The following is a 115,343-nucleotide window of genomic DNA, read 5'->3' as shown; positions in this document are numbered from 1 at the left end:
GTGGGTGTTTCCTTGTCGGGTGGGGAAGCGTTCGGGTGTGCTCGGTCGAGCGGGAGGGGTACGCCGTTCGAGCGAGGGGGCGCGCCGGCCGGGCGGGACCCGGCTCGGGAGAGGGGGCCGGGCCTCAGAGGCCGTACGCCTCCAGGAGCCGGAGCCAGACCTCGCTCACCGTCGGGAAGGCGGGCACGGCGTGCCACAGGCGCTCCAGGGGGACCTCGCCCACGATGGCGACCGTGGCCGCGTGGATGAGCTCGGTCGCCATCGGGCCGGTGAGCGTGCAGCCGACGACGACCCCTCGGGTCTCGTCGACGACGAGCTTGGCGAGGCCGCGGTAGTCGTCCGCGTGGAGCGCGGCACCGGCGACGTCGTCGATGCGGTACTCCACCGCGCGTACGGCGAGACCCGCTTCGCGTGCCGCGCGTTCCGTGAGACCGACGCTCGCGACCTCGGGACGCGTGAAGACGGCCTGGGGGACGGCGAAACGGTCGGCTTCCGCACTCCACGGCTGCCGGCCTCCGGTGGCGGCCGGACGCCCGGCGGCTCGCTCGGCGATCGCCGCCGCGCACGCACGGGCCTGGTACTTGGCCATGTGGGTCAGCGGCGCCCGGCGGTTGACGTCACCGACGGCGTAGAGCCAGTCGCCCTCGACCGCGGTGACCCGACAGGTGTCGTCGACCGGAAGCCGGTCGCCGACGGGCAGTCCGACGGTCTCCAGGCCGAGGTCGGCCGTACGAGGGCGACGGCCCACGGCGGCGAGGACCTCGTCGCAGACGAGGGTGGTGCCGTCGTCGGTCTCCACGGTCACGGCACGAGTGGTCTCGTCACGGGCGACCCGGACGGCCGACACCCCGAAGCGGATCGTGACGCCCAGATCGCCCAGCCCCCGGGTGACCTCTTCGCCGGCGCACGGCTCCCAGCCGGTCAGCAGGGCCTGGTCGCGGACGAGGAGCGTGACGGAGGCGCCGAGCGAGCGCCACGCGGTGGCCATCTCGCAGGCCACCACTCCCCCGCCGATGACGACGAGCCGTGCGGGCACCGCGTCGGCGGTGGTGGCCTGCCGGTTGGTCCAGACGCCGATCCGGTCGAGCCCTTCGACCGGTGGAAGCGCGGGCTCCGTACCGGTGCAGACCACGACCGCGCGCCGGGCCCCCAGGGTGCGGACCGTGCCGTCGGCCCCGGTCACCTCGACCCGGCGCTCACCGGCGAGCCGTCCGTGCCCCCGTACGAGCGCGACGCCCGCGCCGTCGAGCCAGTCGGCCTGGCCGGTGTCGTCACCGCGCCCGGTGAAGCGGTCCCGGCGGGCCAGCACCCGCGCCGGGTCGAGTGCCGTCGTGACCGCCTGCCGGGCCCCGTCGACCGAGCGGGCCTCCGCCCGTGCGGCGCCGGGCCGCAGCAGGGCCTTGCTCGGCACACACGCACGGTAGGAGCACTCGCCGCCGACCGCCTCGGTCTCGACGACGACGGCGGTCAGCCCCGACCCGACGGCCCGGCCGGCGACGACCTCGCCGGCCGGCCCGCCGCCGACCACGACGACGTCGTACGTGTCCATCAGCCGTGCACCAGAGGGGTGTCCACGAGGTGCTCGGCCAGGAACCACACCTGCGCCTCGCCGGTGCGGATGACGTCGGAGACGAGCAGGTCGGCACTGCCCTCGTCGCCCTCCTGGGAGAGCCGGGCGGCGGCGTCCCGGGCGTCGATCAGGATCCGCTCGTGCGCGTCGAGGAGTCGCGACAGCATGACGGGCACCGGCTCGACGCCGTCCGGCGGACGGGGGATCGACGTCAGCTCGGCGACGTGGCGCGGGTCCCCGACGGCGACGCCGCCGAGGCTCTGGACCCGCTCGGCCAGCGCGTCCACGATGGCCAGCTGGGCCTCCGCGTGCTTGTCGAGCATCAGGTGGAGCGAGTAGAAGGTCGCCCCGCGCATGAGCCAGTGGTGCTTCTTGTAGAGGGAGTAGAGGATCTGCGTGTCGGCGAGGACGCGGTTCAGCCGCTGGCAGGCGTACATGCGGGTGTCGTGGCCGAGGCCGATCGGCAGCTGCTTGAGCGTGCCGAACGCCTGGGTCTCGGCGCCCTTCTGGTGCAGCAGCGGCTGGCCGCCGCCGTGCGGGGTCGTGAGGGTGTCCATCGAGTGCTCCTGATGGGGAAGGGGTGGGAAGGGCCCGGCCGCCCGGTCGGGGGTGCACGAGCGACCGGACCCGGTCTGTGCGGCTCGCGCTCAGCGCTCGGCGATCGCCGGGGCGACGGGGGTCCGGTGCAGGACGAGCCGGGTGAGGAGTCCGCTGCCGAGACCGGCCACGAGCGCGAGGGCGGCCCACCACAGCGGGTACGGCGTGAGGCCGAGGACCGCGTCGAGGGACCAGGCGCCGGGCCCGGTGGCGGCGAGGGCGGCGGCGGTGCCGATGAGGACGAGGGGGTACTCGTAACCGTCGTTCTGTACCCAGAGCCCGTGACGCCACTTCACGGTGAGGGCGACGGTCATGACCCCGATGGCGCCGGTCGCGGCGAGCGGGGTCAGGAGGCCGGCGACGAGCAGCAGGCCGGAGCCGATCTGACCACCGCCCGCCGCCAGGGCGGTGAGGACACCGCCGCGGAAGCCGTCGCCACGGAACTCCTCGGTACCGCCCTCGAGTCCCTTGCCGCCCAGGTGCCGGCTGACCTTCTGCACACCGTGGCCGGCGACGAGCAGTCCCACCAGCAGACGCAGGATCAGAATGCCGGTGTCCACAGGGGTCAGCCGGCCGCGTGCGCGCCGATGACCGTCTGCGCGTACACGACGCCCAGGCCGTACGCGCCCGCGTGGGCCTTGACGATCTCCATGACGTCGCCGTACGTCTCCTGGCGCGCCCAGTCGCGCTGCAGCTCCAGGAGGACCTGGACCCAGGTCACCGGAACGGCGCCGGCGGCGATCATCCGCTGCAGCGCGTGCTCGTGGGCGGCCGGGCTGACACCACCGGAGGCGTCGGTCACGACGTACACCTCGTAGCCCTGCTCGAGCGCGGAGAGCGCGGGCAGCACGAGGCAGACCTCGGTCCACAGACCCGACAGGATGATCTTCTTGCGACCGGTCGCCTTGACCGCCGCGACGAGCGCCTCGTCCTCCCAGGCGTTCATGGTGGTGCGGTCGATGATCTCGTTCTTCGGGAACACCTCGGCGAGCTGCGGCAGCAGGGGGCCCGAGAAGGACTCGGCGGCGACCGTGGTCAGGACGGCCGGCACGTCGAAGGCCTGGGCGGCCTTGGCGAGGCCCACGGTGCTGTTGATGATCGCGGCACGGTCGCCGCTGCCGGTGCCGAAGAACATCTGCGGCTGGTGGTCCACGAAGAGCATGACCGAGTTGTCGGGCGTGAGCAGGTCCTTGCTCGGGGCGGCCTGCACCTTGTCGATGTCGAACATGAGGGGTCCTTTCGAAGCCGTGGGAAACGTGCCCACCGCCTCCGCGGCCCGGCACGTCTTCAAGCTACGAGCGATCCCACCGACCGCTTTGACCTCCCGCGCCCAGGGGTTGGCACGACAGCGCACAACCGGGCAGGGCGAGAGCCGGCGAGGACGTCACCGGACTCCCACAGCAACAGGAAGAAGGAAAGACCAGGTCAGCGCACCCTGCCCCGCGCCTTCAGCTGGGTCGCCGGGACCTCCGGGGCGTCGAGCCGGTCGCCGTCGTACCCCTTCACCTCACCGAAGCGGTCGCCCGTCATCCACGCCTCCCTCGCCTCGCGGATCTCCTCGTCCGTGCGGCCCACGAAGTTCCACCACATGACGAGCTCCTCCTCGAAGGGCTCTCCGCCGAGGAGCATCAGGCCCGCGTCCGAGAGGGCGCGGAGGGGGAGTTCGGCGCGGCCGCAGCCGAGGTAGAGCATGGAGCCGGGGAGGACGGGGACGCCGTCGACGTGGGCCTCGCCGGACATGGCGAGGACCGCGTACTCGAAGTCGGGATCCAGGGGCAGGTTCGTCTCGGTGCCCGCCCCGAGGGCGAGGTCCGCGCCGACGAGCGGGGTGTACGTGGTGCCGGGCGAGGTGGCGCCGTCGAGGGTGCCGAGGATGACGGTGGCGGTGAGGCCCGGGGCGGTGACCTGGGGCAGTTCGGCGTGGTGCTGGAAGTGGGGTTCGACGTGCCGGTGGGTGTCGGGGAGGGCGACCCAGAGCTGCGCACCGTGCAGGAAGCGGGCGTGCGGCCGGGGGCTCTCCTCCGAATGGGAGATCGCCCGGCCTGAGGTCATGAGGCCCAGTTCGCGCGGGCGGATCGTCTGGAGGCTGCCCGTGGAGTCGCGGTGGAGCACCTCGCCCTCGTGGAGCCAGCTGACGGTCTGCAGGCCCATGTGCGGGTGCGGCGGGACCTGCATGCCGGGCTCGTCGGCGATGTCGTCGGGGCCGTAGTGGTCGACGAAGGCCCAGGCTCCGACCATGCGCCGACCCAGGTTCGGGAGCAGCCTGCGGACCTCGGTCGACTCGCCGAGCTGGACGCGGCGGGGGCTGAGCAGCTCCCGTACCGGCTCGGCGACGACGAAGCCACGGCCGCCGCACACGGTCAGCGCGGCCTGACGATCAAGATTGCTCATGTCACTCAACCCATCCTTGATGGAATGTTCAACTAGATGGCGGTGTTGACCTGGTCGACACCCCACAGGGTGGCAGATCCGGAGCTCTGGAAAGGGAGAGCAAGTGAGCGACACGTACTACGAGTTCGGAACGGCCGGGGAACGCTGGGAGCGGGCGCAGCTGTTCTTCGACGCGAAGGAGTACGGGACCGCCGTCCGCATCCTGCGCGGCCTCGTCGCCGAGCACCCGGAGCAGACGGCCCAGCGGCTCCTCCTCGCGCGGGCCTACTACCACTCCGCCCAGCTCTCCCGCGCCGAGACCGAGCTCCGCGCCATCCTGGAGCGCGACCCGGTCGAGCACTACGCCCGACTGATGCTCGGGCGCGTCCTGGAGCGCCAGGGCCGCAAGGACGAGGCCGCGCCGCACCTTCGGATGGCCGCCGCCATGACGGGCGAGACCCCGTCCTGACGCGCGACTGATACCCCCGCACGGTATATTCGGCAGCCAGGAGGCCTGGCTGTGCGGACACACCGAGCGGAACGCGGTGCACGAACAGGAGGTGCCATCGGGCACCTCCTGTTCGTCGTCGTGCTCGCCCTCGGGGTGTTCCTCATGCACGCCGTCGGTCATCCCGAGGGCTCCGGCGGCGGCATGGACACCGCTTCCGCCTCGCACCACAGCGCCTCCGCGCAGGCCGCCGCCCCGCACGACCACGGGGACTCCGACGCCCGGCACGAACCGGGTTCCGGGATGGACATGACCACCCTCTGCGTGGCCGTCCTCGGCACCTGGCTGCTCGCGGGGCTCCTCCGGGCCGCGCTCGGACGCCGCCCCGACTGGCTCGGCCTCCTCCTCGCGCGCCTCACACCCGCGCTCGGGCCGCACGCCCCTCCCCCACGGCCCCCCGACCTCGCCCGGCTGTCCGTCCTGCGGATCTAGACCGAACCCGACGCGCGCCACGGGTCGCTTTCCGATGCCCCCGCGCGTCTGCGGTCTTCTCTTCCGCCTGTACGTACACACAGCACACGAGGTATCACCATGCGCGCCTTCACCTCCCGCACCACCCGCAAGCTCGCCCTCGTCGGGGCGCTCGCCGGAGCCGGACTGCTCCTGACCGCCTGCGGCAGCGACGACGGCATGAGCGGAATGGACCACGGCGGCACGTCCGCCACGTCCTCCGCCACCGCCTCCGCCTCGGCTCCCGCCGCCGGCGCGGACTCCGCTCCCGGGGCCTTCAACGACGCGGACGTCATGTTCGCGCAGATGATGATCCCCCACCACGAGCAGGCCCTGGAGATGGCGAAGCTCGCCGACGGCCGGGCCGAGGACCCCGAGGTCAAGAAGCTCGTCGCCGCGATCGAGCAGGCCCAGGACCCGGAGATCCGGAAGATGAAGTCCTGGCTGAAGGGCTGGGGCAAGCCGGAGTCCGCCGGGCACGGCGGTCACGCCATGGCCGGGATGATGTCCGACCAGGACATGAAGGACCTGGCCGCGACGAAGGGCAAGGCCTTCGACCGGAGGTTCGCCGAGCTGATGATCGCCCACCACGACGGCGCCGTCGCCATGGCGAAGGACGAGCAGAAGAGCGGCGGCAACGCCACGGCCAAGAAGCTCGCCGACGACGTCGTACGGACGCAGTCCGCCGAGGTCGACCAGCTGAAGAAGATCCTCGGCCGGCTCTGACCCGGACCCCGGCCCGGAAGGCCCGCCGATCCGGGCTGCCGATCCGGGCTGCCGATCCGCCGCGCGCATCCGGCCCCTCGGCCGGCCCGCTGATCCGGCTCCTCGGTCCAGCCCCCGGCGGCCCGCCCCTCATCGGGGCGGGCCGCCCCCTCGACGTACCCCGCACCCCTCGCGAAAGAACGATGAACCGGTACCTCCCCCGCCTCGCGGCCACCGCCGCCGTGGCCGTCCTCGCCCTGACCCTCACCGCCTGCTCCGGGGACGCCGCCCCCGACGCCTCCGCGCCCGGCAGCTCCGCCCTCAGCCACGTCCACGGGCTCGGGCTCCGCGGCGACACCCTCTACGTCGCCACCCACCAGGGCCTCCACACCCCCGACGCCGCCGGCCGGCCGGTGCTCGTCGGTGACCGCCGTGACGACTTCATGGGGTTCACCGTCACCGCCCGGGGCGACTTCCTCGCCGGCGGGCACCCGGCCCCCGGCAGCGACGGGCCCGCCGACCTCGGGCTCATCTCTTCGACGGACTCCGGCCGCACCTGGCGCGAGAGGTCCCTCGCGGGGAAGGTCGACTTCCACGCGCTCGACACCGCGTCCGACTCCACCGTCTACGGCTACGACAGCGCCCGCGGCCTCCTGCGGGTCAGCGCCGACGGTGCCGCCTGGGAGGAGCGCGCCTCGCTGCGCGCCCTCGACATCGCCGTCTCCCCCGCCGCCCCGGGCACCGTCCTCGCGACCACCGAGACCGGCGTCGTCCGCTCCACGGACGGCGGCCGGACCTTCGCGCCGGCCTCCGAGCGAGTCCTCGCGTACGTCTCCTGGGCCGCCCCCGACGCCCTCTTCGGCATCGACCCGGACGGCGTCCTCTTCCGGGGGACGGACGGGGGGACCTCCTGGACCCGGGTCGCCGGCGTGCCCGGCGGCGCACCCCAGGCGCTCACCGCCGTGGACGCCCGCCGGCTGCTCGTCGCCACCCAGGACGGGGTGTACGAGTCACGGGACGGCGGCCGCCGCTTCGACCGGCGCATGACGGTGGAGCCCGGGGAGCACTGAGGCGCCCTACGCCTTCGCCCGCCGGTCCACGACCACCTCGCCGCCGACCACGACCGTCTCCGCGACCGTGCCCGGGATCTCCTCGGGGGCGATGCGGAGGATGTCGCGGGAGAGGACGACGAAGTCGGCCAGCTTGCCCACCGTCAGCGAGCCCCGCTCGTGCTCCAGGAAGTTCGCGTACGCCGAACCCGTCGTGTAGCCCTCGACGGCGGTGGCGACGTCGATCGTCTCCCCCGCCGTCCAGGCCTCGCCGCCGCCGGGCGGGCGGCGGGTGACGGCGGCGTGGATGCCGACCATGGGGTCCATCTCGGCGACGTTCCAGTCGCTGGAGAGGGCGAGGACCGCGCCGGCCGCGTGGAGGCTGCGCAGCGGCCAGGCCTTGTGCCAGCGCTCGGGGCCGACGTTCTCGGCCCAGTCCTGGCCGGGCCCCGCGATGTCGGGGGCGGCGTGCCGGGGCTGCATGCAGGCGACGACGCCGAGCGCGGCGAAGCGCGGGGTGTCGGCCGGGTCGAGGCACTCGACGTGGACGACCTGGTGGCGGGCGTCGCGCGGCCCGTTGACGGCGCGGGCCCGCTCGACGGCGTCGAGGACGGTACGGATGCCCCGGTCGCCGGTCGCGTGGACGAAGCACTGGAAGCCGCGCGCGTCGAGCCGGGTGAGCAGCTCGGCGAACTCCTCGGGCGGGTAGAAGGTGTCGCCGCGGTGGTGGGAGCAGCCGGCGTACGGCTCCAGGAGGGCGGCGGTGCGGGGTTCGACGACGTCGTCGATGTAGAGCTTGAGCGGGCCGACCCGCAGCCGGTCGTCGGCGTACGCGTCGGCCGCGGTCTCGAAGGCGTCCAGGTCCTCCTCGGTGGTGCCGCGCGGGTGGAACAGCGCGGCCACGATGCGGGAGCGCAGCCGGCCCTCGTGGCGGGCGCGCTCGTAGAGGGCGAGGTCGTCGAGGGAGTTCTGCGGTTCGACGACGGTGGTGATGCCGTAGCCGATGGCGTCGTCCAGGCTCTTGGCGAGCCGTCCGTACTGGCGGTCGGCCGAGGCCCAGGGAAGGCCGAGCTCGCGGAGGGCGCGGTGGCCGTCGCGGGAGAGGCCCTTGACGGCGAAGTCCTTGACGAAGCCGGTGGGCTCACCGGTGGCGGGGTCGGTGACGGCCCGTCCGAAGGGCAGCTCGGTGTGGTCGCGGTCGACGCCGAGGCGGCGGAGGGCGGCGGTGTTGAGCCAGGCGGTGTGGACGTCGTAGCTGAGGACGAGGGCCGGGGTGTCGCCGGTGGCCGGGTCGAGGTCGGCGGCGGTGGGCATCCGTCCGTCCGGGATCGCGGAGTAGTCGAAGGCCTCGGCCTCGATCCACCCGGCGTCCGGGTGGGCCGCGCGCCAGGTGCGGATGCGCTCGTGGATCGCGTCGAGGGTGCGGGCTCCGGCGAGCTGGACGCAGGCGTCGTCGGAGCCGAGGCGGACGTGGTTGTGGGCGTCGACGAAGCCGGGCAGGACGAGCCGCCCGCCGGCGTCGAGGATCCGTGTGTCGGGCCCCGTCCAGTCGGCGGCGTCGGCGGCGGCGCCGATCCAGACGATGCGGCCGGCGCGGACGGCGAGGGCCTCGGCCTCGGGGAGCGCCGGGTCGACGGTGTGGATGCGGGCCCCGGTGAGGACGAGGTCGGCGGGGGCGGTGCGGTTCATGGACGGGACTCCGTGTCGTACGAGAGTGGTTGCTCGATGGAGCGGTTACTGGATGGGGGCGACGGCGCGGCGGGCGAGGAGCACGTACACCAGGGCGGAGACGACGGCGCCGAGGAGCGTGAGGTCCGCGCCGCCGAGCGGGGCGACGAGGGGGCCGGTCCACAGCTCGGAGTCGCAGGTGAGCGCGGAGAAGGCGAGGCCCGCGAGGAGGGCGGTCATGCCGGCCGGGTGCCAGCCCGAGCGGTACCAGTAGGCGCCGCCGGTGTCCGCGTGCAGGCCGGCGGAGTCGTAGGTGCAGCGGCGGAGCACCATGTCGGCGAGGAACACCCCGCCCCAGGGGGCGAAGACGATGATCAGGAGGGAGAGGAAGGAGAGGAGGGAGGTCGTGAAGTCGGTGAGGAAGAGGGCGCCGAGGGAGCCGGCGGCGGTGACGGCCGCGCTGATGACGATGGCGCGGGCCCGGCTCCAGGGGATGCCGAGGACCTGGAGGTTCAGGCTCGACGAGTAGAGCGTGATGATCGAGTTGGTGACGGAGCCGCCGAGCACCAGGGCCAGGAAGAGCGGCTGGAACCAGCCGGGGAGGAGGCTCTCGGTGCCCGCGACGGCGTCGGTCATGTCGGTCTGCGTCGCGGCGGCGACCCCGACGACGCCGAGGGCGACGGAGGAGACGAAGCCGCCGAGGGCGCCGCTCCAGGTGACGGCCCCGAGGCTGGTGGTGCGGGGCAGGTAGCGGGTGTAGTCGGCGGGCATGGGGAGGTACGAGAAGGGGCCGGCGAGCATGACGACGAAGGCGAGGCTCCAGCCGGAGGCGCCGGGCGCGGCGGCGGGGGCGGAGGTGTCGGCGCCGGGCAGGACGAGGACGAGCAGGGCGGCGAAGCCCGCGGCGAGGACGTACGCCATCCAGCGTTCGGCGAACTGGACGGTGGCGTGGCCCCAGAGGGCGACGGCGAAGGTCAGCGCGAGGGTGACGGCGAGCGCGAGGGCGCGGGCGGCGTGTCCGCCGTTCCAGCCGAGGTCGGTGAAGAAGGCTTCGAGGGCGAGGGTGCCCACCACGGTGTTGACGATGGTGTAGCCGATGCTGACGATCCAGTTCAGCAGGCCGGCGGGCCAGTTGCCGCGGCGGCCGAAGGCGGCGCGGGAGATGACGAGGGTGGCGGTGCCGGTGCGCACGCCGCTGAGTCCGGCCGCGCCGATCGCGAGGAACGAGAGGCCGCCGAGGACGACGACGGCGGTGGCCTGCCAGAAGGAGAGCCCGAAGGCGACGGCGAGGGCGCCGTTGATGACGTAGGTGAAGGTGAGGTTCGAGCCGAACCAGAGCCAGAAGACGTCCTTGGCCCCGCCGTGGCGTTCGGCGTCGGGGATGGGGTCGATCCCGTGTTCCTCGACCTGGAAGACCTCGTCGGTCGCTGTCCGGCCCGTGGTCACGGGCGCCGTGTCCTGTTCGAGCACACCGCACTCCTGTCTTGAATGCCGTTCTAAGTCTTAGAACGGCATTCAAGATGTGTGATGGGTTCAGGCCACGTCAAGACCCTCGGAGGTTGCGGTTAAGGTCGATCCCGCACGGCACAGGACGCCGGGCGACACGGAACGGCGGGACGGGAGCGGCGGTGGCAGGCACGGCACGACGGCGGGACGGGAACGTCACGCAGGAGCGGATGCTGGAGGAGGCCATGGCGGCGATCGCCGAGGACGGCCTCGCCTCCCTCACCATGTCGGCACTCGCCGAACGGCTCGGCACGAGCGGCGGCCACATCCTGTACTACTTCGGCAGCAAGGACCTGCTGCTGCTCGCCGCCCTGCGGTGGAGCGAGGCCGCGCTCGCCGAGGAGCGGCGCGCCCTCCTCGCCCGGCGGATCACGGCCGAGCGCAAGCTCGACCTCTTCCTCCGGCTCTACCTCCCGCGCGGACCGCGCGACCCGCGCTGGACCCTGTGGATCGAGCTCTGGGCCCGCACCCCCGGCAACCCGGCGCTCCGCGAGGCCCAGGCCGAACTGGACGCCGGCTGGCAGGAGGACCTGGAGGCCCTGCTCGCGGCGGGCGCGGCGCGCGGACGCTTCGCCCCGCTGGACGCCGGCGCCCGCGCCTCCGAACTCCTGGCCCTGCTCGACGGGTTGAGCACCCGGGTGGTCCTCGGCCAGGAGTCGGGCCGGGATCCCCGGCCCGCCCTGGAGATCGCGCGCTCGGCGGCACGCGCGCTGATCCCCGACGACACCGAGCCGGGCACCTGATCTTCGCCAACACCGCACCGGAGAGCGGGGAGTGACAGGGCGTCAGCCCCGATAGGCCTCCAGCAGCCGCAGCCACGCCTCGCTCAGCGTCGGATACGCGGGGACGGCGTGCCACAGACGGGCGATCGGCACCTCTCCCGTGACGGCGATCGTCGCCGAGTGGAGGAGCTCTCCGATGCCGGGCCCGACGAAGGCGGCCCCGAGGACCACCTCCCGGTCCAGGTCGACGACCATCCGGGCGTGCCCCCGGTACCCCTGGGCGTAGAGGCCGGCCCCGGCGACGGACCGCATGTCGAGGTCCACGGCCCGGACCCGGTACCCGGCGCGCTCCGCGTCGGCGAGGGTCAGCCCGACGGCGGCCGCCTCCGGGTCGCTGAACACGACCTGCGTCACGGCCGCGTGGTCGGCGGTCGCCGCGTGGGCGCCCCACCGCCCGGTGTCGAGGGACGCCTCGCCCCGCGCGCGGGCCGCGATCGCGGTGCCCGCGATCCGGGCCTGGTACTTGCCCTGGTGGGTCATGAGCGCGCGGTGGTTGACGTCCCCGACGGCGTAGAGCCAGTCGCTCCCGGTGACCCGGAGGGTGTCGTCGGCGTCGAGCCAGGAGCCCGGGGTCAGGCCGACCGTCTCCAGGCCGATGTCCTCGGTGCGCGGCTTGCGGCCGGTCGCGAAGAGCACCTCGTCGCCCTCGACGTGGTCGCCGCCCTCCAGGACCACGGTGACCGGTCCGGTGCCCCCGTCGCGCACCACCGCGCTCACCGCCACGCCCGTACGGACGTCCACGCCGCGCGTGGTGAGCGCGGCGGCCACGTGCTCGCCGAGGAACGGCTCCATGCGCGGCAGCAGCCCCCCGCCCCGTACGAGCAGGGTCACCTTCGACCCGAGGGCCTGCCAGGCGGTGGCCATCTCGACGCCCACCACTCCCCCGCCGACCACGACGAGCCGCTCCGGCACCCGGTCGGAGCTGGTCGCCTCCCGGCTGGTCCAGGGATGCGCGGCGGGCAGTCCCGGCAGCTCCGGCAGCAGGGGGCGGGTGCCGGTGCAGACGGCGACCGCGTGCCGGGCGGTGAGGACGTGGCGCTCGCCCTCCGGACTCGTGACCTCGACCCGGCGCGGCCCGTGGAGCCGTCCGTGGCCCCGGTAGGCCCGGACGCCGATGGAGTCCAGCCAGTCGACCTGGCCGTCGTCCTTCCAGTGCCCGACGACCTCGTCCCGGTGGGCGAGGACCTCCATCGCGTCCAGCGGGCCGTAGACCGACTCCCGCAGCCCCGCCACCTTGCGGGCGTCGGAGCGGGCGATCGCGGGGCGGAGCAGCGCCTTGCTGGGCATGCACGCCCAGTACGAGCACTCGCCGCCGATCAGCTCGCTCTCGACGATCGCCGCGGTGAGGCCGCCTGCCCGCACCCGGTCGACGACGTTCTCGCCGACCGGGCCCGCGCCGATCACCACCACGTCGTACGCGTGCTCGTCTTCCACCGTTCGTGTCATGGCTCCCAGTCTGGTGCCCGAGGCGCGGAATAGCGCGGCTCGATACGCCGTTGTGCCGGGCGAGTCCCCAGGGGACCGTGAGGACACCGCCAGGAGACCCGAAAGGTAGGCAGCATGAGCACCGTAACGCTCACCAAGGACAACTTCGACGAGATCGTGAGCGGGAACGAGTTCGTCCTCATCGATTTCTGGGCATCCTGGTGCGGTCCCTGCCGTCAGTTCGCCCCCGTCTTCGAGGCGGCGTCCGAGCGGCACCAGGACCTCGTCTTCGCCAAGGTGGACACCGAGGCGCAGCAGGAGCTGGCGGCCGCGTTCGAGATCCGCTCGATCCCGACCCTGATGATCGTCCGCGACAACGTGGCCGTGTTCGCGCAGCCCGGCGCGCTGCCGGAGGCCGCTCTCGAGGACGTCATCGGGCAGGCCCGCAAGCTCGACATGGACGAGGTCCGCAAGTCCATCGCGGAGGCGCAGGCCAAGTGACCCACGGCGAGGGGGGCACGGGAGACGCTCCCGTACCCCCCTCGTGTCGTGTCGGGAGTCCTGTCGGCGTCAGCGCTCCAGGACCAGCGCGAGGCCCTGCCCGACGCCGATGCAGAGGGCCGCGAGGCCCGTGCCGGAGCCGGCCGCGGCGAGCTGGTGCGCCACCGAACCGGCGAGGCGGGCGCCCGACGCACCCAGCGGGTGACCGATCGCGACGGCTCCACCGCGAGGATTCACGATTTCGGGGTCCAGTTCCGGCCATTCCGCGAGGCAGCCGAGCGACTGGGCCGCGAAGGCCTCGTTGAGCTCGAAGGTCGTCAGGTCGGCGAAGGAACGCCCGGCCTTCCCCAGGGCCCGGCGGACCGCCTCGACCGGGCCGAGGCCGAAGAGCTGGGGCTCGATCCCGGTGACCGCGGAGGTACGGATCCGGGCGAGGGGCTCACGGCCGGTCTCGCGCAGCCCGTCCTCGTCGACGAGGAGCAGCGCCGCCGCGCCGTCGTTGAGCGGCGAGGAGTTGCCCGGCGTGACCGTACCGCCCTCGGTGCGGAAGGCGGGCTTCAGCTTGGCGAGGGCCTCCATGGACGTGCTGTCGCGGATGCACTCGTCGCGGGCCGGCTCCACCCCGGGGTACGGGACGACCTCGTCGTCGTACAGGCCCTTCGCCCACGCCTCGGCCGCCTTCCGGTGGCTGGCGAGGGCGAAGGCGTCCTGCTGCTCGCGGGTGATGCCGTGCTTGTCGGCGACGAGCTCCGCGCCCTCGCCGAGGGAGACCGTCCACTCGGCGGGCATCCTCGGGTTCGTCATGCGCCAGCCGAGGGTCGTGGAGTGGAGCTGCTGATGGCCCGCGGGGAAGGCCCGCTCGGGCTTCTGCAGGACCCAGGGGGCGCGGGACATCGACTCGACGCCGCCCGCGATCGCGACGGAGGCGTCACCGAGGGCGATGGCGCGGGCCGCCTGGATGACGGCCTCGAGGCCGGAGCCGCAGAGGCGGTTGACGGTGACGCCGGGGACGGTGACCGGCAGGCCTGCGAGGAGGACGGCCATGCGCGCGACGTCGCGGTTGTCCTCGCCCGCGCCGTTGGCGTCGCCGAAGTAGACGTCGTCCACGCGCGCGGGGTCGAGCGCGGGCGAGCGGTCGACGAGCGCGCGGACGACATGGGCCGCGAGGTCGTCGGGGCGGACGGAGGCGAGGGCGCCCCCGAACTTCCCGATCGGGGTGCGGACGGCGTCGACGATGTAGACGTCGCGGATGCTCATCGGTTCTCTCTCCCACGTGACCTTCGGAACGACACTGTTCGCCTGGTGAAGCAATCTTCGCTCCATTGGGCGCGCAGAGTCTCTGCCCGGCGGCCCGTCGTGTCAACGGGCCGTTTCCGGAAGCCGGGGAGGTCGGGGGCGGTCAGTGGGCCGTGGCGGGGCGCGCGAGGGCCGTGAGGCCGTAGTCGAGCTCGTGACCGTCGACGAGCAGCGCCTCGACCACGCCCGTCTCGGGGTCGATGTCGGCCCGGATGCCGTGCCCCTCGTAGATCGGGTAGCCCGACTCGCCGTGGCGGCCGGTGGCCTCGACGACGGCCGTGCGGACGGCGCTGTCCTCGACGGTGGCACCGCCGCGGTCCTCGACGTGCTCGGGCACCAGCAGGATCTCGAACCGCTTCGGAACTGTGCTCATGCACCGAAGCTAAGCGCTCGACGGGACTCCCGCCGGACGGCGGCCCGGCGACGCACCGTCGGCCCGGCTCGCCCCGGACGACGGCCCGGCGGCGCGCCCTCGGCCCGCCCCCGCCGGACGGCCGTGCCCGCCGGGCCTCCGGTCACCCCCGCCGTACGGCCGTGCCCGCCGAACCCTGGACCCGGCTCGCGTCAGGTGCCGGATCCCGGCGGACCGTCGGCCCGGCTCCCGCGGGCGACCGGCGGCCCCGCCGGCCCTCAGCTCGACTCCCTCCGGACGATCCGCGAGTCGAGCAGGTCGCGGGAGACGGGCGGGGCGTCCGTTTCCCGTACGGCGCGGTCGACCAGCTCCGCGAGCTCGCGGCCGGGCACCATGTCGATGCGTACGGTGCTGAGCCGGGGCCGCAGCAGCCGCCCGAGGAGCAGGTCGTCGGCGCCGACGACGGCGGTCTCGTCGGGCACGGAGATCCCGGCGTCCTGGAGCGACCGCATCAGGAGCATCGCGTACTCGTCGTTGTACGCGAAGACGCCGTCGAGCCCGAGCTCTCGCCACCGCGCGGCCAGCGCGCCCGCCGACTCCTCCTCGTACCGCAGCGGCAGGGGCACGACGGTGGCACCGGCGCGCTCGGCGGCGCGGCGCGCGCCGTCGAGGCGGGGTCCGGAGAACATCCCGAGGCCCGGCTCCTCGGGCACGACGACGCCGATCCGGCGCCGGCCGGTCTCCAGGAGGTGCTCGGCGGCCACCTCGCCGACCCGCCCCTGGTCCATGACGAGGGCGTGGGTGCCCTCCACGCGCTGGGTGCCGAGGGTGATCACGGCCCGGGCCCCGGACCGCTTGAGGATCTCGACGCCCTGCCCGGTGAGCTCGACCTCGCCGAGGGAGACCACGGCGACCGGCCGCAGCTCGGCCCAGGCGCGGGCGGCCTCCCCGGCCTTCAGGCCGACGCTGCCGTACTGCACGACCGTGTAGTCCAGGCGGCGCAGGGCCCACTGGAAGTCGTTGAAGAACTGGCTGTACAGCGGTCCGACGGGGACGTGGGAGCTGGGGATCAGCACCATGCGGCTGTGGCCCGCGCGCAGGCTGCGGGCCGCGGCGTGCGGCACGTAGCCCAGCTCCTCGGCCGCCTCGCGCACCCGCTGCCGGGTGGGCTCGCTGATGCGGACGGCCGAGGTGTTGTTCAGGACGTACGAGACGGTGGCCCGGGAGACGCCCGCGAGGCGTGCGACGTCGGCGCTGGTCGGAACCGCGCGCCCGGAGGAGCTTTCGGGGGACTGTTCGGTTGGCTGGCTCATCGATCCGGCATCTTTCCAGAACGATCCGGCCGCAGGTCTGGCGGATGGCCGGAATGGGGTGCTACACAATGCTTACACCTGTCACTGACACGTGTCACCTCCCCGTTCGATCCGCTTCTCGCCCCCGCACCGGGCGATCTCCCCAGGAGGGCAAAGTGGCCCTTTCCTCCCCCGGCCCCGCCACCGGCACCGCCGTCCCCGGCTCCCCCGCCGCACCCCGGCCGACCCGCGGGCTGCTGCCCCTGCTCCTCGCCGGCAACACCGCGATGTACGCCCTCTACATCGGCGTCCCCGGCATGCTCCTCGCGCTCCAGATCGAGGACATCGACCCCGCCGGCAAGGTGGCGAACTTCGGCCTGGTCTCCGGCATATCCGCGATCTTCGCCACCGTCTTCAACCCGGTCGCGGGCGCCCTCTCGGACCGCTCGGGCCGCCGCAACCCGTGGATCCTCGCCGGTGGCCTGCTCGCCGTCCCGGTGATGCTGCTCCTCGGCAGCGTCCACACGATCCTGCTGGTCACCATCGCCTGGTGCCTGGGGCAGGCCGTCATGAACATCTACCAGGCCGCCATCACCTCCGTGGTCCCCGACCGGGTCCCGACGGCCGCACGCGGCAAGGCCTCGGCGGCCGTCGGTCTCGGCCTCCCCATCGGCTCCACGATCGGCGCCCTCGTCGGCGCGGCCTTCTCCGAGCACTACCGCACCGGCTACCTGGTCTTCGGCGCGATCGTCGCCGCCACCGCCGTGCTGTTCACCACCTGCGCCCGCGAGGAGCGGATGCCCCCGAAGCCCCCGCTGCCGGTCAGGCAGCAGCTCGCGGCCTTCGGCAGCGCCCTCGGGAACCACGACTTCCGCTGGGCCTTCATCGGCCGCGCCCTGCTCATCCTCGGCTACTTCGCCGTGGCCGGCTTCCAGCTGTACATCCTCAAGGACCACACCGACCTGCCCGCCGGGCTGAGCGCCGAGGAGGCCGTGGCCATCCTCATGCCGGTCAACTCCGTCGCCATGGTCGTCTCCACCGTGCTCGGCGGCTGGCTCTCGGACCGGTTCGACCGCCGCAAGCTCTTCGTCGGCGCCTCCGCCGCGCTCGCCGCCGTCGCGCTGCTCATCCCGGCCGTCTCCAGCAGCTGGCCCGCGATGCTGGCCTTCTCCGTCGTCAACGGCCTCGGCTTCGGCTGCTACATGGCCGTCGACACCGCCCTGGTGACCATGGTGCTGCCCAAGGCCGAGGATGCGGCCCGGGACATGGGCGTCCTCAACGTCGCCAACGCCGGCCCGCAGATCGTCGCCCCGTTCGTGGCCTCGCTCATCGTGTCGCTCAGTGGCGGATACACGGCGCTCTTCCTGGTCGCGGCCGTACTGTCGGTACTCGGCGCGCTGGCCGTGCGCCCCATCCGCAGCGTGCGCTGACCCCCGGTCGGTGTTCCGCCGCGCACCATCCGCAGCGCGCGTCGACCCCCGTCGGCGCCCGCCGAACACCGCAGGAGAGGCGGCACCGTGCGCCTGCACACGACCACCTGGGGATCCGGTGACCGGACGGCCCTGCTCGTCCACGGCATCATGGCCGACCACCGCACCTGGCGCCGGGTCGGACCGGCGCTCGCGGAGCGCGGATACCGGGTGATCGCCGTGGACCTGCGGGGGCACGGGGCGAGCGACCGGGCCGCCGGACCGGAGGCGTACCGGCCCCAGGACCACGCCGACGACCTCGTCGCCTCCCTCCCCACCGGCGCGGACCTGGCCGTCGGGCACTCGCTCGGCGGGCTCGTCCTCGCCGGGGCGGTGGAGCGTCTGGCGCCGGCCCGGGCGGTGTACTCCGACCCGGCCTGGCACCTGGCGGCCGGTCCCTGCGGCTACCGTGCCGACCTGTTCGTCCGGGGCAAGTCGATGACCCGGGAGCAGATCAGGGGCTTCAACCCGCACTGGTCGGACGAGGACGTCGATATCGAGATGGCGTCGGTGCGGGACTGGGACGAGCGCAGCGCCCACGGCCTCACCCCGTTCGTGGGCACGGACCTGTGGCCGGCCCGGCCCGTGGTGCCCTCCCTCGTCACCCTCGCCGATCCCTCCACCCTGGTGCGGCCGGAGCACGCCCGGATGCTGGCGGACCGCGGATTCGAGCTCCGTACGGTGAAGGGCGCCGGGCACACCATCCACCGGGACGACTTCGACGGGTTCATGACCGCCCTGGACGGCTGGATCTGACGTACCGTTCAGCCATGGACGACACGTCGATGGACAGCTCGATGGTGGGACTGCTCGGCCGCGTGACCGGCACCGTCGGCCCCGGCCTCGTCGGCGAGGTGATCGTCCGGATCCGCGGCGGCGCCGAGCACTTCCTCGCGCATCCCGCCTCGCCGAAGGAGCGGATCGAGGTCGGCACGGTCGTGATGGTCATGGAACATCTCCCTCCGCGCACCGTCTATGTCACAGCCGCGTACGACAGTTGACCGAACCGTTGAGTGCGCGCCCGCCCCGGGCGCACACTCCCTTCACCGGATCCGCACGGCTCCGGTGAAGGGGGACCTTGTCCATGAGCATCGGCATTCTGGCGGGCGTCGTCGTCGGCGCGCTCGCCGTTCTGATCGGTGTGTTCAAGATGATGTGGCGCGTCGCGGAACCCAACGAGGCGCTGATCATCTCCGGTTCCAACCACAAGAACGAGGGCCTCGGCGCGGGCATGGGGTTCCGCATCGTCACCGGCCGCGGCACCCTCGTGCTCCCCGGCGTCCAGGCGGTGCGGAAGCTCTCGCTGGACCTCAACGAGACGCAGCTGTCCGTCGAGTGCGTCACCCACCAGGGCATTCCGCTCAAGGTCCGCGGTGTGGTGATCTTCAAGGTCGGTGACGACTTCGTGTCGATCGCCAACGCCGCCCGCCGCTTCCTCGACCAGCAGAAGCTGATGAGCGAGCGGGTGCACATCGTCTTCGCCGGTCATCTCCGCGCCATCGTCGGCGGGTTGACCGTGGAGGACATGATCCGTGACCGGGAGAAGCTGACCGGGCAGGCGCGTTCGGCCTGTGGCACGGAGATGGAGAAGCTCGGTCTGATCGTCGACTCGCTGCAGATCCACGAGATCGAGGACCCCACCGGGTACATCAAGAACCTGGCCGCCCCGCACGCGGCCGCCGTCCAGCGGGACGCGCGGATCGCGCAGGCGGAGGCGAACCGGCGGGCGACCGAGGCCGAGCAGCAGGCCGCGGCGCGCATGTCGGAGGCGACCCGCGACAGCGAGATCCTCCAGGCGGGCTACCAGGCCGAGCGGGACCAGGCCTCCGCCCGGGCCCGGCAGGCCGGCCCGCTCGCCGACGCCGCCTCGCGCCAGGAGGTCGTCGTCCAGGAGACCCGGGTCGCCGAGCTGGAGGGCCACCGCAAGGAACAGCAGCTCCAGGCGGAGGTCCGCAAGCCGGCCGACGCCATGGCGTACGAGACCCGGACGCTGGCCGCGGCCGAGCGTGACGCCCGGATCTCGGCCGCCGAGGCCGAGGCGAAGGAGACGGAGCTGGCGAGCGCCGCGAAGGCGACGGCGACCCGCCTCACCGGTGAGGCGGAGGCGGCGGCGCAGCACGCCAAGGGCCTCGCGGTCGCCGAGGCCACCCGCGCGAAGGGCCTGGCGGAGGCCGAGGCGATCAAGGCACGGGCGGCGGCGCTCGCGGAGAACCAGGAGGCCGTCGTCGCGCAGCAGCTGGCCGAGAAGTGGCCGGAGATCGTCTCCGCGGGCGCCTCCGCCTTCGGGAACGTCGACCAGATGGTGCTGCTCAACGGCGCCGACGGCATGGCGGACGTCTTCGCCAAGGCGCTGACCATGGGTGGGACCGGTCTGGGCCTGGCCCGGCAGCTCCTCGCCACGATGAGCCCGGCTGCGCAGGAGAAGCTGGGCGGGGCGGCGCTGTCGGTGCCGCCGGCGCAGCGCTCGGAGGAGAGCGTGGAGATCCCGGTGGGCGACGGGCAGTAACTACGGAGGAAAGGACGAAGGGGCCCGGTGCGCGTCGGCACCGGGCCCCTTTCGTGCGGTCAGGGGAGGGTGAGGTTGTTGAGGGCGTCGTGGGTGGGGAGGGTCTCGGCGGCCTTGTGCTGCTGCTGGTCGCCGTTGCCGAAGGTCTGCGACAGGAGTCCGACCCCGGGGAGGTTGTTGCCGACGCTGTCCGCCGCGGCCGCCCCGGCGGAGGCGAGGACGGCGGTGGCGGCGACGGTGGCGGCGGCGAGCGCGCGGCGCGTGAAGATCGTCATGCCGGGCTCAACGACGCGGGCCGCGACAGGGCACGCCCGGCGCGGCCGCACCGGGTCCCGGCGAGGACGAAACGGGACGTGGGCGGCGAGGCCATTCAGGACCTGCCCCGAATGTGCCCCGCCGGTGGACGCCGGTCACGGTACGGCCTGCTCGGAGGCCGTACGCGCGGCTGTCCTGTCAGTTGTGGCCGAACTTGCGTTCCTTGCGGTGGGACGCGTGCTCGACGAGGGGCATCGACGCCTCTCTCGTGGGGGCCGGCGCGCTCTTCTCCTTCGCAGCCGCGTCGGTGCGGTGTTCATGGCCGCCGGTACGGGCTCCCCGGTTGGTCCGGGTCTGTTTCTTGCCCACGATCGTGCCTCCCGTGACGGGTGTCGGACGGTGGTCCGTGTCCCCTCAGCGTGGCACGGGGCCGGAAGACCCGCATGTCAGCGGGTCAGTCACTGCCGCCGAGCACCCGCCGGAAGGCCGCGAGCGTCGGCGTGCCGGAGGAGCGGTCGAGGACGGCGAAGACGACCTCCTCGAAGTGGCCGGCGAAGCGGCCGTCGCCGGTGAGGAGGGCCTTGAAGGTGCCCGCGACCTCCGCCGGGTCGTTCTGGAACACCCCGCAGCCCCAGGCTCCGAGGACGAGCCGTCGGTAACCGGCCGCGGTCGCCGTCTCCAGGACACGCTCGGCGCGGGAGGCGAGGGCGGCGGGCAGCCGGTCGGCGAGCTCGGGGGTGTTGCGGCGGACGGCGCCCGCGTTGGGCGCGGGCGACGTGAGGAAACCGACCGTGAAGGGCTCGGCGAGCAACGCGCCCCGGTCGTCGCGGAAGACCGGGACTCCGGGCGAGTGGATGACCCGGTCGGTGTAGAGGGCGTCCCGCCGGGCCCGGTGCTCGGCGTAGTAGTCGGGGGCGCGCAGCAGGGTGGCGTGGAGGGCGGAGGAGCGGCAGAGCGCCTCCTCCTGTGCTTGGGCGCCGTTGAGGTAGCCGCCGCCGGGGTTGCGGGCCGAGGCGAAGTTCAGGACGGCGACCGGGCGGGTGGGGTCGGCGCCCGTCATGCGGCGGGCAGCCGCCAGGCTGCTTTCGGGGGTGACCGTGAGGGTGGGTGTGCGGTCCGTGTCCGGTGTGACCGGGACCGGCTCGGGGCCGTGGAGGCGGGTTCCGGACAGGGCGGCGGTCAGGTCCTCGGCGAGGGAGACCGTTCGGCCGTCGGGGGCCCGGTAGCGGCCCGCCGCGACGATCTCCTCGGTCTGTCGCGCGAGCGCGCGCAGTCGTGCACTCATGTTCCCCAGCATGATCGTTTCGTTCCGTCGGGGACAAAGGGTTTTCCGGGGCCGGGGGGAGATTCGGACGAGCCGAGGCGCAGGGGGCGCGTGCGGGGCGGGTGGGGCGCTCTTGCACGCCGGTCGGCGGTGGCTTTAGGTGGAAGCAGCGGCTCATCGGACGGGTCCCCGCGGGGACCCCGAGGACCAGGAGGTGCACGGATGTCGCCCAGCGGCATACCGCGTGGCGGGCCCCCTCTCACCGAGGGGGAGGCGGAGGACCTGCTGCGATGTATCTGCTTCAAGACCGGCCCGCCCCGCACGGTGGGGGTGGAGCTGGAGTGGCTCGTGCACGAGCTGCGCGACCCCCGGCTCCCCGTACGGCCGCAGAGGCTCGCGGCCGCGCTGGACACCGTACGCGCCCTGCCGCTGGTGTCGGCGCTCACGTTCGAACCCGGCGGGCAGCTGGAGCTCAGCTCGCGCCCGGCCGGTTCCCTCATGGAATGCCTGGACTCCCTCGCCGCCGACCTGACCGTGGTGCGGGCGGCGCTCGGGCCGCTCGGTCTGACCCTCAGCGGGTACGGGGTGGACCCCTGGCACGCGCCGCGCGGCCGGGTCCTGCACGAGCCGCGGTACGACGCGATGGAGATCGCGCTCGACCGGACCGGTCCTGCCGGGCGGGCGATGATGCGCGACTCGGCCTCGGTGCAGATCTGCCTCGACGCCGGCCTGGAGGAACCGGGACCGCTCGGTTACCACCGGCGCTGGCAGCTGGCCCATCTGCTCGGCGCGGTGCTCGTGGCCGCCTTCGCCAACTCCCCCGTGCACGGCGGGCGCCGGACCGGCTGGCGGTCCACGCGGCAGGCGCTGTGGACGGATCTCGACCCGCGGCGGGCGCTCGCGCCGTCGCCGGACGGCGAGCCGCGCGCGGAGTGGGCGGCGCACGTCCTGGACACTCCGGTGATGTGCGTACGGGCCGAGGAGGGGCCGTGGGCGGTGCCGGAGGGGCTGACGTTCCGGGAGTGGCTGCGGACCGGCCTCCCCCGTCCGGCCGATGCCGACGACCTGCGCTATCACATGACGACCCTGTTCCCGCCGGTGCGGCCGCGCGGGCATCTGGAGCTGCGGATGGTGGACGCACAGCCGGGCCCGGACGGCTGGATGGTGCCGGTGGCGGTGACGACGGCCGTGTTCGACGACCCGGAGGCGGCGGAGACCGTGTACCGGGCGGTGAAGCCGCTCGCGGAGCAGGCGGGTCCCGATCCCGCCCCGCGCAATCCGCTGTGGCAGGCGGCGGCCCGTGACGGGCTCGCCGATCCGGAGCTGCACGCCGCCGCCCGGGTGGTGTTCTCCGCCGCGCTCGACGCGCTGCCCCGGATCGGGGCGAGCGAGGAGGTGCGGCGGATGGTCGCCGCCTTCCACGAGCGGTACGTGATCCCCGGGAGCTGCCCGGCCGACAACCTCCAGGTGGTGACGTCATGACCGCGACCGAGACCGGGACCGGCCCCGAGGCCTTGCGGCGGCGGGCCCTCGACGCCCTCACCACCGCGCGGGAGCGCACCGCGCTCCTCACCTCCTGTGTGGAGGAACCCGAACTCACCGCTCAGCACTCACCGTTGATGTCGCCGCTCGTCTGGGACCTGGCGCACATCGGCAACCAGGAGGAGCAGTGGCTCTGGCGGGCCGTCGCCGGCCGTGAGGCGCTGCGTCCCGAGATCGACTCGCTGTACGACGCCTTCCAGCATCCGCGCGCCACCCGTCCGTCGCTTCCGCTGCTCGCGCCGGGCGAGGCGCGGGCCTATGCCGCCGACGTACGGAACCGGGTGCTCGACATCCTGGCGAGCACCCCGCTGGAGGGGCGGCCGCTGCTCGACGCGGGCTTCGCGTTCGGCATGATCGCCCAGCACGAACAGCAGCACGACGAGACGATGTTGATCACCCATCAGTTGCGGAAGGGGCCCGCCGCCCTGACCGCTCCCCCGCCTCCGGTCCTGAGGTCCGGTCCGCTGCCTTCCGAAGTCCTCGTCCCCGGCGGCCCGTTCACCATGGGCACCTCGGACGAGCCGTGGGCCCTGGACAACGAGCGGCCCGCACATCAGCGTCTCGTCCCCGCCTTCCACATCGACACCACGCCCGTCACGAACGGCGCCTACCTCGCCTTCATCGCCGACGGTGGCTACACGGACCGCCGCTGGTGGCGGCCCGAGGGCTGGGCGCAGATCCGGGAGCACGACATCGGGGCTCCGCTGTTCTGGCGCCGCGACGGCGGGCAGTGGCTGCGCCGCCGGTTCGGGGTTACGGAGCCGGTGCCCGAGGAGGAGCCGGTCCTGCACGTCAGCTGGTACGAGGCGGACGCCTACGCGCGCTGGGCGGGGCGCCGGCTGCCGACCGAGGCGGAGTGGGAGAAGGCGGCCCGCCACGACCCGGTCTCCGGGCGCTCCCGGCGCTATCCGTGGGGCGACGCGGACCCGGCTCCGGAGCACGCGAACCTCGGACAGCGGCACCTGCGGCCCGCGGCGGCCGGCAGCTACCCGGCGGGCGCCTCGCCCCTCGGCGTACGGCAGCTGATCGGTGACGTGTGGGAGTGGACGGCCAGCGACTTCCTGCCGTACCCGGGGTTCACGGCCTTCCCGTACAAGGAGTACTCGGAGGTGTTCTTCGGTCCCGAGCACAAGGTGCTGCGCGGCGGTTCGTTCGCGGTGGACCCGGTCGCCTGCCGGGGCACCTTCCGCAACTGGGACCTGCCGGTGCGGCGCCAGATCTTCTCCGGCTTCCGGACGGCGCGCAGCGCGGAGCTCGACTGATGTGCCGTCATCTCGCTTACGTGGGCGGGCCGGTGGCGCTCGGCGAGCTGCTCGTCCGGCCGCCGCACGCGCTGCTGCGCCAGTCCTGGGAGCCCCGCACGCAGGACAGCGGCGTGGTGAACGCCGACGGGTTCGGCGTGGGCTGGTACGCCGAGGGGGATCCGGTGCCCGCGCGGTACCGGCGGGCCGGCCCGATCTGGGGCGACCTGTCCTTCGCGGACCTCGCCCGGGTGGTGTGCTCCGGGGCCTTCCTCGGGGCGGTCCGGGGGGCCACGCTCCCCGGCGCCGACGGGGAGGCCGCGGCGGCGCCGTTCACCGCCGGGCCCTGGCTGTTCAGCCACAACGGCGCGGTCGGGGGGTGGCCGGACTCCGTCTCGGCGCTCGCCGGGGGGTTGCCGGCCGGGGAGCTGCTGCGTCTGGAGGCGCGCACCGACTCGGCGCTGCTCTGGGCGCTCGTGCTGCACCGGCTGCGGGCCGGGGACGCGCCGGGGGCGGCGCTCGCCGACACGGTCCGGGAGGCCGCGGCCGCGGCCCCCGGCTCCCGGCTGAACCTGCTGCTCACCGACGGCGAGCGGATCGCCGCGACCGCCTGGCGGAACAGCCTCTGGTACCTGTCGGGCCCCGGCCGGGTGGCCGTGGCCTCCGAACCGTACGACGACGATCCGCGCTGGCGGGAGGTGCCCGAGCACACGCTCGTCACCGCCGACCGCGCCGAAGTCACCCTCACCCCGCTCAAGGAGCCGTCCGCGTGAGCCCGTTCCAGCTGACCCGCACCCTCGCCGCGGACGCCGCCGGCGCCGATCTCCGTGCCGACGTCCTGCACGGTCTGACCCGCTCCCCCAAGGAGCTGCCGCCCAAGTGGTTCTACGACGCCCGGGGCAGTGAGCTGTTCGAGGAGATCACCCGGCTGCCCGAGTACTACCCCACGCGCGCGGAGCGGGAGATCCTGGTCGCGCGGGCGCCGGAGATCGCCGCCGCGACCGGGGCCCGGACCCTGGTGGAGCTGGGTTCCGGTTCCTCCGAGAAGACGCGGTTCCTGATCGACGCGCTGCTGCCGGGTCTGGACGCGTACGTGCCCGTGGACGTGTCCGAGTCCGCGCTGGTCGGAGCGGCGGAGTCGCTGCTCGCGGACCGGCCGGAGCTGCGCGTGCACGCGCTCGTCGCCGACTTCACGCGGGGGCTCGCGCTGCCGGGGACGCCGGGGCCTCGTCTGGTGGCCTTCCTCGGCGGCACCATCGGCAATCTGCTCCCCGCCGAGCGGCACACCTTCCTGCGGTCGGTCCGCTCCATGCTCGCGCCGGGCGACGCGCTGCTGCTCGGCACGGACCTGGTGAAGGACGAGGCGACGCTCGTGGCCGCCTACGACGACGCGGCCGGGGTGACGGCCGCGTTCAACAAGAACGTGCTGTCGGTGATCGACCGGGAGCTGGGGGCGGACGCCGATCCGGCCGCCTTCGACCACGTGGCGGTGTGGGACGCCGAGCAGGAGTGGATCGAGATGCGGCTGCGCGCCCGCCGCGCGCTGACCGTGAAGATCCCGGAGCTGGATCTCGTGGTGCCGTTCGCGGCGGGCGAGGAGATGCGGACGGAGGTGTCCGCGAAGTTCCGTCAGGCGGGTGTACGGAAGGAGCTGGCGGCGGCGGACCTGGAGCTGTCCCGCTGGTGGACGGACGGCGAGGGCAGGTTCGCGCTGTCCCTGGCGACGGTCGGCGGAGGGACGGTCGGCTGAGCAGCGGTCGGCCGAGCGGTGGCTGACTGAGCGACGGTCCGCTGGGCCGCGGCCGCCAGGGCTCGGCGGTCCGGATACCGAATACTGGATATCGGATCCATTATTCGAATATTGGCCACCATCCGCCGCGCGGTGACGACCCGCCACAAGGACGCGCCCAGCGGATCGTCCCCGACGTACGCGGCGGCCCCGGTGGGCCGGTAGTCGATCCGTACCGGCAGCACGGCGCTTCCGCTGTCGAGCGCCGCCTGGAACGCGGCCGGGCGGAAACGTCCCCGGGCCCGCCCGCACCAGGTGGACCCCTCGGGGAAGACGACCACCCGGCCGCCGCCGGCGAGCACCGCGGACATCGCCCGGACGGTGCCGGGCAGGGCCCTGAGCCGGTCGCGGTCGATGAAGAGGGTGCCGCCGAGCGCGGCGAGCGGGCCCAGGACGGGCCAGTGACGGACCTCCGCCTTGGCCACCATCCGGCCGGGCAGCACGGCCGCGAGGAGCGGGACGTCCAGCCAGGAGACGTGGTTGGCGACGACGAGGAGCGGGCCGGTGAGCCCGTCGGCCGTCCCCTCGTACCGTACGCGCACGCCGAAGGCGCGGACCACGGCCCGCACCCAGCTCCGGACGAGGGCGAGGCGCCCGGCCGCGGGGAGCAGCCCCGCGGCCGGGGCGAGCAGGACGCCGAGGAGGACGGTGCCGATCCCGGCGGTCAGCCGGGCCACGGCGAGCACCGTGCCGGCCCGCTCGTCCGGCCGGCCGGGTCCGGTCTCGGGGTGGGCCGTGCAGCGGCCCGGGGTGCAGGGCGCCGTGGGGAGCCACGGCGAGAGGGCCGTGGGCCCGTTCACCGCGCCGGGACGAGCGAGAGGAAGTGGTTGAGGTAGCGCGGGTTGGTGCGGCGCATCGAGAGCAGGACGTAGAGGTCGGCGGTGCCGAAGTCGGGGTCGTGCGCGGGCGCGCCGCAGACCCAGGCGCCGAGCCGCAGGTAGCCGCGGAGCAGCGGCGGGAGCTCCGTACGGCCCTCGGGGCGGGTGATGCCGTCGGGGCTCCACAGCTTGTGCGGGGTGACCCAGTACTCCTCGGGGGCGAGGTGCTTGGCCTTGACGGTGTCCCAGGTGGCGGCGGCGAGGGTGCCGCCGTCGGCGAGCGGGATGGAGCAGCAGCCGGCGAGCCAGTTGTGGCCGGTGCGGGTCATGTAGCGGGCGAGGCCGGCCCAGATGAGGGCGATCACGGCGCCGTTGCGGTGGGCGGGGTGGACGCAGGAGCGGCCGACCTCCACCAGGTCGTGCCGGACGGGCGCGAGGCGGGTGAGGTCGAACTCGGTCTCGGAGTAGAGGCGTCCGGCGACGGCGGCCCGGTCGGGCGGCAGGATCCGGTAGGTGCCGACGACCTCGCCGGTGCCCTCCTCGCGCACCAGGAGGTGGTCGCAGTACGCGTCGAAGGCGTCGCCGTCGAGGCCGGGCTCGGGGCCGTCGAGCAGGGCACCCATCTCTCCGGCGAAGACCTGGTGGCGCAGTCGCTGGGCGGCCCGGACGTCCTCCTGGTCCCGGGCGAGGCCGACGACGTACCGGGGCGCGGGCTGCTCCGCCGGGGCCTGGGGCTGTGCGGGGACGGGCGCGGGGACGGGGACGGCGAGCGCGTGCGTCGGTGCGGTCATGGCGGGCTCCTCCGGCGGACGGAAGGGGAAGGGGCGGGACCGGGCCGCGTGAGCGGTGGCCCGGCTCCTTGTTTCTTCCGTCACCGGCTGGATTCGACATGACCGTCCGGGGGCTCGCGGGTGTGCGAACGCTGAATGCTATTCGGCGAGGGTGTCCGTGATCGCGGTCGAGGCCTCCTTGGCCGCCTTCACGGGGTCCTCTCCCTGGAGCACGGCCGTCATGTACGGCTTGATGGGGTTGTCGGCCTCGACGTCGGCCCACTGCGGGGAGTTGGGGGTGGCCCGGCCGTGTGCGGCGCCCTTCGCCATGACGGCGGTGGCCTCCTGGCCGGCGACGACGGTGGCGAGGCTCTTCTTGTTGGGCACGTAGCCCATGGCGCGGGCGAGTTCGGACTGCCACTTCTCGCCGGCGAGCGCCTTGACGACGTCGAGGGCGGCGCCGCGCTGGGGGGCGTTCTCGGGGATGATGAGGTCGGAGCCGCCGGTGAAGACGGCGCAGGGCCGGTCGGCCTTCTTGCCGGGTATCGGGAAGTAGCCCAGCTTGTCCTCGAGGTCGGGGTTGGCCTTGAGGATGGCGGCGACGGCGCTGGGTGTGGCGATGAGCTGGGCGACGTCGCCCTTGGCGAAGACGTCGGCCTGGGGCGGGGTCTGCTCGTCGGCGTTCTTCGGGCCGGAGCCGAGGGCCTGGAGCTTCTTGTAGAAGGTCATGCCGCGCCGGGCGGCCGGGCTGTCGAGCGCGCCGGTCCACTGGCCGCCCTTGTCGACGGCGAGTTCGCCGCCCTCGTCCCAGATGAAGCCGGCGAGGGTGTACCAGTCCTGTCCGGCGAGGTAGATGCCCTGGGAGCCGTTCTTGTCGAGCTTCTCGGTGTCGTCGAGCCACTCGGCCCGGGTGGCCGGCGGCTTGTCGATGCCGGCGTCGTCGAACAGGTCCTTGTTGTAGATGACGATGCGGTTGGCCGCGTACCAGGGGATGCCGTACTGGGCTCCGGCGATGCTGCCGGGCTCGGCGAGACCGGGCAGCCAGTCCTGGCTGCCGAGGTCGCGGACCGACTCCAGGGTGAGGTCGAAGAGCTTCTCGGTGTCGGCGTACTGGGCGACCTGGGTGTTGCCGACCTCGATGACGTCGGGGCCGCCGGAGCCCTGGATGGCCTCGGTGACCTTCTTCCCGATGCCGGTCCAGTCCTGGATGGTGAACTTCAGTTCGACCCCGGCGTGCTCCTGCTCGTACGCCTCGGTGAAGCGCGTGAGGAAGTCCTCGCTGACGCTGTCCCGCATGAGCCAGACGTTCACGGTCTTCGTCCCGCCGTCGCCGCCCGGCAGCATCCCGCAGCCCGCGAGGGCGAGCGCGGTGGTGGCGGCCAGGGGGCAGGCGAGATAGCGGTTCTTCACGTGGGTCACCTTCTGCTCAGGCTCAGCACAGGGTCGTGCATGGGGGGCTGACCCGGCATGGGGGGACCGAACGGGGTGTTCGCGCGGGTATGTGGCCTGGATTCTGGTCTGGACCAACGAGATGGTCAAGTCCTTGACGATCTCGTTCCGCGTCCGGACGGACGGCCTCTTCCGTTACCCACGGTAGTTACTCATGAGTCGCACGGCCCCCGTCGTGTCGCGCGCCGACGCGCCCTGGGGCACCGTGGAGGGACCGCACCGAGAGGAGTTCGGCCCCCATGTCGAATCACACCTACCGCGTCACCGAGATCGTCGGCACCTCCACCGAGGGCGTCGACGAGGCCATCCGCAACGGCATCCAGCGCGCGTCGCAGACCCTGAGGGGCCTCGACTGGTTCGAGGTCACACAGGTGCGCGGCCACCTCGTCGACGGCGCGATCGAGCACTACCAGGTCGGTCTGAAGGTCGGCTTCCGCCTGGAGGACGAGACCTGACCGGCGCCGGTACGCGCGCCGGTACCCGTCAGGTGCGGCCCTCCTTCTCCTGAGCCTCCCTCAGCGCCTCGGAGGGCTCCGCCCAGCGGGCGCGTACGACACGGAAGCCCGCTTCCTCCGCCGCGTCGCACACCGCCATGTCGTCGTCGACCAGCATCCCGACCGTGCGGTCGGCGGCGAGGCGGCGCAGGATCTCCACCTTGGTCACCCGGGCCGGCCGGAAGTCCCGGTTGCGCCGCATGTGGACGTCACCCTCGGGGAGCCCGTACGCGGCCAGCCACTCCAGGGTCGACCGGCGGCAGCGCTCGGGCCGCCCCGTGAGATAGACCACCTCGCACTCTTCCGCCGCCTCGCGGCACAGCGCGACGCCCTCCTCCAGCGGCGGATCGTCGGGCGCCGCCGCGAAGAAGCCCTCCCAGTCCTTGGGCTTGCGCTCCAGGAAGTACTGGCGGTGCGCGGTCGCGGCGAGCGTGTTGTCCAGGTCGAAGACGGCCAGGGGCCTGTTGTCCGATGTCACGGGCCCAGCGTAGGAGGAACGCCGGGAGCCCTCCCCGGGAATCCCTGCCCGTCGCGCGCGTTGAAGCCTCTGTGAGCACCTTCCCCGACGGCATCCGCTTCTCCGTCCTCGACCGGTCCCGCACCCGGGAGGGCGAGGACGCCCCCCAGGCGCTGCGCGACACCGTGCGCCTCGCCCAGGAGGTGGAGGCCCTCGGCTACCACCGCTTCTGGGTGTCGGAGCACCACGGTGTGCCCGGGGTGGCCGGATCGGCGCCCACGGTGCTCGCGGCCGCCGTCGCCGCCGCGACCTCCGCCGTCCGGGTCGGTACGGGAGGGGTGATGCTCCCGAACCACCGGCCGCTCGTCGTGGCCGAGCAGTTCGGTGTGCTCGAGGCCCTCTTCCCCGGCCGGATCGACATGGGGGTCGGCCGCTCGGTGGGCTTCACGGACGGCATCCGCCGGGCCCTGGGCCGGGCTAAAGAGGACGCCGACCGGTTCGCGGAGCAGCTCACCGAGCTCCTCGGCTGGTTCACCGGAGAACAGGCGGCCCACCCGCAGGTGCACGCCCGGCCCGCCGAGGGGCTGCGGGTGCCGCCCTTCGTCCTCGCGACCGGGGAGGGCGCCGGGATCGCCGCGGCGGCAGGACTTCCCCTGGTCATCGGCGACCTGCGCCGCCGCGACCGGCTCCTCGCGGCCGTCGACACGTACCGCGCCGCCTTCCGCCCGTCCCCGTGGGCGGCCGAGCCGTACGTGGTCGTCGCGGGGACGGTCGCGGTGGCCGCCACCGAGGCGGAGGCGCGGCGGCTGCTGATGCCGGAGGCCTGGTCGCTCGCGTACTCGCGCACGCGCGGGGTCTTCCCGCCGCTCGCCGCGCCCGAGCGGATCGAGGAGACGGCGATGACGTCGATGACGGAGAAGCAGCGCGGCTTCTACGAGTCGGGGCTGGACGGGCACCTGCACGGCACGGAGGAGCAGGTGGCCGAGGGGCTGGAGCGGGCGGTGAAGGAGACGGGGGCGCAGGAGGTCCTGGTCACCACGAGCACGTACGACCGGACGGCACTGAGCGACTCGTACCGCCGTCTCGCCCGGGCGGTCGGCCTGACGCCGCGGGGTGCCTGAGGGGTCGGGGGCGCGGCCGCACGGGCACGACCAGGGCAAACGCGGACCATTCGATACAGTCGCCCCATGCAAGACGCCCCCCACGATCCGTACGTCCGTGTCCGAGGTGCCCGCGAGCACAACCTCGTCGGTGTCGACGTCGACATCCCGCGCGACGCGCTCGTCGTGTTCACCGGGGTCTCCGGCTCCGGCAAGTCGTCGCTGGCCTTCGGGACGATCTACGCCGAGGCGCAGCGCCGCTACTTCGAGTCGGTGGCCCCGTACGCGCGGCGGCTCATCCACCAGGTGGGGGCGCCCGCGGTCGGCGAGATCACCGGGCTGCCGCCGGCGGTCTCCCTGGAGCAGCGCCGCTCCTCGCCGAACGCCCGGTCCTCCGTCGGTACGGTGACCACGCTCTCGAACTCGCTGCGGATGCTGTTCTCCCGGGCGGGCCGCTACCCGGAGGGTGCGGAGCGGCTCGACTCCGACGCGTTCTCCCCCAACACGGCGGCGGGCGCCTGCCCTTCGTGTCACGGACTCGGCCTGATCCACGACACCAGCGAGGAACTCCTCGTGCCCGACCCGAGCCTGTCGATCCGTCAGGGTGCGATCGCCGCCTGGCCGGGCGCCTGGCAGGGGAAGAACCTGCGGGACGTGCTCGACACCCTCGGCCACGACGTCGACCGGCCGTGGCGGGAGCTCGACGCGAAGGACCGGGAGTGGATCCTCTTCACGGACGAGCAGCCGGTCGTCACCGTCCACCCGGTGCGGGAGGCGGACCGCATCCAACGCCCCTACCAGGGCACGTACATGAGCGCCCGCCGCTACGTCCTGCGCACCTACTCCGACTCGAAGAGCCCGACCCTGCGGACGAAGGCGGAGCGTTTCCTCACCAGCGCGCCCTGCCCGGCGTGCGGCGGCGGCCGGCTGCGGCCCGAGGCGCTCGCCGTCACCTTCGCCGGGCGGAACGTGGCCGAGCTCGCCGCGCTGCCGCTCACCGCCCTGTCCGGTCTCCTCTCGACGGCCGCGGCGACGGAGAGGGACGTCTCGGAGACGGCACGCGTCCTCACCGAGGACCTCGTCGCCCGGATCGGCACGGTCACCGAACTCGGCCTCGGCTACCTGAGCCTGGACCGCGCGACCCCCACCCTGTCCAACGGCGAGCTCCAGCGGCTACGGCTCGCCACCCAGCTGCGCTCCGGCCTCTTCGGCGTGGTGTACGTCCTCGACGAGCCCTCCGCCGGGCTGCACCCGGCCGACACCGAGGCCCTGCTCGTGGTCCTCGACCGGCTGAAGGCGGCGGGGAACTCGGTCTTCGTCGTCGAGCACCACCTCGACGTCGTCCGGCACGCCGACTGGCTCGTGGACGTCGGCCCGCGCGCCGGCGTGCACGGCGGGCGGGTGCTGCACAGCGGGCCGCCGGACGGTCTCGCCGGTGTCGAGGCCTCCGCGACCCGGCGGTTCCTCTTCGACCGGGGGCCCGCGCCCGACCGGACGGTACGGGAGCCGGCGGGCTGGCTGCGGCCGGGGCCGGTCACCCGGCACAACCTGCGGGCGGTGGACGCGGCCTTCCCGGTCGGTGTCCTCACCGCGGTCACGGGCGTCTCGGGCTCCGGGAAGTCCACCCTCGTCGACGCGCTGACCGAGGAGGTGGCGGGCGTGGGCCGTCTGGTGACGGTGGACCAACGTCCGATCGGCCGTACCCCGCGCTCCAACCTCGCCACGTACACGGGCCTCTTCGACGTCGTGCGCAAGCTGTTCACGGAGACCGAGGAGGCCAGGGCGCGCGGGTACAAGGCGGGCCGCTTCTCCTTCAACGTGCCCGGCGGCCGCTGCGAGACCTGCCAGGGCGAGGGCTTCGTCTCCGTCGAACTCCTCTTCCTGCCCAGTACGTACGCCCCCTGCCCCGACTGCCACGGCGCCCGCTACAACCCCGAGACCCTCCAGGTGCGGCTGCGCGGCCTCACCATCGCCGAGGTCCTCGACCTGACCGTCGAGTCGGCCGCCTCCTTCTTCGAGGACACCCCCGCCGCCGCGCGAAGCCTGCGCACCCTCCTCGACGTGGGCCTCGGGTATCTGCGGCTCGGGCAGCCGGCCACCGAGCTGTCGGGCGGCGAGGCGCAGCGCATCAAGCTCGCCTCCGAGCTCCAGCGGCCGCACCGCTCCCCCACCACGTACGTGCTCGACGAGCCGACGACCGGTCTGCACCCGGCGGACGTCGAGGTCCTGATGCGCCAGCTCCACGGCCTCGTGGACGCCGGGCACTCGGTGATCGTCGTCGAGCACGACATGGACGTCGTCGCCACCGCCGACTGGGTCCTCGACCTCGGCCCCGGCGGCGGCGACCAGGGCGGCCGGATCGTCGCGGCGGGCCCGCCGTCGGAGGTCGCCGCGGCCCCGGAGAGCCGGACCGCCCCGTACCTCGCGAGGGTGCTGGGCGGCTGACCCGGTACGCTCTCCCGCACACCAGCCGGGGGAACGGGGACGACGTGGCACTGCGGGACAACGACCCACGCGAGATCGGTGGTCACGTCCTCCTGGACCGGCTCGGCTCGGGCGGCATGGGCACCGTCTTCCTGGCCCGGTCCGAGTCGGGGCGGCCGGTGGCGCTGAAGATCGTGCACGAGCAGTTCGCCGCGGACGCGGAGTTCCGCACGCGCTTCCGCCAGGAGGTACGGGCGGCCCGCCGGGTCAGCGGCGCCTTCACCGCGCCCGTCGTCGACGCGGACCCGGATGCCGCGCGGCCGTGGATGGCGACGGCGTACGTCCCCGGGCGCACCCTCCGGGACCGGGTCGAGTCGGAAGGCCCGCTGTCCGGAACGGAGTTGCGGGTCCTCGCGGTGGGGCTCGTCGAGGCACTCCGCGAACTGCACCAGGTGCGGGTGATCCACCGCGACCTGAAGCCCGACAACGTCCTGCTCACGGAGGACGGCCCCCGGGTCATCGACTTCGGCATCTCCCGCGCGCCCGACCACCAGACGCTGACCGTCACCGGCCGGATCCTCGGCACGCCCCCGTACATGTCCCCGGAGCAGCTCTCGACCCCGCACCGGGTCACCCCGGCGTCGGACGTCTTCTCGCTCGGCGCGGTCCTCGTCTACGCGACGACGGGCCGAGGGCCGTTCGACGCGGGCAGCCCGTACATGACGGCGTACAACGTGGTCCACGAACCCCCGGAGATCGCGGAACTCTCCGGGACGGTACGGGAGATCGTCCAGTGGTGCCTGACGAAGGAGCCGGGGGAACGGCCGGGGCCGGAGGATCTGCTGGGGGCGTTCCGGGCGGCGCCGGAGGCGGAGTGGGGGGCGCGGCCTGAGCTGCGCGTCGCCGAGAAGCCGCCCGCGCCCACGGAGACCTCACGTCCCCACCGACACCCACGCCGACGGCCCCTGCTGGTGGCTCTCGCGACGGCGGTGGCGCTGGTGGCGGGGACGGGGGCGTACGCGGTGTGGCCGGACGGGACGACGCCGGACGCGGTCGGAGGGACGCGCGGCTCACAGTCCCCGACCAGCACCGGGGCGGGACCGACGGTTCCGCCCCGCCTGCCCTCGATCGCGGACCTCACTGCTTCCACCGCCTACCTCCCCGTGGAAGGCGGCGCCCCTGCCGCCCCGTTCTCGTACGCCGACACGCCGCAACGACGCCCGGAAGGATGGCGCGCGTGGAGCGCCGGCTCGGACCTCGGCCCTTGCGTGTTCGTCGATGCCTCACTCGTATGCACCTCACGTACGAGCGGGAACACGCCGACGCGCCTCGTCCGCCTCGACGCGGCGACGGGCAAGGAGCTGTGGTCCGTACGGGTCGTACTGAATCGCGGAGAATTCCCGGCCGTGGTGGACGGCATGGTGGTCGTGCCGACGCCACAGGCCCTGAAGGGCTTCCGGCTCGCCGACGGCGGTGCCCGCTGGACCCTCCCCACGCGGGAGAAGCCCCTCCAGCTGACCGCTGACGCCGCTCGCGCCTACGCGTCCCTGGTCGACGGCACCCTGCTCGCCGTGAATCCACGAGACGGGCGGCAGGCGTGGCGGCGTCCCGTCTCCCACTCCCTCTACGGCGGAAGCCACATCCGGGTCGCCGACGGCGCGGTGGTCACGTTGTCCGCCGAGAACGCCACAGCTGCCGACGCGCTCGTCACCGACCGCGTCAACGTGTTCGCCGCCGCTGACGGCGCGCCCCTGCGCACGACGCGGCTCAGCAGGCCCTGCGATCCTCTCCGTCTGTCCGTGGTCCGGCTCCAGCGCGACTTCGGAAGCTACGTGTGCCACATTTCCTCCCCGCAGGAGGACGAGCCCGGATACCTCGTCCAGTCCATCGACCCCCAGTTCGGACCCACGGCCGTCCTGACCGACACCACACTGCGGTCGCCGACGGTGTCCGACCGCCATATGTACGCGCTCGTGGTCACACAACGTCCCAGCGCCTCGTTCTCCGAGGTCGACGTGACGAAACAGGGTGGACCGGTCTGGCAGGTCCCCCTGGGCATCACCTGCGGCCAGGAAGACCCCCCGCCGATCGTGACCGGCCAGCGGGCGTACGTCCTCTGCGGTGCCCGGGGGGTCGTCGTCGACCTGACCCGGCACGCGGTGGTGAGCCGGTTCGCCCTGCCATCGGATTCGGAGCGCGCCGGCGGCGACGCGTGGAACTTCCTGGTGGCCGGCGCCCTGGTGTTCGCCCAGACGGACCGTGGCTGGTGTTCCCTCGACCCCTACGCCGTCGGCGCCTGACCCGCCTCCCCCCTACCCCTTCACCTTCCTCCGCGCCCGCAGCCACTCCCGGTTCATCGCCGCGATCGACGGGAGCGGGATGCCCTTCGGGCAGGCCGTGGCGCATTCGCCCGTCAGGGTGCAGCCGCCGAAGCCCTCCGCGTCCATCTGGGCCACCATGTCGAGGACGCGGGTCTCGCGTTCCGGGGAGCCCTGGGGCAGGACGTTCAGGTGGTTGATCTTGGCGGAGGTGAAGAGCATCGCCGAGCCGTTCGGGCAGGCCGCCACGCACGCGCCACAGCCGATGCACTCCGCGTGCTCGAAGGCGGAGTCCGCGTCGGCCTTCGGGACCGGCGTGGCGTGGGCCTCGGGGGCCGAGCCCGTCGTGGCCGTGATGTAGCCGCCGGCCTGGATGACGCGGTCGAAGGCGGAGCGGTCGACGACGAGGTCCTTGACCACGGGGAAGGCGGAAGCCCGCCAGGGTTCGACGTCGATGGTGTCGCCGTCGCGGAAGGAGCGCATGTGGAGCTGGCAGGTCGTGGTGCGTTCCGGCCCGTGCGCGTCGCCGTTGATGACGAGGCTGCACGCGCCGCAGATGCCCTCGCGGCAGTCGTGGTCGAAGGCCACGGGGTCCTCGCCGCGCAGGATGAGGTCCTCGTTGAGGGTGTCGAGCATTTCGAGGAAGGACATGTCGGGCGAGATGCCGTCGACCGCGTAGGTGGCCATGGCGCCCTCGGTGCCGCCGTTCTTCTGGCGCCAGACGCGCAGGTTGAGCCTCATGCGTAGCTCCGCTGGGTGGGGTGGACGTACTCGAAGGTGAGGTCCTCCTTGTGGAGGATGGGGGCGGCACCGTCGGAGGTGAACTCCCAGGCCGCGGCGTACGCGAACTCCTCGTCGTGGCGCGCGGCTTCGCCGTCCGGGGTCTGGGACTCCTCGCGGAAGTGGCCGCCGCAGGACTCGGCGCGGTGGAGCGCGTCGAGGCACATGAGCTCGGCGAGTTCCAGGTAGTCGACGATCCGGTTGGCCTTCTCCAGGGACTGGTTGAACTCCTGGCCGGTGCCGGGGACCTTGATGCGGCGCCAGAACTCCTCGCGGATCTCGGGGATGCGGCGCAGGGCCTTGGTGAGGCCCTCCTCGGTGCGGGCCATGCCGCAGTACTCCCACATGAGTTCGCCGAGTTCGCGGTGGAAGGAGTCGGGGGTGCGGTCGCCGTCGACGGAGAGGAGGAGGTGGAGGCGGTCCTCGGTCTCGGCGAGGACGTCCCGCACGGCGGGGTGGTCGTCGGTGACGGGCTCGCCGTGCGGGTGGCGGGCCAGGTAGTCGTTGATGGTGGCCGGCAGCACGAAGTAGCCGTCGGCGAGGCCCTGCATGAGGGCGGAGGCGCCGAGCCGGTTGGCCCCGTGGTCGGAGAAGTTGGCCTCGCCGATGGCGAAGAGGCCGGGGATCGTGGTCTGGAGGTCGTAGTCGACCCAGAGTCCGCCCATCGTGTAGTGGACGGCGGGGTAGATCCGCATGGGGACCTCGTACGGGTTCTCGGCGGTGATCCGCTCGTACATGTCGAAGAGGTTGCCGTACTTCTCCTCGACGGCCTTGCGGCCCATCCGCCGGATCGCGTCGGCGAAGTCCAGGTAGACGCCCTGGCCGCCGGGGCCGACACCCCGCCCCTCGTCGCAGACGTTCTTCGCGGCGCGGGAGGCGATGTCGCGGGGGACGAGGTTGCCGAAGGAGGGGTAGATGCGCTCCAGGTAGTAGTCGCGCTCGTCCTCGGGGATGTCGGCGGCGGGACGGGTGTCGCCCTGCGCCTTGGGCACCCAGATGCGGCCGTCGTTGCGCAGCGACTCGCTCATCAGGGTCAGCTTGGACTGGTGGTCGCCGGTGCGCGGGATGCAGGTGGGGTGGATCTGGGTGAAGCAGGGGTTGGCGAAGTACGCCCCACGCCGGTGTGCGCGCCAGACGGCGGTGGCGTTGGAGTTCATGGCGTTCGTCGACAGGTAGAAGACGTTGCCGTAGCCGCCGCTGGCGAGGACGACGGCGTCGGCGTAGTGGGTGGAGATCTCGCCCGTGATCAGGTCGCGGGCGACGATGCCGCGGGCCCGTCCGTCGACGACGATCAGGTCGAGCATCTCCGTACGGGCGTGCATCTCGACGTTGCCGGCGGCGATCTGCCGGGACAGCGCCTGGTAGGCGCCGAGGAGGAGCTGCTGGCCGGTCTGGCCGCGGGCGTAGAAGGTGCGTGAGACCTGGACGCCGCCGAAGGAGCGGGTGTCGAGGAGGCCGCCGTACTCGCGGGCGAAGGGGACGCCCTGGGCGACGCACTGGTCGATGATCTCGACGGAGATCTGGGCGAGGCGGTGGACGTTGGACTCACGGGCCCTGAAGTCGCCGCCCTTGACGGTGTCGTAGAAGAGGCGGTGGATGGAGTCGCCGTCGTTGCGGTAGTTCTTGGCGGCGTTGATGCCGCCCTGGGCGGCGATGGAGTGGGCGCGGCGCGGGGAGTCCTGGAAGCAGAACTGGACGACCTGGTAGCCCTGTTCGGCGAGGGTGGCGCCGGCGGAGCCGCCGGCGAGGCCGGTGCCGACGACGATGATCCGGTGCTTGCGGCGGTTGGCGGGGTTGACCAGCTTGGCCTGGAAGCGGCGGGTGTCCCAGCGTTCGGCGATGGGCCCGGCGGGCGCCTTGCCGTCGGCGACGGGCTCGCCGGTGGTGTATTCGAGGTAGCTCATGGTCAGCTCACCACTCCGGTCATGACGGCGACGGGGACGGAGACGAAGCCCGCGGTCAGGACGAGCGCGAGGGCGTTCGCGAGCACCTTGAGGAGGCGCTCGCGGCGGGCGTTGCCGACGCCCAGGGTCTGGGCGGCGCTCCAGAAGCCGTGGCGGACGTGGAGCCCGAGGGCGAGCATCGCGACGATGTAGACGACGTCGCCGTACCAGGTGGAGAAGGTGTCGACGACGTTCTGGTAGGGCCTGCCCTCCTCGAAGCCGCCGGGGTGGACGGTGCCGGTGGTCAGGTCGAGGAGGTGCCAGACGATGAAGAGGCCGAGGATGATCCCGCCCCAGCGCATGGTGCGGGTGGCGTACGAGGCGCGCTTGCGGCGGTGGACGTACGCGGTGGAGCGGGCCTTCAGGTCGCGCCGGCTGAGCTGGTACGCGGAGACGGCGTGGGCGACGACGGCGGCGAGGAGGACGATCCGGACGATCCAGAGGGCCCAGTGGTGGTGCAGGACCGGGGCGCCCATGACGCGCAGCCAGTGGCCGTAGGCGTTGAACTCCTCGGGACCGAAGAAGACCTTCAGGTTGCCGGCGACATGGGCGACGAGATAGCCGAGCATGATCAGCCCGCTGACGGCCATGACCGTCTTCTTGCCGATCGTCGACGACCAGAAGCCACGGGACGGTGTCGGTGTGGGGGACGGCGGGCGGGAGGCCGTCCGCTCCCTCGTGGGTGCCAGAGCCATGTTCTCGACGCTAGGGCCGAAGGGCCCGAGAGGTCCAAGACATGGTCCGGCTGATCTCAATAGGCTGCACCTATCCACATCCCCTACGCTGGGAGCATGCAGTTCCAGCAGCTCCTCTACTTCGTCGCCGTGGCCGAGACCCGGCACTTCACCCGGGCCGCCGAGCGGGTCCACGTCTCGCAGCCCTCGCTCTCCCAGCAGATCAAGGCGCTGGAGCAGGAATTGGGTGCGGAGCTGTTCAGCCGCGCCCGGGGGAACATCACCCTCACCGACGCGGGCGACGCCCTGCTGCCGCTCGCACGCCGGATCCTCGCCGACACGGAGACGGCCCGCCTGGAGGTGCAGGAGCTCGCCCAGCTCAAGCGGGGCCGGGTGCGGCTCGGCGCGACGCCGAGCCTGTGCACGGGGCTCCTCCCCGATGTACTGCGGGCCTTCCACGACCTGCATCCGGGGATCGAGCTCCTCATCGAGGAGGGCGGCTCGCACGATCTCGTACGGGAGCTGGCGCGCGGCGCGCTCGACCTGGCGCTGGTGGTGCTCCCCCTCCCCTCCCCCTCTCCCGCCCTGACGACGGTCGAGCTGCTCCGGGAGGACCTGGTGGTCGTCTCCGCCGCCTCGGAGCCGGCGCCGCGGCGGCCCGTGCGGATCGCGGACCTGCGGGATCAGCCCCTGGTCATGTTCCGGCACGGCTACGACCTGCGGGAACTGACCGTGGCGGCCTGCCGGGCGGAGGGCTTCGAGCCCACGTTCACCGTCGAGGGCGGGGAGCTGGACGCGGTCCTCGGTTTCGTACGGGCGGGTCTCGGGCTCGCGGTCGTACCGGCGATGGTGGCGGCGCGGGCGGGGCGGGACCTGCGGGTGACGGCGCTCGCCCGTCCGGGCCTGCGGCGCACGATCGCGCTGGCGCACCGCAGCGACGTGGCCCCGCCGAGAGCGGCCCGCGAACTCCAGAACCTGCTCCTGCGCAGGACCTGAACGCCCCGTTGCGGGCCCGCGCCCGCCGTTGTGGGCAATCGTTCCGCTGGGCGGAACGGGTGGGCACAACGGACCCGCGCCCTGCCGGCGCCAGAGGCCCCCGAGCCTGAACCCGCACCACGAGTGACGGCACCCTGGGGGGGCGGGTCAAGGCGCGGAACGCGAAGGCGCCGCTGAGGGCGCCGTCCCGTGTGCCCACCCTCCCCCAAGCTCTCGGCTTCGCTCGAGCAGGGGGGACCCCCTCGCCCTGCGGGACGATTGCCCACACGGGCGGGGTGCGGGCCCCTGCCGTCAGACCGCGTCCGCCAGCAACAACGAATGGATCCGGTCCGGCGCCCCCGGGCGGGCGTAGTACCAGCCCTGGGCCGTGTCGCAGCCGAGGTCGCGGAGTTGGCGGGCCTGGGCGCCCGTCTCCACGCCCTCGACCGTGACCGCGAGCTCCAGGCTGTGCGCCAGCGAGACGATCCCCTCGACGATCTTGAGGTCGACCGGGTCCACGGGGTGCTGCTGCATGCCCCGGGTGAAGGACCGGTCGAGCTTCAGGACGCTCACCGGCAGCCGCCGCAGGTTCGCCAGGTTCGAGTAGCCCGTGCCGAAGTCGTCGAGGGCGATGTCGACGCCCATCTCGGCGAGCTGCCGCAGCGGCTTCAGGAGGTCCTCGTCGGCGCCGATGAGGGCCGACTCCGTCACCTCCAGGCACAGTGCGCCCGGCTCCAGGCCGGAGCGCTCCAGGACGTCGACCGTGTCGGCGACCAGGCGCGGGTGGTGGAGCTGCGTCGGGGAGAGGTTGACGTTGATCCGCAGCGGGCCGCCGTCGGAGTGCCGGGTCTGCCAGAACCGGGCCTGGCGCACGGCCTCCTGGAGGACCCAGCGGCCGAGCGGCACGATGAGGCCGGTGTCCTCGGCGAGCGGGATGAAGCGGTCGGGGCCGAGGACGCCGTGCTGCGGGTGGCACCAGCGGACGAGGGCCTCCGCGCCGTGCACGCTGCCGTCGTCGAGGTGGACCAGCGGCTGGTACTCGATGAAGAACTCGCCGCGCTCCAGCGCGGTCGGCAGGGCCGTGGTGAGCCCGTGCCGGGTGATGGCGCGGGCGTCGGCCTCCGGGTCGGCGAGCTCGAAGCGGTTGCCGCCCGCCGACTTGGCCCGGTACATGGTGATGTCGGCGCTGCGGAGCACCTCCGCCGGGGTGCGTTCCCCCGCCGGGCCCTCGACGACGCCGAGGCTGCCGCGCACGGTGAGTTCGCGGCCGTCGATGCGCAGGGGGGTGGCGAGGGCGGCGAGGATGCGGTCGGCGAGGTCGGTGACCTCCCGCTGGCCGCCGGCGCCGGTGGTGAGGGCGACGAACTCGTCGCCGCCGAGCCGGGCGACCATCTCGCCGGCCCCGGTGACGCAGGTCTGCAGCCGGTCGGCGACCTCGACGAGCAGCCGGTCGCCGGTGGAGTGGCCGAGGCTGTCGTTGATGACCTTGAAGCCGTCGAGGTCGAGGTAGCAGAGGCCGAAGCGGGCGTTGTCGCCGGGGGCGAGCGCCTTCTCCAGGCGTTCGAAGAACAGGGTCCGGTTGGGCAGTCCGGTGAGCGCGTCGTGGGTGGCCTCGTACCGCAGGCGCAGGTGGAGCAGGCGCCGTTCGGTGGTGTCCTCCATGAGGGCCAGCTGGTACTGGGGGTTGCCGTCGGCGTCGCGGAGGAGCGAGACGGTGAGGTTGGTCCACAGAACCGTTCCGTCACCGCGGTAGTACGGCTTCTCGACGCGGTAGTGCTCGCGCTCGCCGCGGACCAGCTCCTCGTACAGCTTCCAGACGTGCGGCCCGTCCTCCGGGTGCACCCACTCGCTGACGTTGCGGCTGCGGAGCGGGCCCTCCATCCCGCCGAACATGCGGGTGAGGGTCTCGTTGACCTCCAGGACGTTGCCGTCGAGGTCGGCGATGCCGATGCCGATCGCCGCCCCGTCGAAGACCGCGCGGAAGCGGCTCTCGGTGGCGTGCAGGGCGATCTCGGCGGCGCTGCGGGCGGCGAGCGCGGAGCGGGCGATGGCCTCCTGCTCCGTGAGGGTCCGCTCGCGCAGGGCCTGCGCGTAGCCGGTGGCCATGGCGTGCTGGAGCCGGGCGCAGCGGGCACGCAGTTCCTCGGCGGCGAGGTCCGACTCCGCACCGCAGTAGAGCACCAGGTACGAGTCGACGACGCCGAGGCTCCGGCCGAGTGCGTCCGGGTCGGTGCAGTGGGCGGCGACGAGGGCCGCGCCGGTGCGCTGGGCCGGTGCCGTGTCGAAGGGCCGGGCGTGCAGGGCGTCGCACAGGGTGCGGGCCAGCGGCAGCAGATGCCCTTCGAACTCGGTGCGGGTCAGCGAGGTGGCGGTGACGGGGAAGATCGCCCGGCTCCAGATGGTGACGAACCGCCTGAGTCTGTCCTCCGGGCCGTCGGCTTCGGCGACGGCGCCGGACGGCTGCGACGGGACCTTCACGCCTTGCGCCCCACCCCTGCGAACCCGGAGAAGGCGTACGGATCCTCCTCCTCGGCCGGATTGTCCGGCCGCCAGAGCGGCATGGGGACGAGTCCGGGCTCGACCAGTTCGGTGCCCTCGAAGAAGCGGGTGATCTCGGCGCTCGACCGCATCACCAGCGGGTTGCGGATGTTGCGGTAGACGCCGACGGTGCCGCCGGCCTGCTCCTCGGAAAGCGGGATGCCCTCGTAGGAGGCGTGGGTGAGGACGACGAGGCTGCCGGGCGCGAGGGCGTCGATCAGCTCGGCGACGGCCTCGTACGGCCGGTCCTGGTCCTCCAGGAAGTGCAGGACGGCGACGAGCAGCAGGGCCACCGGCCGGTCCAGGTCGAGGAGCCGGGTCACCTCGGGGCTGTGGAGGATGTCGGCCGGCTTGCGCAGGTCGGCGGAGACGACGGCCGCACTGTCGTCGCCCTCGAGGACGGCGCGGCTGTGGGCCACGGCGACGGGGTCGTGGTCGACGTAGACGACCCGGGCGGCGGGGTCGGCGGCGCGGGCGACCTCGTGCACGTTGCCGAAGGTGGGTATGCCGGAGCCGATGTCGAGGAACTGGATGACGTCGTTGTCGACGGCGTGGCGGACGGCGCGCCGCATGAAGGCGCGGTTCGCCTGCATGACCTTGGGCAGGCCAGGCATGAACTCCATGGCCTTGCGCGCCGCTTCCCGGTCCACTTCGAAATTGTGCGAGCCGCCCAGATAGAAGTCGTACATACGGGACACGCTCGGCACCGAAATGTCGATACCGGGCGGAGCCCAGGCGGGACGCTCCATCAATGTCTCCAACAAGTCGCCATGGGGGATGCGGCCATGTGTTCGCGGCCGGTGTTCGAGGTGAGGCTACTGATCACCCGCCGAGAGAGCGAGTAGAAACGGAAATTAGCGGTCCGTTCTTGGTCACACGCCTTTGGCACGTGCTCCTGGAACGCAGAGTTCACGCCTTCAGGCTGTGCAAATTCACGTGCATATGATCGTGCGTCGGCTTCCGGGGGCGGTGCCGGTCGCGCCCGACGGGGCCCCAGGTCCCGTCCGCACCTCGGCTGTTGCCGCGTCCGGGCCCGGTCGCCGGTGCAGGATGCCCTGCCGGCCGCCCCCTCCGACAGGGCGACAACCGGACAGTTCTTCCGCGGAAGGCCTGAACGAGCCCTGTCGGCCACCCGTCCGAAATCAACACGCCCGGCAATACCGGGCATTGCGCCGAATCCACCTCCGACACCCCGGCGAAACGTCAAACCCGCACATCCGGAGATCCCCTCCATCTGGCGAATCCGGGCCGTTTCCGCCCCGGCGCGCCGTCTCCGTGATCAAGCTCGACGGCGTGTCTCTGTACGGATCACTCCTCGCGCGGCTGCTGGCGGCCCTCGGACTGGTGTGGCTGATCGCCACACCGGTGCCCGTCGCCGCCGACGCCTGCGCCTACGCCTCGACCGACTCGGGCGGTTCCCTGATCGTGGTGGCCGTCGCCGGCGGCGGCCACCACGACGACGACGGGAACGGCGACGCCCAGGGGAACGGTGGCGGGAAGGGCCACGGGAAGGGCAAGGGTCACGAGCACCACGGCAACGGCAAGGGCAAGGGCCACGACCATCACGACCACCCGAAGCCCTGCCACCCCGAGCCGCCCCCGCCGTGCCCGTCGCCCACCCCGACACCGACGCCTCCGCCGTCACCGACGCCGAAGCCCGAGCCCCCGTCTCCGTCCCCGAAGCCGACTCCCAGACCCACTCCCGAGCCCACCCCGACGCCGAAGCCGACACCGAAGCCGGAGTCGCCCCCGCCGCCCGAGCCGGCTCCGCCGCGCCCCGCGCCGCCGTCCCCCGCGCCTCCGACCACGAGGCCGCCCGAGCCCGCGGCCGCGCCGCCTGCGCCGTCGCCGACCCCGCCGCCCACCGTGCGGCCCCGGCCGCCGTCCCCCGTCCCCGTGGCGCTGCCCCACTACCGCCCCGCGACGCACACCAAGCAGAAGGGGGGCACCTCCGTCGTCACGGCGACGCTGATGATCACCGCCCCCGCCGTGCTCGCGACGGCCATCCTGCGCCCCCGGTCCAGATGACCCGCCGTCCCCTTCCCCTGTCGACCCTCTGAATCCCGCCGGAGGAATCCATGTCCGAATGGCTTGTTCTCTCCATCGCGATGGCCGCCGCCTGCGCCGTCGTGCTCACCATCGTCGTCATCAACAACCGCCGGCTCCCCGAGGACGACGACCCCAGCGAGACCCCGGACGTCATCGAGTACATGACGATGATGATCGGCGTGATCTACGCGATCGTCCTCGGTCTGGCCATCGCCGGCGTCTGGGAGGCCCGGGGGGCCGCCCAGGAGACCGTGCGGCAGGAGGCCCAGGCCATGCACGAGATCTCGGCGCGCGCCGAGGTGTACCCGCCGGCGGTCCGCGACAGGATCCGTGCGGACGTCGACGCGTACGTGTCGTACGTGGTCCACGACGAGTGGACGCACATGTCCGAGACGGGCGAGCTCAGCGACGAGGGCACCGCCCTCCTGGAGAAGGTGCGGCGCAGCGTCACCGACTACCAGCCCGCCAACGACTTCGAGGGGCAGGCGTACCAGCCGCTGGTGGACCAGGTGGGCGTCGCCGACGACGCCCGGGGCGCACGCGGGCAGAGCGCCGGGGAGACGATGCCGGGCGTCGTCTGGTTCGGTCTGATCATCGGGGCGCTCGTGACGGTCGGCCTGATCTTCACGCTGCAGATCCGCAGGACCGGCCGGGAGCTGCTGCTCGCCGGGCTCTTCAGCGTCCTGATCGCTTTCCTGCTGTTCCTCATCTGGGACTTCGACGCGCCCTTCGGCCGGGGTATCTCGGCCACCGCCGCACCGTTCCTCGATCTGTTCCCGCAGATCACCCAGTGAGCCGACACGCGGGAATGGGCCGCCCGGGGGACATCGGTGCCCCATTCGCACGTCTGGGATCGCGGCTGTGGTAATGCGCTTCTAGCGTTTCGGGCATCGAGGGGCACGGTCCTTTCGCGGGAACCCCCTTCCGCGGCTGCCCCTCGGGACCCGGAGGATTCACCATGCGCGCGATACGTGCCGCGTCCACTGCCCTGTTGGGGGCGGCCGCCCTCGCCCTGGCCGCCCCCGCCGCCCTCGCGGCGGACGGTGCTCCCGCGACCGGTTCGCGGGCGGCCAGGGCCAAGGCACCGGGCGATTTCGTCGTGTCGCCCTCGGTCGTCGCCCCCGGGGGCCGGCTGACGCTGAGCGCACCGGGATGCGCCAGTACGGCGACGGCCTCGGCCGGCATCTTCGACACCGTGACCATCGCGCCGGGTGCGTCGGTGACCGCCACCGTGGACGCGGACGCCAAGCGCGGCGCCGTGTACACGGTGCTGTTCAACTGCACGGGCGGCGTGCAGGACACCGTCGCCCTGTCGATCAGCGGCACGTCGACCGCCACTCCCACCATCAGCGCCACGGTCCTCACTCCCCCGCGCGCCACGGTCCTCGCTTCCCCGCGCGGGGTGCAGGGCGGTCTCGGCGGCTCGATGGGCCCCAGCACCACCGAAATGGCGGCCGGCGGGGCGCTGGTCCTGGCCGCGGCCTCGGGCATCGCCATCGTGGTCCGCCGCCGCTCCCGCGCCGGCCGGCGTCACTGAGCGGGCGGACCGGGCGATGCCGGCAGCCCGGACCGGAGCGGTGCACGGCGTCCCCGGACGCCCCTCGCCCCCGGGTCCCTGCCGGGACTCGGGGGCGGCGGGCACAGCGGGCCGACCGGGAGGTTCGGCCGGTCAGACCCCTGCGCCGGTCACGCGCCGACGGCGGACGATGAAGAGCCCGCCTCCGAGGGCCGCCGCGGCGACGAGGCTGCCGCCGACGGCCATCTCCGTGGAGCTGGGAGCCATCGAGCCGCCGAGCCCGCCGGCCGCGCCCTGGCCGGCGATGACCCGGAACGGCTGGGTGAGCGTACGGCCGTTGCACTGGACGGCCAGGTTGTACTGACCGGGCGTGGCGTTGTCGAAGATGCGGGCGGTCGCGGTGGACACCCCGTTGACGGCGGGGCCGAGCGTGACCGTCGCGAAGGCGTTGGACGTGACCGTGCCGCCGGCGCAGCCCCGGACGGTGATCGTGAGGATCCCGCCCTGGTGGACCGCGAAGGGGGACACGGTGACGCCGTTGGAGCCGTCACCGCCCCGCTCGGGCTGGAACTGGTTGATGGTGACGTTGCTCGGCCCGTTGGTGGCGGTGGCGAGGGGGGCCGCGAGCCCGACCGCCGCGAGCGCGGTGGCGGCCACCGCCAGAGTGCGTGCAGCACGCATGGTTGAACCTCCAGTGGAAGACGCCCCAAAGCGGTGCTCCGGGAGATTCGACGAGTACGCCTTCCATGACGAACCATCACAAGACGGTGCGAGCCGTGCATGTCGGCACTGGGCCACCCCGGTGAGGCGACACGCCGGGGACGGAGCCGCCTGAGCCGAAGGAATCGCAGGTCAAGGCCGTCCGGGGCGCTTATCTGACGATTACTCGGATGGGTCAGCCCGGCTGTCACCCGCCTGCCCTGCGCGCCCGCTTCCGCCGGGCGGCCGCCGCGCGCCCGCGCCGGGGCCGCCCGGACACCCGTCCGGCGGCGGCCCCCACCCGTTCGCCCCGTCCGGCGCGACGGCCCGTACGACCGCCCTTACCGTTCTGACGACGCCGAGAAGGGAGAACCATGCCCCCGAAGGACTTCCGCGTCTTCGAGCGCAGGAGACGCCAACCCTGGGGCGTCCTGGCCCTCGCCATGCTGTCCGGCCTCGCGATGATGCGCAACGGGGTGGACGTCAACCTCGGACCGCCGCAACCCGCCGCGGCGGCCCGCCCGGTGGCCCGCCCGGTCGCCCCGCCGCCGGCCGCGAGCAACGGCCTGGAGCCGCTGCCCTACGCCCCGGCGTCACGGGTCAAGATCCCGGCGATCCAGGTGGCGGCCCCCATCATGGACGTGGGCCTGGACGAGAACGGCTGGGTGGCGGCCCCGCCCCCGGAGGACCCCAACCTCGCCGGCTGGTACCAGAACGGCATCGCCCCCGGCATGCGCGGCACGTCCGTCCTCGTCGGCCACGTCGACAACACCAAGGGCCCCGCGGTCTTCTACGGCCTGGGCTCCCTCCAGAAGGGCCAGCACATCGAGGTCGAGCGGTACGACGGCCGGGTCGCGGTCTTCGAGATCTACGGCGTCGAGGTGTACGCCAAGGACAACTTCCCCGGCGTGCAGGTCTACGCCGACAACGGCGAGCCGGAGCTGCGGGTGATCACCTGCGGCGGCGGCTACACGCGGGCGCGCGGCTACGACGGGAACGTCGTCGTCTACGCGCGCATGGTCGGCTCGCGCTGACGTTCCGTCACGATCGAAGGGCCCCGGCACACGAGGTGCCGGGGCCCTTCGATCGTGACGGGTGGTCAGCGCCGGGGGACGGTGATGTGGTAGCCGGCGTCGAGGAGTTCGGGCAGATAGCGGCGGAGCGCGGCGACGCTCTGGGAGCGGTTGCCGCCGGCGTCGTGGGAGAGGACGACGACGCCGGGCGCGGCGCCGTCGAGGACGCGGCGGACGATGGTGCCGGTGCCGGGTTCCGTCCAGTCCAGGGTGTCGACGGTCCAGGCGAGCGGCTCCATGCCGAGTTCGGCGCCGATCTCGAACGACAGCCGGTTCCAGGCGCCGTAGGGCGCGCGGTACCAGAGCGGGGCCGTACCGAGGGCCTTCTCGATGACCTCGCTGGTGGATCCGAGCTCCTGGCGGATCCGGGAGGGCCGCAGCTTGGGGATGAGCGGGTGGGACCAGGAGTGGTTGCCGACGATGTGGCCGTCGTCCTGCATCTCCCGCAACAGGTCCTGGTTGTCCACGGCCATCTCGCCGCAGACGAAGAACATCGCCCGGCAGTCGTAGTGGCGCAGGGTCTCCAGGATGCCGGGGGTGTACCGGGGGTCGGGCCCGTCGTCGAAGGTCAGCACCATCGAGCGGCCGACCCCGGACATGCTGAGGAAGGGCCGGCGGCGCACCGGCGGCAGCGCGCGCTCGAAGGCCGGGGGCGCGTACTCGGTCATGGGCTGGAGCCGGTACGCGGAGGGGCTCAGGCGGGCGGCGTGCGCCTGCGGCCCGGCGGCCGGGCCCGCGCGTCCCGCGCCGGACGGGCCCCGGGGCGCGGCGGCGTCGCCGGTGGCCGTGTCGGGCGTGGCGAGCCGGTCCGCCGCGAGGACTCCGACGGTGGCGGTGGCCCCGAGGGCGGCGGCGAGCCGCAGCACGGCGCGACGCCCGCTGAACATCTGATCCTTTTTCATGACCAATGGTTCCTACGGGCGAGGGCCCGGGCAGCTCAGCGACACCGGCCGCCCGTCCGAAAACACCCGATGAGCCGATAGCCTCGGAGGGTGAGCGAACAACAGCCCGACCGGTTCGAACGCGGCACCGACGGCCCGAAAGTGATCATGGCGGGGATCGACGGCTCGGCCTCCTCCCTGCGCGCCGCGGCGTACGCCGCCGGGCTCGCCCGGCGGCAGAACGCCCTGCTCGCGCTCGTGTACGTGCAGCCGGTGATCCCGGCGGGCGTCGCACTGGGCGCGCCCGTGACGGGGACGACCGAGGAGATCGCCGAGGAGCTCGTCGCGGAGATCCGGTCGTCGGCGGAGCGGGTCAAGGACCTGTGGCGGATGCGGTGGGAGTTCCACACCTACCGGGGCGACGCCTACGCGGGCCTGGTCCAGGCGGCCGAGGAGCTGACGGCGGACGCCGTGGTGGTGGGCGCCTCGGAATCGGCGGGCCACCGCTTCGTCGGCTCGGTCGCCGTCCGCCTGGTGAAGGCGGGCCGCTGGCCGGTCACGGTCGTCCCGTGACCTGACCGCCCCTCTCACCTCCCCGTCACCAGGCCGTCCTCGGCGTCCTCCCTCACCTCCCCGTCACCAGGCCGTCCCTGGCGGCTCCCCGGCCGAGGACCACCTGCCGGATCGTGTCGCGGATCTCCTCCTGGTGCGCGTCCCCGCCCTCCGCCGCACCGAGGTTCACCACGCGGCCGCTCGCGGTGTCGAACCACTGCGGGAGGAACTCCGCCTTGGTGACCTCCCAGCGCCCGCCAGGGCTCCTGGGTGGGACGAAGGTGAAGCGGCCGATGCTGCTCTGGTTGCCGCGCGGGTCGTAGGCGCCCTCGTGGTTGATCATGTCCCCGGCGATCTGGTCGCCCATCCCGTAGACGATCCAGGTCCCGTTGACCTTCTCGTAGGGCTGGGGGACGTGCGCGTGCGTACCGATGATCAGATCGATGTCCGGGCGACCGCCGCTCTGCGAGGCCGTCAGCGCACGGCCCAGGGAGAGCTGCCGCCGGTCGGGTTCGGTCTGCCACTCGGTGCCCCAGTGGACGCTGACCACCACCACGTCGGCCCCGGCCGCGCGGGCGGCGCGCGCGTCGGCGACCACCTGCTTCTCGTCGAGCAGCTTCACGGCCCAGGGCTGCCCTTCGGGCAGGGGATAGCCGTTGGTGTCGTAGGTGTAGGCCAGCTGGGCGACCGTGGCGCCGCCCGCCTTGAGCAGGGTGGGCCGGGCCGCCTCCTCGGCCGTACGGGCGGAGCCCGCGTGCCGGACGCCGGCCCGGTCGAGCGCGTCGAGGGTGCGGCGCAAGCCGGCCGCGCCGTCGTCGAGGGTGTGGTTGGAGGCGGTGGAGCAGGAGTCGTAGCCGGTGGCCTTGAGCGCGGCGGCGATCTCGGGGGGCGACTTGAAGGCGGGGTAGCCGGTGTAGGGACCGCCCTCCTCCCCGTACACGGTCTCCATGTGGCAGATGGCCAGGTCGGCGCCGGAGACGACGGGCTTCACGCCGGAGAGCATGGGCCCGAAGTCGTAGCCGCCGCCGTCCGCGTCCTCGGCGGCGCGCCGGATGATCGAGTCGTGCGGGAGGACGTCGCCGGAGGCGACGAGGGTGAAGCCGGCGGGTGCGGAGGCCCCGCCGGGGGCGGTGGACGGCGCGCCGGGGCTCGCGAGCCCGGTCCGCCCGGTCGCCGCCCCCGGGGTGGGACCGTCGGCGGCCGGGCCGCTCCCGCCGGTGCAGCCGGTCGCCGCCCCGAGCAGGAGCGCGGCGAGCGCCGCCCCCGCGGATCTGGTGCGTGAGGTCATGTACGGCACTCCGCCCGAATCATGTGATGAACATCTGTTCTGATGAATTGACCTCCTGGGAAAGCCGCAGTCAAGGGTCAAGGCCGCACCGGGCGATGAACCCCGCCGAAACGGACGCACCGACTCCATCCGACCGTTCGCCGTACCACTCGCCGCTCGGTGCGACCGTTCGTCGCAGACCGGTGTCCGTTCCCTGTCCCTCGCCGTCCGGATGCGCTCGTATACGCCCCGGACGACGAGGCACGGGAGAGGCGGGCGGAACATGACGACGGCGACGGCGAGAGCGAAGACCGACGAGCGGACCCTGGAGGAGCTGCAGCGGGACCACGGTCCCGCCCTGCTCACCTTCCTGCTCGGGCTGACCTACGGGGACCGTCAGCGGGCCGAGGACCTCGCCCAGGAGACCCTGGTACGGGCCTGGCTCCACCCCGAGGCCTTCGACGGCCCCTACGCCTCGATGCGCCCCTGGCTCTTCACCGTGGCCCGCCGCCTCGCCATCGACGCCCGCCGCTCACGCCTCGCCCGGCCCGCCGAGATCGGCGACGGCGTCCTCGCGGCGACACCCGATCCCGCCGACGCCACCGCCTCGGCCGAGGCCGCGCTCGACGTACGGGCGGCCGTGCGGGAGCTGAGCCCCGAGCACCGCGCGGTGCTCGTCCGGCTCTACTTCCACGGCCTCACCGTCAACGAGGCCGCCGTCGAGCTCGGCATCCCCGCCGGGACCGTCAAGTCCCGCTCGCACTACGCCCTACGACAGCTCGGCCGCTCCCTGCCGGGCTACCGACCGCGCCGCGTGGCGGCGGCGGCCTGAGCCCGCGCGGGGGCCGTGGCCTGAGCCCTGCGCCTCTGATCCCACGCCGGGGGGGCCGTCGTCCGAGCCCGCGCCATGATCCCGCGCCGCGGGGGCCGTTGCCCGGGCGCGGGCCGAAACCTCACAATGACGCCGTGACGCTGACACTCGCCGCCGCCGAAAAGGTCCTCGCCGACAACTTCGCCCCCTGGGTGCTCGATCTGGGACTCACCGTCGAATCGGTCGCATCCGCCGACGGGCACGAGGCCGTGCTCCGGCTGCCCTGGTCGGGCCGGCTCGCCCGGGAGGGCGGCGGCCTCTCCGGCCAGGCCCTGATGGCCGCCGCCGACACCGCGACGGTGATCGCGGTCGCCGCGGCCCGGGGCGGCTTCGTACCGATGACCACCGTCCAGCAGTCGATCAGCTTCCAGCGCGCGGTGATCGGCGCGGACGTCCTCGTACGGGCCCGGCTCACCAAGGCGGGCAAGCGGATGGCCTTCGCCGACATCACCATGACCGCCGAGGGCACGGAGGAGACCGCCGCCCACGCCACCGCCGTCTACGCGCTCCTGGGCTGAGCCGCCCCGCCCCTCCCGCCACCCGCGCCCGCCGAGTATCAGGAATCCCACCCGCACCGATCCGGCCGGGAAACGTATCCGAAACCACACGGGCGAGTTGAGCAAAGCGGGACCCGCGGGCGCCCTTCACGGAGGAGGCTCTCCCCCGGGCCCCTGACGTCCGGGGCCCTCACGTCCGGGAGAAGGTGGGAGCGTTGCTGCCCGAGAGCACGAACGGCGCCGGCGGCACGAGTGGCGGCGGCCTCGCCGTCCCGATGGCCTGGCTGTGCGCCGAGTACCTGGCCGACGAGGTGCTGCGGGCCGCCGCGCTCGTGGCGCCCGGCTCACTGGAGTACCGGGCCGGCCTGCAGGCCCTGGCCCTCACGGTCCATCTCGCCGAGGAACCGGGCGGGCCGGCCGGTGCGTGGGCCCCCTGCCGGGTCGACGAGTGGCTGCGGCACACCGCGTACGACCGCCCCTGGCCGCCCTGGGTCGAGGAGCGGCTCGCCGCGCGGCAGGCGGCCGGCGGCGGCCCCGACCTGGCGCTCGCCCGGACCGCCTGGAGCCGGCTGCGGGACACCTGGATCCGCGCCGCCGACCTCGACGGCAGGACCGACCCGGAGGGCCCGGTGGACGAGGCCGAGCAGATCTGGCTCCCCGCCTGGAAGCTGGGCCTCCCGCTCGCGCACCTCTCCCTGCACCTGCGCTGAAGGCCGCTACGGGGCCGAAGGATGCACCCCCGGACGGTACTTGGGGACGCGTACCGTCACCTTCATCCCCGCGTCGACCCCGGTCTCGATGACGAGCCCGTGCTCCGCCCCGTACACCTGGCGCAGCCGCTCGTCCACATTGGACAGGCCGATGCCGGAGCCCGCCGGGTGCTCCCCGCGCAGGACGGCGCGCAGCAGCTCCGGGTCCATGCCGATGCCGTCGTCCTCGACCGTCACCACCGCCTCCGCGCCCGCGTCCCGGGCGGCGATCGTGACCCGGCAGCCCCGCTCGCGGTCCTGGAGGCCGTGTTTGACGGCGTTCTCGACGAGCGGCTGGAGGCAGAGGAACGGCAGGGTCACCGGCAGCACCTCCGGGGCGATCTGCAGGGTCACCTTCAGCCGGTCGCCGAAGCGGGCCCCGGCCAGGGCCAAGTACTGCTCGATGGAGCGCAGTTCGTCCGCGAGCTGGGCGAACTCGCCGTGCTTGCGGAACGAGTACCGGGTGAAGTCGGCGAACTCCAGGAGGAGTTCCCTGGCCCGCTCGGGGTCGGTGCGGACGAACGACGCTATGGCCGCGAGGGAGTTGAAGATGAAGTGCGGGGAGATCTGGGCGCGCAGGGCGCGGATCTCGGCCTCCACGATCCTGGTCCGCGAGCGGTCGAGTTCGGCCAGCTCCAGCTGGACGGAGACCCAGCGGGCCACCTCTGTCGCGGCCCGCACGAGGACGGCCGACTCCCGGGAGCCGTAGGCGACGAGCGCGCCGAGGACCCCGTCCTCCCCGGTGAGCGGGGCGGTCACCGCCCAGCGCAGCGGGCACGCCGGGTCGTCGCAGCCACTGTGGGCGGAGCGGCTGCGGCCGGTCGCCAGGGTCTCGGCGGCCTGCTCGGGAACGTGCGCCCTGTGGTGCTCCTCGCCGGGCCCGTCCCAGGCGAGGACCGCGCCCCGGTCGGTGAGGCAGAGCGCCTCGGTGCCGAGCAGCGAGCGGAGCGTGCGGGCCGCCTTGCGCGCGGTCTCCTCGGTGAGTCCGGCGCGCAGCGGGGGCGCGGCGAGCGAGGCGGTGTGCAGGGTGTGGAAGGTGGCCCGTTCGACGGGGGTGCCGAGGTCGGGATCGGCGGCGCGGCCGCCGCGCCGGGCGGCGAACCGGCCCAGGACGAAGCCGGCGGCGAGCAGCACGGCCCCGGCGGCGGCCGCGGCCGCGAGGGCGATGCCGCTCATCGGCGCACCTTGCCGTCGGATCCGTTCATCGGCGTACCTCCTGGACGGGGACCGTGCCGGTGATCTCCTCCGGGAGGTGGAGCCGGGCGAGGATGGCGGGGGTGCCGGGCGGGATCCGGCGGGGGGTCGCCAGTGAGACGAGCACCATCGTCAGGAAGCCCAGGGGGACGGACCAGACGGCCGGCCAGGCCATCAGGGTGTGCGGCCAGCCCTCGGGGGCGAGTCCGGCCCGGGTCGCCATGACGGCCGCGAGGGCGGAGCCGCCGCCGAGCAGGAGGCCGGCCATGGCGCCGGGCGGGGTGAGCCGCCGCCACCAGATCCCGAGGACGAGCAGCGGGCAGAAGGAGGAGGCGGAGACCGCGAAGGCGAGACCGACGGCGTCGGCGACGGGGACCTTGGAGGCGACCACCCCGACGGCGAGCGGGACGGCGGTGGCGAGCAGGGTCGCGAGGCGGAAGTGCCGTACGCCGCGCGAGGGCAGCACGTCCTGGGTGAGGACCCCGGCGACCGACATGGTGAGCCCGGAGGCGGTGGAGAGGAAGGCGGCGAAGGCGCCGGCCGCGAGGAGCGCCCCGAGGAGGTCGCCGAGGAGTCCGCCGAGGATCCGGTCGGGCAGGACGAGGACGGCGGCGTCCGCGGAGCCGGTGAGGGCGAGTTCGGGGGCGTAGATCCGGCCGAGCGCTCCGTACAGACCGGGCAGCAGGTAGAAGGTGCCGACGAGGCCGAGCACGACGAGGGTGGTGCGGCGGGCGGCGCGGCCGTGCGGGCTGGTGTAGAAGCGGACGGCGACGTGCGGCAGGCCCATGGTGCCGAGGAAGGTCGCGAGGATCAGTCCGTACGTGGCGTACAGCTGGTGTCCGTCGCGGCCCCCGGCGAGCGGCTGGGACCAGCCGAGGGGGTCGGAGCCGGTGGCGGCCCGGTCGGGCAGGGGCGCACCCGGGGCGAAGGCGAGCGAGGTGCCGCCGAGGACGTGGTGGGTGCCGGGGGCGAGGGTGACGGTGCGGTCGGTGTACGCGACGGAGTCGACGCTGCCGGTGACGGTGACCGTGAGCGGGGCGTCGAGCCCGATCCGTACCGTGTCGGCGAGCTTCACGACGGTGTGGCCGCGCAGCACGGCCGGTGCGTCGAAGCGGGCCCGGGGCGCCCCGTCCCCGTACCAGGCGGCGAGCAGGAAGAGGGCGGGGACGAGCAGGGCGGTGAGCTTGAGCCAGTACTGGAAGGCCTGGACGAAGGTGATGCTGCGCATCCCGCCCGCGGCGACGGTGCCGGTGACGACGAGGGCGACGAGCAGTCCGCCGACCCAGTCGGGGGCGCCGGTGAGGATCTCCAGGGTGAGGCCGGCGCCCTGGAGCTGCGGCAGCAGGTAGAGCCAGCCGATGCCGACGACGAACAGGCTGGCGAGCCGCCGGGCCTGCGGGGATTCGAGGCGGGCCTCGGCGAAGTCGGAGAGGGTGTACGCCCCGGAGCGGCGCAGCGGGGCGGCGACGAGGACGAGCAGGACGAGGTACCCGGCGGTGTAGCCGACCGGGTACCAGAGCATGGCGGGGCCCTGGACGAGGACGAGTCCGGCGATGCCGAGGAAGGAGGCGGCGGACAGGTACTCGCCGCTGATGGCGGCGGCGTTGAGGCCGGGCCGGACGGTCCGCGAGGCGACGTAGAAGTCGGAGGTGGTGCGGGAGATGCGCAGGCCGAGGGCGCCGATGAGGACGGTGGCGAGGACGACGGCGGTGACGGCGGCGACGGCGTAGGTCTGGTTCATGCGGGGCGGCTCACCGTGCTCATCGCTCCACGAGGCCGGTGAAGTCGCGTTCGTTGCGCTCGGCGCGGCGGACGTACCAGTGGGCGATCGCCCAGACGACCGGGTACACGCCGAAGCCGAGAGCGGCCCAGACGAACGCCTCGGGGGCGGGCAGCGCGAGCAGCAGCGGCAGCGAGCCGACGAGCAGGGCGAGGGCCCCGAGGGCGGTGAGGCCGGCGCGGAGCTGGCTGCGCATCAGGGAGCGGACGTAGGTGTGGCCGAGGGTGGTCTGCTCGTCGATCTCGGAGCGGGCCGGGGGGTGCGCGGGGCGTCTCCCGGCGGGTCCGGGTACGGCTCCCGGGCCGTGGGCGGAGGCGTACGTGACGGTCTCGCGCCGGGGTCTGCGCGGGGGGTGCTGCTCGGACATGCGCGTCCGCGACCGCCTCTCTCGACGACTTCCGGCCGTGCGCACGGGCGGCTCACCGGCCCGGCGGACGCGTGGAGTCTACGCAGCGGGATCCGGGCGCGGTAGACGTACGGGAGGTCAGCCCCCGGCCCGGCGCATCAAGAGGTCCCGCAGGTGGCGGGCGTGGCGGCGGCTGACGGCCAGGTCGGTGTCGCCGATCCGGACGGAGGTGGCGCCGCCGTCGAGGCGGAGTTCGTCGATGCGGGCGAGGGCCACGAGGTGGCTGCGGTGGATGCGGACGAAGCCGCGGGAGGCCCAGCGCTCCTCCAGGGTGGAGAGCGGGATGCGGACGAGGTGGCTGCCGTGGTCGGTGTGGAGGCGGGCGTAGTCGCCGTGGGCCTCGACGTACGCGATGTCGTCGACGGGGACGAAGCGGGTGACGCCGCCGAGCTCGACGGGGATCTGCTCGGGCGCCGCGGGCGCGGCCGGGGCGGGGGCGGCGGTGGCGTGGACCAGTTCGTGGACGCGGCGGACGGCCTCGGCGAGGCGCTCGCGGCGGACGGGCTTGAGGACGTAGTCGACGGCCTTCAGGTCGAAGGCCTGGAGCGCGAAGCCCTCGTGGGCGGTGACGAAGACGACGAGCGGCGGGCGGGCGAAGCCGGCGAGCAGCCGGGCCACGTCGAGGCCGGTGAGGCCGGGCATGTGGATGTCGAGGAAGACGACGTCGATGCCGTCGTCGCCGGCGGGTCCGGTCTCCAGGGCGCGCCCGATCCTGCGCAGGGCCGCGGTGGCGTCACCGGCGCCCTCGGCGGTCCGCACCCGGGGGTCGGCGCGCAGCAGGTAGAGCAGCTCGCCGAGGGCGGGCTCCTCGTCGTCGACGGCCAGGACGCGCAGCATGCGGCGGAGTCTATGTGAGCGGCGGCGCGCTCTCTCCGGACGGTGACGCTCTCCCTTCGAGCCTTCAGGCGGTGGCGCTCTCTGTTCGAGCGGTTTCGACAGGCGTCGGTCGGCGAGGGGCTTCCCGCCGGTCCGGCAGGTGGGGCCGTACCGGAGGGAGGAGTCGCTGAAGGAGACCTCTCGGATGGTGTCGCCGCAGACGGGGCAGGGTCCGCCGGTGCGGCCGTGGACGCGCAGGCCGCTCTTCTTCTCGGCCTCGGCCTGCCGGCGGCGAGGCCGTGGGAGCGTGCGACGGCCTCGCCGAGGGTGGTGCGCATCGCCGTGTACAGGTCGGCGGTCTCGTCCGGGTGAGGTTCTGGGCGGGTGTGAAGGGCGACGCCTTCGCGGCGTGGAGGATCTCGTCGCTGTAGGCGTTGCCGATGCCGGGGATGAGGCTCTGGTCGCGCAGGGCGCCCTTGACCTGCCGCCGTTCGCCGGCGAGCAGGGCGGCGAACTCCTCGGGGAGTTCGGGTATGGCTCCACCCTGCCGCACGGGCGACGGGGACGCGCGTCAGACGGGGGTTCCGGCGCCTCCGTCCTCCGGCGGGTCGAGCAGGTCGAGTTCGGCGGTGAGCGCGGCGGCCAGGGCGTCGAGGTCGGGGACGGCCTCGCCGTCGGCGACGAGGCCGATGTGGACCTGGCCGCCGTACGGGGACATGGCGACGGCGAGGGACTGGCCGCGGGCGAGCGGGGCCATCGGGAAGAGCGCGCGCAGCGGGGCGCCGCCGAAGGAGAGCGCGGAGCGGGGCAGCGGCACCTGGGTGACCAGGAGGTCGAAGAGGAGGCGGGCGGCGCCGGCGGCGAGGGGGGCGCCGAAGCGGTGGGCGAGCGGGTGGAGCCGGTCGGCGAGGAGGGCGACGGCGCCCGCCCCGCGATGGGGTCCGGCGGCCTTGTTGCGGTCCATGGCACTGCGGACGGCGGTGAGCCGGCCGGCCGGGTCGGCTTCGGTGACCGGCAGGTCGAGCAGGTATCCGGAGAGGCTGTTGCCGGGTCCTGCGGGAGTGCCGGGGCGGCGGCGGGAGACCGGGACGAGGGCCCGCGGGTCGGCGTCGGGCAGGGGCAGGCCGCGCCCGTCGAACCAGCGGCGCAGGGCGCCGGCGACGAGGGCGAGGAGGACGTCGTTGGCGGTGCCGCCGGTGGTGCGGCGGATGCGGTGGACGCGGTCGAGGGGCAGGGTGGCGGTGGCGATCCGGCGCGTACCGCTGGGGCCGGCGGCGAGCGGGGTGGTGGGTCGGGGGTCGAGGTGGCCGGCGCGGGCGACCGAGGAGCCGACGACCGAGGCGCCGACCTCGACGGCCCGGCCGAGGTCGCCGAGGCGGTCGCGGGCGATGCCGAGGAGGCGGCCGGGGCCGGGGATCCAGGAGCGCGGGGGGACGGGGCGCGGGCGGCGCGTCGGGCGCCGGCCCGCGGCGATCTCGTCGAAGATCCCGGCGCCGATGGCGACGGCCCGCATGCCGTCGGCGAGGGCGTGGTGGAGTTTGACGAGGACGGCGAAGGAGCCGTCGGGGGCGCCGCTGAGCAGGTACATCTCCCAGGGCGGCAGGCCGCGGGCGACGGGGCGTTCCATGAGCTCGGCGGCGAGCCGGGCGGCTTCGGCGGGGAAGTCGGCGCCGTGCAGGGTGATCTCGTGGACGTGCCGGCGTACGTCGAAGTCGGGGTCGGCGCTCCAGGCGGCGCCGCCGACGGGGAACAGGACGTCGCGGACGCGCATCCGGAGCCGGGGGACGGCGGCGGCGCGGCGGGCGAGCAGTTCCAGTACGTCGGCGGGCTCCTGCCCGGCGGCGGTGGGTGGGGGGCCGAAGTGGGCGAGTGCCCCGAGGTGCAGGGGGTGCTCGGTGGATTCCAGGTGCCAGAAGGCCAGGTCCAGGGGTGCCAGTAGCTCGCTGCTCAAGGTGTCCTCTTGTCCGGCGAAGTGCTGCGAAGTCCTGCGAATTCCTGTGATGTCCCGCGAACCGACAATGTGGCTGAAGTCAATCGCACACCGTCAGTTACGGTCAAGTACGATCAGTTCACGCTCAGTTAACAAGTTCAACGCTCCACGGTGAACTCGCACCACACGCACTTCCCGCCACCCCGCGACTCCACGCCCCACGCGTCGGAGAGCCGGTCGACCAGGAGCAGTCCGCGACCGGAAACGCCCGCCTCCCCCGCCTCGCGGCGCCGGGGCAGCGCGCTGGACCGGTCCTCCACCTCCACCCGTAGCCGCCGCGGGGGCCCGGTCAAGATCCGCAGGGTCACGATCGCCCCGCCGTCGGTGTGCATCAGGGCGTTGGTCATGAGCTCGTCGGCGACCAGTTCGATCTCGTCCGCGCGCTCCCCCGCGCCCCAGGCGCGGACGGCGGCCCGGATCATGTGCCGGGCCGAGCTCAGCGCCTCCGGGTCGTTCTGGGCCACGTGCTGCTGGAAGCGGCCGGTGCCCTGCGGGTGGTACGTGCCGTGGCGGCGCAGCAGCAGGATCGCGACGTCGTCCTCGCCGCCCCGGTCGGCGACGACGTCGCAGAGGTGGTCGGCGAGCTGCTGGAGGTCGGAGGGGCCGCGCCGGACGAGCGAGGAGAGCCACTGGAGGCCCTCGTCGAGGTCGGCCCCGGGCTTCTCGACGAGCCCGTCGGTGTAGAGCATCAGCGTCTGGCCGGGGTCCAGTTCCAGGGTGGTCACGGGGTAGTCGATGCGGCCGAACTCCGCGGAGAGCCCGAGCGGAAGACCTCCGACGACCGGGAGTCTGCGGCAGCCGCCGTCGAGCTCCCGGATCAGCGGGTCGACGTGGCCGGCGCGCACCACCTGGACGACCCCGGTGGCGAGGTCGACCTCGGCGTACGTGCAGGTGGCGAAGCGTTCGGTGTCGAGCTCGTGGAGGAAGACCGAGGCCCGGGCCATCACCGTGGCCGGGGGGTGTCCCTCGGCGGCGTAGGCGCGCAGCACGATCCGCAGCTGCCCCATGACGGCGGCCGCGTGGGTGTCGTGGCCCTGCACGTCGCCGATGACGCAGCCGACCCGGCCGCCGGGCAGCGCGATGAGGTCGTACCAGTCGCCGCCGATGTCCCGGCCGAGGCGGGCCGAGCGGTAGCGGACGGCGGTCTGGGCGCCGGGCACGTCGGGGATCCGGCGCGGCAGCATCGCCTGCTGGAGCCCTTCGGCGAGGTCGTGCTCCTGTTCGTAGAGCATGGCCCGCTGGAGGCTCTGGGCGATGCTGCTGCCGAGGGCGACGAGCAGGGTCCGCTCGTCCTCGCTGAAGCCGGTCCTGTCGCTGTAGAGCAGGCCGAGCGCGCCGATGGGCCGGGCCTGGGCGATGAGCGGCAGATAGGCGGCGGCGGTGATGCCGAGGCCGCTGATGTGCGGCCAGAGCACCGGGAAGGATTCGGCGAAGTCGCGGGCCGAGTCGATGAACCGGGGGCGCAGGGTGCGGATGACCTCGCTCATCGGGTACGGCTCGTCCACCCGGGTGAACCGGGTGCCCGGCACGAAGGCGCCGTCAGGACCCTCGGCGACGAGGTGGATGCGCCCGGCTTCGAGGAGGCCCATGACGAGACTGGCCGCGCCGAAGTGTTCGAGCGCGCGCGAGTCGTTGAGCAGGTCGATGATGTCCTGCACGGTCCTGGCGTGGGCGAGGGCCGCCGTGGTGCCCTCGACGACGCCGGCGCGCCGCCGGCGTCCTTCGTCGAGGCCGAGGCGGGCGGCGGACTCGGTGAGTTCGTGGGTGGCGTCGCGCAGGATGCCGATGATGCGGACGGGCCGGCCGGTGTCGTCGCGCCGGACGAGGCCCTGGGTGTGGGTCCACTGGTGGTTGCCGTCGCGGCGGCGGATGCGGAAGTACGCGCCGTACTGCTCGCTGCCGTCCTTGAGCGCCTGGGCGACGAGGGTGTCGAGTCGGCGGCCCTCGTCCGGCAGCACCCGCGGGGCGAGGCTCTCGGGTCTGCCGTCGTAGTCCTCGGGGTCCATGTCGAAGACGTCGAGGGCTGCGGCGTCCATGGTCATGGTCCCGGTGACCAGGTCCCAGTCGAAGCCTCCCATGCGGAAGGCCGCGCCGTAGTCGGCCAGGATCCCGGTCCCGGCCGCCGGCTCGTCCGGCGCGCTGCGCAGCCGCGCCATCGCCTCCCCGCCCCCGCTGCCCGCGTTCATGGGGCCACGCTAGGCGCAGCTCCGCCGGAGCGCACCAGGAAGATCCGTTTCACCCCTGGAAGGCCTCCGGCTGGTCGGGCAGCGGACCGGCCGGGAAGAGTTCGTCGGTCGGCGGCGTCCCGTCGGGGACCGTGGGCGGTTCGGAGGGGGGCTCCGCGAAGGGGTCGGGGACGGTGCCGGGATCGGTGTACGGGTCGGGGGCCGGTTCCGTGTACGGGTCGGGGGCGGGCGGCAGCGGTGCCGTCGGGTCGGCGCCGGTGCCGGACGGGTCGGGGACGTCGGGCAGCGGGGTCGGGGGGGCGGGCCTGGCGGGGTCCGGGGAGACCGGCGCCGGGGAGGCCGGGTCCGAGGCGGCCCCGCGGTCGGGGGCCGTCGGGTCGGGGGTGCCGGTGCCGGAGAGGGCGCAGGTGTCGGGGTCGCAGGTCGGCGGCACGTCGGGGGTCCTGTCCTCGTCCCCGTCGGTGCCCGTGCGCCGCTCGATCCAGCTGCGGTCGGTGGTGTTGACGATGACCAGGCCGGGGACGACGGAGCCGGCGGGCCGGACGGTGATCACGCGGTCGGGGTCGAAGCCGTCCCACTGGTCGCCCTGGTGGACGCCGCCGCGGTCGGCGGCGGGGCTGCGGAGCGGGTTGCCGCAGGCGCATCGGACGCGCGGGGAGCCGTACTGGTCGACGAGGACGGCGGTGCCGGTCTGCAGGACGGCCTGGAAGGCGTTGGCCCGGCCCTCGCGGTAGCCGTGGTCGGTGACGCGGGTGTCGGCGCGCAGGGCGACCGGGGTGAGCCCGTGGAGCCAGTCGGCGAGGTTGGTCTCGGGGATGCCGGAGGCCTCGGCGAAGGCGCGGGCCTTGGTGCGGTCCCCGGTGAGCAGGGCGACCTGCCGTTCGACGTCGCAGCTGCCGATCGCGCGGGTGCCGCCGTAGAGGCCGGGGGCGGAGCCGCTGACCTCGCGGACCTGCTGCGCGTCCTCGCCGGGCGGCCGGTCGGGGGCGGCGGGCGGTGCGGTGTTGCGGACGGTGGAGGCGGTGAAGGGGTCGGGTCCGTGCGCGCCGAGCGGCTGGAGGAAGACGTCCTGGATGGGGGTGGCGGCCGGTTCGCCGCCCGCGCCCTCCCACACGTTCGAGCAGCCCGTGAGCAGCAGGGCCGAGACGAGGCCCGCGGCCGCGGGGCGGGTTCGCCGCGCACGGCGGAGGGATGAGCGCACCTGGTTCTCCCGACTTTCTCTCCCCCGGGCGCGGCGCCCGGTTGCGGCCAGTGCCTCATGTCTGTCGCAGTGCGTGAGGCCCTGCAAGCGGAGAGCGGCCGAGCGGGTCGGACCGCTCGGCCGGGGCGGTGACGGGCGACCCTCCACCCAGCCGCTTGAACACGTTCAAGAAAGGCTCTACGCTCGACCCGCCAGTTGAACACGTTCAAGTGGGGGTGTGTCGGATGACCGCGCTGTCGGTCCTGGTGAATTCGGTCGTGATGATCGGCATGTTCTGGGTGGTGCCGACGGGACTCGCGCTCGTCGACGGACCCCGGCCGCCCGGGTGGGACCCGCTCCGGCGCGCCTGGCCCCTGCTCGCCGTCCCCGGCGCCCTGGCGCTCTGGCTGCCCCGCTCCGGAACGGCCACCGCGCTCGCCGGCGCCTACGCCCTCGCCACCCTGGCGCTCGCGCTCCAGGCCCCGGCCCGGCTGATGCTGACCCGCTCGCTCCGGCCGAGCGAGGTCGCCGTCCTCTCCGCCCTGGTGGCCCCGTCCGTCGCCGGCCTGGCGCTGGTCGCCGAGCGGGCCTCGTACCCGCTGTTCGGCTTCGACCTGGACATCCTCGCGCTGACCGTCCCGCACTTCCATTTCGCCGGCTTCGCCGCCGCCCTGGTCGCCGGACTCGTCAGCCGCACGTCCGACGGCCCCGCCGCCCGCCTCGCCGCGCTCAGCGTCCCGGCCGGCACCCTGCTCGTCCTGCTCGGCTACTTCGTCGACGACTGGGCCGAGCTCGCGGGCGCCGTCGTCCTGACCACCGGCATGGCCGCGGTCTCCGTGCTGACCCTGCGGGAGCGCCGCGAGCTCGCCGCCGACCGCCTCACCCGGGGCCTGCTCGCCGTCTCGGCCCTGGTCCTCGTCGCCACCATGCTGCTCGCGCTCAGCTGGGCGCTCGGCGAGGCGACGGGCCTCCCGCACCTCTCCCTGACCTGGACGGCGGCCACGCACGGCCTGGGCAACGCCCTCGGCTTCGCCGTCTGCGCGCTCCTCGCCCGCCGCCGCCTCGCCACGGCCCCCACCTCTCCGGCCCTTCTCCCCCGAACGGAGCTTCCGGCATGACCCGCCTCATGAACAGCCTCTCCGGCCCCGGCCACCGCCGCCCGAGCCTCACCTACCGCGAGGTCGGCGCCACCCGCACCCCGGAGGCGCTCCCGGCCGGCTACCACCACCTGCGGCACAGCGCGGTCGTCGGCCGTGGCAGGGCCGCCTTCGAGACCGCCGGGGCCGCCGTGACCACCTGGCGGATGCACCGCGCCTCCCGGGCGCGCGTCCGCTCCGACGCCGAGCGCGCCGAGCCCGGCGTCCGCCTGGAGGTGGCGCTGGGCGCGGGCCCGCTGCGGATCGGCGTCCCGTGCGAGGTGATCTGGACGGCGTACGAGGAGAACCGCACCGGTTTCGCGTACGGCACCCTGAGCGGGCACCCGGAGTGCGGCGAGGAGTCCTTCGTCGTCGAGCTCGAACCGGACGGCACGGTCCGCTTCACGGTCACCGCCTTCAGCCGCCCCGCCGCCTGGTACACGCGGCTCGGCGGGCCCGTGATCCCACCGCTCCAGCACGCGTACGCGCGGCTCCTCGGGCGGACCCTCGGGCGCCTCGTCAAGGCGTGATCCCGGGCCGATACTGGAGGGGATGGAGTGGTTCACCGCACCCGACCAGTGGCTGAGCCGGATCGTCTTCCAGCGGGGCCTCGCCGGGCTGTACTGCGTGGCGTTCCTTTCGGCAGCCCTCCAGTTCCGGGCGCTGATCGGGGAGCGCGGCATGCTCCCGGTACCGGAGTACGTGCGCCGGACCCGTCCCCGGCACACGCCCTCCCTCTTCCACTGGCGCTACTCCGACCGCCTCTTCGCGACCGTCTCCTGGTCCGGCGCGGCCCTCGCGCTCGCGCTCGTCGCGGGCGCCGGGGACGCCGTGCCGCTGCCGGTCTCGATGCTGCTCTGGCTGGTGCTCTGGGGCCTGTACCTGTCCATCGTGAACGTGGGGCAGACCTGGTACGCCTTCGGCTGGGAGTCCCTGCTCCTGGAGACCGGGCTCCTCGCGGTCTTCCTCGGCAACGACGACACGGGCCCCCCGGTCCTCGTCCTGTTCCTGCTGCGCTGGCTGCTCTTCCGCGTCGAGTTCGGCGCAGGACTGATCAAGATCCGCGGCGACCCCTGCTGGCGGAACCTGACCTGTCTCTACCACCACCACGAGACCCAGCCGATGCCCGGCCCGCTGAGCTGGTTCTTCCACCATCTGCCCCGCCCGCTGCACCGGGTGGAGGTCGCGGCCAACCACGTCGTCCAGCTGGGCGTGCCGTTCCTCCTGTTCACCCCGCAGCCGGTGGCGACGGTGGCGGCCGGTCTGATGGCGGCGACGCAGCTGTGGCTGGTGCTCTCCGGCAACTTCGCCTGGCTGAACTGGATCACGATCGTGCTCGCCCTGTCCGTCGTGGACGCCTCCCCGCTCACCGGCGAGCACCCCCAGCCGGACCCGCCGCTCTGGTACGTGGTCGTGGTCGTCGCCTTCACCGCGTTCGTCCTGGCACGGAGCTACCGCCCGGTGCGCAACCTGCTCTCCCGGCACCAGGCGATGAACCGCTCGTACGACCCGTACCACCTGGTCAACAGCTACGGCGCGTTCGGCACGGTCGGCCGGATCCGGGACGAGATCGTCGTCGAGGGCACCGAAGAACCGGTGCCGCACCCGGACACGGTGTGGCGCGAGTACGGCTTCAAGGGCAAGCCGGGCGATCCGCACCGGTGGCCCCGCCAGTTCGCCCCGTACCACCTGCGGCTCGACTGGCTGATGTGGTTCGCGGCGCTCTCCCCCGGGTACGCGCGCGAGTGGTTCGGCCCCTTCGTCGAGCGTCTGCTCGAGGGCGACCGGGACACCCTGCGGCTGCTCGCCCACAACCCGTTCCCGGACGCGCCGCCGGTCCTCGTGCGCGCCCGGCTCTACCGCTACCGGTACACGACCTGGCACGAGCTCCGGACCACCGGTGCCTGGTGGCACCGCACGCTCGTACGGGAGTACCTGCCGCCGATCCGCCTGCGGGAACCCACGGACACCGCCCGCTGAACGCACCGGTGCCCCCGCGCCGCGAACGGCCGGGGGCATCCGGGTGAGGCGGAGGATCAGTCGATGCCGGGCAGGATGTGGGGCTCGGCGAGGTCCTCCTCGTAGCCCGCGAGGCGGATCGGGGCGGCGTGGGCCCAGACGTCGAGGCTGCCCAGTTCGCCGTTCCTGCGGGGCCGGTCCTTGCGTTCGGCCGGTCGCGGTTCCTGCTTCGTCAGTTCGGGTGTCACCGCGCACTCCTTTGTGTCGCGTCAATGTGGGAGAGGTGCCTGGCGGTCGCGGTGGCGCCGTTCATGGCGGGACCGCGGCCTTGGTGGCAGGCCTGTCCCGGGAAGGCCGTGAGGATGGTGTGGCTCCTCGGTGGCCGACCGTGAGCATCACATTAACCAAATGAGCGCGCCCGCGCTCTACCGGGCTCCAAAGTGTGACGCAATCGGGTGAAGCAAGACGGAAAAGCGCCCCACCGGGCCGGTGGGGCGCTCTTGCCGGACGTGCCGGAACTTCGGGGTCCCGGGCCTACCAGTTGGCGGGGGCGTAGTCCTTCAGGAAGCAGCCGTAGAGGTCCTCGCCCGCCTCGCCGCGCACGACCGGGTCGTACACGCGGGCCGCGCCGTCGACGAGGTCCAGCGGGGCGTGGAAACCGGCCTCGGCCAGGCGCAGCTTGTCGAAGTGGGGACGCTCGTCGGTGATCCAGCCGGTGTCGACCGAGGTCATCAGGATGCCGTCGGTCTCGAACATCTCCTGGCCGCTGGTCCGCGTCACCATGTTCATCGCGGCCTTGGCGGCGTTGGTGTTCGGGTGGCCGGCGCCCTTGTAGCCGCGGCTGAAGACGCCCTCCATCGCCGACACGTTCACGACGTAGGCACGGCCGCTGGCCGCCTTCTTCGCCGCCTCGGCCATCACCGGCCGCAACTTGCTGATCAGGATGAACGGCGCCGTGTAGTTGCACAGCTGGGTCTCGAGGAGCTCCACCGGGGAGATCTGCTCGATGCTCTGCACCCAGGTGTTGGAGTCGACGACGTCCGGCACGAGGCCGCCGGCGTCGATGGCCGTGCCGTCGAGGTGCCGGGCGATGCTGGCGTTCCCGGCGACCAGGGCGAGGTCGGCGACCTGCTGCGCCTCCAGGTCCCGCACGCCGACGGGCAGCTCGGACGATCCGACGAGCTCGCCGACCGCGCCCGAGTTGAACGCGCCGATCACGTGGTGGGCGGGCAGCTCACCGGCCGGCAGCGGGGCCGTCTCGCCCTCGACGAGCGCGGCGTACGCCGAGGGCAGGCGGCGCACGGTCTGCGTCGCGTTGTTGATGAGGATGTCGAGCGGGCCGGCCTCGGTCATCTGGTCGGCGAGCGCGACGGCCTGGGCCGGGTCGCGCAGGTCGATGCCGACGACCTCCAGGCGGTGCATCCAGTCCGCGGAGTCCTCCATCGCCTTGAACCGGCGGATGGCGTCCTTGGGGAAGCGGGTGGTGATGGTGGTGTGGGCACCGTCGCGCAGCAGCCGCAGCGCGATGTACATGCCGATCTTGGCCCGGCCGCCGGTGAGCAGCGCGCGCTTGCCGGTGAGGTCGGCGCGGGCCTCCCGCTTGGCCCGGTTCTCCGCCGCGCACTTCTGGCAGAGCTGGTGGTAGAAGTAGTCGACCTCGACGAACCGCGTCTTGCAGACGTAGCAGGAACGCGGACGCTGGAGTATCCCCGCGATCCGCCCCTCCTCGGTGACCGAGGTGGGCAGCAGGCCCTCGGTCTCGTCGTCGATGCGCTGCGCGGAACCGGTGGCCGTGGCCTCGGTGACCGCCTTGTCGTTCGCGGTCTTCGCGGCCCGGCGCTCCTGGCGGCGGCGCTGCTTCACGGTCCGGTAGATCCCGGCGGTGGCGCGCCGGACGGTGATCGCGTCCGGGTGGTCGACGTCGATCTTGTCGAGCTCGTCGAGGACGCTCAGGCAGACGGCCAGGCGCTCGGGGTCGATGCCCGGCCCGTATTCCTGGTTTTCTTCGGTCACCGTCATGGCCTTCGGGTTCCTCGTTCGCTCGTACGTCGCCGCTCGTGGGCATTCAAAGACCCAACTTTACGGAGCGGGGGGCCGCGCCTCCAAACCCGTTCGGGGTGCGTGGTCGAAGACACAGTCGCCGCACAGCCCGGCGCCCGGGGCGCGGTAGTAGAGGCAGCAGCTGGTGCGCCGCAGCCGGGGGCCGCGGACCGTCCCGGCCAGGTCCGGGTGGTCCAGGAGCCCGGAGACCAGGGCGGCGGCCCGCTCGGCCACCTCCGGCCGCCCCTGGGCGCGTGCCCAGCGGATCAGCTCGCGCAGGGCGCCGGCGAGGGCGGAGCCGGCGTTGCCCCACAGGAGCCGCGGGGAGATGGCGCCGTCGCGGCGCAGGGCCGCGTGCAGCGGGACGAGATGGGCGTCGAGCACGGCCGCGCTCAGCTCGTCCACGGTCGCGGGGCGGGTCGCGGATCCGGCCCACCACAGGTCGTCGGGCGAGGTCAGCGCCCCGTCCCAGAACAGCTCCGCGGGGTCGAGGGCCGGGAAGCGGTCGTGGAGGGCGGCGGGACCGAGGGCGGTGGACCAGAGCCGGGCGGCGAGCCCGAGGTGGGCGACGGAGGCACCGACGCGCCGTTCGCGTGCGCCGATCCGGGCGGTGACGTGGTCCACGCGCGCGGTGAGGGGGCCGTCCTCCCCCGCGTACAGACGGGCGAGCGGGCGGTGCGCGCCGCCGGTCACCGGGGCGGTGGTCCGCAGGACGAAGAAGCCGCCCGGCCCCCCGCCGTCACCGCTCGCGCCGAGTCCCATGCACGCCCCCGCCCTCACGTCCTGTCGTCGGCCCCCACCGTAACTTCTCGAAAGTTCCCGAAAGCACTCCGGTGCCGCCGCGATCCGGGCGGAAAGGGCGCTTTGCACCCCTTCTGACCTGCGCGGGCGTACATCCGAGGTCGTATGCGGGGGCCGTGTACTGCGTCGGCGGTAGGGGCGAATCCGTCCCCTGGTACGACGACGCGAACGGCCGATCGGAGAGATCGTGGAAGGTATGAGTCCACTCATGCTGTCCGTCGTCCTGGCCCTGGCCTCCGCGGTCGCCTACGCGGCCGCGGCGATCGTGCAGGAGCGCGTCGCGGCCTCGGCCACGGGTCCGCGCTACGCGCCGCTGCGCAGCCCGGCCTGGTGGGGGTCCGTCCTGCTCAACGGCGTCGGCGCGACGCTCCACGTCGCCGCCCTGACGTACGGGCCGCTCAGCCTGGTCCAGCCGCTGGGTGCCCTGACGATCGTGTTCGCGCTGCCCATGGCGGCCCTGTTCGTCGGCCGCAGGGCCGGTCGGCGGGCCTGGCGCGGCGCGCTGATGGCCACGGTGGGCCTCGCCGGGCTGCTGAGCCTGACCAGCGGCGACGAGGGCGGGTCCCTGGCCGACGGGGAACGGTGGCTGCTCGCGGGCGCCGGCTTCGGCGCGGTGGCCGTCCTGTTCACCGTCGCGCACCTCGTGGGCCGGTCCGTGCTGCGCAGCATCGTGCTCGCCGCGGCGGCGGGCGTCTCCTTCGGCATCGCCTCGGTCCTCACGAAGGCGGTGGCCGAGGAGTGGACGCCCCGGTCCCCGCTCGCCGAGTGGACGGGGCTGCTCGTCCTCTCCGTGTTCGCCGTGACGGGACTGCTGCTCTCCCAGGCCTCGTACCGGGGCGCGGGGCTGGCCGCTCCGCTGGCCACCGTCACCGTGGTGAACCCGGTGGTCGCGGCAGCAGTGGGCCTGACGCTGTTCGGCGAGAGCTTCCGCTACGGCGCGGCGGGCACCGTCGCCGCGCTGATCTGCGGCACGGTCGCCGCGGCCGGCCTCGTCCAGCTCACGCTGGACCGCATGACGGCCGTGCCGGACTCGCTGTCGGTGTCATCCGCCCCGATGGAGTCTTCCTTTCCGGCGTCAGAGGGCGACTCCCCGCGCGCGGAGGTAGGCCAGCGGGTCGATGTCGGAGCCGTACCCGGGACCCGTCCGAATCTCGAAGTGGAGGTGCGGTCCCGAGCTGTTGCCGGTCGATCCTGACCGCGCGATGCGCTGACCGGCGTGCACCCGCTGGCCCTCTCGGACGGTGAGCGCGGAGAGGTGCCCGTACTGGCTGTAGCGGCCGTCGTCGTGGCGCACGACGATCTGGTAGCCGTACGCACCGCCCCACCCCGCGGAGACGACCCGGCCGCCGGCGACCGCCTTGACCGAGGTGCCGGTGGGGACGGGGAAGTCGACGCCTGTGTGGTACCCGCTGGACCAGGAGGAGCCGCGGGTGCCGTAGCGGGTGCCGATGTCCGCGGAGACGGGCGCGGAGTAGCCGGGGGCACTCGGCCGGGAGGCGGGCTTGGGCGCGGGTTTGGTCGCGGGCTTCGCCGCAGGCTTGTGGCTGGTCTTGGTGACCGGCTTGGGGTTCGCCTTGGTGTGCGATGCGGCGGCCGGGGGCTTCCGGGCGGGGGCCTTGGGGAGAGCGGCCTCGGCGGGGGCGGTCTTGGGAAGGGCGCCCTGCGCGGACGGGGCGGCCTTCTCGGGGACGGCCTTCTTGGGAGGCGCGATGTCGGCCGGCCGGGCGGCCCTGGGAGCCGGAACGGCCTTCTTCGGCTTCCCCGGTGCGGTGATGCGCAGGGTCAGGCGCTGGCCCGGGAGGATGAGGTCGGGGTCGTCGCCGACGACGGCCCGGTTGTTCTCGTACAGGCGCTGCCAGCCGCCCTTGACGTGCTCCTCGCCGGCGATCTTCGACAAGGAGTCGCCGGGTGTCACCGTGTACATCTCGCGCACGGTGGGAACGGTGGTCGGACCGGCGTTCCGCGTCGCCTGCTCGGGTAAGACGCGCTGCCCGGGCAGCGAGGCCGTACGGACGGCGTTGCCGCCTGCGGTGCGCAGCGCCGTGACGTCCGGGGACTCCCCGCCCCGGGCCAGCCCCGCGCCGGGGCCGCAGGACGGCCACGCTCCGGGCCCCTGGCCCTTCAGGACGCGCTCGGCGATCGCGATCTGCTGGTCCTTGGAGGCGAGGTCGGCGCGCGGCGCGTAGTGCGTGCCGCCGTACCGCTCCCAGGTGGACTGGCTGAACTGGAGGCCGCCGAAGTAGCCGTTGCCCGTGTTGATGTGCCAGCTGGAGGAGGACTCGCAGGACGCGACCTTCTCCCAGACGTCCAGCGAGGCGGCCTGCGCGGCGCCGGCACCGATCAGCGGCAGCGCGGCGCCTCCCGCGGTGACGGTGAGCGAGGCACGGTTGATCCGGCTCGGCTGGTGGCGGCGGTGACGTCCGCGTACGGCCATGGGCCCCCCTTGAACACAGCAGCAGCCGTCCAAGTTAGGGGTGGCGCACGCTCCGTGACAAGGGTCGCGCGGAAGCACGGGCCTCTTCTGTCAACTCCGCGCCGCCTCCGGTCCCCCGCCGGCGGGCCCGGGCTCGGGCCGGGGCTCGGGATCCGGCACGGGCCCGCCCGGCTGGGGCTCGGGCGGGGGTGCGGGATCCGGCGGGGTCGGCACCGGGTTGGGCGGGGGCACGGGCGGTGGTGAGGGCACCGGCGGCGGTATCGGCGAAGGGGGAAGGGGGTCGGGGAAGGGCTGAGTCATGACGGACCTCTCGGTCGACGGGTCTCCCCTGCACGGGGTCCCTCATGCACGGGGTCCCTCAGGGGGGTCTCCCCTTCCAGGGTCGCTCCGCCGCCTCGCCCGTGCCCGCCGGACCCCGTCCCCTCCGGCCCCCTGCCCCTCTGCTCAGACCTGCGCGGGCACGGCGTGCGGGGGACGCACGGTGTCGGTCCCGGGTACCGGCGCCGAGGCGTCGCCGCCCAGCTCCACGATGCGGTTGTCGCCGTCGACGTGCACGACGCGCGGCACGAAGGTCCGCGCCTCGGCGTCCTCCATCTGCCCGTAGCTGATGAGGATCACCAGGTCACCGGGGTGCACGAGGTGGGCGGCCGCGCCGTTGATCCCGATCACACCGGAGCCGCGCTCGCCCTCGATGACGTAGGTCTCGAGGCGGGCCCCGTTGTCGATGTCGACGATGTGGACCAGCTCGCCGGGCAGCAGGTCCGCCGCCTCCATCAGCTCCGCGTCGACGGTGACCGAACCCACGTAGTGCAGGTCCGCCTGGGTCACGGTGGCGCGGTGGATCTTCGACTTGATCAAAGTTCGCAGCACTTTAGACTCCTAGAAGACGGCTCCCCGCCAGCTTTCTGCAGGTCGGGGGCGTCGTTCACTGTACATCGGCACGCCTTTCAAACGAAGACTTGCCAGAACATCGTGCGCCATGGCGAGCAGGCTTCTCACCTGCGCGATCTGCGCAAATCAAGCTGCCGCGGAGCCGTCGACCAGGAGCATGCACGGAAGACTGTCCCGGTCCAATGCTGATTCAACGCTGACTTACCTGATGATCCGTCAGGCAAGCCTAGGGATCCAGAGCAAGTTGCTAATACTCCAGCCCTAGGTCGTGATCTTCATGTCCGGTTCATGACTTGTCGGCGGTAACGGCTGGCCTGCACTCGGGCTTGATGACGGCGTCGCCAAGCCGACCAGTGAGCCGAAGGGCCGCATCACGCATAGGTCGGACGACGGGTGCCGTGAAACAGGCGCTGGATCTCGTTGCAGGTGAGTGGGATCAGCCCGACCGGGGCGGGACGGTGGGTGTGCTCGTCGGCACGGACGACCGCGAGGAAGGCGTGGGCGAGCATGGCCAGGGTGACCCAACGCGACCACGAGGTGAAGCGGCGGACCTTGTGCTCGTCTGGAAGATCCTCAGCGTCCGCTACTTCGGGCCGCTGACGGTCTTCCCGAGATCTTGGAGAATGTCACCCAGCTCGAGCTCTACCGGACCTGGAGCCCGGCATGATCAACATCGTTTGAATAGCCCTCCGGGCCACCGGACGGGAACAGGGAGGGACACGTGGATCGGCACGAGAAGAAGCGGCTCCGCGACCACATCGGCGAGCATCTGGACGTCTCCAGCACGCGCCTGACGGACGACGAGGCGACGTTCCTGAGCGACTTCCTCGACGAGTACGACGAGACCTACAAGGGTCGCACGGAGACCCGCACCACGAGCCATGATGGCTGGAGCTCTGACGGGAAATACACACGTCGCGAGACGTTCACAGACACCTTCACCGACGACGTCGGCATCCGCCAGGACTACGAGTACCAGGACGACGACGGGCAGAGCGGGACGTCCACGAACGTGATCAGGGACGCCCGAGGGATGCTGAACTGGTTTAGAGACCGCACCTAGTACTCCAGCGGTAGCTCGTGCTGTGCCATGGTCTTGGGGCTGTCTGCCGCTGATGGAAACTTAGGTGGTATCGGCGCGCGGTCCGGGTACAGTCGCACCGTGCCCGAGCTGAAGCAGCTGGATGCTGGCCATGCCCCGGCGGTCCTGGCCTTCGAGCTGGCGAACCGCGCCTACTTCGCTGCCTCGATCTCCGACCGGGGCGACAAGTTCTACGACCAGTTCGCCGACCGGTACAGCGTTATGTTGGTCGAGCAAGAGGCCGGCGGCTGCGCGTTCTATGTGCTGCTCGCCGCTGACGGCTCGGTTCTGGGCCGGTTCAACCTGTACGACTTCAGGGACGGCACTGCCAACCTCGGCTACAGGGTCGCGCAGCACGTCGCGGGCCGCGGCGTTGCGACCGCGACCGTCCGGGAGTTGTGCCAGCTGGCGGCGGCACGGCACGGGCTGCGCACACTGCGCGCAGCCACCTCCCACGCCAATGCGGCGTCCCAGAGGGTGCTGACCAAGGCCGGGTTCGTCTTGGTCGGCCCGGCAGACCCGGCCGACCTCGGCGGTAAGCCGGGCACCTGGTATCAGCGCGATCTGGCCCTCGAGCCGTAGACCGCGATCTTGCCGGTGGACCGGCTGCGGGATGACTGCGGCCACCGTTGATCATCGGTGTGTGAAGACTGAAGATCACGCGCTGGCCGCAGGTCACAGCGTAGACCCTGCTCGATGGCAAGAGGCGTTCGAGGACCTGATGGGCTGGATCGCGGGCGGGTTCAAGCGGGTCGAACCCCGACGCCGGGTCCGGCGCTTGATGCTCGGGCTGCTGTCGGATTTGCGCGCAAGAGCTGCTGGACCATCGCCGCGTGGGCCGAGGACACCACCCCGGACGGCATGCAGCACCTGCTGGGGCGGGCCAAGTGGGACGCCGACTCCGAAAGCACATCGAATCTAGGGGCAGTCGATCAGACTGCCAGCGGTGACTCCGCCTCTTCGCCGCAATCCACCCGAGGGCTCAGCTCGTCGGGACTTGCCCCTGCCGTCCTTGATGCATCCAGGCGATGACGTCGAACACACGCAGGATGCCGATGCCCTCACCGATCCCCGCCTTGTCGCGGAGGCGGGCCAACTGATCGTAGAAGGCGCCGTTGTCCGCCCGCAGGGCCGCAGCCAGCGCTGCCCAGAAGGAGTGGTCTGTCTTCGGTCGCTCAAAGAGCTGTTTGATGCGGATGTCGTAGATGGGGATAAGGTGGGGACGCTTGCGGGCCAGCAATTTGCCTGCGACAACCGGGCCGCTGCCGTCGGGCTTGCCGGGGTACTGCTTGGTGCCGGCCAGGCGTTCCCACAATTCCCACGCCGCTCCGCCCTCCACTATGAGCGCATCGCTTCGGGGATCCTCCAAACGTGCGTCACGAGGGATGAGCGACAGCAGGCGCGCCCAGTGCCCGTCGGGGTCGGTCAGCAAGTTGATCGCCCCATGCGGCTCCAGGGAGACACTGAGCGTGGTGATGGCCAGCAGGTCGTTGCTGTCGAAGCCGTCCGCGACGTGCTTGGCGTCCCCACCCCCGCCCAGGCGCTCGAAGCACGCGCCGGAATAGAACAGGTCGCCGTATGAGCGTCGTCGGGTGAAGTACTCACCCAGCAGCCTCACAGCCTTCTCGTCGTCCCAGTAGATGTCCGGGATCTTCAACTCGATCATCCGAAGCCCCCAACTCCCATGCCACCAGTCATGTGTCGGTGGACGGTACACCAGCTGAGACCCTGCGGTGGCTCGGTCGGAAGGCGCGGCCAACACACGCGCCTGTGCCCCACCGTGTTTGGGGCGGCTTCTGAAGCCTGGTCCAGGCGTGGGCTTTGGTCCTGTCAGCGCGCCGACAGCGGGCAGGAAACTGCATTTGGCCGATGTTCCCTCATGAGAATCTCTGACCCTCTGTCACCATCCTCCATATCTCGGGGGGAACCTCAGTCCCCTCAGGTCGGGCCCCGAGGCCCGACCTGAAGCTTTGCATGCTGGTGGCACCCAGATCTGAGCGAAAGCGCATACCGGTACCGCCTCAGTCATGCCCGTCGGCGCCGGCAACAAGACCAAAGAACGCAAGCGGTAACTGAGCACCGACGCCATCGGCCTGGTCCCGGCTGCTCCAGGGCACCGAACTGGCGAACGCGGGCGAGGCCAGGGTCTGGCGCCTCCCGCTCGGCTGCCTCGAGTCCGTGACGGGCGAGGGCTGTACCCCCGGGAGGCAAGTCAAGAAGGATCTGGCTCCTCCTCTGCGCCGAATTCGACGATGAGACTTCCGGACTGTTTGATCCCGGTGAGCATGACGTTTCCGTTCGGGCGGATGCGCAGTTGGTGCAGCGGATCGGGGACGAGACGCAGGACAGGATTGGAGTCTGCCGCGAGTCCTGATACCACTACGAGGAAGAACTCGGCTCCCGAGGCCGCTCGTTCGCATTCCTTGGCGGTGAGGGTCACCGTGTCCTGCTCGGGTCCATAGGTCGTCTTCAGCTCGTAGAACCGATCGAGCGCGTCCACGGCATCGGCGCCCACGCCGTGCTGGTGCCGTAGATCGCGCAGCCACTCCGGTTCCTGCTCCGTGCCCAGAACCTTGCGCAGGAGGTCCAGAGCCACTTTCTCCTGGCGGTCGATGTTGGGGGCAGGGGGGACCAGACGTGGTGTGGGCACGGTCGGTGCGTAGGCGGGCGGGGTGAGGCGGGTCCTGACGGATGCACCTCCGCCAGCCCCGGGCACACCAGCAGCGGATGGCGACGCCTGGGTGGTCCGGCGGATGCCGGTGATGCGGAGGGCTGCCGGATCGACGAATTCTCGCGGTGCCGAGACCGGGACGGCTGGGGCCGGGCGGACAGTGACCGAGGGCAGGGGTGTCGACGCGGGCGGCCGGCCATCTGCCTTGTTCTGAGCTGTCTTGACTTCTGTCTCCAGCGCAGCAAGGCGTTGGGCGCGCTTGGCATCAGTCGCCGCCTGGTCCTGTGCGACCCGTTCCTCAGCCAGCTCGAGCCGCACCGCCTCTCTTCCGCGCTCTGCCTCGTCGTAGGCGGCCGCCCAGGAGTGGGCGACCTGCCGCCGGTCCTCGGCGAAGCGAGTGGCGATGGCCCGGCCCGCCTCAGACGGTCGCCTCAACAACTCGCGGTCCACCGTCCATAGGGTGCGGGAGTCCCGGTCGAGGGCTGTACGCACCGGACCCCGCACCGGTTCCCCATCGGGGAGGGTGACCATACATTCCAGCGACGAGGTGATCCGCACCTCGACCTCGACCAAGTCCTCCCACGGGCAGTCGAGGGATCCCGCGACGGCGACGGCGTTGCGCTGTAGGTCCTCGCGGAGCAGATCCAGCGCGTGACGCACCAGGTCGGTCGCTTCCATGTCGACCGGCGCGTCGTCCGCGGGGCGGAAAGTAATGTCCGCCGCTCCCAGCTCGGTCACCCGCAGGGGTCCGAGGAGCGCCGTAAACTGTTCGAGTTCCCCGCCCGGCAGCCACACCGGGATCCGCGAGCCCAGCGCCTCGGCCAACGTCGCGTCGGCCGCGTAGACCGGGCGCTTACTGGTCCATCCCCGGCTCGTGCGCAACGGCAGTCTCCCCACGAGAGAGGCGGTCACTCTCTCGGGGTGTTCGCGGGCCGTTCGGGCAAGCATCTGCAGGGTCTGGAGCATCACGGTCTCGGCTTCGGCGTCGACCGGCGCCCGCACGCCTCGCTCCTCCCTCGCCTCGCGGGCCACCTCCCTGACGACCCGTACTGCGTCCTCCACACCGGCCTCCGGAACTCCGAGGTTCTCCCAGAGGGCGTCACTGCCCTTGAACGACGGCGCGAAGGCGGCCCACCGGCCGAAGACCGGGAGGCCACGGAAGCAGTCGCCCGGCCGGCGCCAGCCCAGTGACGTGAGAATCAGTCCGCGGCCCTGCCCGAAGGCACGCACGACAGTGGTGGTCACCTGCGCGGCGTCCTTGCCCCGGTGGGCGGTCAGTCGCTCGGCGAGCGCCCGGTAGAGGAGCTGCGCCGCCGGATGGTCGGGGGCTTCGGTTTCCCGGGCGCGCAGTCGGCGCAGCGCCTCCAGGAGGTCGGCGACACCCGGCTCGCCGGTGACGCCAAGAGCGACCAGCACCTCTCCTCGTCTGCCGACCGCCTGCTGGAGGTCAGGGTGCAGGAATCCGGCACTGTCCGCGCCGTAGACGGCGACGGTACTGGTCGTGCGCTCGCGCAGGCCGCTGGGAGCCGCCGGTGCGCCGTCCTGGTTGTCCAGCCACGCCGTGGTCTTCAACTGCCACAGCCAGAAGCCGTCCGTCTCCCCGCAGGGGTTCCATGTGTGGTAGTCCCGGACAGCGCGGACCTTGTGGTGCTCGGACAAGGCACCCCAGTTGCGTCCCAGCACCCGCAGCAGCGCGGCGGCCCGCCGACGCCGTACCGGCCCGTCTTTCTCGGCGGCGATGTCATGGACGACGGCCATCAGGTCAGGGCTGTCGCGGTCCTCCAGGGTGTAGGTGGCCGATTTGTTCCGGAGGTCCTGCGACCTCTCCGCAGGGCCGCCCGGGACCTGGGCCGGCAGACCCTCGCTCGGGGACGAAGCGGTGAACCGGTGCTCGACCCCGGGGTGCGGCCGCAGCCGCGGTCCCTTTTCGGCACCGAGCAGGTGGAAGAACGCTCTGGCGCCCAGGCCCGTCCCCGCCCCGGGCAGGACCTGGGCATAGCGGGGCCGCAGCCACGTGAGGCCGGTGGCGGTACCTGCGGCCGTCTCGAAGCTGTCCTCCCGGTCCACACTGTCCAACCCGGCCGGCAGGTAGGCATCCGCTGGTCTGACCTGTACGTCCTCCCTACGGCCGCCGGGCCCGAACCGGCGGCCGTGCAGCAGGACGGCGCGGCCCACGTCCTTGCCCAGCCGCTGGCGCTCCTTCGCGGGGACGCGCAGAAACCCCTCGCGCAGCGCCACCAGTTGGTCGTCGTCCAGGACCAGAGGCGCGATGTCCTTTCGGGCGCCACGGGCGGCGAGCTGGCGGATGGCGGGCACCGGATCCGCGCCCGTGACGAAGACCTGCTGTTCGCTCAGCCACGCTCGGACTCGGGCCGCTTCCCCGGTCTCGGCGACGAAGGCCGGGTGCAGCACGTGGCTGAGCCCGAGCACCTTCGCGAGCCCCTGCGCCTTGTCGGTGAAGAACTCTGCGGCTCCGAACCAGGGCACCTGGTGCCGTGCTCCGGAGAGGTCCACCAGCCACTTGTGCCATCGAAGCCTCTGGGTCTCGCCCTCGGCGATGGCGACGGAAGCGAGTGCGACCGTCGCCTCCGGGCTCCGGGACGCATCTCCGAGGAGCGCGTCCACAGCCATCGGGACGGTGACGGTCCCGGGCGCGGCACCGTCGTGTTCGGCCCAGTCCTCGAGCACTTCCTGCCATCGCCCCTCCGCATCCCGCGCCGCCGGAGGCATTACGGCTGTGCGCCCGGCCACCTGCGCGGTCTCTGCCTCCGAGAGCGCTGGCAGAAGCGCCTCGTCACCAACGGCGAGGTCGGCGAGTCCGAGGTCACCGTGGAGCGGCGTCCGCAGGCGCAGTTCGTACGACACCCTCGCGCGCGCAAGGGTCAGGAACCGCTGCTCCAGGTCGCGTACAGGTCCCTTGGGCGACCGGACGTTGTGCGGCAAGGGCAGGCACCGCCAGGCCGCGGTCGGGTCCAGCCGAAGCTGTCGCACCATGACGTCGGCCCAGAGGTCGGCCAGCAGGGGAAGCAGCGCCTGGTTCCACGGGGTGTCGTTGAGATGCTGACGGCTCGGGTTCGGATCGAACTGGGCGCCGACCCGGAGCGGAAGTCCCAGCTCGGTCACGGGCAGTCCGACATGCACCTGCCCGGCAACCTCGTCGCCCGCGCCCTCGTGCAGCGGGATCGCGACGGCAAGGCCGGTCGATTCACCCGCGGCCTTCCGAATCCGCGGCACGTCCGGCGGGCTCGGCACGGTGGCACGGCTCACCTGCCAGGTCCTGCCGCCAGGTGACCGGGCCGTGCGCACGTCGATCACGGTGTCCCGGCCGCCGATGACGGCCTCGTAGGCGTCGGGTTCGCCCCACTCCAAGGCGAGGCGGCTGTGTACGTCGCCGCCCTCCCGTTGATGCTCGACCGTGCGCACGTGGTCGAGGAAGAGCAACGCCTCGTCACCCCATGCGGCAAGCCAGTCGTCGACATCCTGCCCCTGCACATCGGCGGGGGTGGCGAGCGGGATGCGCAGGACCGTCCAACCGTCGTCGGCGAACCAGGAGGGGACCGGGAAGGGGTCGGCGAGGGACACGTCGGGGTCCCCGATCCGGACGCGGTAGAAGCCGCAGAAGATCTCCAGGACCGGGGACAGCCGCCGGAGGGTCATGAGCCCGATGCCGAACCGGCCGGTGGCGTCGGGGTCGTCGTCCTTGCTCGTCAGCGACGGCATGGCCAGCGCCATCACATCGGTCAGCCGTACCGGACGCCCGTCGTGCGCTACCAGCAGCTCCGTGTCACGTACGAAAATCCTGACCTGGTGCGCTCCGAGGTCGTTGGCGTTCTGCACGATCTCGGACAGCCCCTGCAGCGGGTCGGTCGACAGGTCTCCGCCGTTGTCCCGCTGCCGGCGCAGCCCGTACCGCATCTGTCCGGGCAACTCCACGAACAGACGCCCGAGCCGCTCGACGGCCGCACACGTCGCTTCGGGCCCGACCGGTTCCACCACCTCCGCCCCGCCCGCCAGCCCTTCCCGGTTCATGAGTTCCTCGGCCGCCCGGATCGCCTGCTCCACCTCGGCCGCCGTCGACCCGCCCCGCTCAGCGGTCACCCCCGCCCCCTTGCTGTGGGATCCACGGTTACCGATCGTAGATCGTCGAGGAGGAGGAAGGGGCGGAAACGGCGGTCGGCGTGACCCCGTCGATTCCCGCGTCCGACCGCTTCGTTGTGTCTGCCGTTACCAGCCCGTTCGCAGGGGTACGAGGAACGTGGTTCCGCCTCAAGCTTGCCCGGGCTCTTCGTACTGAAGGCGGCAGCGCAGCGCGCCGCCTACTGGGACGGCCGCTACCCCTTGGCCGTGGACTTTCAACACTCCTCCGCCACGCCGACCACATCCCCTGCTGTCACGGACTGCACGCAAGGTGCGACACGTAGTACCTTTGTCTGCCTCAGCGTCAGGAATGACCTTGCCGCAACTAGGCGTGTCGGCTTGCAGCCCCTAGTGCGGTGAGAGCGATGGGGGGACATCGTGGGTGCCGCGCCGCGTTTCATGGCCGCGAAGGCACGTCCGTTACCAGTACTCGTACTGGCGGACGTGAGTGGGAGCATGGGGGAACCCCAAGAGAAGATCGATGTGCTCAACGAGTGCATCCGTCGCATGCTCGACGATTTCGCCACGGCCGACATCGGGCGAGGCACCATCCACGTCGGAGTAATCGCCTTCAGCCGCGATCGGGCTGAACTGCATCAGAAGATGGTGCCCGCGGCCGATGCGTCCTGGACCGACATGGAGGCCCGAGGCGGCACCCCGCTCGGTGCCGCCCTCGAGCTCGCCGACGCGGTGCTGCGTGACGAAGCAGCCGTCCCCACCAGGTCCTTCTCTCCCACGCTCGTTCTCGTGTCCGACGGCATGCCCACCGACGAGTGGGAAGAGGCCCTCGACCGGTTGCTCGAATCCCCCAAGGGTTCCAGAGCCAACCGGCTGGCGGTCGCCATCGGTCCCGACATGACCGAGCAGGCAAAAGCCGTACTGCGCCGTTTCGTCAGCGACGAGGCCAACGGCGTTTTCGAGGCGCAGGACGTCGGACGCATCCAGCAGTACTTTCGCTGGGTCACGGTCACCGTCACCCAGCAGGCTCGAAGTACGCGTCCGGACCGGGCGCCGGTACTGAGCCCCGACGACTTGTCCGACTTCGGCGCCTGAACGGCGGGACACGGCGAGAGGAAAGGCACCCCCGTGGCATCGCGCTGGGATCTCGGCGGCCTGCTGCGGCCCGTCGAGGACGAGTACCACCAGCTGTGGTCACTGTCCCACTCGATCGGAGCCGGCGGCCAGGGCGAGGTATGGCTGGCCCGAGGCGGACGAACCGCCGTCAAAATGATCACTGCTCCGACTCAGGAAGCAGCAGAGGCTGTACACGTTCGGCTGCGCCGCATCCAGCGCCTTCCGTTGGACGGTGTCCCGCTGGCCGGCGTGCTCGCCCTGCTCGCCCCGCCGAAGCTCGGTTATGTCATGGAACTGGCCGACGAGATGGTTCCGTTGGACACCTTGTGTGTCCCCGACGAGGAGGACCTGGCAGCCTGGTATGTGCGCACCGGGGGTCTGGAACGCCGGCTGCGGCTGCTAGCCAAACTTGCGGACGCCATCGCCCGGCTCCACGCCCGTGCCATCGTTTACCAGGACCTGTCCCCCTCCAACGTGCTGATTTCCGCCGCTGTCGAGCAACAGGAAATCCGTCTCATCGACGTGGACAACCTCGGTCTGGCCTCGACCGTCGGATCCGCGCCGGTACACACCCCCGGATACGGGGCGCCTGAAATCGTGTCGGGTCGCAGCGGAGCCACCACACTGGCCGACGCACACGCACTCGGCGTGCTGATCTTCGAGACCCTCACGGCAAGTCACCCGTTCCGGGGCGACGAGGTGCTGGACTCCGACCCCGCCTACCAAGAGGAGTACGCAGACCGGTTCCGCCTGCCATGGATCGACCACCCCACCGACCGCACCAATGAGTCCACTCTGGGCATCACACCACGGCGGGAACTCCTGTCCGGCCAGCTGTGGGACCTGGCCTCACAGTGCTTCGTGGACGCCGTGGCCAATCCCCTCCTCCGGCCGTCGGCTGCCCGGTGGGCCGCGGCACTGCACTCCGCTGCGGGACAGACCGTCGAGTGCCCGGAGTGCGGATGGACCTACCGTGCCTCCGCACCCTCCTGCCTCGCCTGCCGGAGGCCCCGCGACCGTGTCTGGGTGCTGCGCCACGGACTGACCGGTCCGGTGGGTACCGAGCCGCAAGACCGATCGGGGAGCACTGACGACACCCCTGGTGTCCAGCTCTCGGAGGTTCCTCTGCCCGACTTCACCGCACTGCGTCCCGGCGGCGAGACGACTCTGACCGCCCGGCACACCTCACCCGCCCCGGATCGACCTGACGCGGTGGTCGCGCGGCTGCGGCTTCACAGCCAGGACGCCACCGTCCTGAACCTCTCCCGCGACAGCCTCTGGCTGGACCGTCAAGACGGACGGCCATGGCGGGAGATCGGTCAGGGAAGCCAGGCAACCGTGCCTGTCGACGGCCGCGGCTGGACGATTCACTTCGGGAGACAGGGTGCGATCCACCGCTGGGCACGTCTGATGGCTGTGGAGGCGAGCAGGTGAGCGTTCGCCCCAGGGGGCCGGTCATGCCCGCCCGTATGCCGGGAGAGCCGGTCTTCGTGTCCTTCCTCTGGCGTCGAGTGCCGCAGGAGTTCGTCGGCCGGATCATTCCCGATGGCAGCGAGGTCCGCCTCTACCGTCGCCCCACAGGCCAACTCGACCTGGTCACCGACTTCGCCACGTTCGGAGTCAAGCCGGCGAGTCCCGAGGACGAACGGAGGCTCGACGAAGTCGAGGCAGCCGGAAGCAGCTGTGTGACGGTCACTGCGCATCCGGCCCGGCCGGAGCCGCCCGCGCCCGCCGCACCGCCCCGGCGCCGCACCGGTGGTCCGCATCCGCCCGCGTCGCCGGCCGGCGAACCCTTCACCTTGCGCGTGCACATCTATGCCCCCGCCGTAGGACTCGCTGTGCCGCTCAGCACCGGCCTGCTGCTCGACGTCGACGACGCCGTCGTGGAGGACGCCACCAAGTACGCGGACCGCGCGGACACCGCCAACGTCGGGGCCGTCATGGAGTTCATGAGGCGAGAGCTCTTCCTGGAACCCCGCCCCGGGGCGCCGGCCGACGCCAGGCGCATGGTGGTCTCGGCCGGACCAGCCGGTGGCTTTGCGGTCGGCTTCCGGGTGCACGGACCAGGGCTCATGGCCGACGTCGAGAAAAACAGCGGCGGCTACCGCATTGTGCGCCTGCTCAGCTCGGTCCACGATCAGCGCGGCGCCGGCCAGAAAGCACTGGCCGTCGGGTCGATCGACTTCCGCGACATGACCGCCAGACAGCGAGACCGGGAGAGAATTCAGCAGGGCCTCGACCTGGTGGCCAACCAGAACGGTTACCTGGCCATGTGGGACAGGTACCAAGAACTGGAAGCCCGCCACATCAGAGGTCGGATTCGCGATTTCGGGATCATCCGCTACACCAAGGTCAAGGTCGAGTCCGATGGCCGCTGCGTGTTCACGGTGGACCTCGACCGGGCATTGCCGCGGACGCGAGCGGCCCTGGAGAACACGACAGCTGCCGAACGAGTCGAGATCGAGGCGGCAACAGACGTTCCGGCCTCCGTGACAGACTCCGCGATGACCGACCGGGAGTGGCTGGTCGCTTCCCGGGCGCAGAAGGTACGTGCCTGGATCGGTGAACCGCTCGGGTACGACAGCGTCACCGAGACCCTGAGACTCGCCGCGACCCTCAACGACCAGAAGGACCCGCCACCCCAGGGCTGGCTCTACCTGGCACACCGCGGCGACCAGCGCCGGCTCGACCGGCGCGAGCAAGCCATGCAGAAGCTGCGCACGGACGGGACCCACATTCCTGCGCTGCCGACGCTGCTGGAGGGGGGTTCCTGGCCTCAGCCGGCAAGACGCCGGATCACGAAGATCTCTCCTGCCGCGCTCAGCTGCTTCGCTCCCCACGGCCCGACGCCGGCCCAGCGGGAGGCGGTGCTCACCGCGCTCAACACCCCCGATGTCGCGATCATCCAGGGACCGCCTGGCACGGGCAAAACGCAGGTGATCGCCGCTCTGGTCAATCAACTGGGTGATCTCGCCCAGGGCGGAGAGGTGGCCGGCAGCACCCTGCTGACGAGCTTCCAGCATGCGGCGGTGGACCATCTGGTCACCCGCGGCTGGGTCTTCGGGCTGCCGCCGCTCAAGGTGGACTCCCGCGGGCGGGGCAGCAAGGTCGCGCTGGACACCTGGCGCATCGACGCCGCCCGCGCCGCCGACCTGCGGCTACGTGAGCGCCCGGTGGGAGAGCATCTCGCTGCTCGGCGAACAGCCGCCGAACTGGCCGCCACCTACCGGGCGGCACCCGTACCGCCCGAGTTCCTGCCCCAATTCCTCGACCAAGTACTCACCCAGCTTGGAGACATATCCGACCCCTCGCTGGTCGGCGAGCTCCGCAGCCTCAGAGACGGAGCCGAGAGGAATCGCGCTCGGGCCGCCGCCATGGCCGACTCCGACCTGCGCGCGGACCTCCTGCCCTACATCCGGTCGTTGCGCTGCACGGTGACTGGGTTCGAGGACGACGGGCCCCGCACGGCTCGAGCACTGCTGACACGGCTCGACCTCACCGACTCCCCGCTCTTCGACGGCATCTCCTACCAGGAGTCGCTGCGTACAGCGGCCAGAACCGCTTCACCCGAGCGTGGACTCCTCGACTTGCTCGCCGCGTTGCGCGACACCCTGCTCGACCGTCTCACCGCGCGCGTTCGGCTGCCAGAGGTCACCGTGGCCGATCCCGCGATCGCCGACCTCCTCGACCGGTTCGCAGCACAACTCGCGGAAGCCGTGACCCGGTCACCCGACGCCATAGCCGCGGCACTGCTCGATTACCGGGACGACCTGCGCGGCGATCCGGAAGGCGTCGACGACACCCTCCGCGCCTACACCGTCTCGCTGGCCTCGACCTGCCAACAGGCCGTATCCAAAGCCATGGTCGATCTCGGCCGTCAAGACGGGGGCTTCGAGTCGGTCGTCGTCGACGAGGCTGCCCGCGCCAACCCGCTGGATCTCCTCATCCCCCTCGCTCAGGCCCGCCGTCGGATCGTGCTGGTCGGCGATCACGCCCAGCTCCCCCACATGCTGGAACCAGACGTGGAGCGCGAGCTGGGCTCGCTCGGCGAGGACGTCCGCGACCGGCTACAGGAAAGCCTCTTCCAGCGACTGGCACGGCAGTGGGAGCACGGTTCGTCCGACGGGCATCGCCGGTTCGTCCGTCTCGACACCCAGTTCCGCATGCACCCGGTGCTCGGCAGCTTCGTCAGCGACAACTTCTACCGTGGGAAACTGCGCAACGGCCGCGAAGCGGCCGACTTCACCCACGGGATCGACCGCTACGGTGAGGTCCCCGCGGTGTGGCTTCCCGTGCCCCTGTCCGCGGGCGGCGAAACGCAACGGGGAACGAGTCGCACGCGGCACGCTGAAGCCGCTGTCATCGCGGCGGAGATCGCCGCGCTGATCGAGCGGCATCCGAACATGACGTTCGGCGTCATCTCGTTCTACGCCGCGCAGGTCACCGAGGTGTGGAAGGAACTGAAGAAGGCCGGGCTCGCCGAGTTCACCGATGCGGGCGGATGGCGCCCCGTGCCCCGGCTGTGCCGTGACGAGGACGGCGCACCGCTCGACCGGTTACGAGTGGGCACCGTAGACGCCTTCCAGGGCATGGAGTTCTCCGTCACCTATCTGTCCACCGTGCGCAGCTGCGCACCGGCCGCGCGAACCGATGTCAAGCGCGCCTACGGACACCTCACCGTCGCCAACCGACTGTGCGTGGCGATGAGCCGTCAGCAGCGGCTGCTCGCCGTCGTGGGTGACGACGACATGTTCGGGCCCGGCAGTCCCCAGGCGATCGCGCCCCTGGCCGCGTTCTTGGAGCTGTGTCGGAAGGGGGCGGACGGCCGTGTCGTTCGACCGTGAGACGCCCGTCTTCCAGCTGGCCTTTCCGCCCCGGAAGCGGTATCGGCCCGTTCTCCTGCCCGTGTGGGTTCACCAGGTGACGGCGCCGACCGGCTACTCCCGCACACTGGACGTCTTCCAGACCGTGGTGCTGCGTTTGTGCGCCGCCGGAGTGCGGGACGTTGGCGACCTATCCAGGTTGATCGGCCTGGACACCGCCCTGTGCCGCACGGTGATCGCCCGACTTGTGGAGGGGCGGCTGATGGAACCCGGGCTGAAGCTGACCGAGGCGGGGCGGCGTACCGTGGCCGAGGGAGAGGTGGCGGAGACGGATCCCCAGCTCGTCCGGGTGTTCCAGGATCCGGCCACCGGGGTGCTGCTGCCTCGTATCCTCGTCGCCGATCCGGTACGAGCCGATGTGCGGGAGCATCGCGGCCGCTGGGTCACCATTCAGTTCGGCACCGCCGGTGCCTCCCGAGAGGTCGGCGCGCTGACGCTTCGGGCCGGCGGTTCCTCGTTGCGCCCGTCGGAGCGAGATGTGCTGGAAGCCTGCAAAAACCACGACCTGGCTGCTCGTGGACTTCGTGGTGGTTCCCGCGGCACGCCCGACGGCGTGGTGGCGGCTCGGCGGATCGGCTTCCATGGCACGGCGATCGCCGCCTACGTGGTGTGTTACGTCGTCGAGGACGACGACGGGTCCGGGCGTATGTGGACCGTCGAGGATCCGTTCGCGGTGGGTGACGGGCGCTACTTGGCGGATCTCCTGGTGGCCCGCGCCGAAAGCGACGAGCCTTTGGGCCGGCTGATAGACGGCTTGCTCGGCGGGAGCCGCCGCGACCGGACTGCCACCGCGCGCAGGGTCGACCAGGAGCTCGCCGAGGAGGCCCGCGCCGACGTCGTACGCATGCTCGGCGAGGAGATCCGGGACCACCCGGAGGTGCTGGCTCACCTCGCGGACATCGAGTTGGCGCTTCTCAAGGACACCGCGCGGGAACGCGAGAACGCCGCACGCAATGCGATCCGTGTCTTCGAGTGCATACTTCCCGGGCTCAACGACCGCTTCCCCGCCCGGCTGCCGCCCTCCAGGGAGCCAGGAGTACGGGAGCGCGCATTCGTCCTGACCGCCCAGCGCCTGGGCGCCACCTCTGTGCCGCCGGAGATGCGCAGATACTGCAAAGCACCGGCCAACGGGCTGGCCGGAGACATCATCAAGGCGGTCTGGGCGGCCGGAGAGAATCCGCAACATCCGTTCGTCACGTTCATCCGGCGGCGCCCCACACTCCTGGAGGATCTCGACCGGTCACGAATACTGCGCAACAACGCGACCCACGGACCGACCGGTGCCCCTGCACCGGACGAGCTTGAGCACATCCGGACCCTCGCGTACGAAGCAGCCCGCCACTTGCTCGGTCTGAGTGGTGGCCGATCCACGGACAGCGAAAAGGTGAACTGACGCCATGGGGAAGAGGCAGACGCGATCGCGTCAGAAAGGTAAGGGAGTGGTGTGGCCGGGCCAACAGGCTGCCGCTTCCCAGCGCAGCGAGACCACCCGTGTGCGTCAGTCGGCTCCTCTGGCGCCCAGCACCACTTCGGGAAACAACGAAACTGTCGCGCTGCTGACGGAGATACAGCAGGTGGCGAGCGAGGCGCAGGTGGTCCTGGCGGCGGGTGACGAGACCGTCGACACGCACTCCGGCCTCGAACACGCGTGGCAGCTCTACCGCGCTCTCGCCAAGCGCCAGGAAGACGCGGCGAACGCCCTGACGGTACAGGCGGAGCGGCTTCACGCAGAGCGGGAGGAACTCGCTGCCGCGGCTGCCCGCCAGGCAGAGGACGCGGCTTTGGTGCAGGACGAACGCGCCGCCCTGGCCACGCGCACGGAGCTCCTCGACCGCAGGGAGCGTGATCTTTCCGACCGTGAGCGATCGGCGGAAGCACAATCCGCCGAACGTCGTCTGGCAGCTGGCCGTGAGCTGGAGAGCTGGCTGGCGAAGCAGCGGCAGACGGCCGTGGACGCCCTCGACAGTGAACGCCGGGCCCGGCATGCGAGGTGGGCCGAGGAGCAGCGTCGCCTGGCCGAGGCGCAGACCGTCCTGGACCAGAGGGAAAGCGAACTGACCCAGCGCGAGAGGGACCTGCGTTCCGCGCAGCTCCGGCTGGAGGACGAACGCGAGGACATCGTCCACCTCAAAGCCGCGCTCAAGGAACAACAGGCCAGCCGGGCGGAACGGTTCGAGGGCGAGCTGACGAGCCGCACCGGCCAGCTGGTCCAGCAGCTGGAGGAGTACCGGCAGAAGGCGGCTGCCCTGGCCGAGGGCAACGAGCGCCTGGGCGCTCGGCTCAACGAGTACGAAAGCGCTCTGGCGTCCCTGGGCGGAATGACCTTGGAGCAGGTCGTCGAGCGCCTCACCGAACTCCGCGCCGAGAACGCCCGCCTTCTGGAGGAGAGCGCCACGGCGCCACGGGCGGACGCACGCATGCTCGAGCAACTGCGGCAGCAGGTCACGCAACTCATCTCCGACAACGAGGAACTGGTGCGGGAGCGCGGAGAACTGGAGTCCGCTCTGCAACGTGACCGTATCGCGGTCAACGAGCGCCAGAACTACCTGGAGATCAACAACTGGTTGAGTGCCGCCAACGGCCAACTGCAACAGCTCCTTAACGAGGAAGCAGCCAAACTCAACGCCACGGCCCAGGCCGGCAAGGGCGGTCACGTGTTCCCGGCCTGCGCACGCATGGACCGGGACTTCGCCACGCCCTTGCCTTCCGATGCGCCCATGCCGGGCATGCCCGATCTGGTGCGCCAGATGCAGGCGGTCATCCGGCAGAGGGCCGGCCTTTCCTATCGTCTGTCGGACCTGCGCCTGGTCCTGGCGGGCATGGCGATGAGCCGTCTCCATCTGTTCCAGGGCATCAGCGGTATCGGCAAGACCGGCCTGGCCCGGGCGCTGGCCGGGGCCTTCGGCAGTGACACCAGTGTGGCCGTGGTTCCCGTCCAGGCCGGCTGGCGCGATCCGCAGGACCTCATGGGTTACTACAACAGCTTCGACCGGGTCTTCTATGAATCGGAGTTCACCAAAGCCCTGTACCGCGCTCAGTGCCCCGCCTTCAAGGATCGGCCCTTCTTCATCGTCCTGGACGAGATGAACCTCTCCCATCCCGAACAGTACTTCAGCGGAGTACTGTCAGCCCTCGCCATCAAGGACCGACCCAGACTGGCGCTGACCACAGCACCGGTCGGAAACCCCGCCGACCTGATCATCGACGGCACGCACCTCGCCATTCCGGAAAACGTCTGGTTCATCGGGACAGCCAACCATGACGAAACGACCGTCGGCTTCGCCGACAAGACCTACGACCGGGCCTTCGTCCTGGAACTGCCCTGGCGGCACCCGGAGCTGCCGGTGACGCCGTGCGCACCAGTGCAGCCCCTCGGACTCGGACGTATCAGCCAGGCTTTCGGCGAGGCGCAGGCCACCTACGGCACACAGGCCGACGGCATCATCGAATTTCTCGACACCCTCTGGCGCAGTCGCTTCGCGGATGAGCTGCGCATCGGCTGGGGCAACCGGCTCGAGCTACAGATCAAGGAGTTCGCACCCGTCGTGGTCGCCGCCGGAGGCAGCCCGGGGGAAGCGCTGGACCATCTGCTGGCCACACGCATCCTGCGCTCCGTCCGGGGGCGGTACGACATCCATGCTGACACCCTCGACACACTGCGCACCGACCTTGTCGAAAGCCTGACACGCTTCGACAGCGCTCACGAGCCGACGGCGACACAACGACTGCTGGACGACGAGATCCGCTCGCGCGGTCGGCGATGAGCCGGGAAGCGGCCGAGCCGGAGCTCGGCTCTCTCCTCGTCCGCCATCTCCTTGCGGTGTCTGCCCGTCTCGCCGAGGAGGCCGCTACGCTCGACGACTGGCTGGCCATGCCGCCGATCATCCTCGACGTCACCGATGAGACGGAAGCCCTGACAGTGGAGGACGTCTTCGAGCGGGAGTCCGGTGCGCTGCGCACGGTATGCCACCGCCCGTACACGCGCCTGCGTACGGTGGAGGAAGTCCTGCCGACGTCCCAGGTGCGCTCGATCGCCGCAGGCGCGACGGCACGTCTGGCCGCCCGCCCCGAGGACTGGGCCTCGCATACGCTCGCCGGTGTCCGGCCCAGCCGTCTGCTAGCCCGGCGCAGTGAGGAAAACGCCGACATCTACGAGAACCGGGTCGCAGTCGCCGTCCTCAACGTGATGCGATCGCATCTGCAGAAGCGCATCGCCAAGCTCAGGGACCTGAGCAGGATGGTGGACGACGTACACGGCCTGCTCATGCCCTCGCAGGAAACGTCTTGGCGGGCCCGACGAGACCTGGCCGGACTGCTCAGGAACATCGAGGACTCCGGTCGGCACCAGGCGGCCGCGGAGGTACGCCGACGGGCACTGGAATCGGCCCTCACGACGGTGGAGTTGATGCTGGGCTCGCCGCTGGCACGCGCGGTCGACCACCGCTCCGCACCGCCGCGCGAACTGCACCCGACGAACCTGCTGAGCAGTGATCCGCACTACCGCAGGGTGGCTCTGCTCTGGCAAGCCTGTACCGCGATCGAGACCCCGCGTCTCGGAGAAGCCGAAACGGCCCGTCGGCGACAGGAGGTCCTCGGAGCCTTCGAGCGTTTCACCGGTCTCCTTCTGCTGCTCGCCTGCAAGCTGCTCCAGGCCGTCCCGGAAGCCGGCCAGCCGGTTCCTTCCCCCGGCTGCTCCACCCGCTTCCACATGCGAGGCGAGCAGCTGACGGTCACCTGGTCCCAGACGGGCGACTTCGTCCTTCACTGGCGCAAGCGGCGGGTGCTCCGCGTCGTACCGATCACGACCGACCTGTGCACGGCTCCCGACGCCTCCTCGGTCGCTGCGGCGATCACGGAATCCCGCCGTGACCGGTCGAGCGCCGTGTGCGACAACGACCTGATCGTCTATCCCGGGCTGCTTCAAACACGGCAGGACGCTGAGCCTGGGGTCGTCCGGGCCGCCTATCGGATCGGTCGCCGCGACGGCGCCCCCGAGAGGCATGTCGACGTCGCTCCTCTGTCCCCTCTGGACATTTTCAGCGTCAGCCGCCTGCTGCGGGCCGTCCAATGGGCGACACTGGGTGCCGACGTGCGCGACTACCCCCACACCGTGCCCGTGCCCGCAGGCGATCGCTCCGCTCTGGCGGGCTGCGGCTGGCTCGAACCCCGGCCCGACGGTGTCGCGGTCGTGCGCGCCCCGAGCCCGGCCGAGTCGGAGCGCCTCCCCGCACTGCTGAAACAGACCGTCAGGCGGCACGGCAGTGGCCGGGCAATCGAGCACGAGACCCGGCGATTGCGTACTCTGCGTGCGGCGTTGGAAGACGCGGCCGCCAAGACCGAACTGCTCGAAGTGTGCCCGGTGTGCGCCAAGACCGGACCTCAGCGCCAGACGGTCTTCGAGCCTCGTGAGGACGGTCTGTTCGCAGCGTCCTGCACCTCGTGCCGTACCCGGTGGGAACTCCGTCGCTGCCTGGCCTGTGGCGACACCTTCCCGTTGCTCGATCCGGACGGCCTTGCCGCTACCGGTGCTCCCGAACCCGACCTCGATCGCCGTGCCGGTGGGGTTCTCCTGGCGGTTCCGTGCTGGTCCGCGGAGCGCACCGGCCAGTCCGTCTGTCCCGCCTGCGGCACCTGCGGTGAGGCGGGACGAGTCACTTCCTGCCCGCGCGGCTGTTCGGCCCAGCCACCGCCCTGAACCGGGAACGGTGCGTCTATCCCTCGAACGGGCCGTGGCTCGGGATGCCTCGGCGCAGCACAGGCAGAACAGGATCGTCGCGGCGTCCGCTAGGCATGTGGTGACACGTCAGTTCGGCAAAAATGGGTCAGCCGTGAGACGGCGAAGTCCCACCGGAGCGTTCCGGTGGGACTTCGCCGTCTCACGGCTCCGCGCAGAAGCGCCCTCGGGACGGTTGCCGGCAAGGCAATCAGGGTACGTCAACGCCCTGTTGCGGGAGTGCTTTGGCTGGCTTTCAGTGGGGCCTGCACTCGCAGTCATCGGCTTAGGCCGTCGTCGCGCCGGCGCGCGCTCCACTGGCGGTAGTACCAAGCGGGGGCGTAGCGCACTGATCGCGGCTCATGCCAAGGGAGGTGACTGCGGCGGGGTCTTACCATCCCGCAGAGAATCCTTCGCCCCAAGGAGCCACACCCACGACGGCCAGATCTGGCCCTTCCACCACCTCGTCCGCATCGACCAGCCCGCACTCGCCGGCCTCAGCCACCACGGCCCCCGCACCCTCCTCTACACCAGCCGCGGCACCGGCTTCTGGGGCCCGCCATTCCGCGTCTTCGCCCCCAGCGAGATCACCCTGCTCGTGCTCCGCAGCCCGCACATGCCCACCTCGCCGTAGACCGGGCGGGCCAACACATCCGCTTGGAGCAGTCCACGAGCCGAGGGGTGCGGCGTCGACAGATGACCAGCCTCGTCGCGCCGAGTACACGATCCGGACCATTCCCGGGCCAACGGCTCCAACGAACCACACGTGGCCACGTTTTACACAGCTCAGCGACGCTTGACGCCTGTACCACCAGCAGACAAAGTACCTGCTGACCTCAGCATCGAATCAGGCCGCTTCCCACAAGCCAACATCCAAAATGCGAGCCGCCTTCGCAATGCTCCCAGGCATCAGATGCCGGTAGGTCCGATACGTCTCCTCAATGGACTTGTGCCCCATCCATTCCGCCACATCGGTGATCGGTATCCCGTGGCCGAGCGCGTTTGAGGCAAAGTAGTGTCGGAAGCTGTACATGCCGACACCGTCCTCCACGGGGAGGTTCCTGAAGAGCTTCTGCACACGGCGGCGTTCCATCGGTTCCGTGTAGTAGCCGCTCGGGCCGCGCAGGAGATAGCCATCCTGCGTGGTGCCGTGCTTCTCCTCGTACCGCTCGATAGCTTCCCGCACCGAGCGCGGCAGAGGGACCTCCCGGAACTCCCCCGCCTTGCGGTGCTTCAGCTTCGCCGGCTTGTGCGTGTTGGAGTGGATCTGCTCATGCACTCGGTAGACGTCATCCGCCACAACGTTGTTGACGTTCACCGCCCGGGCTTCCCCGTTTCGCAAACCGCAGCCCACCATCATGACGATCTCAAGCGCGAGATACTCGTCAGCGGCAGTCAGCGCCTTCTTCACGTAGGCGAGGGGCGGGATGACCACCTTCTGGCGGACGTACTCCGGCTCCTGGACCCCCTTCACAGGATCGTCCGCCATGGCCCCCTTGCCATAGGCGTCCCGCAAGATCGCCTTCAGAGTGCGGAAGATGTTCGCCTGGTTTCCGCGGCCCACCCCATCGGCCTCCAACTCGTCCAGGAAACGCTCGACCACGATCGGCGTGACAGAGTTCAGCTTCCTTGATCCGAGACGGGGGACGATGTGCACGTTGATGGAGCTGTCGACGTGCCAGCCCGTGGAGTACTCCGTCATCCTCCGCTGCCGCGGCCGCCACTGCTTCGCGTATTCCTCGACCGTCTGCTGACCGAGTTCCCGGCGGGCCTCGGCAACGGACGGCGCCGTCTTCTTTTTCTCCGCATAGATCTGCGTAAGGCGCTCGACCGCGTCGTCCTGCGTGCCGAAACCAGCCTCTTCACGCTGCTTGCCGAGAGCATCCCGAAACCGAATCGTGTACGGGTGCGGGCAACGGGTCGGCCTGGAACAACCGCACTCCTTGAAGAAGGACCCCATCCCACGGGCGAGCTGTCGAGCCACGCATCAAGCCTTCCGAGCAGGGCGATGGGCGGCGCAGAAGGCCCCTGCCGTAGACGCAGGTCAGCAAGCCGGACACCGTCCGGTCCGATGCTGACCGTTTGCTGACCTGGAGGCCGCGATCAGGGCTCTGACCTGCGGAAACACCCAAACGCTAGATCTTCGACTTGAACATGGTGCGCAGCATGAAGGAACTCCCGATCTGTCTGCTCCCTGCCTGCTTCAGCAGGTCAAGGGCGGTCTTCGGAGCGTACAACGATTCTCGTGCTCGATCAGCTGTCCCAGGTGTTGCAGGACTCACGCCGACTGGTCGTCGACTCTCCTGACACGTCGCCAGGGCGATTCGGTACGGCTGCGAGGCCCGTGCGGCTCCCCTGTCGCGGCGTCAGTGCCCTTCCGGGCGATCTCGGCCCCAACCTGCCGGGGGAGCAGGGTCCGGGCTGAGGGGGACGCGCAGGGCGAGGACGGCCAAGTCATCGTGGCCGTCGCTGGGGTGGTGGTCGGCCAGCGTGTTCACGAAGTCCTGCAGGGGCAGGCCGACGTGGGCTGCGGCGAGTTCGGCGAGTTGGGCCATGCCCTCGTCGACCGACTGGGCGGGGTGCTCGACCAGCCCGTCGGTGTAGAAGACCAGGACGGCACCCGGGGGCAGGGGGTGGGTTTGGTCAGGGCGGTGGTGTCCGGTGTTCACCGCGAGGGGCAGGCCGGGTTCGGTGTGCAGGTATTCCGTGTGCCGGTCGAGGGTGATCAGGAGTGGTGGGAGGTGCCCGGCGGTGCTCCAGTGCAGTGTCCAGCCCCGGTCCGCGGGTTCGATGCGGGCGAGGCAGGCGGTGGTGACGGGCAGGTCGGTGATGGCGTCCAGGGTGAGGTCGAGCTGGTGCAGGACGGCGCTGGGCGGGGTGAGGTGGTCGTAGAGCAGGGCCCGCAGCATGTTGCGGGTCTGGGCCATGGCGGCCGCCGCGTGCAGATCGTGGCCGACGACATCGCCGATGACGACGGCGCAGGCGTTGTCGGGCAGCCAGATGGCGTCGTACCAGTCCCCGCCGAGGTGGCCGGGGGTGGGGGCGGGCCGGTAGGTGGCGGCTGCGGTGAAGGGATGCAGGTCGGGCAGGGTGGGCAGCAGGAGCCGCTGGAAGTGTTCGGCGCTGTCGCGGACCTGTTCGAAGAGGCGGACGTTCTCGATGGCGATGCCTGCGGCGCCTGCGAGGCTGATGACGATGTCCTCGTCTTCGCGGTCGAAGGGCTGCCCGTCACTGCGTTCGGACAGGTAGAGGTCGCCGTAGATGGTGCCGCGGACGCTGACGGCGACGCCGAGCAGGGTGCGCATGTGCGGGTGGCCTGGTGGGAACCCGGTGGAGGCGGAGTGGGCGGCGATGTCGTCGACGCGCAAGGGCTCGGGGTGGTGGATCAGGTGTCCCAGGACGCCGCGTCCACGGGGGAACTCGATGTCGGCCAGGTCGGCGCGCTCGGACTCCGACAGACCGGCGGTGATGAACTGCTCCAGCGCCTGGCCGGACTCGTCGAGTACTCCCAGGGCGCCGTAGCGGGCGCTGACCAATTCCATGGCGGTGGTGACGATGCGGTGCAGCACCGCAGGCAGGTCCGTCTCCCGGGTGATGGCCAGCACCGCGTTCAGGAGCCCCTGCAGCCGGTCCTTGGCACCGGCGAGTTCCCGTAGCTGTGCGGCGATCTGCTCCAGCTGGCGATCCAGCCGCAGCTGCAGGTCGATGTACTGCTGCTCGGGTTGTTCCTCCGTTCCCCCCATCACGAGCGCCCGGCCGTGCGGTGTCCGGTCTCGGCGGCGTTGGGCCGGTGGGCATCGGTGTCCGTCTGGACCGGGGTCGCCTGGAACGCGATCCGGTCGGCGATCGCCGCGCACGGCCGGGGACCGGTCAAGGTCCTGTCCTGCTCGCCGAACGGGGCGTTCGAGGCCATCGCGATGACCCTGCGTTCCTTCCGCTGGGTGAAGTGGTCCTCCAACCGCTTGGGCCTGGGGAACCTCGCGGCCCGCACCAGTCGTTGCCTTCGGCGGACCTCGCGGTCGGTGACCAGGCTCCGTAAACGCTCCAGCAGGAACTGCTTGCAGGGCGCCTGCTCGCGCCGCGCACTCGCCACGCACTCGACGAACCGCTCGCGGAACGACGGCAGTCGAAGGTCACGGCAGGCACCGTCGATCGGCGCGTCCACCGCATCGCCCGGCAGCCTCGCCGGCAACACCCGCTCATCGGCGATCCCAGCGGTCTCGGTGGGGGTCATCCGCTCGTGCCCTTCGTCCTTGCCTGGGTCCTCTTCACCGGCTTCAGCAGCCGGTCGTACGTGTCCGGCAGTGAGGTCCGCATGTCCGGCGGCAGCCGCCGCGCGCGCAGCGAGATCACCTATCGCGCCGGCCACCTCCTCGTCCTCGCCAAGGCCGGAGTGACATGCCCGCTCGTGCCCGATGTCGTGATCAACCCGACCAGAGTGACGCCGCCAAACAGCCCAACCCACCTATTACGCCAAAGGCGGCATGTCGCACGCCTCGCACGACGCGGCTCCACGACTCGGTGCCGGGACAGCGGCTTCCGCTCCCGCCGTCCCACTGGCTCTGGTCCACCCTGCGAAGGCGGCAGGCCATCACGTCCGCGGGGAGGTCGGCCGTGGTGCGGACGTCGTTCGCTCCTGCCGGCGCAGCGGCCCGCGGGCGTTCCCGGGATCACGGGAGCAGCTCGTCGAACACATCGAACTGGAACTCCGGCGCGGTCAGCGACTGCTCGGCCCAGATGACCTTGCCCCGGGCCGAGTAACGGGTCCCCCACCGCTCGGCCATCTGCGCCACCAGGAACAGACCCCGGCCGCCCTCATCCGTGGTGGCGGCGTAGCGCAGGTGCGGGGCGGTGCTGCTGCCGTCCGAGACCTCGCAGACGAGGCTGCTGTCTCGCAGCATGCGGACCCGGACCGGCTCGGCACCGTAGCGGATGGCGTTGGTGATCAGCTCGCTGAGGATCAGTTCGGCGGTGAAGGACAGGTCCTCCAGTCCCCAGGCTGCCAGTTGGTCGGCACACTCCTTCCGCACACGCGACACCGAGGCGAAGTCGAACGGCACGTCCCAGTCGGCCACTTGTCCGGGATCGAGCAGCCGGGTGCGCGCGACGAGGAGCGCGATGTCGTCCGTGCGGCGCGGCGGGACCAGCGCGTCGAACACGGCCCGGCAGACGTCGTCCGGGGAGCGGCGGGCGTCGGCGCCCACCAAGGATCCACGCAGCACCTCGAGCCCGGTCCCCAGGTCGCGCTCCCGGTTCTCGACGAGCCCGTCGGTGTAGAGCACCAGCGCGGTTCCGGGAGCCAGCCGCAGCTCGATCGTCTCGAAGGGCAGACCACCCACGCCGAGCGGCGGCCCGGCCGGCAGGTCGACGAACTCCGCACCGCCGTCCGGCTCCACCAGCACAGGCGGTGGATGGCCGGCCCTCGCCATGGTGCAGTCGCCGGACGTCGGATCGTAGATGGCGTAGAGGCAGGTGGCGCCCGTGACGGCCGCTCGCGCGCCCCCGCCCTCGCTGTCCTGCTCTCCCCCGGCCGTCTCCACGTGGTCGAGGCGGGTGACCAGTTCGTCGAGGCGGGCGATCAGTTCGTCCGGGGGCAGGTCGAGGGCCGAGAAGTTGAGGACGGCCGTGCGCAGGCGGCCCATGGTGGCGGCGGCGTGCAGGCCGTGGCCGACGACGTCACCGACGACGAGCGCGACGCGGAAACCGGGCAGCGGAATGACGTCGAACCAGTCCCCGCCGACCCCGTGCAGCGCCGGCATGTAGCGATAGGCCGCCTCCAGGGCGCTCTGCTCGGGCAGTCCCCGGGGCAGCAGACTGCGCTGCAGCGTCTCGGCCATCGTGTGCTCACGGGTGTACCGACGGGCATTGTCGACGCACACCGCCGCGCGGGCGGCCAGTTCGTCGGCGAACGATCGATCGTCCTCCTCGAACGGCGGCGACCCCGCCCGCCAGAAGTAGACCGTGCCCAGGATCACGCCGCGCGCCCGCAGCGGCGCGCAGATCAGCGAGTGGACCCCGTACGAGAGCACCCGGTCGGCCCGCTCGCGGGCGCGCCCCCGCCAGGTGTCGGACTCGCGCAGATCGGCGACGAGCGTAGCGCGCCCGGTCTCCAGGGCGGTCTCCTCCGGACTGCCGGGGAGCGGGGCGATCGGCGAGCCCGTGGGGAGGAACGGTCCGCCCTCGCCGACGCCGCCGGCCGCCACGCGGCGCATCCGCAGGTCCCGCGCGGTGTGGAGGTCCGGAGGCGGCTCCTCACCGTTCAGCACGGGGTCGACCAGATCGACCGTGGCGAAGTCCGCGAAACCGGGAACCGCCACATCGGCCAGCTCCTGCGCGGTCCGCACCACTCCCAGGGTGGTACCGACCCGCAGCCCCGCGTCGTACAGCAGCTGCAGCCTGGCCCGGGCCGCCTCGGCCTGCCCTGCCAGCGCCCGCAGCTCGGTGGTGTCCCGGACGGTCGCGACGCTGCCCGGCCCTCCGCCGAACGGTGCGGTAGGGCGGATGTTGACGGCGAGCAGCAGGTCCCCGGCCCGGTGCACCTCGTCGGTGACAACCCGGCCGGACACCAGCAGCTCGGCCAGCGCGGGATCGAGTCCGAGCCCGGCGACCGGCCGGCCCTCCGCACCGGGCGGCAGTTCGAGCAATCGCCGGGCCTCGTCGTTCACCAGCAGCACCCGTCCGTCTCCGCCGACGATCAGCACACCCTCGCGGACCGCATGCAGCACCGCATCGTGATGCTCGTACATCCGCGTCATCTCGGCCGGACCCAGTCCGTGCGTCTGACGGCGCAGCCGCCGCCGCGCCAGCGCCGCCCCGCCCGTGCCGACCACGAGCGCGGCCGCCGCGCCGCCGAACAGGACCGGCAGCTGCCGGCTCACCGCGCTGCCCACGTGCGCGACGGTGATTCCGACCCCGACCACTCCGGCAACCGAGCCGTCCGGTCTGGTGACCGGCGCGCCGGACTCCACGACCCGTCCGCGGGGCGTCTGGAAGCTGTCGGTGGTCGGCCCCTCGAGGGCGTTCTGGAACGGGCCGATGACGTGTTTCCCGATCAGCTCGGGGCTCTCCGCCGTGTAGCGGATTCCCTCCGGACTGGCGAACACGACGTAGTCGACCTTGCCCTCCTGCACGACCTCGTCGGCCAGCGGCTGCAGCACCGCGGTCGGATGGGGGCTGTCCATCGCACGCACCACGCCAGGGGCCCGCGCAAGGACGACGGCCGCGGCGCGTGTGCGTCCCGCGGCCTCAGTCGTGGCGGACCTCCGGGCCTGCAGCACGAGCGCCGTCAGCGCCGCGCCGACCAGCAGCAGCACGACCACCAGCAGCAACACGAATACCTGCCCGGCGACGGTCCGCACCCGCAGCCGCGAGCGGACCCCGCCCCGGGCGGACCGGCGTTTCCCTGGGCCGCCTGGTTCCGCGCCCCGAGCGGCGTAGCCATCCGCTGCGTTCATCCGGGCCATCCCCGCACATCCGGGTCTCAGCTGCCCTCCACGCTGCCACTCCACCCGAAGATGCGCATGACGAGAGGAGTGCACGAGAGCCGGTGAGGCCACCGTGCCACTCGAACAGGTCATCGCTGTCCGTCGCAGAGCGACTTCGATGAGCAAACATGGGCCGCGCACCGAGGTCCCTGCTACGGTCCCCGGATCTCGCGGAACTCACGCCTATCACGTCCAGACCGGTCCGCTCCCGGGTCCTGTGCCCTACCGTCCCCTTCATGCGACCTCCGCTGCTGCACCGGCGCTGTCCCGGACTGGCCGACTCGCTGCCCTTCCTCCGGCTGGGCAAGGCCCCCACGCCGGTCCGCCGCCTGCCCGGCCTGGGCACCCGGAGCGAGCTGTGGATCAAGGACGAGAGCGGATACGGCGACGGCGGCTGGGGCGGCAACAAGGTCCGCAAACTGGAATGGCTGCTGCCGGAAGCCCGGCGCCGCGGCGCGCGGACCATCCTCACCGTCGGCGGCCTCGGCACCAACTGGGGCCTCGCCGCCGCCTCGTACGCACGCGAGATCGGGCTCGGGGTCGCCCTGGGCCTGATCGACCACCCGGTCGACGCACACGTACGGGCCCAGCTGGAACGGCTGCGCGCCTCCGGCGCGACGCTGCACCTCCTGCACACCAAGCCGAGGCTGATCCTGGCCGCGCCCTGGCTCTTCGCCCGACACACCCACGGTCTCACTCCGCCGTACTACCTGCCGGCGGGCGGCTCCTCCCCGCTCGGCACACTCGGCGCCGTCGAGACCGCCCTGGAGCTGGGCACCCAGGTCGAGACCGGGGAGCTGCCGGAACCGGCATGGCTCGTCACCCCCGTCGGATCCGGCGGCACCTCCGCGGGTCTCGCCCTGGGACTACGGCTCGCCGGGCTGCGCACCCGCGTCCTCGGCATCGTGGTCAACGACACCCTGCGACTGGACTCCGCCACCCTCCTCGGACTGTCACGCCGCTCCACGGCCCTGCTCCGGGCCCGGGGCGCCGATCTGGACGGTGCCGGGCCCGCCGCCGACGCGATCCGCGTCGAGACGGCCTGGCTGGGCGACGGCTACGCGCACCCCACCGCCGCCGGCGACCGGGCCCTCGCCCGCGCCTCGGCACAGGCCGGCCTGACCCTGGAACGCACCTACACCGCCAAGGCACTCGCCGCCCTGCTCGACCTCGACGCGGCAGACCGGCTGGACGGCGGCCCGGTCCTCTTCCTGCAGACCCACGGACCGCGCTGACGTGGCATCAGGACAAGGTCCGGACGGTCGACGCCGACGCGGCGGCCCGCGAGGGATACGGGGGCCGCCGCGACGTGGACCGCGGTGCTACGGCAGGGTCCAGCGCTGGTTGGCGCCTCCGTTGCAGGTCCAGACGATCAGCTGGGTGCCGTCGGTGGTGCTGGCGGCCGGGTCGTCGAGGCAGAGACCGGACCCGACGCCCTTCAGGGTGCCGTCGGCCTGCGGGGTCCACTGCTGGTTGCTGCCGCCGTTGCAGGTCCACAGGTCGACGAGGGTGCCGTTGCCGGTGCCCGCGCCGACCACGTCCAGGCACTTGCCGGCATGCAGCAGCCGGCCGTTGTCCCAGGTCCACGTCTGAGCGGGGTCGGCGCCGTCGCAGCTCCAGATGATGGCCTTGGTGCCGTCGGCGGAGGAGTTGCCGGAGGCGTCGAGGCACTTGCCGCTCACTCCGGACGGGACCGGACCGGTGAACGAGCCGCCGCCGGTGCCGGGAGTGAGGGCGAACCGGTCGAACTGCTGCGTCTGGTAGCCGGTCACGGCCAGGCCGGCCATGCCGGAGGTGAACGAGTGGTCGGTGACGCTGCCGACGGTCTGCCCGTCGATCGCGGCGGTCAGGGTCGAGCCCTGCATGGTGAGGGCCATGCGGTGCCAGGTGTTCAGGCCGGGCGCGGTGACGGTGCCGGAGGCCAGGGTGGTGGAGTTCCAGGCGAGGTCGGTCTTGAGGATCGACCAGTCACCGGTGTTGCCGAGGCGCAGGTGGTAGGCGTTCAGGCCGCCGTTGTTACGGCCCTGCTGGTTGACGCGGCCGAGGACCTCGGTGGAACCGGCCTGCTCGAACAGGGTGTCCGCGCTGACGGTGTAGTTCACCCAGCTGCTGTCACCGACGATCGAGTAGGGCATGTTGTTCGACTCGTCGGTCCAGCGGATCGGGGAGACCGGAGCCATCTGGCGCAGACATGTGGCGGTGTGGCCGCCGGCGCAGGGCACGGTCCGGAAGGCGCCGTTCATGTCGGAGAAGTACTTCGGAGAGGTGGTCGCGGCCGGCGTGTCGAAGTCGTCGGCGTAGGGCAGGTTCAGCGGCGCGGGTGCCGGCGGGGTGGCGCTGCCCTTGCCCTGACCGGTGGTGGTGGTCACCGTGTAGACGTAGCCGGGCTGGAGGGTGAGGGTGTACTTGCCGCCGGCCGGAGTGACGTCCTGCCGGCGGACGAAGTCGTCGGACGGGTCGGCGGTGGCGAGGTTCGTCGCCCAGACGTGCACCTGACCGGTGGAAAGGCCGCCGGTGACCGTGAAGGTCGCGGTCTGTGCGGCGGTGGCGTCCACGGTCTCGATGACCGTGGAGTAGTCGGCGCTGTTCGGCGACCTCAGCGCGACGTAGCTGCCGTTCTCGCGCTTGCCGCCCAGGTAGCCGACGGCCGAGTCGAGGTACTTCCAGCCGGGCCGGGTGAACTGGGTGGTGTGCGCCGTGACCCAGGTGGTCCGGCCGACGGAGTAGTTGCCGGACCAGGGCTGCGCGGCGAGCGACATGCCGTCGGTGGAGAAGTAGAGGTTCTGGTAGAGCGCGGCGACGACCGGCCAGTTCATGAACGAGGTCATCTTGCCGTCGATGTAGTCGCGGTTGATCGCGCGCGCCACGGCGGGGGCGCCGGTGTTGTAGTCCTGGGAGCCGCTCTCGCTGGCCCAGATCGGCTTGCCGAGCGCCTGGGCCGTCGCCGTGCTGTTGCAGGTGGCCATCGGGCCGAGGTAGCCGCAGGGGTAGTGCATGCCGATGACGTCGATGGCGGAGTTGAGCTCCGGGTCGCTGGTCATCGCCGTGGCGAGGTTCCAGTCGTAGCTGTCCGCCCCGACGACCTTGGTGCTCGCGTGGCCGCCGGCGACCAGCGCCTTCTTGAGGTTCTTGTACCAGGTGGCGTCGTACTCGCGCTCGTTCCAGCCGCCGATGTAGTCGACCGGCAGGTTGTGCTGGGCGGCGCAGCCGAACCAGCCCATGATGTAGTCGATCATGTCCTGGGACCAGAAGTACGGCTTCCCGGGTGAGGGGTTGGCGGGGTCGTCGACGCCGATCCAGCCGGGCGCGCCCCAGGCGAGGCCGTAGAGCTTGATGTCGGGGTTGCGGGCCTTGGCCTGCTCGGCCAGCCACCATTCGTAGCCCTGGTTGCAGTCGACCGCGCCCCTGGTGTGCTGGTAGCTGGCCTCGGCGCCGTCGGTGGAGTTGGTGTCGCCGCCGATCTCGATCTTGAGCGACTGGAGGGCGGCGCCGTAGCCGGGCTTGAAGAGGTAGTCGAGGAGCTGGCTGCGCTGCGGCTCGGGGTAGTCGATGAGGAGACGGGAGTTGCCGCCTCCACCACTGGCGGCGCCGACACCGTCGAAGACCCGGCCGGTCTTGGTGCCGTCCACGGTGATCTGGGTGCCCGCCGGGGGTGCGGCGGCCTCGGCGGGGGTGGCCGCCGGTCCGGCGACGAGTCCGGCGAACAGGAGGAGCGAGGCGGCCAGGGCCGCCCTTCTGAGGGCGCGTCCAGGGGTGGTCAGGACACGGAGGGGCCCGTGCATGGAGATGCCTTTCGTCCGGCGCGGGGAAACGATGGGCCGCACACCTCTTCCGGGCTGGGGGTGGGCGGCGGGCGGATCACGACTGTCACTCAAAAGTAAACAGATTCAACCGCGTCCGAACGTTAGGGTGCGGGGCGCCGATGGTCAATGGTTCATCGCGCGGTTTTCCGTCGAGCAATTCCGGAGCGGCCGCCCGACCCTGATCCGTGATTACTCCGCCGCCGCTGTCCGGTCGAGCGCCACGGAAACGGATTTCCGTGTGGTGCGGAGCTTTCTGAGCACGTTCGCCACATGGTTCTCGACGGTCCTCGGGGAGAGCCGGAGCGCGGTGGCGATGTGCTGGTTGGTGGCACGGGCCGCCAGCAGCCCGGCCACCTGCTGCTCGCGGGGCGAGAGCCGGTCGCCGTAGCCCCGGCGGCCGGGCGAGGGGGCGCGCGCGAGGCCGAGGTCGTGCGCCAGCCGCCGGCAGCGGCTCAGGTCGCCCTCGGCGCCCAGCAGGGCATAGCCGTCCACGGCTTCGGCGAGAACGGCCGCCGCCTCGGGCCGGTCCGTGTGGGCCAGCGCGGACCCGTTCCGCTCCGCGGCACGGGCGGCGTCGTACGGCCGGCCGATGCTCCGCCACGCCCGCCGGGCGGCGGCGAAGTGCCCGGCCGCGGAACCGGGCTCGGCGTCGAGCAGCAGAAGGCCCCGGGCGAGGTGCAGTTCGGCGTCGGCGGCAGGGGTGTCCAGGCCACGCAGGGCCTGCTCCGCGTCGGCGGCGAGACTCTCCGCGAAGGCGCGGTCTCCGCAGGCGAGCGCCGCCTCGACCGTCACCGGGACGAGTCCGGTCGCCTTGGGCCACGTGGCACCGCGGCGCAGCAGGGCGACCGCCGGCTCGGCCGCCGCCATCGCTTCCTGCGGCCCGCCCCGGGCGAGCAGCACGGATGCGCGTCCGGCGGCTGTCCGCAGCGCCACCGGAGCGGTGGGCCGGTGCGCCGCCGACGCCTCCGGCCGGGCGAAGTGGTGCAGCGCGTGTCCGCTCCGGCCACGCGCTGCGGACAGCAGGCCCAGGGCCAGCGACCGCTCGGCGTCGGACCGCGCGAGGTCGGGGCAGCCGGCGGCCAAGGCGTCGTCCGCCAGCGCGTCGAAACGTTCCGCCAGGTCGTCCCAGCGGCCGGCGAGGAGGTCGAGGCGGAGCAGACCGGCCCGGCCGTGGAGGGTGAGCACCGGGGTGTCGGTGAGTGCGGCCAGGCGGACGCTCTCGGCGAGCAGCGCCGACGCGCGGAGGTCGTGTCCGAGCTCCGCGGCGGCGTCGCCCGCGTCCCCCAGGGCGCGCGCGGTCCGCCGACGCGCCTCGACGTCCTCGCCGTCGCGTGGGAGCCGGTCGAGCAGCGGCCAGACGGACGGATCGCCCCGCCCGCAGCGCAGCGTGAGCCGCGTGGTGAGCACGGCCGCGCGGGCGCCGGTGTCGGGGCCGGGGCCAGGGCTGGCGTCGACGTCGGGGCTGGCGTCGGGGCTGGCGCTGGTGTCGGGGCTGGTGTCGGGGCCGGGGCCAGGGCTCGCGTCGACGTCGGGGCTGGCGCTGGCGTCGGGGCTGGCGCTGGTGCCGGGGCTGGTGTCGGGGCCGGCGCTGGTGTCGGAACCGCGGCCGGGACCGACGTGGGGGCCAGGGCCGGCGTCGGGACCCGGGCTCGCGTCGGCGCTGGCGCAGATGTCGGGGCTGACGCCGGCGTCGGCGTCGAGTGCCGTTTCGGCCCGTTCGAGCCACTCCCGGGACCGGTCGGGGGGTTCTGTCTCGTCCAGGGCGAGGGCGAGCGCGGCACGGGCGGCCGGTTCCGGGTGGTCGGCGAGGTCGGGTACGGCCGTGCGCAGTTCGGTGTTGCCGGTGCGGTCCCCGTCGCGGTCGAGCAGTACGAGGCCCAGGGCGAGGCGGACGGCGCCCCGGGCGGCGGCGGGCAGGCCCGGCAGTTCCAGGAGGCCCCGTAGCCGGGCCGTGTCCACCCCGCGGCCGAGGCCGTCGGCCGCGAGGCGGGCCAGGGCGAGTGCGGCCCGGTCGTACCGGTCCGGGTCCAGGCCGGGCTGGTCGAGGATCCCGCAGAGCAGCGTCGCGGCCGTTGCCGGGTCTCCGTCCCCCGCGGCCTCGGCGGCCGCTTCCTCGGCCTGCTCCAGCCAGGCGGCCCGGTCGCCGAGGGCCAGCCGGTGGTGGGCGAGCCGTGCCCGCGGAGCGGGGTCCGACCGCTCCAGCGCCGCCACGGCGCGCTGGTGCAGGCGGAGCCGACGGGGCAGCGGCACCAGCTCGTACACGGTCCGCGCGGCGAGCGGGTGACGGAAGGCGTAGCGGTGACCGTCGGCCTCGCGGAGCAGGGCGCCGCGCAGGGTCTCGACCAGCCCGCGGCCGCCGGATTCCGGATCGAGTCCGGCGACCTCGACGAGCGCCGGCTCGTCGGCGGGACCGGCGAGCACCGCCGCCGCCTCGGCGATCGCGGCGCCCGGCGGGGAGAGCGCGGCGATCCGTTCGGAGACCGCCTCACGCAGACCACGGGGTACGGCCGCACCGCGCAACCGCGGCACGTCGCCCGCCGCCCCCGGCCCAGGGGGTACGAGCCTGCCGGGTTCGGTCCCGTCGAGCATGGCGAGGTCTTCCTCCAGCACCAGCGGCAGGCCCTGGCTGCGCTCGTGCAGGGCCGCGACCAGCGCCCCGGCGACCGGCCCGCCCAGCGCCGCCGTCGCCAGTTCCCTCACATCGGCGACGGTCAGGGGCCGGAGGTGGAGGGTCGCGCCGGCGGTGCCGGGCGGGCGGCGGTAGGCGGAGCCGAGCGGGAGCCGACCGGGCGGGAGGTCCTCGGTGCGGTGGGTGAGGACCAGGCTCAGCTGCTCCGGGAGGTCGCGGGCGAGGAGCAGGAGCAGGTCGCGCGAGGCGTCGTCGGCCCATTGGAGGTCCTCGACGACCAGTACGGCCGGGCCGAGCATCCGGAGCAGGGCGCGGACCGCCGCCAGCAGGTCGGGCGGCCCGGCCCGGTGCCGGCCGGCGCCGCCGCTCCCCCGCGGCAGCCGGTCGGCCAGCGCGGGCAGCAGGCGGACCAGCGGGGCGGCCGCCTGAGGGAGCGCGGTGTCGCCGAGCCAGGGCACGGCCTTGTCCAGGGCATCGGCCAGCGGCCCGTACGGGGAGGGTTCGCGCAGCGGGTGGCAGAGGCCGGTAAGGACCGGGCGGCCCTCGGCGCGCAGCACGGCGGCCGCCTCGGCGACCAGTCGTGACTTGCCGGCGCCCGCCTCCCCTTCGACCAGCGCCACCGCCGGCGGCGTGCGGATCGTGTCGAGCAGACGGCCCAGTTCGCGGCCGCGGCCGACGAATGGGTACCTGCCGACTCCGGCGGTCTCGCCCGGGGTGAGTGGTCGCGCCATGTGTCCGTCTCTCCGCCCTCGACATCAGGAGGTCCACTGTCGGCCACCGGGTGGCCGTAAAACCATCCGTATGTCTTTGACTCCGGATACCTAATAAATGAAATCGCAATTCCTGAGTACCCCATTCCGTAGGTATCGATAACGAAGCGATATCGGGCGGGAGTCGAATGTTTTGAGCTCTTGACGGCGGGGTGAACCGGCGGTTTTGCTGTGACGCATCGCGTTTGAAAGTGATGACATGTGATCGATTGTGTTGAGATCCGCTTGTCTCACTCGTCCCCTCTGGAGCCGCCCCATGTCCGTCGCCCGCGCCCGCCTGCTCCCCGCCGCCGTGCTGGGACTGTCCACCGTCCTCGGCCTGACCGCCTGCTCCTCGGGCCAGACCGCCGGAGGTTCGGACAACCAGGCCGCACCCGTCAGCGGGAAGATCTCGCTGACCTACCTGCAGAAGCAGGGCGACCAGGAGTACTTCGTCGGCGAGGCCGCCGGGGCGAAGGCCAAGGCCGCCGAGCTCGGCATCGACCTCAAGGTGGTCAACCTCGGCAGCGACGCCAACAAGACGGTCGGCGAGGTGCAGTCGGCGATCGCGCAGAAGAGCAACGGTCTGATCGTCGTGGTTCCGGACCCGGCGGTCGGCCCGCAGATCGTACAGACGGCCCGGGACGCCAAGGTCGCGCTGCTCACCTCCGACGACCAGGTCTGCGCGACCGGCCCCTCCCCCGCCTCCTGCGCCAAGGGCGACCTGGTGCCGCGCATCGGCTTCAGTGGCGAACAGATGGGGGCCGAGGTCGGCAAGCGGGCCGCCGAGGAGTACAAGAAGGCCGGCTGGAAGGCGACGGACACCCGGATCATCTCCGCGTGGAAGCAGGACGTCACCGTCTGCGGCGACCGCGTCAAGGCCGCCGGGGCGGCCTTCGACGCGGCGGTCCCGGGCGTGAAGACCCTCGACGTCGCCACCGACAACACCCCCACCGGCGCCCAGGACAAGGTCGCGGCGACCGTCACCGCCAACCCCGGCGTCAAGCACTGGGTGGTCTGGGGCTGCAACGACGAGAACGTCCAGGGCGGCGTCACCGCGCTGCAGAACGCCGGCATCGCCCCGCAGGACATCGACGGTGTCGGCCTCGGCGCCTACCTGGCCTGCAAGGAATGGAAGTCCGGCAAGCCCTCCGGCATGAAGGCCGCCCTGTTCATCAACGGCAAGGACGTCGGCGCGCTCGCCGTCCAGACCATGTACGACCGCCTCAAGAACGGCAAGGAGTTCCCTGCCGAGGCGTTCGCCCCGACCAAGATGGTCGACGCCGCCACCTGGCAGGCCGCGGGCGTCAGCTGCGGCTGACCCACAGTCGAGAGCCGGTGCGGCCCTGACAACCCCCGCCTGCCGCACCGGCTCTCCACCACGCCGGCACACCGGTGCCCCGTACCGACCAGGCCGCACCGACCCCGTCCCGCCCGGGGCCGCACCGGCTCCCCCGTCCGGCCCTCCCGCCCCACCCGTACCGCACCGCCAGTTGAGGCCATGATGACCACACCCAGCCGCTCGCCCGCCGCGCCGGCCCAGCCGCCCGGCCTGACCGCCGAGAACGTCGGCAAACGCTTCGGCGCCGTCCAGGCGCTGCAGGGCATCGACCTGAACTTCCCGCCCGGGCAGGTCACCGCCCTGATGGGCGAGAACGGCGCCGGGAAGTCCACCCTGCTGCGCGTCCTGACGGGCGATCACCGGCCCAGCGAGGGCCGGGTCCTGCTCGACGGCGAGGTGCTCGACCTGAACTCGCCGATCGACGCCCGGCGCGCCGGGATCCGGATCATCCCGCAGGAGCCGGAGATCATCCCGCACGTGTCCGTCGCCGAGAACGTCTACGCGGGCGCCCTGCCGCGCCGCGCGGGCCGTCGGCTGGACCGCGCCGAACTGCGCCGCCGGATCACCGCCGACCTGGACCGCCTGGGCTTCACCAAGGTCCTCGACCCCGACCTGCTCGGATCGGAACTCACCGCCGCACAGCGTCAGTTGGTCGAGATCCTGCGCGCGCTCACCGGCGACACCCCGGCCCGTGTGATCGCCTTCGACGAGCCCACCTCCTCGCTCTCCGAGCACGAGGTCGAAGCGCTCTTCGCCCTGATCGAGCGGTTGCGCTCGCAGGGCATCGCGGTCGTGTACGTCTCCCACCGGATGAAGGAGATCTTCCGGCTCGCCGACCGGATCGCGGTCCTGCGCGACGGCACGCTCGCCGGTGTGGCGGACGCCGCCGAGACGGACGAGAACGAGCTGGTCCGGTTGATGGTCGGCCGTGACCTGGCCGGCCTGTTCGTCCGCCAGAACGTCGCCACCGACCGGGTGGTGCTCCAGGTGGACGGCCTCGGCACCGACGACGTCCACGACGTGTCGCTCACCGTCCACGCCGGCGAGGTCGTCGCCCTGGCCGGCCTGATCGGCGCCGGGCGCTCCGAGCTCGCCCTCGCCCTGGCGGGAGACACGCCGATCCGCTCCGGCACGGTCGAACTCTCCGGCCGGCGACTGCGCCTCGGCAGCCCGCGCCGGGCGATCCGGGCCGGCATCGGCCTCGCGCCCGAGGAGCGCAAGGCCCAGGCGCTGTTCCTGCACCGCACCATCCGGGACAACACCTCGCTGGTCAGCCTCGAACGACTGCGCCGCCGGCGCTTCGTCAGACTCCGCGAGGAGAAGGACCTCGCCCAGCGCTACGCCGACCGGTTGAGGGTGCGCGCCCCCTCGATCGAGAGCGAGGTGCGGACCCTGTCCGGCGGCAACCAGCAGAAGGTGGTACTCGCCCGCTGGCTGGCCCGCCGGCCCGATCTGCTGATCCTGGACGAGCCCACGCGTGGCGTCGACATCGGCGCCAAGGCCGAGATCTACCAGATCATCGCCGACCTCGCCCGCGACGGCGTCGCCGTCCTGGTGATCTCCTCCGAGCTGCCCGAGGTCCTCGGCCTCGCCGACCGCGTCGTCGTCATGCAGAACGGCCGGGTCACCGGAGAGCTCAGCCGCGCCGAAGCCTCCGAAGAGGCGATCCTCGGCCTTGCGATGGCCGACGACCTGACCGCCACCGACTCCCGAACCGACCGCCACGCCAGCACCGGAGCACAGAAGCCATGACCACCAGCACCGCCACCACCACCGCACCGCAGCGGCGCGCCGGCGTCCGGGCGCTGCTCGGCTCCGTCGGCGGCCAGAACCTCAGCCTGATCGGCGCCCTCGCCGTCGTCGTCGTCCTGTTCGGCTCGCTCAACCCCAACTTCCTCGGCTGGGACAACATCCAGGTGATCGCCGAGGCGGCCACCATCGCCGGTCTCCTCGCCGTCGTCCAGACCGTCGTCATCATCTGCGGCGGCCTGGACATCTCCGTCGGCTCGCAGGCCGGCCTCGCCTCCGTGGTCAGCGCCATGGTGTTCACCGCGACCGGCTCCAGCGCCCCGGCGGGCATCGGGGCCGCCCTCGCCATCGGCGCGGCCGTCGGCCTGTTCAACGGCGTCGTCATCATCTACGGCCGGGTCAACCCCACCATCGCCACTCTGGCCGGCCTCGCCGCCTACAAGGGCGTCGCCCAGCTCGTCTCCGACGGCCGCGCCCAGGGGTACGTGCTCGGCGACCCGGTCTTCGTCTTCCTCAGCCGCGGCAAGATCGCCGGCCTGCCCACGATGATCTGGATCCTGATCCTGGTCGCCGCCGCCGTCCACGTGCTGCTCACCTACACCGACATCGGCCGCAACGTCTACGCCATCGGCGGCAACGACACCGCCGCCCGCCTGGCCGGCATCAACCTCAACAAGTACCTGATCTCCGCCTACGCGCTCAGCGGTGCGGTCGCCGCCCTCGCCGGCGTCCTGCTCACCGCCCGCACCGGAAGCGGTCAGCCGGTGTCCGGCAGCGAAGGACTGGAGCTCCAGTCCATCACCGCCGCCGCGCTCGGCGGCTGCGCCCTCAAGGGCGGCAAGGGCACCATCGGCGGCACCCTGCTCGCCGTCGCCCTGCTCGGCGCCCTCCAGAACGGCCTCACCGTCCAGGGCATCAACAGCTTCTGGCAGAACGTCGCCCAGGGCACCCTCCTGGTCGCCGCCGTGGTGATCCAGCAGCGGCGCAACCGCGAACGCGCCGTCGGCCTGCCGGCCTGACCGGGCGGGCGACGACCACCCGTCGCCGCCGACGCCGGTTCGTGCCCGGCCCGCGCCGCCGCAGCCGCGACCACCTGACCGCCGTCCCCGTCCCGGGCGGCGGCCAGGGCCGTTCAGGGCCGGTTCAGCCGACGTCCGTACGTCCCGGGTAGACGGCCGCGACCCGCTTGCGGTCCGTGCCGAGCTTCCGCAGCACCTTGGCTACGTGGTTCTCCACCGTCCGCGGCGACAGGAAGAGCGCCTCGGCGATGCCCTGGTTCGTGGCACCGGCCGCGAGCAGTCCGGCGACCTCGTGCTCGCGCGGGGACAGACCGCCCCCGTACCCCCGCCGGCCCGGGCCACGGCGGGCGACGCCGAGGTCGCGCAGGACCCGCTCGCAGCGCCCGGCGTCCGCGGTGGCGCCCAGCTCCGTGAAGAGCGCCACCGCCTCGGTCAACGGCCCGGCCGCCGCTCCGGGGTCGGTGCTCAGCAGGGCGTCGCCCTGTCGTTCGCACGCGCGGGCCCTTTCGTACGGTCGGCCGATCTCCTTCCATCTGCCCGCCGCGTCGGCGAAGTGCCGTACGGCGGCATCGGGTTCGTCCTCCCGGCGCAGCAGGCCGTGGACGACTTCCAGGTCTGCGGCGGCCGCCGGAGCGTCGCGTCCGAGGATGCCGCGCCCGGCCTCGGCGGCCAGCCGCTCGGCGTCCTCACGGTCGCCGCAGGCCAGGACCGCCTCGACCGCGGCCGACAGCAGTCCGGCGGCCCGGGGCCAGGCGCCGGTGTGCCGGGCGGTGGCGACGGCCCGCTCGGCGACCTGCCGGGCCCGCAGGGCCTCGCCCCTGGCCAGGTGGACGGCGCTCAGACCGGCGGCCGCCCGCAGCTCATGGCCCACCACCAGCAGGCCGGCCCCGGCCTTGACGGCCTCGGCGAACAGCTCCGCCGCTCTGGCGTGCCGCCCCCGGGACGTGGCGAGGGTCCCGGCCAGCAGGGCCCGCTCGGCCTGCGCGAAGACCGAGGTCGAGTAGTCGTCGACCAGCGCGTCCAGCCGCTCCTCCAGCCCCGCCCAGCGTCCGGCGAAGGCGTCGATCCGCAGCAGCGTGCCCCGGGACAGGAATTCCAGGATCGGGCTGCCGACCCGGCCCGCGACCTGCCCGGCCTCGGCCGCCAGCGCGGCGGCGCGCCGGTCGTGCCCCAGGTAGACGGCGGTGTCGGCGACGTTCTGGAGGGCGCGCCCCGTCTGGCGGAGCAGCTCCCGGTCCTGCGTGCGTCGGGGCAGTCGTTCGGTCGACTCCCATACGTCGGCGTCTCCCTGACAGGTCATCAGGGTCAGGCGGCTTGCGCGGACCGCCGCCTTCAGCACCTCGTTCGCGCTGTCGCGGACCACGCCTTCGGCACGCTCCAGCCAGGCATGGGTGTACGCGGGCCCCTCCGCCTCCTTGAGGGCCAGCGCGACCATCGCCCGCACGGCGCGCTCGGGGTGATGGGGCTCCAGTTCTCCGACCGCCCGTTCCACCTCGTCGAACCCGGCGGGGTCGGCGTTCTCGTTGAGCATGCCGAGACCCAGGCCGAGCCGGATCTCGCCGCGGACCGCCTCGGGCAGCCGGGGGTCGTCGACGAGCCGGCGCAGCAGCCGGGCGTCGGTGCGGAAATCGACGCTGGAGGCGGCGATCCCGGCCAGGGTCAGGGCCGCCCGGGAGCGTCCCTCGCCCTCCAGCTCCGGGGTGTCGAGCAGTCGGCGCAGCAGCGTGGCCGCCGTACCGCCGTCGCGGACGGCGATCGCCTCGTCGACGGCCTCCTGCGCGCACCGGAGCCAGCCGGCCCGGTCTCCCGCCGCGAGGGTGTGGTGGGCGATCTGCACGGACGGGGCCGGTGTACGGCTCCGCAGCGCCTCGACCGCGCGGAGGTGCAGGCGGCGCCGGGCGGGGCCGGGAATGTTCCGGTAGACGACCTGCTGGCCGAGCGCGTGGCGGAACGCGTACGCGCCCTGGTCGGCCTCGCGCAGGACGGAGGCCCGGAGCAGCTCGATCAGTGCCCCGGCGCCCTGCTCCTCGTCCAGCCCGGCCAGGGCGGTCAGCGTCTCCTCGGGTGCCGGGGTCGCGAGCACGGCCGCCGCTGCCGCCAGCACGTCGGCCTGCGGCGACAGCGTTCCGAGCCGCTCGATGACCGCCTCGCGCAGGCCGCGCGGGGCGTCCGCGTCCTGGAGCCGTTCCACCGCCTCGCCGTATCCCCGGGTTCCGCTGTACTCGGCGAGGGTGATCAGGTCCTCCTCGGCGACCAGCGGCAGGCCCTCGCTGCGCCGGTGCAGGGCGGTGCCGAGGGCAGGGGTGGCGTGCGGGCCCAGTGCGGCGGACGCCAGCTCCTGGACCTCGGACTCCGCCAGCGGGCCGAGCCGGATCACCGCGCCTCCGGTGCCCGGCGGGTGGCGGTAGGCGGCGCCGAGCACGGTGCCGCCCGGCGGCAGGTCCTCGGCCCGGTAGGTGAGCACGAGGCTCAGCCGGGGCGGCAGGTCACGGGCGAGCAGCAGGAGCAGGTCGCGGGTGGCCTCGTCGGCCCAGTGGAGGTCCTCGACGACCAGCGTCGTCGGGCCGAGCGCGGTCAGGAACGACCGTACGGCCTGGAGCAACAGGAAACGCCGGCCGGGGAGGTCGGCCGGCTGCGCCGGCGGGGGCGGGAGCCGGTCGGCCAGGTCGGGCAGCAGCGGCGTCAGGGCGCCGGCGGTCGGCGGGAAGGCGGGGGTGCCCGTCAGGTCGGCCTTGCGCAGCGCGTCGACCACCGGCCCGTACGGGAAGGGCTCGCGCAGCGGGTGGCAGAAGCCGGTCAGCACCTGGTGCCGCTCGGCGCCGAGCTCGATCGTCGCCTCGCGGATCAATCGGGACTTGCCGACGCCGGCCTCCCCCTCGACCAGCACGACCGCCGGCGGCCGGCGCACGGCGGCCAGCAGCTGCCCGAGCTGCCGCCGCCGGCCCACCAGCCGGAATCTCCCGCCCCGGCCCCCGGTCCCGTACCCGAGCTCCCGCATCACCTGATCACCGTCCCGCGCCGAACCGGAACTCGCGGAAGAAGGCCGTTGGCGCGACGACGTACCAGCGAATCGAAAAGGAAAGACGTCAGATCTTGGACTTGATCATGGTGCGCAGCATGGAGGTACTCCTGAACATCAGCTCCATGCCTGCTTTTTTGCAGGTCAAGGGCGATTTTCTTACCCTACAACGAGTCACGTGTCCGGGCGGTGTCCCCTAGCCTACGCAGCACGCCCCCAAGAGCCCTCGTGATCACCGTCACCCCCGGCGGAGCGACGGCTCCCGATCCGGCGCCACCCCAGGAGAGGCGGCTCCCCCCGCGCCCGTCTCAGACCCCCAGCCGCCGGGCCAGAGCCCGGGCCCCGAGAAGCAACAGCGCCCCCGCCCCCACAGCCACTCCGCCCAGCACCAGGAACAACCCGGCTCCTGGAGTCGACGTCCCCGCGAGCTTCATGGCGTTGCCGCCGAGTCCCGCGCCCAGGGCCGCGGAGAGCCAGAAGACGCCGACCACCTGGCTGAGGAAGGGCGCCGGCGCGATGGCCGTGGCGACGCTCATGCCCACCGGGGCGAGGGCCGCCTCGGCGGCGCCGGTGAGGAGGTACGTGCCGATGAGCCAGAGGGGGGAGACCCGGCCGACGGAGTGGGCGTGCCAGGCGGCCAGGGCCATGAGGAGCATGGAGGCGCCCATGGCGAACATGCCGAGCGCGAACTTCGCGGTGGCGCCGATGCGCGCGCCGAGGCGCACCCAGAGCCACGCGAAGAAGGGCGCGCACAGCAGGATCGCCAGCGGGGTGGCCGACTGGAACCAGCTGGCCGGGAGGCGCAGGCCGAGGATGTCGCGGTCGGTGGCGTCCCGGGCGAACAGGTTGAGCAGCGAGCCCCCCTGGACGTGCAGGGCCCAGAAGAGGGCGGAGGCGAGGAAGAGCGCGATGTAGGCGCGCAGGCGGGTCCGTTCCGGTGCGGAGATGTCCCGGTGGCTCAGGAGGGTCCGGAAGCAGCCGATGGGTACGGCGAGGCTGAGGACCGCGACCAGGGCGAGGACGTGGCGGATGGTGAAGGTGCCGGCCAGCACGTCCGCGGTGAAGAGTGCGGTCGGTACGGCGATCGCGACCGTGGAGAGGCGGAGGAAGCGGCGGCGTTCGGCCGGCGGGAGCGGGCGGGTGGCGGCGCGGCCGACCTCGCCGAAGGAGGCCGAGCCGCGGACGTACTGCCAGACTCCGAGCCCCATGCCGACCGCGGCGACGCCGAACCCCGCGTGCCAGTTGAGGCCCTCGCCGATGCCGCCGACGACCAGGGGTGCGATCAGACCGCTGATCTGGATGGAGGTGTAGAAGATCGCGAAGCCGGCGTCCCGCTCGGCGGTCGCCTCGCGCGGGTAGAAGGCGCTGAGCAGGCCTGCCATGTTGGGCTTGAGCAGACCGGTGCCGACGGCGATGAGGAGCAGCCCGACGTAGACCGTCGGCACCGTCGGCAGTGCCATCAGCAGGTGTCCGGAGGCGATGACCACGGCGCCGTACAGGGTCGCCCGGTAGCTGCCGAAGACGCGGTCGCCGAGCCAGCCGCCGGGGAGGGAGGCGAGGAAGATGGCGGCGGTGTAGATGCCGAAGAGCATGCCGGCGTCGGAGTTCGACATCCCGAGGCCGCCTTCGGTCGCCGGGGCCGAGGCGAACAGGAAGAGGATGGCCAGCATTCCGTAGAAGCTGAACCGCTCCCACATGTCCGTGGCGAACAGGGTGACGAACCAGCGGGGTCTGCCCAGCAGGGTGGGCGGGGCGGTCCGGGACGGATCGGCTGCGGGCCGGACGGTTGAGGACGATGTCATGGCGCTCTCCGTCAGTAGCGGTAGTGGTCCGGCTTGAAGGGGCCCTCGACCTCGACGCCGATGTAGGCGGCCTGCTCCGGGCGGAGGGTCGTCAGCTTGACGCCGAGCGAGTCCAGGTGGAGGCGGGCGACCTTCTCGTCCAGGTGCTTCGGGAGGACGTAGACGTCGGTCGGGTACTCCTGCGGCTTGGTGAACAGCTCGATCTGGGCCAGCGTCTGGTCCGCGAAGGAGTTCGACATCACGAAGGAGGGGTGGCCGGTCGCGTTGCCGAGGTTCAGCAGGCGCCCCTCGGACAGGACGATGAGGACCTTGCCCTCGGGGAACGTCCAGGTGTGGACCTGCGG

At 72.4% G+C, this 115,343-nt stretch carries 91 protein-coding genes and 4 pseudogenes; 44 read left to right on the top strand and 51 right to left on the bottom strand.

Translation table 11 applies throughout. The features are described from left to right. Positions 1–124 precede the first annotated feature (124 nt). The 5 genes from ACFYX3_RS32105 to ACFYX3_RS32085 all read right to left on the bottom strand — a co-directional run bounded on the left by ACFYX3_RS32105 (position 125) and on the right by ACFYX3_RS32085 (position 4,558). Entirely contained in the window at positions 125–1,549 is a 1,425-nt protein-coding gene (locus ACFYX3_RS32105; RefSeq protein ID WP_389020862.1) for a dihydrolipoyl dehydrogenase family protein, read from the bottom strand. Next, positions 1,549–2,127: a Dps family protein gene (locus ACFYX3_RS32100; RefSeq protein ID WP_382660684.1), complete on the bottom strand. Its 579-nt coding sequence runs from the start codon at positions 2,125–2,127 to the stop codon at positions 1,549–1,551. The genes ACFYX3_RS32105 and ACFYX3_RS32100 overlap by 1 nt, the downstream gene beginning before the upstream one ends. A gap of 90 nt (positions 2,128–2,217) precedes the next feature. Next, positions 2,218–2,727 carry a DoxX family protein gene (locus ACFYX3_RS32095; RefSeq protein ID WP_389020858.1) on the bottom strand — a complete coding sequence of 170 codons (510 nt, stop codon included), beginning with the start codon at positions 2,725–2,727 and terminating at the stop codon, positions 2,218–2,220. Between the two features lie 5 nt (positions 2,728–2,732). After that, positions 2,733–3,395 (bottom strand): hydrolase, encoded by a 663-nt coding sequence (locus tag ACFYX3_RS32090; RefSeq protein WP_376590011.1) that lies wholly within the window; start codon positions 3,393–3,395, stop codon positions 2,733–2,735. 197 nt (positions 3,396–3,592) lie between these two features. Next, positions 3,593–4,558, bottom strand: a complete 966-nt coding sequence (locus tag ACFYX3_RS32085) for a pirin family protein (RefSeq protein ID WP_385663685.1) — start codon at positions 4,556–4,558, stop codon at positions 3,593–3,595. Positions 4,559–4,634: 76 nt separating this feature from the next. Between ACFYX3_RS32085 and ACFYX3_RS32080 the strand changes: the two genes are divergently transcribed. From ACFYX3_RS32080 to ACFYX3_RS32065, 4 genes are all read left to right on the top strand, one after another. Continuing rightward, positions 4,635–5,006, top strand: a complete 372-nt coding sequence (locus ACFYX3_RS32080; protein ID WP_389021018.1) for a tetratricopeptide repeat protein — start codon at positions 4,635–4,637, stop codon at positions 5,004–5,006. Positions 5,007–5,057: 51 nt separating this feature from the next. Next, on the top strand, positions 5,058–5,477 hold the full coding sequence (locus ACFYX3_RS32075; protein ID WP_389020853.1) for a DUF6153 family protein: 420 nt from the start codon (positions 5,058–5,060) through the stop codon (positions 5,475–5,477). A gap of 99 nt (positions 5,478–5,576) precedes the next feature. Further along, entirely contained in the window at positions 5,577–6,221 is a 645-nt protein-coding gene (locus tag ACFYX3_RS32070) for a DUF305 domain-containing protein (RefSeq protein ID WP_389020850.1), read from the top strand. 182 nt (positions 6,222–6,403) lie between these two features. After that, positions 6,404–7,270: a F510_1955 family glycosylhydrolase gene (locus ACFYX3_RS32065; protein ID WP_389020847.1), complete on the top strand. Its 867-nt coding sequence runs from the start codon at positions 6,404–6,406 to the stop codon at positions 7,268–7,270. A gap of 6 nt (positions 7,271–7,276) precedes the next feature. Here the strand turns inward: ACFYX3_RS32065 and ACFYX3_RS32060 are convergent, their stop codons facing one another. Then, positions 7,277–8,938 (bottom strand): amidohydrolase, encoded by a 1,662-nt coding sequence (locus ACFYX3_RS32060; protein ID WP_389020844.1) that lies wholly within the window; start codon positions 8,936–8,938, stop codon positions 7,277–7,279. 45 nt (positions 8,939–8,983) lie between these two features. Further along, positions 8,984–10,387: a purine-cytosine permease family protein gene (locus ACFYX3_RS32055; RefSeq protein WP_389020841.1), complete on the bottom strand. Its 1,404-nt coding sequence runs from the start codon at positions 10,385–10,387 to the stop codon at positions 8,984–8,986. A gap of 158 nt (positions 10,388–10,545) precedes the next feature. On the opposite strand from ACFYX3_RS32055, the gene ACFYX3_RS32050 reads away from it, so the two are divergent. After that, entirely contained in the window at positions 10,546–11,166 is a 621-nt protein-coding gene (locus ACFYX3_RS32050) for a TetR/AcrR family transcriptional regulator (protein WP_389020838.1), read from the top strand. A 42-nt stretch (positions 11,167–11,208) separates the two neighbouring features. Here ACFYX3_RS32050 and ACFYX3_RS32045 read toward each other — a convergent pair whose 3' ends face one another. Beyond that, entirely contained in the window at positions 11,209–12,651 is a 1,443-nt protein-coding gene (locus ACFYX3_RS32045; protein WP_389020835.1) for a dihydrolipoyl dehydrogenase family protein, read from the bottom strand. Positions 12,652–12,765: 114 nt separating this feature from the next. On the opposite strand from ACFYX3_RS32045, the gene trxA reads away from it, so the two are divergent. Continuing rightward, positions 12,766–13,131 (top strand): thioredoxin, encoded by a 366-nt coding sequence (trxA, locus tag ACFYX3_RS32040; RefSeq protein ID WP_116157605.1) that lies wholly within the window; start codon positions 12,766–12,768, stop codon positions 13,129–13,131. Between the two features lie 69 nt (positions 13,132–13,200). Here trxA and ACFYX3_RS32035 read toward each other — a convergent pair whose 3' ends face one another. The 3 genes from ACFYX3_RS32035 to ACFYX3_RS32025 form a co-directional block, all read right to left on the bottom strand. Then, on the bottom strand, positions 13,201–14,388 hold the full coding sequence (locus ACFYX3_RS32035) for a thiolase family protein (protein WP_382660674.1): 1,188 nt from the start codon (positions 14,386–14,388) through the stop codon (positions 13,201–13,203). A gap of 142 nt (positions 14,389–14,530) precedes the next feature. Continuing rightward, on the bottom strand, positions 14,531–14,800 hold the full coding sequence (locus ACFYX3_RS32030) for a hypothetical protein (protein WP_389020830.1): 270 nt from the start codon (positions 14,798–14,800) through the stop codon (positions 14,531–14,533). Between the two features lie 257 nt (positions 14,801–15,057). Further along, positions 15,058–16,092, bottom strand: coding sequence for a LacI family DNA-binding transcriptional regulator (locus tag ACFYX3_RS32025; RefSeq protein WP_382660672.1), 1,035 nt, complete (start codon positions 16,090–16,092; stop codon positions 15,058–15,060). A gap of 155 nt (positions 16,093–16,247) precedes the next feature. Here ACFYX3_RS32025 and ACFYX3_RS32020 point away from each other — a divergent pair, with 155 nt between their 5' ends. The 4 genes from ACFYX3_RS32020 (at position 16,248) to ACFYX3_RS32005 (ending at position 20,046) form a co-directional block, all read left to right on the top strand. Next, positions 16,248–17,501, top strand: a complete 1,254-nt coding sequence (locus tag ACFYX3_RS32020; RefSeq protein ID WP_376593071.1) for an MFS transporter — start codon at positions 16,248–16,250, stop codon at positions 17,499–17,501. An 87-nt stretch (positions 17,502–17,588) separates the two neighbouring features. Beyond that, complete coding sequence (locus ACFYX3_RS32015; RefSeq protein WP_389020823.1) at positions 17,589–18,296, top strand: alpha/beta fold hydrolase; 708 nt, start codon at positions 17,589–17,591, stop codon at positions 18,294–18,296. Between the two features lie 14 nt (positions 18,297–18,310). Continuing rightward, positions 18,311–18,541 (top strand): hypothetical protein, encoded by a 231-nt coding sequence (locus tag ACFYX3_RS32010; protein ID WP_030692315.1) that lies wholly within the window; start codon positions 18,311–18,313, stop codon positions 18,539–18,541. A gap of 83 nt (positions 18,542–18,624) precedes the next feature. Beyond that, positions 18,625–20,046: a flotillin family protein gene (locus tag ACFYX3_RS32005; protein WP_376593075.1), complete on the top strand. Its 1,422-nt coding sequence runs from the start codon at positions 18,625–18,627 to the stop codon at positions 20,044–20,046. A gap of 59 nt (positions 20,047–20,105) precedes the next feature. Here the strand turns inward: ACFYX3_RS32005 and ACFYX3_RS32000 are convergent, their stop codons facing one another. The 3 genes from ACFYX3_RS32000 to ACFYX3_RS31990 all read right to left on the bottom strand — a co-directional run bounded on the left by ACFYX3_RS32000 (position 20,106) and on the right by ACFYX3_RS31990 (position 21,586). Then, the gene (locus tag ACFYX3_RS32000; protein ID WP_376593077.1) at positions 20,106–20,321 is read right to left on the bottom strand and encodes a hypothetical protein; all 216 of its coding nucleotides are present in this window, start codon (positions 20,319–20,321) and stop codon (positions 20,106–20,108) included. Positions 20,322–20,499: 178 nt separating this feature from the next. Continuing rightward, positions 20,500–20,670 (bottom strand): hypothetical protein, encoded by a 171-nt coding sequence (locus tag ACFYX3_RS31995; RefSeq protein ID WP_376593079.1) that lies wholly within the window; start codon positions 20,668–20,670, stop codon positions 20,500–20,502. Between the two features lie 85 nt (positions 20,671–20,755). Continuing rightward, a complete protein-coding gene (locus ACFYX3_RS31990; protein ID WP_389020815.1) occupies positions 20,756–21,586 on the bottom strand; it encodes a TIGR02452 family protein in 831 nt (276 codons plus the stop codon). 201 nt (positions 21,587–21,787) lie between these two features. Between ACFYX3_RS31990 and egtA the strand changes: the two genes are divergently transcribed. Genes egtA through egtD form a run of 4 tightly spaced genes read left to right on the top strand, consistent with a single transcriptional unit; the run spans position 21,788 to position 26,098 of the window. Continuing rightward, a complete protein-coding gene (egtA, locus tag ACFYX3_RS31985; RefSeq protein ID WP_389020812.1) occupies positions 21,788–23,047 on the top strand; it encodes an ergothioneine biosynthesis glutamate--cysteine ligase EgtA in 1,260 nt (419 codons plus the stop codon). Next, positions 23,044–24,369, top strand: coding sequence for an ergothioneine biosynthesis protein EgtB (egtB, locus tag ACFYX3_RS31980; RefSeq protein WP_389020809.1), 1,326 nt, complete (start codon positions 23,044–23,046; stop codon positions 24,367–24,369). The genes egtA and egtB overlap by 4 nt, the downstream gene beginning before the upstream one ends. Then, complete coding sequence (egtC, locus tag ACFYX3_RS31975) at positions 24,369–25,121, top strand: ergothioneine biosynthesis protein EgtC (protein WP_389020805.1); 753 nt, start codon at positions 24,369–24,371, stop codon at positions 25,119–25,121. The genes egtB and egtC overlap by 1 nt, the downstream gene beginning before the upstream one ends. Continuing rightward, entirely contained in the window at positions 25,118–26,098 is a 981-nt protein-coding gene (gene egtD, locus ACFYX3_RS31970) for an L-histidine N(alpha)-methyltransferase (protein ID WP_385663648.1), read from the top strand. The genes egtC and egtD overlap by 4 nt, the downstream gene beginning before the upstream one ends. Before the next feature lie 218 nt (positions 26,099–26,316). Here egtD and ACFYX3_RS31965 read toward each other — a convergent pair. From ACFYX3_RS31965 to ACFYX3_RS31955, 3 genes and pseudogenes are all read right to left on the bottom strand, one after another. Next, positions 26,317–26,679: pseudogene (locus ACFYX3_RS31965) on the bottom strand (lysophospholipid acyltransferase family protein); the annotation flags it as partial. A 254-nt stretch (positions 26,680–26,933) separates the two neighbouring features. Beyond that, positions 26,934–27,746 (bottom strand): GNAT family N-acetyltransferase, encoded by an 813-nt coding sequence (locus tag ACFYX3_RS31960; protein WP_389020800.1) that lies wholly within the window; start codon positions 27,744–27,746, stop codon positions 26,934–26,936. 138 nt (positions 27,747–27,884) lie between these two features. Continuing rightward, positions 27,885–29,135: an extracellular solute-binding protein gene (locus ACFYX3_RS31955; protein ID WP_389020796.1), complete on the bottom strand. Its 1,251-nt coding sequence runs from the start codon at positions 29,133–29,135 to the stop codon at positions 27,885–27,887. A 278-nt stretch (positions 29,136–29,413) separates the two neighbouring features. Between ACFYX3_RS31955 and ACFYX3_RS31950 the strand changes: the two genes are divergently transcribed. Then, the gene (locus ACFYX3_RS31950) at positions 29,414–29,629 is read left to right on the top strand and encodes a dodecin (RefSeq protein ID WP_359512100.1); all 216 of its coding nucleotides are present in this window, start codon (positions 29,414–29,416) and stop codon (positions 29,627–29,629) included. Positions 29,630–29,657: 28 nt separating this feature from the next. Here the strand turns inward: ACFYX3_RS31950 and ACFYX3_RS31945 are convergent, their stop codons facing one another. Next, positions 29,658–30,146, bottom strand: coding sequence for a hypothetical protein (locus ACFYX3_RS31945; protein WP_389020792.1), 489 nt, complete (start codon positions 30,144–30,146; stop codon positions 29,658–29,660). A 71-nt stretch (positions 30,147–30,217) separates the two neighbouring features. Here ACFYX3_RS31945 and ACFYX3_RS31940 point away from each other — a divergent pair, with 71 nt between their 5' ends. The 3 genes from ACFYX3_RS31940 (at position 30,218) to ACFYX3_RS31930 (ending at position 35,949) form a co-directional block, all read left to right on the top strand. Continuing rightward, entirely contained in the window at positions 30,218–31,246 is a 1,029-nt protein-coding gene (locus ACFYX3_RS31940) for an MsnO8 family LLM class oxidoreductase (RefSeq protein ID WP_389020789.1), read from the top strand. A 66-nt stretch (positions 31,247–31,312) separates the two neighbouring features. After that, positions 31,313–33,670, top strand: coding sequence for an ATP-binding cassette domain-containing protein (locus tag ACFYX3_RS31935; protein WP_389020786.1), 2,358 nt, complete (start codon positions 31,313–31,315; stop codon positions 33,668–33,670). Between the two features lie 44 nt (positions 33,671–33,714). Beyond that, positions 33,715–35,949, top strand: a complete 2,235-nt coding sequence (locus tag ACFYX3_RS31930) for a protein kinase (RefSeq protein ID WP_389020783.1) — start codon at positions 33,715–33,717, stop codon at positions 35,947–35,949. 12 nt (positions 35,950–35,961) lie between these two features. Here the strand turns inward: ACFYX3_RS31930 and ACFYX3_RS31925 are convergent, their stop codons facing one another. The 3 genes from ACFYX3_RS31925 to ACFYX3_RS31915 are packed head-to-tail and all read right to left on the bottom strand — an operon-like array spanning position 35,962 to position 39,385. Further along, on the bottom strand, positions 35,962–36,708 hold the full coding sequence (locus ACFYX3_RS31925) for a succinate dehydrogenase/fumarate reductase iron-sulfur subunit (RefSeq protein ID WP_376593103.1): 747 nt from the start codon (positions 36,706–36,708) through the stop codon (positions 35,962–35,964). Then, a complete protein-coding gene (locus ACFYX3_RS31920; RefSeq protein WP_389020779.1) occupies positions 36,705–38,651 on the bottom strand; it encodes a fumarate reductase/succinate dehydrogenase flavoprotein subunit in 1,947 nt (648 codons plus the stop codon). Before ACFYX3_RS31920 ends, ACFYX3_RS31925 begins: the two co-directional genes overlap by 4 nt. A gap of 2 nt (positions 38,652–38,653) precedes the next feature. Next, the gene (locus ACFYX3_RS31915; protein ID WP_389020776.1) at positions 38,654–39,385 is read right to left on the bottom strand and encodes a succinate dehydrogenase; all 732 of its coding nucleotides are present in this window, start codon (positions 39,383–39,385) and stop codon (positions 38,654–38,656) included. Between the two features lie 96 nt (positions 39,386–39,481). On the opposite strand from ACFYX3_RS31915, the gene ACFYX3_RS31910 reads away from it, so the two are divergent. Continuing rightward, positions 39,482–40,360 carry a LysR family transcriptional regulator gene (locus ACFYX3_RS31910; protein WP_116157626.1) on the top strand — a complete coding sequence of 293 codons (879 nt, stop codon included), beginning with the start codon at positions 39,482–39,484 and terminating at the stop codon, positions 40,358–40,360. Positions 40,361–40,651: 291 nt separating this feature from the next. Here the strand turns inward: ACFYX3_RS31910 and ACFYX3_RS31905 are convergent, their stop codons facing one another. Both ACFYX3_RS31905 and ACFYX3_RS31900 read right to left on the bottom strand, forming a co-directional pair. Then, the gene (locus ACFYX3_RS31905; RefSeq protein WP_376593109.1) at positions 40,652–42,817 is read right to left on the bottom strand and encodes a putative bifunctional diguanylate cyclase/phosphodiesterase; all 2,166 of its coding nucleotides are present in this window, start codon (positions 42,815–42,817) and stop codon (positions 40,652–40,654) included. Further along, positions 42,814–43,626, bottom strand: coding sequence for an SAM-dependent methyltransferase (locus tag ACFYX3_RS31900; RefSeq protein WP_376593111.1), 813 nt, complete (start codon positions 43,624–43,626; stop codon positions 42,814–42,816). The genes ACFYX3_RS31905 and ACFYX3_RS31900 overlap by 4 nt, the downstream gene beginning before the upstream one ends. A gap of 544 nt (positions 43,627–44,170) precedes the next feature. Here ACFYX3_RS31900 and ACFYX3_RS31895 point away from each other — a divergent pair. The 3 genes from ACFYX3_RS31895 to ACFYX3_RS31885 all read left to right on the top strand — a co-directional run bounded on the left by ACFYX3_RS31895 (position 44,171) and on the right by ACFYX3_RS31885 (position 46,463). Beyond that, positions 44,171–44,905 (top strand): hypothetical protein, encoded by a 735-nt coding sequence (locus tag ACFYX3_RS31895; protein WP_389020771.1) that lies wholly within the window; start codon positions 44,171–44,173, stop codon positions 44,903–44,905. A 50-nt stretch (positions 44,906–44,955) separates the two neighbouring features. Beyond that, a complete protein-coding gene (locus tag ACFYX3_RS31890) occupies positions 44,956–45,720 on the top strand; it encodes a DUF4239 domain-containing protein (protein WP_116157630.1) in 765 nt (254 codons plus the stop codon). Between the two features lie 164 nt (positions 45,721–45,884). After that, on the top strand, positions 45,885–46,463 hold the full coding sequence (locus tag ACFYX3_RS31885; protein ID WP_389020767.1) for a hypothetical protein: 579 nt from the start codon (positions 45,885–45,887) through the stop codon (positions 46,461–46,463). A gap of 132 nt (positions 46,464–46,595) precedes the next feature. On the opposite strand, the gene ACFYX3_RS31880 is transcribed toward ACFYX3_RS31885, so the two are convergent. Beyond that, entirely contained in the window at positions 46,596–47,123 is a 528-nt protein-coding gene (locus tag ACFYX3_RS31880) for a hypothetical protein (protein ID WP_352027204.1), read from the bottom strand. 392 nt (positions 47,124–47,515) lie between these two features. Here ACFYX3_RS31880 and ACFYX3_RS31875 point away from each other — a divergent pair, with 392 nt between their 5' ends. After that, complete coding sequence (locus ACFYX3_RS31875) at positions 47,516–48,175, top strand: class F sortase (RefSeq protein WP_116157633.1); 660 nt, start codon at positions 47,516–47,518, stop codon at positions 48,173–48,175. 65 nt (positions 48,176–48,240) lie between these two features. On the opposite strand, the gene ACFYX3_RS31870 is transcribed toward ACFYX3_RS31875, so the two are convergent. Continuing rightward, on the bottom strand, positions 48,241–49,116 hold the full coding sequence (locus ACFYX3_RS31870) for a polysaccharide deacetylase family protein (protein ID WP_389020762.1): 876 nt from the start codon (positions 49,114–49,116) through the stop codon (positions 48,241–48,243). A 90-nt stretch (positions 49,117–49,206) separates the two neighbouring features. On the opposite strand from ACFYX3_RS31870, the gene ACFYX3_RS31865 reads away from it, so the two are divergent. Continuing rightward, positions 49,207–49,668, top strand: a complete 462-nt coding sequence (locus ACFYX3_RS31865; RefSeq protein WP_376593123.1) for a universal stress protein — start codon at positions 49,207–49,209, stop codon at positions 49,666–49,668. Positions 49,669–49,720: 52 nt separating this feature from the next. Here ACFYX3_RS31865 and ACFYX3_RS31860 read toward each other — a convergent pair whose 3' ends face one another. Then, positions 49,721–50,935: a CapA family protein gene (locus tag ACFYX3_RS31860; protein ID WP_389020757.1), complete on the bottom strand. Its 1,215-nt coding sequence runs from the start codon at positions 50,933–50,935 to the stop codon at positions 49,721–49,723. 262 nt (positions 50,936–51,197) lie between these two features. Between ACFYX3_RS31860 and ACFYX3_RS31855 the strand changes: the two genes are divergently transcribed. From ACFYX3_RS31855 to ACFYX3_RS31845, 3 genes are all read left to right on the top strand, one after another. After that, entirely contained in the window at positions 51,198–51,746 is a 549-nt protein-coding gene (locus ACFYX3_RS31855; protein ID WP_359512058.1) for a sigma-70 family RNA polymerase sigma factor, read from the top strand. Positions 51,747–51,880: 134 nt separating this feature from the next. Further along, positions 51,881–52,303, top strand: a complete 423-nt coding sequence (locus tag ACFYX3_RS31850) for a PaaI family thioesterase (protein ID WP_389020752.1) — start codon at positions 51,881–51,883, stop codon at positions 52,301–52,303. A 194-nt stretch (positions 52,304–52,497) separates the two neighbouring features. Then, complete coding sequence (locus tag ACFYX3_RS31845) at positions 52,498–52,992, top strand: hypothetical protein (protein ID WP_389020750.1); 495 nt, start codon at positions 52,498–52,500, stop codon at positions 52,990–52,992. A 6-nt stretch (positions 52,993–52,998) separates the two neighbouring features. Here ACFYX3_RS31845 and ACFYX3_RS31840 read toward each other — a convergent pair whose 3' ends face one another. From ACFYX3_RS31840 to ACFYX3_RS31805, 8 genes and pseudogenes are all read right to left on the bottom strand, one after another. Continuing rightward, on the bottom strand, positions 52,999–54,207 hold the full coding sequence (locus ACFYX3_RS31840) for a histidine kinase (RefSeq protein WP_382660650.1): 1,209 nt from the start codon (positions 54,205–54,207) through the stop codon (positions 52,999–53,001). 25 nt (positions 54,208–54,232) lie between these two features. Beyond that, complete coding sequence (locus ACFYX3_RS31835; protein WP_389020747.1) at positions 54,233–55,966, bottom strand: cation acetate symporter; 1,734 nt, start codon at positions 55,964–55,966, stop codon at positions 54,233–54,235. Positions 55,967–55,985: 19 nt separating this feature from the next. After that, on the bottom strand, positions 55,986–56,372 hold the full coding sequence (locus ACFYX3_RS31830) for a hypothetical protein (protein WP_181924429.1): 387 nt from the start codon (positions 56,370–56,372) through the stop codon (positions 55,986–55,988). A gap of 117 nt (positions 56,373–56,489) precedes the next feature. After that, complete coding sequence (locus ACFYX3_RS31825; protein WP_389021015.1) at positions 56,490–57,248, bottom strand: LytR/AlgR family response regulator transcription factor; 759 nt, start codon at positions 57,246–57,248, stop codon at positions 56,490–56,492. Positions 57,249–57,332: 84 nt separating this feature from the next. After that, positions 57,333–57,747 (bottom strand): annotated as a pseudogene (locus ACFYX3_RS31820) (Fpg/Nei family DNA glycosylase); the annotation flags it as partial. A 51-nt stretch (positions 57,748–57,798) separates the two neighbouring features. Beyond that, positions 57,799–59,178, bottom strand: coding sequence for a wax ester/triacylglycerol synthase family O-acyltransferase (locus tag ACFYX3_RS31815; RefSeq protein ID WP_389020743.1), 1,380 nt, complete (start codon positions 59,176–59,178; stop codon positions 57,799–57,801). Positions 59,179–59,315: 137 nt separating this feature from the next. Continuing rightward, positions 59,316–61,403 carry a SpoIIE family protein phosphatase gene (locus tag ACFYX3_RS31810; protein ID WP_389020741.1) on the bottom strand — a complete coding sequence of 696 codons (2,088 nt, stop codon included), beginning with the start codon at positions 61,401–61,403 and terminating at the stop codon, positions 59,316–59,318. 49 nt (positions 61,404–61,452) lie between these two features. Beyond that, on the bottom strand, positions 61,453–62,604 hold the full coding sequence (locus ACFYX3_RS31805; RefSeq protein WP_389020738.1) for a DUF6777 domain-containing protein: 1,152 nt from the start codon (positions 62,602–62,604) through the stop codon (positions 61,453–61,455). 233 nt (positions 62,605–62,837) lie between these two features. On the opposite strand from ACFYX3_RS31805, the gene ACFYX3_RS31800 reads away from it, so the two are divergent. From ACFYX3_RS31800 to ACFYX3_RS31790, 3 genes are read left to right on the top strand one after another with little or no spacing between them, the layout of a single operon-like run. Continuing rightward, positions 62,838–63,701 (top strand): YndJ family protein, encoded by an 864-nt coding sequence (locus tag ACFYX3_RS31800; protein WP_389021012.1) that lies wholly within the window; start codon positions 62,838–62,840, stop codon positions 63,699–63,701. After that, positions 63,698–64,249: a DUF1990 family protein gene (locus tag ACFYX3_RS31795; protein WP_389020735.1), complete on the top strand. Its 552-nt coding sequence runs from the start codon at positions 63,698–63,700 to the stop codon at positions 64,247–64,249. Before ACFYX3_RS31800 ends, ACFYX3_RS31795 begins: the two co-directional genes overlap by 4 nt. Before the next feature lie 22 nt (positions 64,250–64,271). Beyond that, positions 64,272–65,699: a lipase maturation factor family protein gene (locus ACFYX3_RS31790; RefSeq protein WP_389020731.1), complete on the top strand. Its 1,428-nt coding sequence runs from the start codon at positions 64,272–64,274 to the stop codon at positions 65,697–65,699. A 56-nt stretch (positions 65,700–65,755) separates the two neighbouring features. Here ACFYX3_RS31790 and ACFYX3_RS31785 read toward each other — a convergent pair whose 3' ends face one another. From ACFYX3_RS31785 to ACFYX3_RS31775, 3 genes are all read right to left on the bottom strand, one after another. After that, positions 65,756–65,926 (bottom strand): hypothetical protein, encoded by a 171-nt coding sequence (locus tag ACFYX3_RS31785; protein ID WP_376594700.1) that lies wholly within the window; start codon positions 65,924–65,926, stop codon positions 65,756–65,758. A gap of 286 nt (positions 65,927–66,212) precedes the next feature. Then, entirely contained in the window at positions 66,213–67,697 is a 1,485-nt protein-coding gene (locus ACFYX3_RS31780; protein WP_389020727.1) for an SDR family NAD(P)-dependent oxidoreductase, read from the bottom strand. Between the two features lie 60 nt (positions 67,698–67,757). Next, positions 67,758–68,480 (bottom strand): (2Fe-2S)-binding protein, encoded by a 723-nt coding sequence (locus tag ACFYX3_RS31775; RefSeq protein WP_389020724.1) that lies wholly within the window; start codon positions 68,478–68,480, stop codon positions 67,758–67,760. Between the two features lie 235 nt (positions 68,481–68,715). Here ACFYX3_RS31775 and ACFYX3_RS31770 point away from each other — a divergent pair, with 235 nt between their 5' ends. Beyond that, entirely contained in the window at positions 68,716–69,714 is a 999-nt protein-coding gene (locus ACFYX3_RS31770) for a DMT family transporter (protein WP_389020721.1), read from the top strand. Here ACFYX3_RS31770 and ACFYX3_RS31765 read toward each other — a convergent pair. The 3 genes and pseudogenes from ACFYX3_RS31765 to ACFYX3_RS31755 all read right to left on the bottom strand — a co-directional run. Beyond that, the gene (locus tag ACFYX3_RS31765; protein WP_389020718.1) at positions 69,595–70,953 is read right to left on the bottom strand and encodes a transglycosylase family protein; all 1,359 of its coding nucleotides are present in this window, start codon (positions 70,951–70,953) and stop codon (positions 69,595–69,597) included. The genes ACFYX3_RS31770 and ACFYX3_RS31765 overlap by 120 nt on opposite strands. A 444-nt stretch (positions 70,954–71,397) precedes the next feature. Beyond that, positions 71,398–71,823 carry an aspartate 1-decarboxylase gene (panD, locus tag ACFYX3_RS31760; protein WP_389020715.1) on the bottom strand — a complete coding sequence of 142 codons (426 nt, stop codon included), beginning with the start codon at positions 71,821–71,823 and terminating at the stop codon, positions 71,398–71,400. A 296-nt stretch (positions 71,824–72,119) separates the two neighbouring features. Then, positions 72,120–72,407 (bottom strand): annotated as a pseudogene (locus ACFYX3_RS31755) (IS701 family transposase); the annotation flags it as partial. A gap of 158 nt (positions 72,408–72,565) precedes the next feature. Between ACFYX3_RS31755 and ACFYX3_RS31750 the strand changes: the two are divergent. Beyond that, positions 72,566–72,907, top strand: coding sequence for a hypothetical protein (locus tag ACFYX3_RS31750; RefSeq protein WP_389020712.1), 342 nt, complete (start codon positions 72,566–72,568; stop codon positions 72,905–72,907). 99 nt (positions 72,908–73,006) lie between these two features. Beyond that, positions 73,007–73,507 (top strand): GNAT family N-acetyltransferase, encoded by a 501-nt coding sequence (locus tag ACFYX3_RS31745; protein WP_389020709.1) that lies wholly within the window; start codon positions 73,007–73,009, stop codon positions 73,505–73,507. Positions 73,508–73,907: 400 nt separating this feature from the next. On the opposite strand, the gene ACFYX3_RS31740 is transcribed toward ACFYX3_RS31745, so the two are convergent. Further along, positions 73,908–74,591: a DUF6308 family protein gene (locus ACFYX3_RS31740; RefSeq protein WP_389020705.1), complete on the bottom strand. Its 684-nt coding sequence runs from the start codon at positions 74,589–74,591 to the stop codon at positions 73,908–73,910. A 546-nt stretch (positions 74,592–75,137) separates the two neighbouring features. Continuing rightward, positions 75,138–79,658 carry a sacsin N-terminal ATP-binding-like domain-containing protein gene (locus tag ACFYX3_RS31735; RefSeq protein WP_389021009.1) on the bottom strand — a complete coding sequence of 1,507 codons (4,521 nt, stop codon included), beginning with the start codon at positions 79,656–79,658 and terminating at the stop codon, positions 75,138–75,140. A 474-nt stretch (positions 79,659–80,132) separates the two neighbouring features. On the opposite strand from ACFYX3_RS31735, the gene ACFYX3_RS31730 reads away from it, so the two are divergent. From ACFYX3_RS31730 to ACFYX3_RS31700, 7 genes and pseudogenes are all read left to right on the top strand, one after another. After that, positions 80,133–80,786: a VWA domain-containing protein gene (locus ACFYX3_RS31730; protein ID WP_280518390.1), complete on the top strand. Its 654-nt coding sequence runs from the start codon at positions 80,133–80,135 to the stop codon at positions 80,784–80,786. A gap of 33 nt (positions 80,787–80,819) precedes the next feature. Then, positions 80,820–82,241 (top strand): lipopolysaccharide kinase InaA family protein, encoded by a 1,422-nt coding sequence (locus tag ACFYX3_RS31725; protein ID WP_389020702.1) that lies wholly within the window; start codon positions 80,820–80,822, stop codon positions 82,239–82,241. A gap of 23 nt (positions 82,242–82,264) precedes the next feature. After that, a complete protein-coding gene (locus ACFYX3_RS31720) occupies positions 82,265–85,651 on the top strand; it encodes a DEAD/DEAH box helicase (protein ID WP_389020699.1) in 3,387 nt (1,128 codons plus the stop codon). After that, positions 85,635–87,083, top strand: a complete 1,449-nt coding sequence (locus ACFYX3_RS31715; protein ID WP_306693342.1) for a hypothetical protein — start codon at positions 85,635–85,637, stop codon at positions 87,081–87,083. The genes ACFYX3_RS31720 and ACFYX3_RS31715 overlap by 17 nt, the downstream gene beginning before the upstream one ends. A 4-nt stretch (positions 87,084–87,087) precedes the next feature. After that, positions 87,088–89,454 (top strand): hypothetical protein, encoded by a 2,367-nt coding sequence (locus tag ACFYX3_RS31710; RefSeq protein WP_389020694.1) that lies wholly within the window; start codon positions 87,088–87,090, stop codon positions 89,452–89,454. Then, entirely contained in the window at positions 89,451–91,385 is a 1,935-nt protein-coding gene (locus ACFYX3_RS31705) for a DUF2357 domain-containing protein (protein WP_389020691.1), read from the top strand. Before ACFYX3_RS31710 ends, ACFYX3_RS31705 begins: the two co-directional genes overlap by 4 nt. 445 nt (positions 91,386–91,830) lie before the next feature. Beyond that, a pseudogene (locus ACFYX3_RS31700) lies at positions 91,831–92,037 on the top strand (metallophosphoesterase); the annotation flags it as partial. A gap of 213 nt (positions 92,038–92,250) precedes the next feature. On the opposite strand, the gene ACFYX3_RS31695 reads toward ACFYX3_RS31700, so the two are convergent. The 4 genes from ACFYX3_RS31695 to ACFYX3_RS31680 all read right to left on the bottom strand — a co-directional run bounded on the left by ACFYX3_RS31695 (position 92,251) and on the right by ACFYX3_RS31680 (position 98,857). Next, positions 92,251–93,363, bottom strand: a complete 1,113-nt coding sequence (locus ACFYX3_RS31695; protein ID WP_389021005.1) for a tyrosine-type recombinase/integrase — start codon at positions 93,361–93,363, stop codon at positions 92,251–92,253. Between the two features lie 406 nt (positions 93,364–93,769). After that, complete coding sequence (locus ACFYX3_RS31690) at positions 93,770–95,146, bottom strand: PP2C family protein-serine/threonine phosphatase (protein WP_389020687.1); 1,377 nt, start codon at positions 95,144–95,146, stop codon at positions 93,770–93,772. Continuing rightward, a complete protein-coding gene (locus tag ACFYX3_RS31685) occupies positions 95,146–95,772 on the bottom strand; it encodes a hypothetical protein (RefSeq protein WP_389020684.1) in 627 nt (208 codons plus the stop codon). The genes ACFYX3_RS31690 and ACFYX3_RS31685 overlap by 1 nt, the downstream gene beginning before the upstream one ends. Before the next feature lie 301 nt (positions 95,773–96,073). Next, on the bottom strand, positions 96,074–98,857 hold the full coding sequence (locus tag ACFYX3_RS31680; RefSeq protein ID WP_389020680.1) for a SpoIIE family protein phosphatase: 2,784 nt from the start codon (positions 98,855–98,857) through the stop codon (positions 96,074–96,076). A gap of 266 nt (positions 98,858–99,123) precedes the next feature. Here ACFYX3_RS31680 and ACFYX3_RS31675 point away from each other — a divergent pair, with 266 nt between their 5' ends. Continuing rightward, positions 99,124–100,122 carry a pyridoxal-phosphate dependent enzyme gene (locus ACFYX3_RS31675; RefSeq protein ID WP_389020677.1) on the top strand — a complete coding sequence of 333 codons (999 nt, stop codon included), beginning with the start codon at positions 99,124–99,126 and terminating at the stop codon, positions 100,120–100,122. Between the two features lie 87 nt (positions 100,123–100,209). On the opposite strand, the gene ACFYX3_RS31670 is transcribed toward ACFYX3_RS31675, so the two are convergent. Together ACFYX3_RS31670 and ACFYX3_RS31665 are read right to left on the bottom strand one after the other, a co-directional pair. Beyond that, positions 100,210–102,669, bottom strand: coding sequence for a ricin-type beta-trefoil lectin domain protein (locus tag ACFYX3_RS31670; RefSeq protein WP_389020674.1), 2,460 nt, complete (start codon positions 102,667–102,669; stop codon positions 100,210–100,212). Between the two features lie 210 nt (positions 102,670–102,879). After that, on the bottom strand, positions 102,880–106,050 hold the full coding sequence (locus ACFYX3_RS31665; protein ID WP_389020671.1) for an AAA family ATPase: 3,171 nt from the start codon (positions 106,048–106,050) through the stop codon (positions 102,880–102,882). 295 nt (positions 106,051–106,345) lie between these two features. On the opposite strand from ACFYX3_RS31665, the gene ACFYX3_RS31660 reads away from it, so the two are divergent. The 3 genes from ACFYX3_RS31660 (at position 106,346) to ACFYX3_RS31650 (ending at position 110,178) form a co-directional block, all read left to right on the top strand. After that, positions 106,346–107,389 (top strand): substrate-binding domain-containing protein, encoded by a 1,044-nt coding sequence (locus ACFYX3_RS31660; RefSeq protein WP_389020669.1) that lies wholly within the window; start codon positions 106,346–106,348, stop codon positions 107,387–107,389. A gap of 180 nt (positions 107,390–107,569) precedes the next feature. Continuing rightward, positions 107,570–109,162, top strand: a complete 1,593-nt coding sequence (locus tag ACFYX3_RS31655; protein ID WP_389020667.1) for a sugar ABC transporter ATP-binding protein — start codon at positions 107,570–107,572, stop codon at positions 109,160–109,162. Beyond that, positions 109,159–110,178 carry an ABC transporter permease gene (locus ACFYX3_RS31650; RefSeq protein WP_389020665.1) on the top strand — a complete coding sequence of 340 codons (1,020 nt, stop codon included), beginning with the start codon at positions 109,159–109,161 and terminating at the stop codon, positions 110,176–110,178. The genes ACFYX3_RS31655 and ACFYX3_RS31650 overlap by 4 nt, the downstream gene beginning before the upstream one ends. Positions 110,179–110,302: 124 nt before the next feature. Here the strand turns inward: ACFYX3_RS31650 and ACFYX3_RS31645 are convergent, their stop codons facing one another. From ACFYX3_RS31645 to ACFYX3_RS31635, 3 genes are all read right to left on the bottom strand, one after another. Next, positions 110,303–113,176, bottom strand: a complete 2,874-nt coding sequence (locus ACFYX3_RS31645) for an ATP-binding protein (protein ID WP_389021002.1) — start codon at positions 113,174–113,176, stop codon at positions 110,303–110,305. Positions 113,177–113,505: 329 nt separating this feature from the next. Further along, a complete protein-coding gene (locus tag ACFYX3_RS31640; protein WP_389020662.1) occupies positions 113,506–114,999 on the bottom strand; it encodes a peptide MFS transporter in 1,494 nt (497 codons plus the stop codon). A gap of 11 nt (positions 115,000–115,010) precedes the next feature. Next, the coding region (locus ACFYX3_RS31635) for an adenosylhomocysteinase (protein WP_389020659.1) at positions 115,011–115,343 on the bottom strand (333 nt) is incomplete at its 5' end.

Source organism: Streptomyces sp. NPDC002463 (assembly GCF_042889835.1).
Classification (GTDB): Bacteria; Actinomycetota; Actinomycetes; order Streptomycetales; family Streptomycetaceae; genus Streptomyces; species Streptomyces nymphaeiformis.
This window is presented reverse-complemented; position numbering and strand designations above follow the sequence as displayed.

Bases quoted from the DNA above. Each gene is read 5' to 3' on its own strand.
- egtA (WP_389020812.1), top strand. From the start codon at position 21,788: ATGTCGCCCAGCGGCATACCGCGTGGCGGGCCCCCTCTCACCGAGGGG.
- ACFYX3_RS31660 (WP_389020669.1), top strand. From the start codon at position 106,346: ATGTCCGTCGCCCGCGCCCGCCTGCTCCCCGCCGCCGTGCTGGGACTG.
- ACFYX3_RS31825 (WP_389021015.1), bottom strand. From the start codon at position 57,248: ATGCTGCGCGTCCTGGCCGTCGACGACGAGGAGCCCGCCCTCGGCGAG.
- ACFYX3_RS32025 (WP_382660672.1), bottom strand. From the start codon at position 16,092: ATGAGCCAGCCAACCGAACAGTCCCCCGAAAGCTCCTCCGGGCGCGCG.
- ACFYX3_RS31860 (WP_389020757.1), bottom strand. From the start codon at position 50,935: ATGACCTCACGCACCAGATCCGCGGGGGCGGCGCTCGCCGCGCTCCTG.
- ACFYX3_RS31795 (WP_389020735.1), top strand. From the start codon at position 63,698: ATGACCCGCCTCATGAACAGCCTCTCCGGCCCCGGCCACCGCCGCCCG.
- ACFYX3_RS32100 (WP_382660684.1), bottom strand. From the start codon at position 2,127: ATGGACACCCTCACGACCCCGCACGGCGGCGGCCAGCCGCTGCTGCAC.
- ACFYX3_RS32085 (WP_385663685.1), bottom strand. From the start codon at position 4,558: ATGAGCAATCTTGATCGTCAGGCCGCGCTGACCGTGTGCGGCGGCCGT.
- ACFYX3_RS31645 (WP_389021002.1), bottom strand. From the start codon at position 113,176: ATGCGGGAGCTCGGGTACGGGACCGGGGGCCGGGGCGGGAGATTCCGG.
- ACFYX3_RS32070 (WP_389020850.1), top strand. From the start codon at position 5,577: ATGCGCGCCTTCACCTCCCGCACCACCCGCAAGCTCGCCCTCGTCGGG.
- ACFYX3_RS32045 (WP_389020835.1), bottom strand. From the start codon at position 12,651: ATGACACGAACGGTGGAAGACGAGCACGCGTACGACGTGGTGGTGATC.
- trxA (WP_116157605.1), top strand. From the start codon at position 12,766: ATGAGCACCGTAACGCTCACCAAGGACAACTTCGACGAGATCGTGAGC.
- ACFYX3_RS31770 (WP_389020721.1), top strand. From the start codon at position 68,716: ATGAGTCCACTCATGCTGTCCGTCGTCCTGGCCCTGGCCTCCGCGGTC.
- ACFYX3_RS31960 (WP_389020800.1), bottom strand. From the start codon at position 27,746: ATGACCGCACCGACGCACGCGCTCGCCGTCCCCGTCCCCGCGCCCGTC.
- ACFYX3_RS31810 (WP_389020741.1), bottom strand. From the start codon at position 61,403: ATGAACGCGGGCAGCGGGGGCGGGGAGGCGATGGCGCGGCTGCGCAGC.
- ACFYX3_RS31915 (WP_389020776.1), bottom strand. From the start codon at position 39,385: ATGGCTCTGGCACCCACGAGGGAGCGGACGGCCTCCCGCCCGCCGTCC.
- ACFYX3_RS32060 (WP_389020844.1), bottom strand. From the start codon at position 8,938: ATGAACCGCACCGCCCCCGCCGACCTCGTCCTCACCGGGGCCCGCATC.
- ACFYX3_RS31990 (WP_389020815.1), bottom strand. From the start codon at position 21,586: ATGAGTGCACGACTGCGCGCGCTCGCGCGACAGACCGAGGAGATCGTC.
- ACFYX3_RS31705 (WP_389020691.1), top strand. From the start codon at position 89,451: ATGAGCCGGGAAGCGGCCGAGCCGGAGCTCGGCTCTCTCCTCGTCCGC.
- ACFYX3_RS32090 (WP_376590011.1), bottom strand. From the start codon at position 3,395: ATGTTCGACATCGACAAGGTGCAGGCCGCCCCGAGCAAGGACCTGCTC.
- ACFYX3_RS31665 (WP_389020671.1), bottom strand. From the start codon at position 106,050: ATGGCGCGACCACTCACCCCGGGCGAGACCGCCGGAGTCGGCAGGTAC.
- ACFYX3_RS31780 (WP_389020727.1), bottom strand. From the start codon at position 67,697: ATGACGGTGACCGAAGAAAACCAGGAATACGGGCCGGGCATCGACCCC.
- ACFYX3_RS31650 (WP_389020665.1), top strand. From the start codon at position 109,159: ATGACCACCAGCACCGCCACCACCACCGCACCGCAGCGGCGCGCCGGC.
- ACFYX3_RS31925 (WP_376593103.1), bottom strand. From the start codon at position 36,708: ATGAGGCTCAACCTGCGCGTCTGGCGCCAGAAGAACGGCGGCACCGAG.
- ACFYX3_RS32030 (WP_389020830.1), bottom strand. From the start codon at position 14,800: ATGAGCACAGTTCCGAAGCGGTTCGAGATCCTGCTGGTGCCCGAGCAC.
- ACFYX3_RS32065 (WP_389020847.1), top strand. From the start codon at position 6,404: ATGAACCGGTACCTCCCCCGCCTCGCGGCCACCGCCGCCGTGGCCGTC.
- ACFYX3_RS31830 (WP_181924429.1), bottom strand. From the start codon at position 56,372: ATGTCCGAGCAGCACCCCCCGCGCAGACCCCGGCGCGAGACCGTCACG.
- ACFYX3_RS31680 (WP_389020680.1), bottom strand. From the start codon at position 98,857: ATGAACGCAGCGGATGGCTACGCCGCTCGGGGCGCGGAACCAGGCGGC.
- ACFYX3_RS31690 (WP_389020687.1), bottom strand. From the start codon at position 95,146: ATGGGGGGAACGGAGGAACAACCCGAGCAGCAGTACATCGACCTGCAG.
- ACFYX3_RS31640 (WP_389020662.1), bottom strand. From the start codon at position 114,999: ATGACATCGTCCTCAACCGTCCGGCCCGCAGCCGATCCGTCCCGGACC.
- ACFYX3_RS31875 (WP_116157633.1), top strand. From the start codon at position 47,516: ATGCCCCCGAAGGACTTCCGCGTCTTCGAGCGCAGGAGACGCCAACCC.
- ACFYX3_RS31775 (WP_389020724.1), bottom strand. From the start codon at position 68,480: ATGGGACTCGGCGCGAGCGGTGACGGCGGGGGGCCGGGCGGCTTCTTC.
- ACFYX3_RS31740 (WP_389020705.1), bottom strand. From the start codon at position 74,591: ATGATCGAGTTGAAGATCCCGGACATCTACTGGGACGACGAGAAGGCT.
- egtB (WP_389020809.1), top strand. From the start codon at position 23,044: ATGACCGCGACCGAGACCGGGACCGGCCCCGAGGCCTTGCGGCGGCGG.
- ACFYX3_RS31730 (WP_280518390.1), top strand. From the start codon at position 80,133: ATGGCCGCGAAGGCACGTCCGTTACCAGTACTCGTACTGGCGGACGTG.
- ACFYX3_RS31840 (WP_382660650.1), bottom strand. From the start codon at position 54,207: ATGAGCGGCATCGCCCTCGCGGCCGCGGCCGCCGCCGGGGCCGTGCTG.
- ACFYX3_RS31835 (WP_389020747.1), bottom strand. From the start codon at position 55,966: ATGAACCAGACCTACGCCGTCGCCGCCGTCACCGCCGTCGTCCTCGCC.
- ACFYX3_RS31675 (WP_389020677.1), top strand. From the start codon at position 99,124: ATGCGACCTCCGCTGCTGCACCGGCGCTGTCCCGGACTGGCCGACTCG.
- ACFYX3_RS32000 (WP_376593077.1), bottom strand. From the start codon at position 20,321: ATGACGATCTTCACGCGCCGCGCGCTCGCCGCCGCCACCGTCGCCGCC.
- ACFYX3_RS31920 (WP_389020779.1), bottom strand. From the start codon at position 38,651: ATGAGCTACCTCGAATACACCACCGGCGAGCCCGTCGCCGACGGCAAG.
- ACFYX3_RS31885 (WP_389020767.1), top strand. From the start codon at position 45,885: ATGCGCGCGATACGTGCCGCGTCCACTGCCCTGTTGGGGGCGGCCGCC.
- ACFYX3_RS31765 (WP_389020718.1), bottom strand. From the start codon at position 70,953: ATGGCCGTACGCGGACGTCACCGCCGCCACCAGCCGAGCCGGATCAAC.
- ACFYX3_RS31870 (WP_389020762.1), bottom strand. From the start codon at position 49,116: ATGAAAAAGGATCAGATGTTCAGCGGGCGTCGCGCCGTGCTGCGGCTC.
- ACFYX3_RS32005 (WP_376593075.1), top strand. From the start codon at position 18,625: ATGAGCATCGGCATTCTGGCGGGCGTCGTCGTCGGCGCGCTCGCCGTT.
- ACFYX3_RS31790 (WP_389020731.1), top strand. From the start codon at position 64,272: ATGGAGTGGTTCACCGCACCCGACCAGTGGCTGAGCCGGATCGTCTTC.
- ACFYX3_RS32105 (WP_389020862.1), bottom strand. From the start codon at position 1,549: ATGGACACGTACGACGTCGTCGTGGTCGGCGGCGGGCCGGCCGGCGAG.
- ACFYX3_RS31855 (WP_359512058.1), top strand. From the start codon at position 51,198: ATGACGACGGCGACGGCGAGAGCGAAGACCGACGAGCGGACCCTGGAG.
- ACFYX3_RS31880 (WP_352027204.1), bottom strand. From the start codon at position 47,123: ATGCGTGCTGCACGCACTCTGGCGGTGGCCGCCACCGCGCTCGCGGCG.
- ACFYX3_RS31710 (WP_389020694.1), top strand. From the start codon at position 87,088: ATGGGGAAGAGGCAGACGCGATCGCGTCAGAAAGGTAAGGGAGTGGTG.
- egtC (WP_389020805.1), top strand. From the start codon at position 24,369: ATGTGCCGTCATCTCGCTTACGTGGGCGGGCCGGTGGCGCTCGGCGAG.
- ACFYX3_RS31720 (WP_389020699.1), top strand. From the start codon at position 82,265: ATGCCCGCCCGTATGCCGGGAGAGCCGGTCTTCGTGTCCTTCCTCTGG.
- ACFYX3_RS31695 (WP_389021005.1), bottom strand. From the start codon at position 93,363: ATGGGGTCCTTCTTCAAGGAGTGCGGTTGTTCCAGGCCGACCCGTTGC.
- ACFYX3_RS31655 (WP_389020667.1), top strand. From the start codon at position 107,570: ATGATGACCACACCCAGCCGCTCGCCCGCCGCGCCGGCCCAGCCGCCC.
- ACFYX3_RS32010 (WP_030692315.1), top strand. From the start codon at position 18,311: ATGGACGACACGTCGATGGACAGCTCGATGGTGGGACTGCTCGGCCGC.
- ACFYX3_RS32035 (WP_382660674.1), bottom strand. From the start codon at position 14,388: ATGAGCATCCGCGACGTCTACATCGTCGACGCCGTCCGCACCCCGATC.
- ACFYX3_RS31935 (WP_389020786.1), top strand. From the start codon at position 31,313: ATGCAAGACGCCCCCCACGATCCGTACGTCCGTGTCCGAGGTGCCCGC.
- ACFYX3_RS31900 (WP_376593111.1), bottom strand. From the start codon at position 43,626: ATGGAGCGTCCCGCCTGGGCTCCGCCCGGTATCGACATTTCGGTGCCG.
- ACFYX3_RS31950 (WP_359512100.1), top strand. From the start codon at position 29,414: ATGTCGAATCACACCTACCGCGTCACCGAGATCGTCGGCACCTCCACC.
- ACFYX3_RS31670 (WP_389020674.1), bottom strand. From the start codon at position 102,669: ATGCACGGGCCCCTCCGTGTCCTGACCACCCCTGGACGCGCCCTCAGA.
- ACFYX3_RS31890 (WP_116157630.1), top strand. From the start codon at position 44,956: ATGTCCGAATGGCTTGTTCTCTCCATCGCGATGGCCGCCGCCTGCGCC.
- ACFYX3_RS31910 (WP_116157626.1), top strand. From the start codon at position 39,482: ATGCAGTTCCAGCAGCTCCTCTACTTCGTCGCCGTGGCCGAGACCCGG.